Source organism: Cognatiluteimonas telluris, assembly GCF_011320095.1.
Taxonomy (GTDB): domain Bacteria; phylum Pseudomonadota; class Gammaproteobacteria; order Xanthomonadales; family Xanthomonadaceae; genus Cognatiluteimonas; species Cognatiluteimonas telluris.
In genome coordinates this window covers 1-112279 of record NZ_JAANOY010000004.1, presented here as the reverse complement: position 1 = coordinate 112279, position 112279 = coordinate 1, and the positions used below count along the sequence as shown (strand labels likewise).

The 112279-nt window shown below is 68.5% G+C and carries 104 protein-coding genes, 3 tRNA genes and 2 pseudogenes (1 of these 109 cut by a window edge); 67 read left to right on the top strand and 42 right to left on the bottom strand.

The annotated features are described in order from the left end of the window. From G7B67_RS04635 to G7B67_RS04625, 3 genes are all read left to right on the top strand, one after another. Nucleotides 1–547, top strand: the 3' portion of a protein-coding gene (locus tag G7B67_RS04635; RefSeq protein WP_166208775.1) for a murein L,D-transpeptidase. The gene continues 113 nt to the left of window position 1, outside the view; only the last 547 of its 660 coding nucleotides appear in the window; the start codon falls outside the window, past its left edge; it ends in the stop codon at nt 545–547. Between the two features lie 294 nt (nt 548–841). After that, complete coding sequence (locus tag G7B67_RS04630; protein WP_166208607.1) at nt 842–1120, top strand: hypothetical protein; 279 nt, start codon at nt 842–844, stop codon at nt 1118–1120. 174 nt (nt 1121–1294) lie between these two features. Beyond that, entirely contained in the window at nt 1295–1546 is a 252-nt protein-coding gene (locus G7B67_RS04625) for a hypothetical protein (protein ID WP_166208604.1), read from the top strand. A 93-nt stretch (nt 1547–1639) separates the two neighbouring features. Here the strand turns inward: G7B67_RS04625 and azu are convergent, their stop codons facing one another. Next, nucleotides 1640–2281 carry an azurin gene (gene azu / locus G7B67_RS04620; protein WP_243412249.1) on the bottom strand — a complete coding sequence of 214 codons (642 nt, stop codon included), beginning with the start codon at nt 2279–2281 and terminating at the stop codon, nt 1640–1642. A gap of 191 nt (nt 2282–2472) precedes the next feature. On the opposite strand from azu, the gene G7B67_RS04615 reads away from it, so the two are divergent. From G7B67_RS04615 to G7B67_RS04600, 4 genes are all read left to right on the top strand, one after another. Further along, nucleotides 2473–3138, top strand: a complete 666-nt coding sequence (locus G7B67_RS04615; protein ID WP_166208601.1) for a c-type cytochrome — start codon at nt 2473–2475, stop codon at nt 3136–3138. Then, complete coding sequence (locus G7B67_RS04610; protein WP_166208599.1) at nt 3135–4103, top strand: c-type cytochrome; 969 nt, start codon at nt 3135–3137, stop codon at nt 4101–4103. Before G7B67_RS04615 ends, G7B67_RS04610 begins: the two co-directional genes overlap by 4 nt. Beyond that, nucleotides 4103–5143, top strand: a complete 1041-nt coding sequence (locus G7B67_RS04605; protein WP_166208596.1) for a hypothetical protein — start codon at nt 4103–4105, stop codon at nt 5141–5143. Before G7B67_RS04610 ends, G7B67_RS04605 begins: the two co-directional genes overlap by 1 nt. Before the next feature lie 81 nt (nt 5144–5224). Then, nucleotides 5225–5878 carry a DsrE family protein gene (locus G7B67_RS04600; protein WP_166208593.1) on the top strand — a complete coding sequence of 218 codons (654 nt, stop codon included), beginning with the start codon at nt 5225–5227 and terminating at the stop codon, nt 5876–5878. A 103-nt stretch (nt 5879–5981) separates the two neighbouring features. Here G7B67_RS04600 and G7B67_RS04595 read toward each other — a convergent pair whose 3' ends face one another. From G7B67_RS04595 to G7B67_RS04585, 3 genes are all read right to left on the bottom strand, one after another. After that, a complete protein-coding gene (locus G7B67_RS04595; protein ID WP_166208590.1) occupies nt 5982–7820 on the bottom strand; it encodes a diguanylate cyclase in 1839 nt (612 codons plus the stop codon). Nucleotides 7821–8101: 281 nt separating this feature from the next. Continuing rightward, nucleotides 8102–8920 (bottom strand): class I SAM-dependent methyltransferase, encoded by an 819-nt coding sequence (locus tag G7B67_RS04590; protein ID WP_166208587.1) that lies wholly within the window; start codon nt 8918–8920, stop codon nt 8102–8104. 297 nt (nt 8921–9217) lie between these two features. Then, on the bottom strand, nt 9218–11122 hold the full coding sequence (locus tag G7B67_RS04585; RefSeq protein ID WP_166208584.1) for a putative bifunctional diguanylate cyclase/phosphodiesterase: 1905 nt from the start codon (nt 11120–11122) through the stop codon (nt 9218–9220). Nucleotides 11123–11309: 187 nt separating this feature from the next. Here G7B67_RS04585 and G7B67_RS04580 point away from each other — a divergent pair, with 187 nt between their 5' ends. The 5 genes from G7B67_RS04580 to G7B67_RS04560 all read left to right on the top strand — a co-directional run bounded on the left by G7B67_RS04580 (nt 11310) and on the right by G7B67_RS04560 (nt 17312). Continuing rightward, on the top strand, nt 11310–12731 hold the full coding sequence (locus G7B67_RS04580; RefSeq protein WP_166208581.1) for a M20/M25/M40 family metallo-hydrolase: 1422 nt from the start codon (nt 11310–11312) through the stop codon (nt 12729–12731). A gap of 271 nt (nt 12732–13002) precedes the next feature. Beyond that, nucleotides 13003–14079 (top strand): FIST signal transduction protein, encoded by a 1077-nt coding sequence (locus G7B67_RS04575; protein WP_207780869.1) that lies wholly within the window; start codon nt 13003–13005, stop codon nt 14077–14079. 2 nt (nt 14080–14081) lie between these two features. Further along, the gene (locus tag G7B67_RS04570; RefSeq protein WP_166208575.1) at nt 14082–15755 is read left to right on the top strand and encodes an ATP-binding protein; all 1674 of its coding nucleotides are present in this window, start codon (nt 14082–14084) and stop codon (nt 15753–15755) included. A gap of 249 nt (nt 15756–16004) precedes the next feature. Continuing rightward, nucleotides 16005–16613, top strand: coding sequence for an REP-associated tyrosine transposase (locus tag G7B67_RS04565; RefSeq protein WP_166208572.1), 609 nt, complete (start codon nt 16005–16007; stop codon nt 16611–16613). A 210-nt stretch (nt 16614–16823) separates the two neighbouring features. Then, the gene (locus G7B67_RS04560; protein ID WP_166208569.1) at nt 16824–17312 is read left to right on the top strand and encodes a YehS family protein; all 489 of its coding nucleotides are present in this window, start codon (nt 16824–16826) and stop codon (nt 17310–17312) included. A gap of 84 nt (nt 17313–17396) precedes the next feature. Here G7B67_RS04560 and G7B67_RS04555 read toward each other — a convergent pair. Then, nucleotides 17397–18117: pseudogene (locus tag G7B67_RS04555) on the bottom strand (rRNA pseudouridine synthase). Between the two features lie 141 nt (nt 18118–18258). Between G7B67_RS04555 and G7B67_RS04550 the strand changes: the two are divergent. Both G7B67_RS04550 and G7B67_RS04545 read left to right on the top strand, forming a co-directional pair. Further along, nucleotides 18259–20550, top strand: coding sequence for a PAS domain-containing protein (locus tag G7B67_RS04550; protein WP_166208566.1), 2292 nt, complete (start codon nt 18259–18261; stop codon nt 20548–20550). A 77-nt stretch (nt 20551–20627) separates the two neighbouring features. After that, entirely contained in the window at nt 20628–21596 is a 969-nt protein-coding gene (locus tag G7B67_RS04545) for an SOS response-associated peptidase family protein (protein ID WP_166208563.1), read from the top strand. 226 nt (nt 21597–21822) lie between these two features. Here the strand turns inward: G7B67_RS04545 and trmY are convergent, their stop codons facing one another. Further along, nucleotides 21823–22416 (bottom strand): tRNA (pseudouridine(54)-N(1))-methyltransferase TrmY, encoded by a 594-nt coding sequence (gene trmY / locus G7B67_RS04540; protein WP_166208560.1) that lies wholly within the window; start codon nt 22414–22416, stop codon nt 21823–21825. A gap of 359 nt (nt 22417–22775) precedes the next feature. Next, the gene (locus tag G7B67_RS04535) at nt 22776–23324 is read right to left on the bottom strand and encodes a hypothetical protein (protein WP_166208557.1); all 549 of its coding nucleotides are present in this window, start codon (nt 23322–23324) and stop codon (nt 22776–22778) included. A gap of 144 nt (nt 23325–23468) precedes the next feature. On the opposite strand from G7B67_RS04535, the gene G7B67_RS04530 reads away from it, so the two are divergent. After that, entirely contained in the window at nt 23469–23960 is a 492-nt protein-coding gene (locus tag G7B67_RS04530) for a VOC family protein (protein WP_166208769.1), read from the top strand. A 45-nt stretch (nt 23961–24005) separates the two neighbouring features. Here G7B67_RS04530 and G7B67_RS04525 read toward each other — a convergent pair whose 3' ends face one another. The 5 genes from G7B67_RS04525 to G7B67_RS04505 all read right to left on the bottom strand — a co-directional run bounded on the left by G7B67_RS04525 (nt 24006) and on the right by G7B67_RS04505 (nt 29625). Further along, on the bottom strand, nt 24006–25598 hold the full coding sequence (locus G7B67_RS04525; protein WP_166208554.1) for a DHA2 family efflux MFS transporter permease subunit: 1593 nt from the start codon (nt 25596–25598) through the stop codon (nt 24006–24008). 3 nt (nt 25599–25601) lie between these two features. After that, nucleotides 25602–26786 (bottom strand): HlyD/EmrA/EmrK family protein, encoded by a 1185-nt coding sequence (locus tag G7B67_RS04520; protein WP_166208551.1) that lies wholly within the window; start codon nt 26784–26786, stop codon nt 25602–25604. Next, nucleotides 26783–28270: an efflux transporter outer membrane subunit gene (locus tag G7B67_RS04515; RefSeq protein WP_166208548.1), complete on the bottom strand. Its 1488-nt coding sequence runs from the start codon at nt 28268–28270 to the stop codon at nt 26783–26785. The genes G7B67_RS04520 and G7B67_RS04515 overlap by 4 nt, the downstream gene beginning before the upstream one ends. Continuing rightward, nucleotides 28267–28731, bottom strand: a complete 465-nt coding sequence (locus G7B67_RS04510) for a MarR family winged helix-turn-helix transcriptional regulator (RefSeq protein WP_166208545.1) — start codon at nt 28729–28731, stop codon at nt 28267–28269. The genes G7B67_RS04515 and G7B67_RS04510 overlap by 4 nt, the downstream gene beginning before the upstream one ends. 105 nt (nt 28732–28836) lie before the next feature. Then, nucleotides 28837–29625: a cytochrome C assembly family protein gene (locus tag G7B67_RS04505; RefSeq protein ID WP_166208542.1), complete on the bottom strand. Its 789-nt coding sequence runs from the start codon at nt 29623–29625 to the stop codon at nt 28837–28839. A 91-nt stretch (nt 29626–29716) separates the two neighbouring features. Here G7B67_RS04505 and ffh point away from each other — a divergent pair, with 91 nt between their 5' ends. The 6 genes from ffh to G7B67_RS04475 all read left to right on the top strand — a co-directional run bounded on the left by ffh (nt 29717) and on the right by G7B67_RS04475 (nt 34627). Next, on the top strand, nt 29717–31084 hold the full coding sequence (gene ffh / locus G7B67_RS04500; RefSeq protein WP_166208539.1) for a signal recognition particle protein: 1368 nt from the start codon (nt 29717–29719) through the stop codon (nt 31082–31084). 185 nt (nt 31085–31269) lie between these two features. After that, nucleotides 31270–31539, top strand: a complete 270-nt coding sequence (gene rpsP / locus G7B67_RS04495) for a 30S ribosomal protein S16 (protein ID WP_166208536.1) — start codon at nt 31270–31272, stop codon at nt 31537–31539. A 66-nt stretch (nt 31540–31605) separates the two neighbouring features. Next, nucleotides 31606–32100 (top strand): ribosome maturation factor RimM, encoded by a 495-nt coding sequence (gene rimM / locus G7B67_RS04490; RefSeq protein WP_166208766.1) that lies wholly within the window; start codon nt 31606–31608, stop codon nt 32098–32100. 7 nt (nt 32101–32107) lie between these two features. Then, nucleotides 32108–32884: a tRNA (guanosine(37)-N1)-methyltransferase TrmD gene (trmD, locus tag G7B67_RS04485; RefSeq protein ID WP_166208533.1), complete on the top strand. Its 777-nt coding sequence runs from the start codon at nt 32108–32110 to the stop codon at nt 32882–32884. Nucleotides 32885–33013: 129 nt separating this feature from the next. After that, nucleotides 33014–33418, top strand: coding sequence for a 50S ribosomal protein L19 (rplS, locus tag G7B67_RS04480; protein ID WP_166208530.1), 405 nt, complete (start codon nt 33014–33016; stop codon nt 33416–33418). 108 nt (nt 33419–33526) lie between these two features. After that, entirely contained in the window at nt 33527–34627 is a 1101-nt protein-coding gene (locus G7B67_RS04475; RefSeq protein ID WP_166208527.1) for an alpha/beta hydrolase family protein, read from the top strand. Between the two features lies 1 nt (nt 34628). Here G7B67_RS04475 and G7B67_RS04470 read toward each other — a convergent pair whose 3' ends face one another. Next, entirely contained in the window at nt 34629–36098 is a 1470-nt protein-coding gene (locus G7B67_RS04470; RefSeq protein WP_166208524.1) for an MATE family efflux transporter, read from the bottom strand. Between the two features lie 119 nt (nt 36099–36217). Between G7B67_RS04470 and G7B67_RS04465 the strand changes: the two genes are divergently transcribed. Both G7B67_RS04465 and G7B67_RS04460 read left to right on the top strand, forming a co-directional pair. Beyond that, nucleotides 36218–36619 carry an RNA-binding S4 domain-containing protein gene (locus tag G7B67_RS04465; protein ID WP_166208522.1) on the top strand — a complete coding sequence of 134 codons (402 nt, stop codon included), beginning with the start codon at nt 36218–36220 and terminating at the stop codon, nt 36617–36619. Nucleotides 36620–36793: 174 nt separating this feature from the next. Further along, nucleotides 36794–38224 (top strand): MFS transporter, encoded by a 1431-nt coding sequence (locus tag G7B67_RS04460; protein ID WP_166208519.1) that lies wholly within the window; start codon nt 36794–36796, stop codon nt 38222–38224. A gap of 83 nt (nt 38225–38307) precedes the next feature. On the opposite strand, the gene mutS is transcribed toward G7B67_RS04460, so the two are convergent. Beyond that, complete coding sequence (mutS, locus tag G7B67_RS04455; protein WP_243412248.1) at nt 38308–40911, bottom strand: DNA mismatch repair protein MutS; 2604 nt, start codon at nt 40909–40911, stop codon at nt 38308–38310. A 93-nt stretch (nt 40912–41004) separates the two neighbouring features. Between mutS and G7B67_RS04450 the strand changes: the two genes are divergently transcribed. The 8 genes from G7B67_RS04450 to G7B67_RS04415 all read left to right on the top strand — a co-directional run bounded on the left by G7B67_RS04450 (nt 41005) and on the right by G7B67_RS04415 (nt 47707). Then, complete coding sequence (locus tag G7B67_RS04450) at nt 41005–41502, top strand: CinA family protein (protein WP_166208516.1); 498 nt, start codon at nt 41005–41007, stop codon at nt 41500–41502. Nucleotides 41503–41542: 40 nt separating this feature from the next. Next, nucleotides 41543–42226, top strand: a complete 684-nt coding sequence (gene lexA, locus G7B67_RS04445; protein ID WP_166208513.1) for a transcriptional repressor LexA — start codon at nt 41543–41545, stop codon at nt 42224–42226. A 256-nt stretch (nt 42227–42482) separates the two neighbouring features. Further along, nucleotides 42483–43523, top strand: coding sequence for a recombinase RecA (recA, locus tag G7B67_RS04440; protein WP_166208510.1), 1041 nt, complete (start codon nt 42483–42485; stop codon nt 43521–43523). A gap of 43 nt (nt 43524–43566) precedes the next feature. After that, a complete protein-coding gene (locus G7B67_RS04435) occupies nt 43567–44067 on the top strand; it encodes a regulatory protein RecX (RefSeq protein ID WP_166208507.1) in 501 nt (166 codons plus the stop codon). Between the two features lie 376 nt (nt 44068–44443). Continuing rightward, nucleotides 44444–47089, top strand: coding sequence for an alanine--tRNA ligase (alaS, locus tag G7B67_RS04430; RefSeq protein WP_166208504.1), 2646 nt, complete (start codon nt 44444–44446; stop codon nt 47087–47089). A gap of 116 nt (nt 47090–47205) precedes the next feature. Then, nucleotides 47206–47415 carry a carbon storage regulator CsrA gene (gene csrA / locus G7B67_RS04425; RefSeq protein ID WP_166208501.1) on the top strand — a complete coding sequence of 70 codons (210 nt, stop codon included), beginning with the start codon at nt 47206–47208 and terminating at the stop codon, nt 47413–47415. 41 nt (nt 47416–47456) lie between these two features. Continuing rightward, a tRNA-Ser gene (locus G7B67_RS04420) sits at nt 47457–47549 on the top strand. A gap of 81 nt (nt 47550–47630) precedes the next feature. Then, a tRNA-Arg gene (locus tag G7B67_RS04415) sits at nt 47631–47707 on the top strand. Nucleotides 47708–47724: 17 nt separating this feature from the next. Here G7B67_RS04415 and thiD read toward each other — a convergent pair. After that, complete coding sequence (thiD, locus tag G7B67_RS04410) at nt 47725–48546, bottom strand: bifunctional hydroxymethylpyrimidine kinase/phosphomethylpyrimidine kinase (protein WP_166208498.1); 822 nt, start codon at nt 48544–48546, stop codon at nt 47725–47727. Between the two features lie 114 nt (nt 48547–48660). On the opposite strand from thiD, the gene G7B67_RS04405 reads away from it, so the two are divergent. Continuing rightward, the gene (locus G7B67_RS04405) at nt 48661–48918 is read left to right on the top strand and encodes a helix-turn-helix domain-containing protein (RefSeq protein WP_166208495.1); all 258 of its coding nucleotides are present in this window, start codon (nt 48661–48663) and stop codon (nt 48916–48918) included. After that, entirely contained in the window at nt 48915–50582 is a 1668-nt protein-coding gene (locus G7B67_RS04400) for a SulP family inorganic anion transporter (protein WP_166208492.1), read from the top strand. The genes G7B67_RS04405 and G7B67_RS04400 overlap by 4 nt, the downstream gene beginning before the upstream one ends. Before the next feature lie 25 nt (nt 50583–50607). On the opposite strand, the gene G7B67_RS04395 is transcribed toward G7B67_RS04400, so the two are convergent. From G7B67_RS04395 to G7B67_RS04385, 3 genes are all read right to left on the bottom strand, one after another. Beyond that, on the bottom strand, nt 50608–52011 hold the full coding sequence (locus G7B67_RS04395; protein WP_166208489.1) for a PhoH family protein: 1404 nt from the start codon (nt 52009–52011) through the stop codon (nt 50608–50610). A gap of 84 nt (nt 52012–52095) precedes the next feature. Continuing rightward, complete coding sequence (locus G7B67_RS04390; RefSeq protein ID WP_166208486.1) at nt 52096–52566, bottom strand: peroxiredoxin; 471 nt, start codon at nt 52564–52566, stop codon at nt 52096–52098. Further along, nucleotides 52566–53243: a glycine cleavage system transcriptional repressor gene (locus G7B67_RS04385; protein WP_166208483.1), complete on the bottom strand. Its 678-nt coding sequence runs from the start codon at nt 53241–53243 to the stop codon at nt 52566–52568. Before G7B67_RS04385 ends, G7B67_RS04390 begins: the two co-directional genes overlap by 1 nt. An 84-nt stretch (nt 53244–53327) precedes the next feature. Here G7B67_RS04385 and dapA point away from each other — a divergent pair, with 84 nt between their 5' ends. After that, nucleotides 53328–54233, top strand: coding sequence for a 4-hydroxy-tetrahydrodipicolinate synthase (gene dapA / locus G7B67_RS04380; protein WP_166208760.1), 906 nt, complete (start codon nt 53328–53330; stop codon nt 54231–54233). Nucleotides 54234–54266: 33 nt separating this feature from the next. After that, nucleotides 54267–54785 (top strand): hypothetical protein, encoded by a 519-nt coding sequence (locus tag G7B67_RS04375; RefSeq protein ID WP_425482409.1) that lies wholly within the window; start codon nt 54267–54269, stop codon nt 54783–54785. Nucleotides 54786–54888: 103 nt separating this feature from the next. Here the strand turns inward: G7B67_RS04375 and fdxA are convergent, their stop codons facing one another. Beyond that, complete coding sequence (fdxA, locus tag G7B67_RS04370; RefSeq protein WP_166208477.1) at nt 54889–55212, bottom strand: ferredoxin FdxA; 324 nt, start codon at nt 55210–55212, stop codon at nt 54889–54891. Nucleotides 55213–55464: 252 nt separating this feature from the next. Continuing rightward, nucleotides 55465–55540, bottom strand: a tRNA-Glu gene (locus tag G7B67_RS04365). 208 nt (nt 55541–55748) lie between these two features. Between G7B67_RS04365 and pcnB the strand changes: the two are divergent. Then, nucleotides 55749–57053, top strand: a pseudogene (pcnB, locus tag G7B67_RS04360) (polynucleotide adenylyltransferase PcnB); the annotation flags it as partial. Beyond that, entirely contained in the window at nt 57050–57601 is a 552-nt protein-coding gene (gene folK, locus G7B67_RS04355; protein ID WP_166208471.1) for a 2-amino-4-hydroxy-6-hydroxymethyldihydropteridine diphosphokinase, read from the top strand. The pseudogene pcnB and the gene folK, both read left to right, overlap by 4 nt. Before the next feature lie 25 nt (nt 57602–57626). Here folK and G7B67_RS04350 read toward each other — a convergent pair whose 3' ends face one another. Continuing rightward, complete coding sequence (locus G7B67_RS04350; protein WP_166208468.1) at nt 57627–58583, bottom strand: creatininase family protein; 957 nt, start codon at nt 58581–58583, stop codon at nt 57627–57629. A 97-nt stretch (nt 58584–58680) separates the two neighbouring features. Between G7B67_RS04350 and panB the strand changes: the two genes are divergently transcribed. The 3 genes from panB (at nt 58681) to panD (ending at nt 60856) form a co-directional block, all read left to right on the top strand. Next, a complete protein-coding gene (gene panB / locus G7B67_RS04345) occupies nt 58681–59508 on the top strand; it encodes a 3-methyl-2-oxobutanoate hydroxymethyltransferase (RefSeq protein WP_279303950.1) in 828 nt (275 codons plus the stop codon). Nucleotides 59509–59525: 17 nt separating this feature from the next. Next, a complete protein-coding gene (gene panC / locus G7B67_RS04340) occupies nt 59526–60392 on the top strand; it encodes a pantoate--beta-alanine ligase (RefSeq protein WP_166208462.1) in 867 nt (288 codons plus the stop codon). A gap of 83 nt (nt 60393–60475) precedes the next feature. Further along, complete coding sequence (gene panD / locus G7B67_RS04335; protein WP_166208459.1) at nt 60476–60856, top strand: aspartate 1-decarboxylase; 381 nt, start codon at nt 60476–60478, stop codon at nt 60854–60856. Nucleotides 60857–61140: 284 nt separating this feature from the next. Here the strand turns inward: panD and queG are convergent, their stop codons facing one another. Further along, entirely contained in the window at nt 61141–62277 is a 1137-nt protein-coding gene (gene queG, locus G7B67_RS04330) for a tRNA epoxyqueuosine(34) reductase QueG (RefSeq protein WP_166208456.1), read from the bottom strand. Nucleotides 62278–62299: 22 nt separating this feature from the next. Here queG and G7B67_RS04325 point away from each other — a divergent pair, with 22 nt between their 5' ends. The 6 genes from G7B67_RS04325 to G7B67_RS04300 all read left to right on the top strand — a co-directional run bounded on the left by G7B67_RS04325 (nt 62300) and on the right by G7B67_RS04300 (nt 69663). Further along, on the top strand, nt 62300–63787 hold the full coding sequence (locus G7B67_RS04325) for an NAD(P)H-hydrate dehydratase (protein ID WP_166208453.1): 1488 nt from the start codon (nt 62300–62302) through the stop codon (nt 63785–63787). Continuing rightward, nucleotides 63784–64299: a tRNA (adenosine(37)-N6)-threonylcarbamoyltransferase complex ATPase subunit type 1 TsaE gene (tsaE, locus tag G7B67_RS04320; RefSeq protein ID WP_166208757.1), complete on the top strand. Its 516-nt coding sequence runs from the start codon at nt 63784–63786 to the stop codon at nt 64297–64299. Before G7B67_RS04325 ends, tsaE begins: the two co-directional genes overlap by 4 nt. Nucleotides 64300–64345: 46 nt before the next feature. Then, nucleotides 64346–65767, top strand: a complete 1422-nt coding sequence (locus tag G7B67_RS04315) for an N-acetylmuramoyl-L-alanine amidase (protein ID WP_166208450.1) — start codon at nt 64346–64348, stop codon at nt 65765–65767. Nucleotides 65768–65851: 84 nt separating this feature from the next. Beyond that, the gene (gene mutL, locus G7B67_RS04310) at nt 65852–67684 is read left to right on the top strand and encodes a DNA mismatch repair endonuclease MutL (protein WP_166208447.1); all 1833 of its coding nucleotides are present in this window, start codon (nt 65852–65854) and stop codon (nt 67682–67684) included. 1 nt (nt 67685) lies between these two features. Continuing rightward, complete coding sequence (locus tag G7B67_RS04305; protein WP_243412247.1) at nt 67686–68636, top strand: DUF1684 domain-containing protein; 951 nt, start codon at nt 67686–67688, stop codon at nt 68634–68636. 88 nt (nt 68637–68724) lie between these two features. Continuing rightward, complete coding sequence (locus G7B67_RS04300) at nt 68725–69663, top strand: TraB/GumN family protein (protein WP_166208441.1); 939 nt, start codon at nt 68725–68727, stop codon at nt 69661–69663. Between the two features lie 120 nt (nt 69664–69783). Here G7B67_RS04300 and rnfB read toward each other — a convergent pair whose 3' ends face one another. From rnfB to G7B67_RS04285, 3 genes are all read right to left on the bottom strand, one after another. Next, entirely contained in the window at nt 69784–70206 is a 423-nt protein-coding gene (rnfB, locus tag G7B67_RS04295; protein WP_166208382.1) for an Rnf electron transport complex subunit RnfB, read from the bottom strand. Between the two features lie 61 nt (nt 70207–70267). Continuing rightward, complete coding sequence (metG, locus tag G7B67_RS04290) at nt 70268–72340, bottom strand: methionine--tRNA ligase (protein WP_166208379.1); 2073 nt, start codon at nt 72338–72340, stop codon at nt 70268–70270. A gap of 143 nt (nt 72341–72483) precedes the next feature. Beyond that, nucleotides 72484–72972: a DUF2147 domain-containing protein gene (locus G7B67_RS04285; RefSeq protein WP_166208376.1), complete on the bottom strand. Its 489-nt coding sequence runs from the start codon at nt 72970–72972 to the stop codon at nt 72484–72486. A 206-nt stretch (nt 72973–73178) separates the two neighbouring features. On the opposite strand from G7B67_RS04285, the gene apbC reads away from it, so the two are divergent. Both apbC and dcd read left to right on the top strand, forming a co-directional pair. Continuing rightward, a complete protein-coding gene (gene apbC / locus G7B67_RS04280) occupies nt 73179–74252 on the top strand; it encodes an iron-sulfur cluster carrier protein ApbC (protein ID WP_425482407.1) in 1074 nt (357 codons plus the stop codon). A gap of 179 nt (nt 74253–74431) precedes the next feature. Further along, complete coding sequence (gene dcd / locus G7B67_RS04275; RefSeq protein WP_166208373.1) at nt 74432–75001, top strand: dCTP deaminase; 570 nt, start codon at nt 74432–74434, stop codon at nt 74999–75001. A gap of 6 nt (nt 75002–75007) precedes the next feature. On the opposite strand, the gene G7B67_RS04270 is transcribed toward dcd, so the two are convergent. From G7B67_RS04270 to G7B67_RS04255, 4 genes are all read right to left on the bottom strand, one after another. Further along, nucleotides 75008–75307: a hypothetical protein gene (locus tag G7B67_RS04270; RefSeq protein ID WP_166208370.1), complete on the bottom strand. Its 300-nt coding sequence runs from the start codon at nt 75305–75307 to the stop codon at nt 75008–75010. Nucleotides 75308–75315: 8 nt separating this feature from the next. Continuing rightward, a complete protein-coding gene (gene pcp, locus G7B67_RS04265; RefSeq protein WP_166208367.1) occupies nt 75316–75972 on the bottom strand; it encodes a pyroglutamyl-peptidase I in 657 nt (218 codons plus the stop codon). 83 nt (nt 75973–76055) lie between these two features. After that, a complete protein-coding gene (locus G7B67_RS04260) occupies nt 76056–79157 on the bottom strand; it encodes a WD40/YVTN/BNR-like repeat-containing protein (protein WP_243412246.1) in 3102 nt (1033 codons plus the stop codon). A gap of 482 nt (nt 79158–79639) precedes the next feature. Beyond that, nucleotides 79640–79891 (bottom strand): hypothetical protein, encoded by a 252-nt coding sequence (locus tag G7B67_RS04255; RefSeq protein ID WP_166208364.1) that lies wholly within the window; start codon nt 79889–79891, stop codon nt 79640–79642. Between the two features lie 228 nt (nt 79892–80119). Between G7B67_RS04255 and G7B67_RS04250 the strand changes: the two genes are divergently transcribed. Next, entirely contained in the window at nt 80120–80386 is a 267-nt protein-coding gene (locus tag G7B67_RS04250; protein ID WP_166208361.1) for a DksA/TraR family C4-type zinc finger protein, read from the top strand. A gap of 11 nt (nt 80387–80397) precedes the next feature. Here G7B67_RS04250 and G7B67_RS04245 read toward each other — a convergent pair whose 3' ends face one another. Beyond that, nucleotides 80398–80826 (bottom strand): response regulator, encoded by a 429-nt coding sequence (locus G7B67_RS04245; protein ID WP_166208358.1) that lies wholly within the window; start codon nt 80824–80826, stop codon nt 80398–80400. A gap of 469 nt (nt 80827–81295) precedes the next feature. Between G7B67_RS04245 and G7B67_RS04240 the strand changes: the two genes are divergently transcribed. From G7B67_RS04240 to G7B67_RS04230, 3 genes are all read left to right on the top strand, one after another. Then, nucleotides 81296–82360, top strand: a complete 1065-nt coding sequence (locus G7B67_RS04240; RefSeq protein WP_166208355.1) for a sensor domain-containing diguanylate cyclase — start codon at nt 81296–81298, stop codon at nt 82358–82360. Nucleotides 82361–82546: 186 nt separating this feature from the next. Next, complete coding sequence (locus tag G7B67_RS04235; RefSeq protein WP_166208352.1) at nt 82547–83524, top strand: YihY/virulence factor BrkB family protein; 978 nt, start codon at nt 82547–82549, stop codon at nt 83522–83524. A gap of 123 nt (nt 83525–83647) precedes the next feature. Further along, entirely contained in the window at nt 83648–84685 is a 1038-nt protein-coding gene (locus G7B67_RS04230; protein ID WP_166208349.1) for an LLM class flavin-dependent oxidoreductase, read from the top strand. Between the two features lie 216 nt (nt 84686–84901). Here G7B67_RS04230 and G7B67_RS04225 read toward each other — a convergent pair whose 3' ends face one another. Together G7B67_RS04225 and xth are read right to left on the bottom strand one after the other, a co-directional pair. Beyond that, entirely contained in the window at nt 84902–85126 is a 225-nt protein-coding gene (locus G7B67_RS04225; RefSeq protein ID WP_166208346.1) for a KGG domain-containing protein, read from the bottom strand. 307 nt (nt 85127–85433) lie between these two features. Then, on the bottom strand, nt 85434–86300 hold the full coding sequence (gene xth / locus G7B67_RS04220) for an exodeoxyribonuclease III (protein WP_166208343.1): 867 nt from the start codon (nt 86298–86300) through the stop codon (nt 85434–85436). A gap of 95 nt (nt 86301–86395) precedes the next feature. On the opposite strand from xth, the gene G7B67_RS04215 reads away from it, so the two are divergent. From G7B67_RS04215 to G7B67_RS04185, 7 genes are all read left to right on the top strand, one after another. Beyond that, complete coding sequence (locus G7B67_RS04215; RefSeq protein ID WP_166208340.1) at nt 86396–87007, top strand: GIY-YIG nuclease family protein; 612 nt, start codon at nt 86396–86398, stop codon at nt 87005–87007. Nucleotides 87008–87071: 64 nt separating this feature from the next. After that, entirely contained in the window at nt 87072–88772 is a 1701-nt protein-coding gene (locus G7B67_RS04210) for a GGDEF domain-containing protein (RefSeq protein ID WP_166208337.1), read from the top strand. A 71-nt stretch (nt 88773–88843) separates the two neighbouring features. After that, entirely contained in the window at nt 88844–89356 is a 513-nt protein-coding gene (locus tag G7B67_RS04205; RefSeq protein WP_243412253.1) for a GNAT family N-acetyltransferase, read from the top strand. 29 nt (nt 89357–89385) lie between these two features. Further along, nucleotides 89386–90204 (top strand): SAM-dependent methyltransferase, encoded by an 819-nt coding sequence (locus tag G7B67_RS04200; protein WP_166208332.1) that lies wholly within the window; start codon nt 89386–89388, stop codon nt 90202–90204. Between the two features lie 11 nt (nt 90205–90215). Further along, nucleotides 90216–90419: a hypothetical protein gene (locus G7B67_RS04195; protein ID WP_166208329.1), complete on the top strand. Its 204-nt coding sequence runs from the start codon at nt 90216–90218 to the stop codon at nt 90417–90419. A gap of 190 nt (nt 90420–90609) precedes the next feature. Beyond that, entirely contained in the window at nt 90610–90831 is a 222-nt protein-coding gene (locus G7B67_RS04190; protein ID WP_166208326.1) for a hypothetical protein, read from the top strand. Between the two features lie 21 nt (nt 90832–90852). Next, complete coding sequence (locus G7B67_RS04185) at nt 90853–92679, top strand: sensor domain-containing diguanylate cyclase (protein WP_166208323.1); 1827 nt, start codon at nt 90853–90855, stop codon at nt 92677–92679. A gap of 100 nt (nt 92680–92779) precedes the next feature. Here G7B67_RS04185 and G7B67_RS04180 read toward each other — a convergent pair whose 3' ends face one another. Then, entirely contained in the window at nt 92780–93553 is a 774-nt protein-coding gene (locus tag G7B67_RS04180; RefSeq protein ID WP_166208320.1) for a hypothetical protein, read from the bottom strand. Between the two features lie 96 nt (nt 93554–93649). Next, the gene (locus tag G7B67_RS04175) at nt 93650–94411 is read right to left on the bottom strand and encodes an endonuclease/exonuclease/phosphatase family protein (protein WP_166208317.1); all 762 of its coding nucleotides are present in this window, start codon (nt 94409–94411) and stop codon (nt 93650–93652) included. Between the two features lie 271 nt (nt 94412–94682). On the opposite strand from G7B67_RS04175, the gene G7B67_RS04170 reads away from it, so the two are divergent. Beyond that, entirely contained in the window at nt 94683–95051 is a 369-nt protein-coding gene (locus tag G7B67_RS04170) for a DUF6164 family protein (protein ID WP_166208315.1), read from the top strand. 156 nt (nt 95052–95207) lie between these two features. Here the strand turns inward: G7B67_RS04170 and G7B67_RS04165 are convergent, their stop codons facing one another. Both G7B67_RS04165 and G7B67_RS04160 read right to left on the bottom strand, forming a co-directional pair. Then, the gene (locus tag G7B67_RS04165) at nt 95208–95567 is read right to left on the bottom strand and encodes a YkgJ family cysteine cluster protein (RefSeq protein ID WP_166208312.1); all 360 of its coding nucleotides are present in this window, start codon (nt 95565–95567) and stop codon (nt 95208–95210) included. A 180-nt stretch (nt 95568–95747) separates the two neighbouring features. Beyond that, on the bottom strand, nt 95748–97097 hold the full coding sequence (locus G7B67_RS04160) for a coiled-coil domain-containing protein (protein ID WP_166208309.1): 1350 nt from the start codon (nt 97095–97097) through the stop codon (nt 95748–95750). A 274-nt stretch (nt 97098–97371) separates the two neighbouring features. Between G7B67_RS04160 and G7B67_RS04155 the strand changes: the two genes are divergently transcribed. From G7B67_RS04155 to G7B67_RS04135, 5 genes are all read left to right on the top strand, one after another. Then, nucleotides 97372–98631: an MFS transporter gene (locus G7B67_RS04155; protein WP_166208306.1), complete on the top strand. Its 1260-nt coding sequence runs from the start codon at nt 97372–97374 to the stop codon at nt 98629–98631. 27 nt (nt 98632–98658) lie between these two features. Then, the gene (locus tag G7B67_RS04150) at nt 98659–99492 is read left to right on the top strand and encodes a class I SAM-dependent methyltransferase (RefSeq protein WP_166208303.1); all 834 of its coding nucleotides are present in this window, start codon (nt 98659–98661) and stop codon (nt 99490–99492) included. A 91-nt stretch (nt 99493–99583) separates the two neighbouring features. Next, nucleotides 99584–100189, top strand: a complete 606-nt coding sequence (locus G7B67_RS04145) for an alpha-ketoglutarate-dependent dioxygenase AlkB family protein (RefSeq protein WP_166208300.1) — start codon at nt 99584–99586, stop codon at nt 100187–100189. A gap of 81 nt (nt 100190–100270) precedes the next feature. Further along, on the top strand, nt 100271–101032 hold the full coding sequence (locus G7B67_RS04140; RefSeq protein WP_166208297.1) for a dimethylarginine dimethylaminohydrolase family protein: 762 nt from the start codon (nt 100271–100273) through the stop codon (nt 101030–101032). A 133-nt stretch (nt 101033–101165) separates the two neighbouring features. After that, nucleotides 101166–101903, top strand: coding sequence for a sulfurtransferase (locus tag G7B67_RS04135; RefSeq protein WP_166208294.1), 738 nt, complete (start codon nt 101166–101168; stop codon nt 101901–101903). Here the strand turns inward: G7B67_RS04135 and G7B67_RS04130 are convergent. From G7B67_RS04130 to dbpA, 6 genes are all read right to left on the bottom strand, one after another. After that, nucleotides 101878–103110, bottom strand: coding sequence for a TIGR03862 family flavoprotein (locus G7B67_RS04130; protein WP_166208749.1), 1233 nt, complete (start codon nt 103108–103110; stop codon nt 101878–101880). The two genes, G7B67_RS04135 and G7B67_RS04130, sit on opposite strands and share 26 nt — an antisense overlap. Nucleotides 103111–103121: 11 nt before the next feature. Beyond that, nucleotides 103122–104318, bottom strand: a complete 1197-nt coding sequence (locus tag G7B67_RS04125) for a BaiN/RdsA family NAD(P)/FAD-dependent oxidoreductase (protein WP_279303949.1) — start codon at nt 104316–104318, stop codon at nt 103122–103124. 4 nt (nt 104319–104322) lie between these two features. Continuing rightward, nucleotides 104323–104880, bottom strand: coding sequence for a YaeQ family protein (locus tag G7B67_RS04120; protein WP_166208291.1), 558 nt, complete (start codon nt 104878–104880; stop codon nt 104323–104325). Between the two features lie 2 nt (nt 104881–104882). Next, a complete protein-coding gene (locus G7B67_RS04115) occupies nt 104883–106865 on the bottom strand; it encodes a DEAD/DEAH box helicase (protein WP_166208288.1) in 1983 nt (660 codons plus the stop codon). Nucleotides 106866–107034: 169 nt separating this feature from the next. Further along, nucleotides 107035–107190, bottom strand: a complete 156-nt coding sequence (locus tag G7B67_RS04110; protein ID WP_166208285.1) for a hypothetical protein — start codon at nt 107188–107190, stop codon at nt 107035–107037. 71 nt (nt 107191–107261) lie between these two features. Continuing rightward, nucleotides 107262–108653, bottom strand: a complete 1392-nt coding sequence (dbpA, locus tag G7B67_RS04105; protein WP_166208282.1) for an ATP-dependent RNA helicase DbpA — start codon at nt 108651–108653, stop codon at nt 107262–107264. Nucleotides 108654–108710: 57 nt separating this feature from the next. Here dbpA and G7B67_RS04100 point away from each other — a divergent pair, with 57 nt between their 5' ends. Continuing rightward, the gene (locus G7B67_RS04100) at nt 108711–110273 is read left to right on the top strand and encodes a protein adenylyltransferase SelO (RefSeq protein WP_166208279.1); all 1563 of its coding nucleotides are present in this window, start codon (nt 108711–108713) and stop codon (nt 110271–110273) included. Nucleotides 110274–110601: 328 nt separating this feature from the next. Further along, nucleotides 110602–112279 (top strand): ATP-binding cassette domain-containing protein (locus tag G7B67_RS04095; protein ID WP_166208276.1); only part of this gene is annotated, 1678 nt, incomplete at its 3' end.

Below are 112279 nucleotides of genomic sequence, written 5' to 3'. Positions count from 1 at the left end.
CGAGCTTGCAGGTTGGGTTGTCTCGAGCAAGGACAACCAAGGCTATCCGTTCGCGGTTATCGACAAGGCCGCCGCACAGGTGTTGGTGTTCGGCGGTGACGGCAGGCTGCGCGGCGCGGCGCCTGGACTGTTTGGCTCGGCGATCGGCGACCATTCGGCCCCCGGCGTCGCCGGACTCGCGCTTCGCGAAATTCCGGGTCGGGATCGCACGACGCCTGCGGGTCGCTTCGTGGGCGGTTACGGTCCGTCCGTCGACGCCGGGCGCGTGCTCTGGGTGGACTACGATTCCGCGGTTTCGATCCACCCGACCGCGACTGGCGTGCCGGCCGAGAAACGCGCCAAACGCCTTGCATCGCCTTCTCCGGACGACAACCGCATCACCCACGGTTGCATCAACGTCGCGCCGGAGTTTTACGAGCAGGTCGTCCGTCCGACGTTCGAGCGGGGCGGGGTGTTCTACATCCTGCCGGATGAGGCGTCGATTGCAGAGACCTTCCCGGAGTTCGCGCAGAGTCGCGCGATTGGGCAGAACGGATTGACGCACTGAACCGAAACAGGGTCGGAGCGCACTTTTCTGGCCCTGGGAAACGGGGCATCGTCGACTTTCCCGAGAGCCCGGTTGCGGGGCTTTCGACGCATCGCGAAGCGTCGGTAGCGCGATTTCCTGCGCCACATTTGACGCCCGTCCCAAAAAAAAGCCCGGGTTTGTTTCCGGGCCACACCGCGCTGACACCCCAAGGTTGCGGGCAGCGCGGGGGTCCGTGCAAACCGCCCCTTCCCACGCCACAGGTGGCGTCCAACTAGGCTAGCCTTGCGGCCTGTCGAAAGCTGGAAGAAGAGCATGAGCGCCACTGTCGTCGGTCTGGTGACGCCGCATCTGCTGCGTATCGTCGACCTTGCCAATGAAGCCCAGAAAGGCGTCAACGTCGACTGGCACGTGCGCGATTCCGTGGCCAAGACCATGCGCGAGCTGAGCGACCAGTACAACGCGGCGGTGCTGGTGAAATCGTATATCGAGGGGCTGGAGACCGTTGCCGGCCAGGCACCCAGGAGCCACGGGGACTACATCGGCGTCCTCCAGGCCGCAGCCGCGGCGGCGCGCAACCTCTGGCGTGACTGAGAGAAGCGGGCCTGGAAAACATCCGCGCCGCGAAGCATCTCGCCGCGCGGGTCAGTGCAGCGCCAGATCGTTACCGCTGGTTTTCGTCGCCGGATTGACCCGGGTCAAGGCGTGACCCTCCCGCGCCCGGCATCGTTTGCGTGCCGGTCGATGCCGGCCTTTTGAGGACCGGCAATGCAATTCGAACTGACTTCCCCCATCCGCGACGGCGAAACGCTGGCCGCGACGCTGGCCGCCATGCTGCGCCCGCGGCACGGCGATGTGCGGATCGCCCTGGATCCCAATCGCGGCAGGCTCGAAGTGGTCGGCACGGCGACCGCGGCGCAAGTCATCGATGCGCTGGCGCGCATCGGTTGCCCGGCGCAACCGATGGAGAAGGACGTGCACATCAGTGGCGGCAGCACCTGCTGCGGGCACTGCGCCTAGCGGCAAACGCGCCATGCCGACGCCAGCACAGCCGTGCTGGCGAACTTCGCAATCCAGAAGGCGGGCGGCCACCCGGGCCGCCGACCTCACGCATCAGCCGACGCTGATGCTGCCCTTCATGACCGTGGCGTGGCCCGGGAAGCTGCAGAAGAACTCATACGGCCCACCGTCCTTGAGCTTGGCCGGATCGAAACTGACGGTCGTGCTCTCGCCGCCGCCGACGAGCTTGGTGTGGGCCACGATGCGCGCGTCGCCCGGCTTGACATAGTCGTTGGCGACGCCAGCGCCGATGCCGTCGGCAAGCACGCCCGCCATGTCGCCGGCCTCGGCGATCACCACGTTATGGCCCATCGCCGCCACTGGCATCGTGCCGGTGTGCTTGAGGGTGATGGTGAACTTGCTGCACGACGCCGGGATCGCGATCGAGCCGACATCGAACTGCATCGCGTCGGTGCCGTCGATCTGGGTGGAGCAGTTCTCCACCACGGCGGCGGGTTTGTCGCTGCCGGCGGTGGCTGCAGGCATCGCCGTGCCGGTCGAAGCATTGGACGCAGGCATGGTCGATTCCATGGCGCCCGCGACGGTCGTTGCCGGCGCCGGCGTGGTCGCTTCTGTCGTGGTTTCGGCCGGTGCCGCGGTCGACGTGCCGGTATCGTCCGTCGGGGTTTCATGATTGCCGCATGCGGCCAATGCCAGCGCGCACGCCGCTGCTGTAAGCGTGATCTTGAAGTTCACTGAGCCAGACTCCTTCCGATGATGCCAACGCGTATGGTCGCGCCGTTGCCATGAATGCGTGTGAAGAAGTCGCTAATGGCCGCGATCGGGTTGCGTCGACAACGCTCCCCGGCAACCGTGCATGCTCCGGTTTCACAAGGCGGCGACTTTCGGCTGCCTACTGTCCCCGCGACCTTTTCGCGGGGCGTTCCATGAGCAATCGAACCCTGTCGGCAGCCATGCCTTGCGGCGCCGTGTTGCTGGCGTGGGCCGGTATCGCCGCTGCGGCGACTGCGCCATCCGCCATCGCCGCGCAGGGCAACGGCCATGGCGCCATGGCCTGCCAGGGTTGCCACGGCGCCGACGGCAGGGGCCAGGCGGGTTCCGCATTTCCGCGTCTGGCGGGCCTCGATGCCCACTACCTGCAGGCGCAGCTGGATGCCTTCGCGAGCGGTACGCGCGACAACCCGGTCATGCAGCCGATCGCCAAGGCGCTGGACGATGATGAGCGCGCGGAGATCGCGATGTATTACGCGCAGTTGCCCACCGGAGCCGGTGCCGTGCCCGGCAAGGCCGGCGCCGGCGATGCACCGGGTGCGCGCCTGGCGTTGCAGGGCCGCTGGTCGCAACAGGTGCCTGGTTGCGTGCAGTGCCATGGACCTGGCGGCGTCGGCGTGGGCTCCGGCTTCCCGCCGCTGGCCGGGCAACCGGCGGCGTACCTGTCGGCGCAGTTGCATGCCTGGAAGCAGGGCACGCGCAGGAACGACCCGTTGCAATTGATGCAGCACATCAGCAGTGCGTTGAGCGATGCCGACATCCAGGCGGTGTCGGCCTGGTTCGCCGCGCAACCTGCGCGCCTGCCGGAGACCGCGCGATGAAGATGATCCTGGCGCTGTGCGCCGCCAGCCTCGTCGTCGCGGGTTGCGGCAGGGAGCCGGCACCGCCGTCGTCAACCGGCGCAGCGCAACCGCAGGCAACGGCCATGCCTGCATCGCCGGCAACACCGACACCGCCCGCGACAGCGGCCACGGTCGCCACCTCGTTCACGCCGCCGGCCGATGACGCGATTCCCGAAGGCCCGTTCGGTGACCTGGTCCGGCGCGGGCGCGAGATCTTCGTGCACACGCCCGATGCCGCGCCCAAGTTCGTCGGCAATGGCCTGACCTGCGCCAACTGCCATCTCGACGCCGGCCGCCGTCCTGATTCGGCGCCGCTGTGGGGCGCCTATGGCGTGTATCCGCAATTCCGCAAGAAGACCGGCGAGGTCAACGATTACGGCCAGCGCCTGCAGGGTTGCTTCCGCTACAGCATGAACGGCACGCCGCCGCCGCTGGACAGCGAAGAGATCCGCGCGCTGGAGGCGTATTCGTTCTGGATGGCCACCGGTGCGCCGGTCGGCGTCAAGCTCGCCGGCGCCGGCTATCCCAAGGGCAAGCTCAAGGCCGCGCAGCCGCCGGACTACGCGCGTGGGCAGACCGTCTTCGAACACAACTGCGTGCTCTGCCACGGCAGCGACGGGCAGGGGCAGAAAGTCGCCGGGCGTTACGTCTTCCCGCCGCTGTGGGGGCCGGACTCGTTCAACTGGGGCGCCGGCATGCACCAGCTGGACAACGCCGCCGCCTTCATCAAGGCCAACATGCCGTTCAGCCGTGGCGGCACGCTGAGCGACCAGGACGCACTGGACGTGGCGATGTTCATGGATGCGCACGAGCGCCCGCAGGATCCGCGTTACACCGGCGACCTCGCCGCCACGCGCAAGCAGTTCCACGACACGCCGCAGTCGCTGTACGGCACGACCGTCAACGGGCACCTGCTCGGCTCGGCACCGGCTGGGCGTCGCTGATGTCGCCGATGCGGAGGTCATGCAGCGGCATCCTGTTGCTTGCGGGCCTGGCCGGCATCGTTTCGACCGCGCACGCGGCGGAGACCGCGATCGGCGAGACGACGTTCGGCGGCAAGGTCTTCATCGATGCGACCCACCTGTCGACCACCCGCGATGGCGTCGACGACGACAGCACCGGCGTGGATCTCACGCGCCTGTACTTCGACATCGACCATCGTTTCAGCCCGGTCTGGTCCGCGCACCTCACCACCGACGTCAACTGGCTGCGTGGCGAGAGCGATCCCACCGACGTCTGGATCAAGCATGCCTACGTGCAAGGTGCCTTCAGCAAGGCATTCGTATTGCGCGTGGGCGCCGCGGACATGCCGTGGGCGGCGATGGCGAACCAGTGGTACGGCTTCCGCTATGTCGACAACGAGCTGGTCAGCCGGCTGAAGTTCGCGTCCACCGCCGATTGGGGCGTGCATGTGCAGGGAGCCCCCGCGGATGGGCCGCGGCTGGATTACGCGGTGTCCGTTGTCACCGGCTCCAGCTACAAGCGCCCGCGCACCGGTAACCGGCCCGACGTCGAAGCGCGCCTGGGCTGGCAGCCCAGCGAGCACAGCGTCATCGCGGTCGGCGGCTACGACGGCCAGCTGGGGCTGGACGACGACACGCAGGCGTTGACCCATACCGCGCGCCGCTGGGACGCGTTGGCCGCCTACGCCGGGCCGCGTTACCGCCTCGGCGCGCAGTGGTTCGAGAGCCGCGACTGGACGCAGTTGCGCTCGCCGCTGTCGGACGGCGCGCATGGCTGGTCGACGTGGGCGAGCGCGAAGCTGTCCGAGCGCTGGACGCTGTTCGCGCGCCACGATGATACTTCGACCAGCGCGCAACTGGATCCTTCGCGCCACGACCGTTACAGCAACGCCGGCATCGAATGGCGGGTGTCGCCGAAGCTGCTGGTGGCCGCCGCGTGGAAACACCAGCGGCTGCGCGACCGCAGCGGCGAGCGTGCTTCGGCCAACGAAGCCGGCCTGTGGGCGCAGTTCGCGTTCTGATGGAGGCCGTTCAACGACATCGCGCGGGCATTGCCCCGGTTTCACCGCGCCTTTCCGACACTCGTACCCGATGGTGACCCGATGAGTACCCGCAGCAGCGAGATGCCACGTGGCATCTCCGATGCAACTGACCAGCCCGATGGTGTGGGCAGGCGACGGCGGCGCCTGTCGTGGCTGCTGGTGCTGATGGCCCTGGTCGCGGCGACGGCGTTCGTGCTGCTGGTGCGCTGGCAGCATCGACAGCCCGATCCGCGGCTGGAATTTCCGCGGATCCATGGCGCCGGCGGCATCCTGCCGGTCAGCCCCGGCGCGCTGCTGCCCTCGGCCACCGCCGACCACCGCCTGCTGGTCGACATCGACAGCGCCGAGCGCGACCGCTCCGGCCACAGTATCCGGCTGCAGACCGCGGCAAAAATCCTGAACCTCTATGCGGCGGCCGGCGTGCCCGCGGACAAGGTGCACATGGCCCTGCTGCTGTACGGCCACGGCGTCGAAGTCGCGCTGGGCGATGGGCAATATCGCGCACGCTTCCATCGCCCCAATCCCGATGCCGCGCTGCTCGCGCAACTGCAGCGCGCAGGGGTCAGCACCATCGCCTGCGGCCAGGCGCTGGGCCACCAGGCGATCACCGCGGCCGATCTGCAACCGGGCGTCCGGCTGGCGCTGTCCGCGCTCACCGAACGCGAAGAACTCGAGACCGCCGGGTATCGCGCGGTGCCGAAAGAGCCGCACTGACCAGCGCATTTGCGCGAGCAAGCGCACACCGCACCCTGCCGCTTGCGCGATCGCGGCGTGATGCAGCAGGCGATCGATGCGGGTCGTCGCTGGTGATTCGCCTTCAGGCCAATGCCGCTTCGCGCGCACCCTCGACCCGGTTGCGGCCCGCCAGCTTGGCGGCATACAGCGCGGTGTCGGCATCGCGCAGCATCGCTTCCAGGCTCGACGACTGCGCCGCGCCGGCGACGCCGAAGCTCGCGGTGACCACGATCGCGGCACCACTGGCCAGTTCGACCACCATGCCTTCGGTCGCCGCGCGCAGGCGTTCGGCGTAGTCCATGGCCGCGCCGCGGGCGACGCCGGGCAGCAGCACGAGGAACTCCTCGCCGCCCCAGCGGCAGAGGATGTCCTCGCGCCGGCTCAGCTCCAGCAGTTCGTGCGCGATCGCCACCAGCGTGCAGTCGCCGGCATCATGGCCGTGGCGATCGTTGATGTCCTTGAAGTGGTCGATGTCGAGCAGGATCACCGACAGCGGCGTGCCATCGCGCATCGCCGCGGCATGCAGCGGCATGGCGCGGTCGAGGAAGCCGCGCCGGTTGCACAGCCCGGTCAGTGGATCGTGCTGCGCCAGCTGCATCGCATGCGTGCGGTCCTCGCGGACTCGGCGCAGGCGCAGGCCCAGCGCGAGCGCCCAGATCGAGGCTTCGAGCATCACGCCGACTTCGACCGCGCGGAAGGTAAGGGTCGAGAACGGCAGCACGCCCATCACCGCCAGCGTGGTGACGAAGGCGCCGGCCATGCTGGCCAGCGACGCCACCAGGAAGATCCGCGACTGCTCGCGGGATTGCCGCACGCCGGCGATGCCCAGCACCACCATGATCACGGTGAACGACATGATGTAGGCGAACGCCAGGCTCACCGCGGTCGGCTTGGCACCGACGGCCACGCACAGAGCCATCGCCACCAGTGCGATGCGCACGATCCACGCGATGGCGCGATCGAGCTTCGGCGCCCAGCGTGCCAGGCCCAGGAACTCGCGGGCGAACCACAGTCCCGCGCTGGAAAACAGCACCATGCCGATCAGGATCGCGAAGTTGGCGACGCGTGGCGCATCCCGCCACGCATGCAGCGCAGCGATGCCCGAATACGCCAGGTGCATGTACAGGTAGCTGCCGACATAGGCCACGTAGCGCAGCAGGCTCGCCTCGCGCAGCGCCAGCCACAGCAGCCCATAGGTGACCACCAGCGCGAGCAGGAAGCCGTGCACCAGCCCGAGCCAGTGCTGCGCCGCGCCTTCGAACGCACCCACGTCCGCCTGCGGCACCAGCCGCAGGGCGAGCGCCGCGGAGTCGACGCTGTCCGCGCGCAGGAACAACTCGCTGTGGCCGGGCGGCAACACCGCATCGAAGCCGAACCCGAGCCCCGGCCGCAGGTAGCGCGACGGCGAGCGCGCGTCGCCCACCTGCCACTGCGCGATGCCGCCCCCGGGCGTCAGCAGCCAGGCATCGGCGCGATCGGCCCACGCTTCGACCGCGTAGATGCGAAACGCGCGCGCCGCCCCTTCGCGATGGTCGATGTCCAGGTGTACCCACAGCGGCGGCGCGCGATTGCCCAGGTTGGGCACCGCGACGGACGAAGGTTCGAAATCGCCCGCCGCCAGTCGCGCGCGCGCCTGCGCCAGCGTCAGCGGGTGGCCGGGGGTTTCATTGAGTACCCGTGCAAAACGACCGAGCGGCACCTCCGGATCGGAGAGGCGCGCGGGTGTCGGAGCAGCGCTGGCGTTGCCGGCATCGGAGCCTGGCGCAATGCCGACCAGCCCCTGCGCATCGACGCGCACGGATTGCGCGCGCCCGGCGTGCGGCCACGCCACCAGCGCCAGCAGCAGCATTGCGCCCAGCAAACCCAGGCGCAGCACTCCCTGTGCGCCCCAGTCGCGTGATGCCGGCCGTGGTGTCTCCAAGTCGCACGTCCCCGTGTGGTGTCGCAGGCCCGTCCCCGCTCCTCCCCGCGGCCTGCAAGGCGCCACTGGCGGGTGCAGGGGACGGGCGGAGTATAGGTGCCCGACCGGACAGCCGGTGCGCCACCGCGACCCCCGGTTCCTCGCAGGAGTGGCTGCAGCCGCGAGCTCTTCCCACCCCCGGAAACCAGGCGCACGCCGCAGCCATCGTCCCGCCAATGCCGCCGCGATCGCCTTCGCGCTTGTCGCTCACCGTCGCAGCGGCGCCCCACGCCTGCCGGCCGCTACTTCGTCGCGACCACGACCAGCGCCTGGATCGTCCCCTCGATCGCACCCTCCCCGAACCGCGCCGCCAGCGCCCGCGCCGCCACCTCGGTGGCCATGCCCACGCTGGCGCCGCCGCGCGCTTGGATTTCGTTGCGCATCGGCGTGCCCTGGCACAAGGCCACCGCCGCCTCCGCCGCACTGCCGGCACGGCTGGCGAGGCGGACGATGTCGATGGTCGGGTCGACGCCGAATCCGGCGGCCGACAGATCGCGCCGGATGACGCTGTTGTCGTGGTACCCGTGCGGGATGTGTTCCAGGAAGCCCGGCGGGTCATCCGGGAACAAACCCGCCATCGCCCGCACGACCACGTCGGTGAATGTGTTGTCTTCAATGCGATCCCACACGCTGAAGGCGAACACGCCCCCAGGCGCCAGCACCCGCCGCACTTCGGCGAAGGCCCGCGCCTTGTCGGGAAAGAACATCGCGCCGAACTGACATGCCACGACGTCGAAGAAGCCGTTTGCGAACGGAAGCTGCATCGCATCGGCCTGTCGCCACGTCACCGCGCGCGCCGTGCCCTGCGCCTGGGCCACGTCGAGCATCGACTCGCTCAGGTCGGTGGCAACGAGCGCGGCCTGCACCGGCAGGCGCGCCGCCAGCGCGCGCGTCACCACGCCCGTGCCTGCGGCGATTTCCAGCACCCGGTCCGGCGCCAGGGCCACCACCCGCGCCGCCAGTTCGTCGGCGAAGGGCTGGAAGATCAACGGCACCAGGAAACGCTCGTACAGCAGTGGCACGGGCCCCTGGAACAGACTGTCCGGATCGGTCGTGGCCACGGTGGTCGCTGCTCCCCTGCGGGTCCAACCTTATCCACAACGCAGGCCCGTGCCTAAGCCGGTCCCGGGCAGGACCTGCGGCAGGGGCGGAGCCGGCCGGCGAAGGCGCTTGGGGCCGCGCCATGCTGCTCAGGGCTGCCGGACGGGTGCCCACTTCCAGCAGCCCACAGGCGCGCGGTGTCTGCGCCGACGGCAGCGGATGGCCCGGGATATCCAGCAGCGTGAACCCTGGAGTTCGCGGCACAACGGCCGGGACGACCGGCGCCCAGGCGCGGATACGTCCGCGCGCGGCGAGGGTCAGGTGGCTTCGGCCTCCAGCGCGCGCCTGACGACGGGCCGCGCCAATCGCGCCGCGAAGTCCGCCGCCGGCTCGGGCCGTGCGTAGAAAAAACCCTGCACGTTGGTGAAGCCAAGCGCGCGCAGCATGGCGTCCTGCTCGGCATGCTCGATGCCTTCGACCACGACCTCCAGCGACAGCGCCTGGGCCAGGTCGCGGACTGCACAGACGATCGCCAGCGCGTTGTGGTCACCGACCAGGTCGTCGATCATCGTCTTGTCCAGCTTCAGCGTGTCCACGGGGAAACGCCGCAGGTAGGCCAGCGACGAATAGCCGGTGCCGAAATCATCGATCGCCAGCCGGATGCCCAATGCGCGCAGGGCTTCCAGCGTGGTCAGTGAGGCGCTGGCGCTCTGCATCAACGTGGTTTCGGTTATTTCAAGGCACAGGCGCTCGGGCGGCAGCCCCGAGGCGGCCAGCGCCGCGCCCACGCCGTCGATCAGCCCTGGCTCGCCGAACTGGCGCGCGGAAATGTTCGCGCGCAACAGCCGTGGCGTGCCATCGTCCTGCGTTGGCCAATGGCAGGCTTCGACGCAGGCGCGCTCCAGCACCCGGTAGCCGATCGACTCGATCAGGCCGCTGGCTTCGGCGACGTCGATGAAGTCACCTGCGGCCAGCAACTGGCCATCCTCCAGGCGCCAGCGTGCCAGTGCCTCGGCGCCCGCGACTTCGCCCGTCAGCAGGTTGACCTCTGCCTGGTAGGCGACCTCGATGCGGTCGTCGCGCACGGCATTGCGCAGCGCGCGCTCCATCGCCAGGCGTTGGACCAGGCTGCGGTGGCTTTCCGCATCGAAGACTTCGACCCGACTGCGGCCTTCGAGCTTGGCCTGCCTGCTGGCGAGGTCCGCATTGCGCAGCAGCGCTTCGGCGCTCGGCACGCCCGTTTCGGCGACAGGCCCGAAGAAGGCGATGCCGATGCTTGCGCTGACATCCAGCGACGGGGACAGCGGTTCGGCAATGACGTCCAACAGCTGCTGCGCCAGCGCCAACGCTTCCCACTCACCCGCGATGCGCGGCAGCAACACGCCAAAGCAGTCGCTTTCCACGCGTGCCACGACCGCTTCATCCGGGGTGGCCGCATTGATCCGCTCGGCCAGCAGCGCCAGCGTGCTGTCCCCGCCGGCTTCACCGAGCAGCTCATTGACGTTGAAGAAGCGGTCGATGCTGAGGAACAGCAGCGCGGCCTGTCGCGGCCGGTGCTTCATCCGCATCAGCAACTGGCAGACGCAGGCATGGAACAGGGTGCGATTGGCAACACCGCTGACGTTGTCGTACAGGTCCAGGTAGAGCAGCCGCGCCTCGGCATCGCGGCGCCGGTCGCGATCCATCGCCACCGACAGCACATCGCCGAAATAACCCACAAGGGCGGCTTCGTCGGCGTGCCAATAGCGCGGTGTCGCCGATTCGAACTGCAGTTGCGCCCACGCAACGCCATCGATGTGCAGGTGCGCATCGATGTACGCGCCAACGCCTTCCTGCTGCAGAGCGTCGCGCCACGCCTGATTCTTGATCGCGGCGATATCGTGCACCCGCCGGACGTCGGCAGGCGTGCGCTGGTCGCGGCGTCGGTTGGGTACCGGCGTGGGCCAGTCGCTGACCGCACGTTGCCGACCGGGGCGGGGAGCGGGAAGCAGCGACGAGCCGCTGGCCTGCAGGCACGTCAGCATGCCACCGTCCATCTGCCACAGGACCAGTCGCTGCAGCCCCAGCGTCTGCATGGCGATGGGCGCGAGCACCGCGAACGCGGCCTCGACTCCCTGGCTCGACTGCAATACCTCGCGTGCCACCCGTGCCAGCGCGATCGTGTGCTGGCGCAGGCGGGCGCCGCGCGTGCGTGGCGCGCTTGCCATCATCGTCCCGCTCATGGCCCCCCCGGACCGGGCGACCTGACGCGCCCGTTCCTCCTTATACGCCCACCCGCGGCACGGACTCCGCCGGGAACCGCACATCCGCCAGGCGGCGGCTTGGCGGCCGGAGGTATAAAGGTGCCAGGGACACGTTCGCATCCATCCCGGAAACGGTCTCCCGGACAATTCCCCAATGGAGAAGGTCATGAAATCAACGATCCTGGCGTTCGCGGTTGCGGCGCTCGTGGCAGGCCCGGCCGCGGGACAGGTGCCGACCGGCACGATGGCCGCGTTGCGCCCCGACCAGCAGCAGTTCTTTTCCCTCTACAAGGAGCTGGTCGAGACCGACACCTCGGTCACCACCGGCGACTGCACCCAGGCCGCCGCGCAGATCGGGGCGCGGCTGAAGGCCGCGGGCTTCAGCGACGACCAGGTCACCCAGTTCTCCGTGCCCGACCACCCGAAGGAAGGCGGCATTGTCGCCGTCTATCCCGGCACCTCGGACACGCTCAAACCGCTCCTGCTGCTCGCCCACATCGACGTCGTCACCGCCAAGCGCGCCGACTGGGTGCGCGACCCGTACAAGCTGGTCGAGGAGAACGGTTACTACTACGCGCGCGGCATCGCCGACGACAAGTTCATGGCGGCCACGTGGGCCGACACCCTGATCCGCTTCAAGCAGGCAGCCTACAAACCCGCGCGCACGGTCAAGATGGCGCTGACCTGCGGCGAGGAGACCGACACCGCGTTCAACGGCGCCAAGTACCTGGCCAACAACAAGCGCGACCTGATCGACGCGGCCTTCGCCCTCAATGAAGGCGGCGGCGGCGACACCGACGGCAAGGGACACATCATCGACCAGTCGATCCAGGTCGGCGAGAAGCTCTACCAGGACTACAAGCTCGTCGCCACCAACCCCGGCGGCCACAGCTCGCAACCCGTGCGCGACAACGCGATCTACGCCATCTCCGACGCATTGCTGAAGATCCGCGACCACGAGTTCCCGCAGCAGTTCAGCGACACCACCCGCGTGTTCTTCGAGCGCGCCGGCGCCGCGCGCAAGGACGCCCTGGGCGCGGCCATGATCGCGCTGGCCAAGGACCCCAACGATGCCAAAGCGGCGGCGGTGGTCAACACCGACAAGGGCTACCACTCGATGCTGCGCACCACCTGCGTGGCGACGATGATCGACGGCGGCCACGCGGTGAATGCCCTGCCGCAGCGGACGGAAGCCAACGTCAATTGCCGCATCTTCCCGGGGCACACGCCGGCGGAGATCCAGGGCGAGCTGGCCAAGGTGATCGGCAACCCGAAGATCTCGATCGACCTGGCACGCAAGGACAAGCCGGTGGCGAAGATGCCCGCACTCGATCCGGCGATCATCGGCCCGATGGAAACGTTGAGCGCGAAGTACTTCCCCGGCGTGCCGGTGATCCCGTCGATGTCGACGGGGGCGACCGATGGGCTCTACCTGTCGGCGGTTGGAATTCCGACCTATGGCGTGCCGGGTGCGTGGTTCGATCCCGACGGCAATGGCGCCCACGGGCTCAACGAGCGGCTTGAAGTGCGCTCGGTCTACGTGGGGCGCGATTACCTCTTTGACCTGGTCAAGGCGTTGGCGGAGTAGCTGTCGCTGAGCTGAGCAATTCCCCTCCCCTTGGATGCCTTGTTGCCGCGAACAGGGCGGGAGCGCGCGTGGGCTGCGTCCGCCGCATTTCTGTTAAATCGATGTGAGTGGACCGACTGCCGCCGGATAACATGCCCAACCGGGCGGGCGGCATTGTCGCGATCCTCCCCCAATACGCGGTGGAAAAATGACAGACCTGTTAGCAGTGCACACCGCCTGCGGAGATTCCGCGGGCGCTGCCCAAGATCTGGCTGGACAGATCAATGCGGGCATGGACGGCCCGCCAGACGCAATCGTCGTGTTTGCATCATCGGCCTTCGATTACACGCGTCTGCTTGGCGAGCTCAAGCGCCTTTGCTCGCCGCACCTTCTTATGGGCTCGTCGTCCGCGGGCGAGTTCACGCATGCCCACCGCGGGACGGGGACTGCCAGCGCGTTGGCAATCCGGTCTGCGGAAATGAAGCTGACCGCCACCCTCGGGCGGCATATCAGCAGCGATGGCCGATCCGCCGCCCGCGACATGGTCGCCGACTTCAGGGGACTGGATGGCCGCCATCCCTACCGAGCAGCCATCGTCATGACGGATGCATTGGCGGGCCACGCCGAAGCACTTGTTGATGAACTGACGTTGCTGACGTCCGGCAGCTATCTCCTTGCGGGAGGTGGGGCGGGCGACGATGCCAAGTTCAGCAAGACCCATGTCTTTCTCGATACCGAGGTCTACAGTGATGCCGCGGTGGCGCTGGAAATCCTGTCGCACAAGCCCATTGCAGTCGGCGTCGGGCACGGCTGGATACCCGCCGGGAATCCGATGCATGCCACCGAAGTGCAGGGCATGCGCCTGGTCGGCCTTGACGGAATGCCCGCGGTTGAAGCCTTCGAGCAGCATGCCGCCGCGATGGGGCAGTCTTTTGATCGCGACAACCCGATGCCGTTCTTCCTGCACAACATCATCGGGATCGACACCGGGCAGGGCTACCGGTTGCGCGTCCCGCTCAGTGTCAATGCGGATGGCTCGGTGGACTGTGCCGCGGAAATCCCCGAGCAGTCACGGGTATTCCTGATGAAGACCACGGGCGAATCCGCGTCAATGGCGGCTGCTCGCGCCACGCGGTCGGCCGTGGAGGCCCTCGAATCGCATGAGCCGGGCGCGGCGCTTTTCTTCGACTGCGTTGCGACCCGTCTGCGACTTGGCGATGAATTCGGGAAGGAGTTGTCTTCGGTTGGCGAAGGGTTGACCGGCGCACCGTTCGTCGGTTGCAACACCTATGGCCAGATCGCACGCTCGGATGGCCAGTTCAGCGGCTTCCATAACTGCACGGCGGTCGTACTCGTCCTGTCGCGCTAGCAATGAGGGTCCAAGATGCCATTGCGTCCGTCGCCGCACTTGCGGCCGTCGACGGCCGCGCGGACCGCGCGAGGCAATTCGCCGTGTCGATGGGCGCCGATGCGCTGTTGCTGTTCACGCTGCGCGCGGACTCGGGAAAGTTCGTGCCGGCTGCTGGCGGACCCAAGACGCTGCCGGGCAGGCAGGAGTGGCGGACGCTGCTCGACGCCTGTCGAACCCCCGGCCCGCACCACGGCGAGGTCGTCGCGCCGGGGACGCACGCCGATCTGGTACCAGCATCGGCCTGCAGTGATGGCGCTACGGCGTTGGTCTTTCTGGGCGGCGCCGTGGCGCGTCGCGACCTGGAGCAGGTCCAGGGCATGTTGCCGTTGTTGGGCGCGGCGCTACACGAGCAGCAGAAGTTGAGCATCGCCACGGGTGAGCTCGCCGCCGCCCGCTTCGAGATGACGCAGTACGCGTCGCTTGCCAAGGCGCTTGACGCTTCGCGCGCGAAAGTGGAGATGACGATGCGTGAGCTGGCGCAGCAGGCGAGTCGTCTGGAGGCCGCCCGCGGCCAGGCGGAAAAAGCGGCCCGCGCGAAGGACGAGTTCCTGGCGATGCTTGGGCACGAATTGCGCAATCCGCTGGCCCCCATGGTGACGGTGCTGCAGGTGTTGCGATTGCGCGGCGAATGGACCCCGGAATTGGCAATCATGCAGCGTCAGGTCGACCACATGCAGCGGCTGGTGGACGATTTGCTCGATGTCGCGCGGATTGCCGGCGGTAAGCTGACGCTCCAGCGCCGAAGGATCGAACTTGTCGAGGTGGTGCGTTCGGCGCTTGAGACGGCCGAGCCGCTGGTCTTGCAGAAGCGGCAGCATGTCTGCATCGACGTGCCGGACTGCCACGTGAGGGTCGACGCGGATCCCGCACGGCTTGCCCAGGTGTTTGCAAACCTCATTACCAACGCGTCCAAGTACAGCGACGAAGGCACGAGCATTCGCGTGCAGTCGACGATCCACAACGACAAAGTCCTGGTTGAAGTCATCGACCAGGGCGTTGGCATCGAGGCAGACATGCTCGAGCGGGTGTTCGACCTGTTCGAGCAGCAGGGCACCAGCAGCGATCGCGCACGGGGCGGGCTCGGGCTGGGGCTGGCCATCGTGCGCAACCTCGTGCAGCACCACGGGGGGCATGTATTTGCCGATAGCGCGGGGCTCGGGAAGGGCAGCCGTTTCGTCGTAGAGCTGCCCTTGGCGAGCGGAGAGGTGATGCCTGAAAAAATGACGGGTCCACGGCTGGCACCGGTGCTTCAACCCGGTGCACGCATCCTGCTGGTCGATGACAATGCCGACGCCCGGGACACACTGGCCAAGGCATTGCGCTTGGCCGGTTATACGGTCGAAGTCGCGGTCGATGGTCCCGGTGCGCTGGAGTGCGCGCGCGTCTTCGAGCCTCGGTTGGCGCTGCTGGATATCGGCATGCCCGGAATGGATGGATACGAGTTGGCCTCGCGGCTGCGCAACGTAGGCAAGCCGGGCGTAAAGCTCGTTGCGCTGACCGGGTATGGCCAGCCCAACGACAGACAACGTGCATTGGACTCGGGATTTGACCAGCATCTCGTCAAGCCGGTGGATTTTCCGCACCTGCAGGCCGTGATCGAAACCTTGCAGAGGAAAGGGGACGGAGGTAATTAAGATCTCCTGGTCACCCCGGCCCTTTGCCTTTTCGCGGCTACGGGCTAACCCGCGTAAGGCGGGCTTGAACGCGCGTAAGGCGGGCTTGAGCCCGCCCTACGGCCGTCCGTGATTTGTAGGGTGGGCCCTGGCCCACCTTCTGTGCGCGGCGCTCAATCTCGATGCGTCGTTGGATGTCGGTGATATCCCTATGCGGCATCGCGGTTGGGGCTGATGGCATGGCGTGGTGATGCGCGCCAGCCTCCTCGCATGTCGAACTATCGTCGTGCCAAGGTGCCGGGTGGGACCTATTTCTTTACGGTCAACTTGCTGGAACGGCGCAGGCGATTGCTGGTGGAGCACATCGTGGAGCTACGTGCAGCGTTTCGCGCAACGCATGCGGTGCGGCCGTTCGAAGTACTCGCAATCGTGGTCCTGCCTGACCACCTGCATTGCGTGTGGCGCTTGCCCGAAGGCGATGCGGACAACGCGAATCGATGGGCGCAGATCAAGGCCGGCGTCTCGCGTCGCTTGCCGCGAGGCGAACGGCGAAGCGCGCCTTCCTACGACAAGCTGCGGTCCACGGCAGGGTCGATGGCGGCCCACGTTGGCGATCGCTTGCTATTGGCGGCTGAAGACCGGATTCGTAGTGGATCGAGAGGTCGTCGCCAGCCCGCTGGTTCGTTTGCGAAGACGGCCGGATGGGTGCTGCTGATCAAGGCAGTGCTGCCGCTCGTGCTGATCGCCTTCATTGCGCTGGTAGGTTTCAACCTCATCAAGCACGTGGCCATGGGGTTGCAGCCAGTGAAGCGAGCGCCAGTAATGCACCCGGCCTCCTTGTCTGTGCCGGCCGCATCCGCTGAGCAGGCAGTCTATTGAACCACCGGACACCAGCCAGGACACATCAACGCGGACGCAAGGCCCGCGCCGGATCGGGTGCCAGGCGCGCCCAAAATCAGTCCATGTCCGGCAGCTGCTGCATCGCGGAGGTCGAGTGACCCGCCCGGGCGCAATCGCCAAGGCGCATGAAGAGCGGCCTCATCGACGCGCCATCGGTAGAGTTTGCTGTTCCCGGCATCGGTTGCAGCCATGATCAACAACGACATCCTGCGCAGCATCCGTTACATGCTCGACCTGAGCGACCAGAAGGTGGCGGAGATCGTCCAGCTGGCCGATCCGGGTTTCGTCATCGCAAAGGACGATGTGCATGCCTTTCTGTTGCGTGAAGACATGCCGGGCTACCTGGCCTGCGGCGACGACGTGCTGGCACATTTTCTCGACGGCCTGATCATCCACCGTCGCGGCAGGGACGAGCGCCTGCCGGCGCGGCCGGTGGAGAAACGCATCAGCAACAACGTGGTGCTGAAGAAGCTGCGCGTGGCCTTCGAGTTGAAGGACGTGGACATGCACCAGGTGTTCGCGGACGCCGGGTTCCCGGTGTCGAAGCCGGAACTGTCGGCGCTGTTCCGCCAGCCCGGGCACGGCAACTTCCGTGCCTGCGGCGACCAGCTGCTGCGTAACTTCCTCAAGGGTCTGACGCTGCGCGTGCGTGGCGCCTGCGGGGACGCTCTCGGTTGAAGCCGTTCCTGCCGGGGCAGCGGAGCGCGATCCTGTCTCGCGTGGCTCGCGCGGACGCCTGGCGCGCGGCCCCGTGCGATGGGCTCAGAAGCGCTCGCCGACCGGCAGGTAGCGCCACGCGCCGACCGGCATCCTGCCCAGCGGAATCTTGCCGATGCGGATGCGGCGGATGGCCACGACGTCCAGGCCGACCTGCGCGCACATGTCGCGCAGTTGCCCACCCTGCACGCCCTTGAGTGCGAAGCGCAGGCGGATCTCGCTCTGCCAGCTGACCTTGCACGGCCGCAACGCACGGCCGTTGTAGTGCAAGCCGTGGTTGAGCCGGGCCAGGCCATAGGGCGCGATGTCGCCGCTGACTTCGACCACGAACTCCTGCTCGATCTCGTCGCCGTCTTCGGTCAGCCGTCGCCACACGCGGCCGTCCTGGGTCAGCACCATCAGGCCGCTGGCCTCGGCATCCAGCGGCACCAGCGGCGTCAGGCGATGGAAGTGGCGCTCGAGCAGGGGCACGCCGGAAGGATCATCGGGCCAGCGCGTGTCCGGCTGGACCAGCGCGGCGGCTACCCTGCGGCCGCTGATGGCATCGAAGCCCACCGGCTTGTGCAACAGCACCGTTGCCGGTTCGACGACCTCCCGTTGTGCAGCCGGGTCGATGACGGCGACTTCGCCCGACACCGGATCCCGGATCCCGGACCACGCGTCCATCGACCGAGACCCAGCCGCCCTTGACGTACTGCTCGGCCTCCAGGCGTGAACACGGGGCCAGGTCTGCGACGCATCTTGCAAGGCGAACCGGAGCGGCCATGGCGCAACGAAGGGGAATCGGGACACGCAGTGTAGCGGCGGCTTCGGGCCGTCCCTTGCCGCCGCCGATGTAGAGGCGGCGTGAACGGGAGCGACGCGTGCTCTCGCATACCCTATGCGCCCTGCAGTTCTGCCCAGGCCCATGGCTCCGCGCGACCTGAATCGCATCTTCGAAAACCTGCAGGGCCACTCGGTGCTCCTGCGGGCCGTCCCGGGGTTTCCGGTGGCCGCCATCACCCGGCAGTTGCGCGCGATCTCGCTGCATCCGGACGATGCCCTGGGGCGCCCGTATTTCGAGCTCTTTCCCGACGCCCCGCAGTCGCCGGGCGGCGTGGCCAAGCTCGCGGCGTCCTTCGAGCGGGTCATGCGCACCCGGACGACGGACCACCACGCACAGCGGTTCGACGTGCTCGATCCCGCGACCGGGCGCTTCGTCGAGCGTTACTGGACCGTCGTCAACAGCCCGGTCTTCGACGAGGCGGGCGCGGTGGAATACATCCTCCACCAGGCGCAGGATGCGGCGACCGAGCGCCGCCACGGCTCGATGGCCATCCTGGATGCGATGAACGAGGGCGTGATCACCCTCGACCGGCAATGGCGCGTCAGCTACGCCAATCCGGAAGCGCATCGGATCCTGAGGGAGGCGCCGGGGTCGCTGGCGGGTCTGGTGATCTGGGAGAAGTATCCGGGGCTGGAGGACAGTGCGTTCGGGGAGCATTACCGGCGGGCGATGAACGAGCAGCGGTCCAGCCGGTTCACGGCCTTCTACCCGGGCCTGGATGGCTGGTACGAAGTCACGGCGTATCCCGCGGCCGAAGGCATCGCGGTGTATTTCCGGGACGTCACCGCGCACAGGCTTGCCGAGGAGGATGCCGAGCGCCTCGTGGCCCAGTCCGAGCACCAGCGCCGCATCTATGAGACCGCGCTCAACAACACACCTGACTTCGTCTACATCTTCGGCACCGACCTGCGTGCCATCTACGCCAACGACGCCCTGCTGAAAGTCTGGGGCGTCGACGACGTGCGCGGCAAGACCTGGATGGACCTGGGCTACGAGCAGTGGCATGCCGACATGCACGACCGCGAACTGGCCCAGGTGATATCGACCAAAGCGCCGATCCGGGGCGAGATCCCGTTCACCGGCACCAACGGGCGGCGCATCTACGACTACATCTTCGCCCCCGTGCTCGATGCGGCCGGCGACGTAGTGGCGGTGGCGGGGACGACGCGCGACGTCACCGACCGGCAGGCCGCCGAGCAGATCCTGCGGGACCATGCCGACCGACTGGCCGAGACCGACCGGGCCAAGGACGAATTCCTGGCGACGCTGTCGCATGAGCTGCGCAATCCGCTGGCGCCGTTGCGCAACGGGATCGAGATCCTGCGTCGCACCACCAGCGCGGACGGTCCGCACGCCAGGATCCACTCGATCATGGAGCGGCAGATCGACCACCTCGTGCGCCTGGTCGACGACCTGATGGAAGTGTCCCGCATCACCCGCGGCAACGTGTCGTTGCAACTGGAGCCGGTCACGCTGGCGACGGTGGTGGAAAGCGCCGTGGAAGCGGCGCGCCCTGACATCGACGCCGGCCAGCACAGGCTGTGCATCGACCTTCCCGAATCCCCGCTGGTCCTGCGGGCCGATCGCGTCCGCCTGGCGCAGATCCTCGCGAACCTGCTGAACAATGCCGCGAAGTATTCCAAGCCCGGTGGCGACATCACGCTGCGCGCGCATGTGGACGCAGGCGTGCTGTCGCTCTCGGTGAGCGATACGGGGATGGGCATGGCGCCCGCGGAAATCCCACATCTGTTCGAGATGTTCACCCGCAGCGACCGGGCGCGGTCGTCGCAACAGGGCGGGCTTGGGATCGGGCTGGCGCTGTCGCGTCGGCTCGCCGTCCTCCATGGCGGCTGGGTCGATGGAAACAGTGAAGGCCCCGGCAAGGGAAGCGTCTTCACGTTGCGACTTCCGTTACTGGTCGACACCGGCGTTTCGCTGGCCGGCGCGGGCAATCCAGCCGACGCCTCGACGCCCCTTGCATTGCGGGTGTTGTTGGCCGAAGACAATTCCGATGTCCGCACCAGTCTTGCCGAGGCGCTGCGCCTGTTCGGCGCGGACGTGCACGTCGCCGACGATGGCGCCGACGCCCTGGCCCAGTTCGACCGCATCCACCCGGACGTCGCGATACTCGACATCGGCATGCCGCGCATCACCGGATACGACGTCGCCATTGCGCTGCGGGCGCGGGGTGTCCGCGTCCCGCTCATCGCACTGACCGGCTGGGGCCAGGCCGCCGACCGCGAGCGGGCGTTGGCCGCCGGGTTCGACCACCACCTGGTCAAGCCCGTCGCGATCAATGTGCTGGTCCATCTGCTGGCATCGCTGGACGGCGCCGCAAGTTCCCGCGAGAGGGTGGCTGAGACGGCGTCCTAGGGCGGGCGCGCCTGCGGTCAGGCGCCCCGGCAATCCGTTGCAGCCGCGCCGACGGTCCAGGGATTAGCATCTCGCCCATGTGCTACTCCGCCCAGATCCGCCACGACTACGCCAGGTTCGTCCGTGCCTATGGCGCGGTGATCGACATCGCCGAGTTCGTGCGGCTGTACTGGGACCGCGCGCAGGGCGCCAAGCTGAAGATTCCGAAGGCGATGGACGCGGCGTTCGCCGATCCGCAGACGGACGAGGAGCGCCGGATCGCGGCGTGGATCGGACAGTACGACCGCGGGCAGGCGACGCTGCTGGAGCAGGAGGTCTTCAAGCAGCGCAAGCGACTGGCCGATGCCGAGCGTGCCTTGCAACGCAGGACCACGAAGGCGGCGACCGAAAGCAGGCGCATCGCGACCGCGAAGGTCGAGTGGGCGCTAGGCAAGCTGGCCGACCTGCGGCGCGCGGCGGTCACCGACGAGGACGCACGCATCTTCCCGGGCTGGTACGCGCCGGTGATCGTGATGGAGCACGGGCGCCGGGTGGTGAAGCCGATGCGCTACCAGTGCCGGCTGCCGGGCAAGCCGTCGTCGTACGACCGGCAGTTCCCGGGGTGCTACAACGCGCGGCGCGACAACCTGGAGGGATTCTGGAAGGGCGCGTTCGGCGTGTCGCACGCGATCGTGGTGTTGAATGCGTTCTACGAGAACGTCAGCCGGCACCGCGTGGAAGGACGCGAGCTCGGCGCCGGCGAGAAGGAAGAGAACGTCGTCCTCGAGTTCCGGCCGCGACCGGTCCAGGACATGCTGGTCGCCTGCCTGTGGTCGCAGTGGACCGATCCCTCGGGCAAGGAGCCGGCGCTGCTGTCATTCGCCGCGATCACCGACGATCCGCCGCCGGAGATCGCCGCGGCCGGGCACGACCGCTGCGTCATCCCGATCAAGCCCGAACACATCGACGCATGGCTGGATCCGTCGTCGTCGAAGGACCTCCAGCGGATGCACGCGATCCTCGATGATCGCGAGCGGCCGTATTACGCGCATCGGTTGGCGGCGTAGGCCTGCTGCACTGCCGATGTTCCAACCGGGCATCGCAGTCCGGCGCGGGCGCGACGCCGTGTGCCGCAAGCTTCATCGCCTCGGCGCAATTCAATACCTGCGCCAGGTCCGCGCGGCCCGGCCTGCGGCGCAGGTGTTGCACGCCCCACGCCCGCGCGCTCTTGCCGGCGTCCTCGATCACGAACCTGCCCACCCCCGCAGCCAGGTGTCCCAGTAGCGCCGCGCCTCAGCGCTGGTCCAGCGCGTGGTGGATCAACACCACGCATTGCGAGGCGAACAGCATGGTTTTGCCCAACGCGAGCTTCTTCGCGCCCAGGCGCTCGAGGCCATGGAAGGTCTTCTTCGGCATCGGGATGTGGTCGGTGAGCAGGAAGCAGGGATTGCCGTCGAAGGCCTGCTCGCCGATCGGCGTGCCCTTGCGGTCCATCACGAACAGCTGGTGGTCGGCCGCGAGTTCCTGCGCCAGCCGCTCGAAGCTCACCGTGCGCACGCTGACGCCGGATTCGACCGGGCGGGTGTCTTCCTTGCCCATCCCCACGGACGCGTCCAGGGCTCGGGCGATGGTGTCGAGCAGGGCGGCTTCGTGGAAGCCGCGCAGCGCGTGCATGGCGTTGGCATCGAAGCGGATCGTGCGCGAGAAGTCCGCCGTGCTTTCCAGCACCACGTACACCACGACGTCGGGACGATGCGACTGCGCGACGAAGATCGCGTTCATCAGCGTATGCGCGAGGATTTCTGGATGCGCGTCCTGGCCCACGGCGGCCAGCAGCCTGCGACTGTCCGTCGGTGCCGCGCGTGCTCTGAGTACGAAGGTCCGCATGCCTGTCCTGTCCGGGGGAGAATGACCTGCTGTGGCGACGCAGGGCCGACCGCATTGTCCGCTGCCCGCGACCGCTTTCGCTTGGCGCGCGGCGGCCGTTGCTTGCTTCGGTGCCGTCATGCCGCGTTGACGGCGGCAGGGCAACCTGCCACACCGGTGCCGTCCGCGCCACGCGCTCCCGTTGGCGGCCCGCGTCACCCGTGGTGGTCGCGCATGGCGACCTGGTCGTATCGGATGCGAAACGCGTCTTGCGCGATGCGTGGCGCGCGAGCCTGGATTGATCGCGCGCGGCGCACCGAATTTCCGCGAGCCGTGAAGGGCTCGCGGCCGGGCATTCCGGCGCAGTCACCGCCTCGTCGCTAATGCCTGGGCGTGTATGTGTAGTCGTAACCGGGATGCCAGCTGGCGCCGGCGTCGGTCGACAGTTCGCCCAGCTGGCGCACGCTTCCGTCGTCGCCGGGGATGTAGCTCATGCGCTGCAGGGAACCCGCGCGGCCGGGGGCGGTGAAGACCATCGACGTGCCAGTCAGCTCGCCGGTATACCAGGTGACGTTGCCATGGCTGTCCAGGTACATCTGGTGCCACTGGCTGTCGTAGCGGTTGTAACCGCTGTAGCTCCAGCCCTGGTAATCGCCACCGGGAGCCTCCGGTGAATCGTAGTGCTCGCTGATGCCGCAGCCGCCCGGGAGCGCTTCGATATCGCTGGACGCGATCGTTGCGGCCTGGCCCGTGACCGCCACGTCCCAGTGGCCGATCCAGAAATCGAGCTGGTGTTTTTCCGGGGCGGTGCAATCGCCCACCGGAGGCGCGGTCGGGGCTGGCGCGGGCGCGGTGGCCTGCGACGCGGACGCCGTGCACAGCGGCTGGATTGCCAACAGGATCACGCACCGACGCATGGCTCGATTCATCGCAGGCTCCCGTCGTGGTTGGCGCGTGGCGCCGATTGGAGCACAACCCGATCGCCGGCGGTGGGCTGGCTGCCTGCCGCGGCTTCACTCGCGGCTAACGGCCCCGGCTTAGGGTCGGCGCTCGATCGGCAACGGGGCAATGCGATGGCTGCCAGGATCCAACCCTGCCTTTGGTTCGACGGCAACGCCGAGGAAGCGGCGCGCTTCTACGCCGACACCTTCCCTGACTCCGCCATCGTGGCGGTGTCGCTCGCTCCCGGCGACTATCCCGCCGGCCGTAAGGGCGACGTGCTGACGGTGGAGATGACCATCCTCGGCATGCCGTTCCTGTTGCTCAACGGCGGGCCGGAGTTCACGTTCGACGAAGCCATCAGCTTCCAGGTCGCCACCGACGACCAGGCGCAGACCGATCGCTACTGGAACGCCATCGTCGGCAACGGCGGTGAGGAAAGCGTCTGTGGCTGGTGCAAGGATCGGTTCGGTCTGTCGTGGCAGATCACGCCTCGGCGGCTGACCGGATTGATGGCGCAAGGCGGCGACGTGGCGGTGCGCGCCTTCAACGCGATGATGCGGATGCGCCGGATCGATATAGCCGCGCTCGACCGCGCGGTACGGGGCAGCGACCCGGATCGGTGAGGTTTCACCTTTGCACCGCTCGGCGGCGACCCGGAAGCGGATGCGCTAGTGCCCGCCGGCGGCGGCGCCGGGCGCCTTGGCCGAGAACGGCGGGCGCGCCGCCCAGACGAAGGCGATCACGACGATGAAGAGGACGCCGAGCAGGTGGAAGATCTCGTTGAACCCGATCTGGAACGCCTGCTGCGAAATCATGTGGTCGAGCACGACCGCGCCACGCTGCAGGTCGCCCTGGCCCAGTGCCGTCACGGTCTGCTTGATCGCGGGGTCGGCGGCCCTGATGTGTTCGGTGAGCTGCGCATGGTGGATGGTGCTGCGCTGGTTCCAGGCCCAGGTCGTCAATGAGGCGGCGAAGCTGCCGCCCAGGGTGCGGAAGAACGTCGCCACGCCCGAGCCCGAGGCGATCTCGTGCGGCTCCAGGTCGGACAACAGGATCGTCAGCACCGGCATGAAGAACAGCGCCACGCCCAGCCCCATCCACAGCTGCACCATCGCCACGTGCTGGAAGTCGACGTCGAGGTTGAAGCCGGCGCGCGCGAAGCTGGTGGCAGACATCACGATGAAGGCAAGGCTCGCGACCACGCGCAGGTCGAAGCGCACCGCGTACTTGCCGACGAAGGGCGTCAGGATCACCGGCAGCACGCCGATGGGTGCGGTCGCAAGGCCGGCCCAGATCGGCGTGTAGCCGAGGTTGCGCTGCAGCCAGAGCGGGATGATCAGCGCGACCGAGAAGAACGCGGCATACGCCAGGATCAGGGCCACGGTGCCGGTGGCGAAGTTGCGGTGGCGGAACAGCTTCAGGTCGACGATCGGGTCCTTGTCCGTCAGTTCCCAGATGAAGAACACCGCCAGCGCGATCGTCGCCACGATTGCCAGCACCACGATCTTGGTGGAGTTGAACCAGTCCTCGTCGTTGCCCAGGTCGAGCAGGACCTGCAAGGCGCCCACGCCGAGCACCAGGGTCGCCAGGCCGACGTAATCCATGCGCGGCTTTTCGAGTTTCTCCGGGCGCCCGCGCAGCTGGTTGCCGACGATGAAGCTGACGGCGATGCCGATCGGCACGTTGATGAAGAAGATCCATTCCCAGCTGTAGTTGTCGGTGATCCAGCCGCCGAGGATGGGACCCGCGATGGGTGCGACCACCGTCACCATCGCCAGCAGCGCGATCGCCTGCCCGCGCTTGTGCGGTGGATAGATCGAGATCATCAGCGCCTGCGCGACCGGGTACATCGGGCCGGCGACGAATCCCTGCAGCGCGCGCGCGACCACCAGCATGCCCATCGAACTGGCCAGGCCGCACAGCAGCGACGCGATGGCGAAGGCGAAGGTCGCCCAGACGAACAACTTCCGCTCGCCGAAGCGACGCGTCATGAAGCCGGTGAGCGGCAACGCGATCGCATTGCTCACCGCGAACGAGGTGATGACCCACACCGCCTGGTTGGAACTGGCGCCCAGGTTGCCGGAGATGGTCGGCAGCGACACGTTGGCGATGGTGATGTCCAGCACCTGCATGAACATCGCCATCGCGATGCCGATCGTCGCCAGCCCCAGGTTCGGCGGCTGGAACGGCAACGCGCCCGGCGCCACGACCGGCGATGCCGGCTGGGCCGAGGGCCCCGCGTCTTCGGCAATGGTCGACATGGATCAGTGCCGGCTGGCGGGCAGGTTCGCGCGGATGGTGCGGGCGATCAGCGCATCGGCGTCGGCCAGCTGCTTGGCATAGGCCTGCGTGGTGAGCAGCGGCTTGAGCGGCGGTGCGCTGGCCAGGACCGGGCCGTGCTGGTCGCGGATGGACACGTCGGCGCTCATGCTCAGGCCCAGCCGCAGCGGGTGCTCGGCCAGCTGTTTGGGATCGACATCGATGCGCACCGGGACGCGCTGCACGATCTTGATCCAGTTGCCGCTGGCGTTCTGCGCCGGCAGCAGCGAGAACGCGCTGCCCGTGCCCAGCCCGAGGCTGGTCAGGTGGCCATTGAAGGTGACGTCGTCGCCGTAGAGGTCCGAGTGCAGTTCCACCGGCTGCCCGATGTGCATCTTCGCCAGCTGGGTTTCCTTGAAGTTGGCCTCCACCCACAACTGTTCCAGCGGCACGATGGTCATCAGCGCCATGCCCGGCTGCACCCGCTGGCCCAGCTGCACGCTGCGCTTGGCGACATAGCCTGACACCGGCGCGACGATCTGCGCGCGCTGCACGTTGAGGTAGGCGGTGCGCAGTTGCGCGGCCGCGGCGCGGACCTGCGGCTGGTCGCTGACGGTGGTGGCATCGACCAGTGCGCGGTTGCGCGAGAGCTGCTCCTGCGATCCGGACAGCGCCGCCTGCGCGGCCGCCAGTTCATTGCGTGCGTGCGACAGTTCCTCGGCCGACACCGCGCCGGTCGCGACCAGGCCTTCGCGCCGGGCCACGTCCGCGCGTGCCTTCTGCACCGACACTTCGCGCGCCTGCAGGTCGGCCTGGCCGGCATTGACGGCGCTGTAGAGCCCGCGCACCTGGCGCACGGTGCCGGCGAGGTTGGCGACGGCCTGCTGGTAGGCGACCTGGGCGTCGCTCGGATCGAGCTGCACCAGTACCTGGCCGGCGGTGACCTTCATGCCTTCGTCGGCGCCGATGCTGACGACCGTGCCCACCGTCTGCGGCGTGATGCTCACGACGTTGCCCTGCACGTAGGCATCGTCGGTGCTTTCGTGCCAGCGCCCGACGAGCAGGTAATACAGCAGCCAGCCGATCGCGGCGACGGTCACCACGATCACCAGGATCGTCAGCGCGCGCCTGCGCTTGCTGGTGGGCTTGCTGGCCGGCGCGGCGACGTTGGGGTTGAGTTCGGTGGTCATGGCGTGGGGGCCTTGGCGATGGCTGGATCGGTGGTCGTGGTGGTCGGTGCGGGCGGCGTGAGTCCACCGCCCAATGCGCGGTCGAGGTCGACCGCCGCGGTCAGGCGCTGCGCGCGCAACGCCGTCAATTGCTGTTGCAGCTGCAGCAGCGGCTGTTGTGCGGCGAGGACGTCCAGTTGCGTGCCCAGGCCGGCGTGGTAACGGGCCTGCGCGAGCTGCCAGGCCGCCTGTGCCGCGCCGGCCGCGTCGCGTGCCGAAGCCGTCTGCGCATCCAGCGCGCGCGCGTTCTGCAGGGCGTCGGCGACTTCACGCACCGCGCCTACCAGAGACTGGTTGTAGGCGGCGACGGCGAGGTCGTAATCGGCATCGCTTTTGGCCAGCTGGCTGCGCAGGCCGCCGCCATCGAAGATCGGCAGGCTGATCGCGGGGCCTCCCTGGATGAAGGCCGAATCGGTGCTGAAAAGATCCGACAATCCGCCCGAGGCCAGGCCGATCATCGCGGCGAGGTTGACGCTGGGATAGAACGCGGCCTTGCTCGCCTTGATGCCGTGGCGCGCGGCTTCGACCCGCCAGCGGGCGGCGACCACATCCGGGCGATGGCCGAGCAGGTCGCTCGGCAGCAACGATGGGATCGTTGCCGGCGCCGCGGACAGCACCGCGGGCCGGGTGAGCTGCAGGCCGCGATCGGGGCCCTTGCCGAGCAGCGCCGCCAGCGCATTGCGCGCGACCTGCACCTGGCGCTGCGCGGCATCGGCCTGCTGTTGCGCGGCCGCCACCGACGCTTCGGCCTGGCGCATCGGCAGCTGGCTGTCGAGGCCGGCCTTGACGCGCTGGCGGGTGAGCTCGAGCAGGTGCGTGGAACGCGCCTTTTCGTCCCGTGCCACGTCCTGCGCGGCGAAGGCCTGCGCCAGCACCACGTAGGTGGAAGCGATGTTGGAAGCCAACGTCAGGCGCGCGGCCTGCGCGTCGACTTCGCTGGCGCGGGCCTCACCCAGGGCCGCCTGCCAGCGCGCGCGCTTGCCACCCCAGAAATCCGGGTCGTACTTGAGGTTGAGGCTGAGCAGGATCACGCCCTTGTAGCTGCCCCCCAGCGGCGCGGGCGCGACGCTGGAAGGGATGCGGATGCCCGAGTACTGCGCGCCGACGCCCACGCTCGGCTCGGTGGCGGCCTCGGCCAGCCCAGCCTGCGCGATCGCCTGGCGCACGCGCGCGTCGGCGGCCGCCAGCGACGGCGTGCCGGCGAGGGCTTCGTCGATCAGCGCGTCCAGTTGCGGGTCGCCGAAGGCGGTCCACCAGTCCAGGCGCGGAAAGTCCGCATGCGAAAACCCATCCGCGCTGCGGGCGATCGACAACTGGTCGGCATCCATCGGCCGGTCGGTCGGCACCAGGCCATGGGTACTCGCGCAGCCGCCCGCGAGCACGGCGAGTGCGAAAGCGAGGGCGACGACGCGCGCGCGCGCGGCACGGGACTGGGGCATGGTCATTCTTCCGAGGAAAGGTTTTCGCGCACGCGCTCGAGCAGGCAGAGCAGGCGATCGCGGTCGGCCTGGGGCATGTCGCCGAACGCGCGGTCGTGCACGCGCTGGCCGCACTGCTCGATCTCGCGCCAGATCGACACGCCCGCGTCGGTCAGGTGGATATGCAGCGCGCGGCGATCTTCGGGGTCGGCGACGCGTTCGACCAGCCCCTTGGCCGCCAGGCGGTCGAGCAGCCGGGTCATCGCGCCGGGGTTGAGCTCCGCGGCGCGGGCCAGGTCGGTCACGCTGGCGATGCCGCGGGCGAGGGTCTTGATGGTGACGAACTGGCTGAAGGTGAGCTCGTGCCCGCTGCGGACCAGCTCGCGCTCCATCTGTGCCCACATGCCATCGCGCAGCTGCCGGAACAGCAGGCCGAGCGAGGACCCGGTGCAGGGCGAGGCAGGCGGGGAAGGGGCGGCGGGACTCATGGGGGCGACATGATCCGCACCCCTGCAATAGTTGTCAATGCAAATATTGTGCCGGCAAATATATTGCCGTCACGTTTCTGACGCAACGGGCCCGGTCGGCTGGTCTCAGGCGGCCCCGGGCAGCAGCAGCTCCAGCACGAATTTGCTGCCGAAGAACGCCAGCACCAGCAGCGCCATCGCCGCCAGTGTCCAGCGCACCGCCGTCGCGCCGCGCCAGCCATAGCGCCAGCGCCCGAGCAGCAGCCAGCCGAACAGGATCCACGACAGCACGCTGAGCACCGTCTTCTGCACCAGGTGCTGCTCGAACAGGTTCTCGACGAACAGCACCCCCGTCAGCAGGGTCGCGCTGAGCAGGATGAAACCCACGGCAATCGTGCGGAACAGCAGCGTTTCCAGTTCCGTCAGTGGCGGCAGCGCGCGCAGCCAGCCGTGGAATTCGCGCCGGCGCAGGGCGCGCTCCTGCGCCCACAGCATGATCGCAAGCAGCGCGGCGATCGCGAGCGTGGCGTAGGCCAGCAGCGCGCACCAGGCGTGCAATTGCAGCCGCCAGTCCAGGCCTTCCGGGCGCATGTGGCCGTAGGCCATGTAGCCCAGCAGCGATGCGGTCGCCAGGGGAAACACCACCACCCCCAGCGCCGCCATCCGGCCCGCCGCGCCGAACGCCGTCGTCAGTACGCCCATGCCGAGCCCGACCAGCGACAGCGCGGCGAAGAAATGCAGGTCCAGCCCGTCGGCTTCGCGCCATGCCAGGACGTGGAATCCGGCGTGGAAGACCAGCGCCAGCGCCGCCGGGATCGTCCAGCCGCGCGGGTCGGCATCGCCGGACCGCAGCTCGCGCACCAGCAGGGCGGTGGCGAGCAGGTACAGCGCCGAGGCGATCAGGGCGAGGGTCATCGCCACAGTGTCGCATCCGTCATGCCGGCTGCGAAGGCGCTCGTGGCGCCCCCGCTATAATCGGCGGCCGTTTCCCCGATTGCCGCTCACCATGTTCGAATCGCTCACCCAGCGCCTGTCCGGCACCATCACCAAGCTGCGCGGCCGCGGCCGGCTGACCGAGGAGAACATCCGCGAGGCGACCCGCGAGGTCCGGATCGCGCTGCTCGAAGCCGACGTCGCGCTGCCGGTGGTGCAGGCACTGGTCGAGCGCATCAAGGTGCGCGCGGTCGGCCAGGAAGTGTTGAAGTCGCTGACCCCCGGCCAGGCGCTGATCAAGGTCGTGCGCGACGAGCTCACCGCAGTCATGGGCGCGCAGTCCAGCGACCTGGCGCTGAACGTGCCGGCGCCGGCGGTGATCCTGATGGCCGGCCTGCAGGGCGCGGGCAAGACCACCACCGTCGCCAAGCTCGCCAAGCACCTCAAGGAGCGGCGGAAGAAGAAGGTGATGGTGGTGTCGGCCGACGTCTATCGTCCCGCCGCGATCGAGCAGTTGAAGACGCTCGCCGAACGGGTCGACGTGCTGTTCTTCGCCTCCGATGCCTCGCAACAGCCCGAGGCGATCGTGCGCGCGGCGATCGCCGATGCGCGCAAGTCCTTCGTCGACGTGCTGATCGTCGATACCGCCGGCCGCACCAGCATCGATGCGGCGATGATGGCCGAGATCAAGGCGCTGCATGCCGCGGTCAATCCGGTCGAGACCCTGTTCGTCGTCGACTCGATGACCGGCCAGGACGCGGCGGTCACCGCCAAGCATTTCGGCGAAGCGCTGCCGCTCACCGGCGTCGTGCTGACCAAGACCGACGGCGATGCACGTGGCGGCGCGGCGCTGTCGGTGCGCTATGTCACCGGCAAGCCGATCAAGTTCATCGGCACCGGCGAAAAGCCCGACGGCCTGGACGTCTTCCATCCCGACCGCGTCGCCAGCCGCATCCTGGACATGGGCGACGTGCTGTCGCTGGTGGAGCAGGTCGAGCAGCAGGTGGACAAGGACAAGGCGCAGAAGCTTGCCGAGCGCCTGGTCAAGGGCAAGAAGTTCGACCTCAACGACATGCGCGACCAGCTCGAGCAGATGCAGAACATGGGCGGGTTGTCGGGTTTGATGGACAAGCTGCCGGGCATCGGCCAGGTGCCCGAACACGTCAAGGCCCAGGTCACCGGCAAGGAAGTGCCGCGGATGGTGGCGATCATCAACTCGATGACCAAGAAGGAGCGCCGCAATCCGGCGTTGCTGAACGGCTCGCGCCGCGCCCGCATCGCCAAGGGCTCGGGGCTGACGCCGGCCGACGTCAACAAGCTGATGAAGCAGTACCAGCAGATGGAAAAGATGATGGGCAAGCTCTCCGGCGGCGGCATGAAAGGCCTGATGCGCGGAATGCAGGGAATGATGGGCGGCCGCGGCGGGATGCCGTTCCGCTGAGCCGAGCGGGCCGGAACCGGCCCCGATTCCCTGCCTTCTCCCGCCCGCGGGAGAAGGTGCCCGAAGGGCGGATGAGGGGCTGTTGGCGGAAAACCCATCCAACTGGCACCCGGGCCAGCCCTCCGCTACAATGCCCGGCTTACCTCGGCACGTCCGCCGACTGGGCAACACGGGAACAGCAGCACATGGTCAAGATCCGCCTGACGCGTGGTGGCGCCAAGAAGCGCCCCTTCTACCACATCATCGTCACCGACAGCCGCAGCGCGCGCGACGGCCGCAACATCGAGCGCGTGGGGTTCTACAACCCGGTCGCCGCCGGCGCCGAGAAGCGCGTCGAGATCAATGCCGAGCGCGTGCAGTACTGGATCGGGCAGGGCGCGCAGATGACCGACAAGGTCGCTGACCTCTACAAGCAGTCCAAGACCGGCGCGCAGCCGGCGGCCGCCGCGGCCTGATCCTCCGTCGCGCCTGGCGCGCGACCGTCGCACCGGATGGACACCACGCGCCCCGCACCGCAGGGAATGCTCCTGCTGGGCAGGGTGCATGGTGCGTTCGGCATCCGTGGTGAGCTCAAGCTCGAATCGTTCACCGATCCCGAGACTGCGATCTTCCGCTACCAGCCCTGGCTCCTGCGCGATGCGCAGGGGCGCGAGCGCGAGCTCACGGGCGTGCGTGGGCGCGAGGGTGGCAAGGGGCTCGTCGCGACCTTCCCGGGCATCGACGATCGCGACAGCGCCGAGGCACTGCGCGGCGCCGAGCTCTACGCACCGCGCAGCGCGCTGCCGCCGCCCCGGCCCGGCGAGTATTACTGGGTAGACCTCGAAGGCCTGCGCGTGGTCAACGTCGAGGGTGCCGACTTCGGCACCGTCTCGCACCTGTTTTCCACTGGCGCCAATGACGTGCTGGTCGCGCGGGGCGATCGCGAGCGGATGATCCCGTTCCTCGAGCCGGACTACATCCGCAGCGTCGACTTCGACGCCGGTGTGGTCACCGTCGACTGGGATGCCGATTTCTAGGCGACCGATGCGCATCGACGTCGTCAGCCTGTTTCCGGAATTCGTCGCGCAGATCTCCGCGCACGGCGTGGTCGGCCGTGCGCAGGAGCGCGGGCTGGTGGCCATTCACGGCTGGAATCCCCGCGATTACGCCAGCGGCAATTACCGCCGGGTGGACGAGCGTCCGTTCGGCGGCGGCCCGGGCATGGTGATGCTCATCGATCCCTTGCGCGATTGCCTGCATGCCACGCGCGCGGCCGATCCCGCGGCATCCAGCGTCGTCTATCTCACGCCCCAGGGCGCGCCGCTCACGCAGGCGAAGGTGCGCGAGCTGGCTGGCCGCGAGCGCCTTGTCCTGCTCTGCGGCCGCTACGAAGGCATCGACGAACGGCTGGTGGCCGCTGAAGTCGACGAGGAGTTGTCGATCGGCGATTACGTCCTCTCCGGCGGCGAGCTGGCGGCGGCGGTCGTGATCGACGCCGTCGCCCGCCTGCAGCCAGGCGCCCTGAGCGACAGCGAGTCGGCGGTGCAGGACAGCTTCGAAACCGGCCCCGACGGGCTGGCGCTGCTCGATTGCCCCCACTTCACCCGGCCGGTCGAGCACACCCTGGGGACGGTGCCGCCGGTCCTGCTGTCGGGCAACCATGCCGAGATCGCCCGCTGGCGCCGCCAGCAGGCGCTGGGCCGGACCTGGCTGCGGCGACCGGAGCTGATCGACCGCGAGCGCCTGTCGCGCGCGGACCAGGCCCTGCTGGACGCCTTCCTGGCCGAGTCGGGCGCCACGCCGGACCCGCGTAACCCCTAGCACCACAAGGAAAACAGCCGCTATAATGCGCGGCTTCCTGCTCCATCCATGCCAAGACGCGGGTCCACGTGCACTCGCGCTACAACAGCCCGGCACCCCGGTGACCAGGCACTCCAACAGGCCAACACCATGAACAAGCCCTCGATCCACACGCTGCTGCAGAACTTCGAAACCGAACAGGTGCAGCGCCAGCTGCCGGACTTCGGCCCGGGCGACACCGTCGTCGTCAACGTCAAGGTCAAGGAAGGCAACCGCGAGCGCGTGCAGGCCTACGAGGGCGTCGTCATCGCCAAGAAGAACGGCGGCCTGAACTCCGCGTTCACCGTGCGCAAGATCTCGCACGGCTTCGGCGTCGAGCGCGTGTTCCAGACCCACAGCGCGATCATCGATTCGGTGCAGGTCAAGCGCCGCGGTTCGGTCCGCGCCGGCAAGCTGTATTACCTGCGCGGCCTGGAAGGCAAGAAGGCGCGCATCAAGGAAGACCTGGCCGGCAATGCGAAGGCCAAGGCCGAAGCGGCCGCCAACGCCAGCTAAACCGCGTTCGCGAACGCGCAGTGCGACGGCCGCCGGAAGGCGGCCGTTTGCATTTTCGCGGGGGCATAATCCGGCGCGACGGTGCACACCGCCGGGAGGCTCGGTCCCATGGGAATCCGCGATTCCATCCGTGTTGCGGCGTTGATCGCATGCACCGCGCTGGCCACGTGTGCGCTGGCCGGGGATGCGCCGGTGGGACCGCGACCGGTGCAGCTCGACGTGCTTTCGCCGCTGGCGGCGAGCGGCGAATGGGCCTCGCGGCTCCTGAGCCCGGTCACCCAGCTGCGACTCAAGCGCTTCCTCGAGCGCTCCGGCACGGGAGTGGAGGAGCAGTCCATCCACCCCGGCGAGGAAACCTTCGACCTGTTCGTGCCGCGATCACCGGGCAGCAACGGATATGGAGTGATGGTCTTCATCTGGCCTGGCGACGAGATGAAGATGCCCTTCAGCTGGCGGCGGCAATTCGAAGCCAGGCATCTGATCTTCATCGCCGCCAGGCGCTCCGGCAACGGCCAGAACGTACTCCAGCGCCGGTTGCCGCTCGCGCTGCACGGCCTGGAATACGCCAGGCGCCACTACCCCATCGACCCGGAGCGGGTTTACCTGGGCGGATTTTCCGGCGGATCGCGGGTCGCGCAGAAACTGGCGCTGGGTTATCCGGACGTGTTCGGCAGCCTGTTGCTCACCGGTGGCAGCGATTCCATCGGCACCGCTGGTTTCGTGCCGCCCGATCGCGAGCGCATGCGGCTGTTCCAGCGCCATACGCGGATCGTTTTCGCCACCGGGACACAGGACCTGCCCAATCGCACCAAGGACGCACGCACCCATGCCTCCTTCGCGGACTTCTGCGTCCGCGGCGTGGAGGACATTTCACCGGCACGGTCGGGACATTGGGTGCCGGAGGACCGGGTGATGGCGCGCGTGCTGCGAGCGCTCGAAACCCCCGTGGCGGACGACGACGCAGGCTTTGCAGAGTGCGATCGGCGGCTGGATGCCCGCATCCACGCTGGCCTGGACGAGGTGAGGCGCCTGCAGGCGACCGGCCGTGGGGAGGATGCCCGCGATGCATTGATACGCGTGGACGACCTGTATGGCGGGCTGGCCGCCCCCGACAGCCTGCGCTTGGCCGAGGACCTGTATCCGGTCCTCCGGCCCGGGGCGAGCGGCGACCTGCCCGAGGTCGGAGCGCGCGACGGAACGCTCGACTAGCTCAGGACTCTTCGACCGCCGCTGCGGCCAACACCGGGCTGATGTCGGCCACCGGCGAGGGCACCTGGGCAGGGACTTCCGAGGGCACCGCCACGCTCCCGGCATCGGTCGCCAGCATCCGTGCCTGCCGCCACCGTCCCCAGCGGTAATACGCCAGCGACATCGCCATCGCGCAGACGGAACTTGCGGGGAAGCTCCACCACACCGCGTCCACGCCCAGCCGCGACTGCAGCAGGACTGCGAATGGAATGCGGATGCCCCACAGCGCGACGCCCAGGATCAGCAGTGGCGGGATCACCGCGCCGGTCGCACGCACCACGCCAGAAACCACGAACGTCACCCCGAAGAAAAGGAACGACCACACCGCGATGTGGTTGAGGTGGCGGCCGATCTCCAGCGACGGACTGCCATCGGGCAGGAACAGCGACAGGGTCGCGTGGTCGAACACGATGATCGGCAGGATCAAGGCGCCGGTCATGAGGAAATTGAAGAGGATGCCCTGGCGCGCGGTGGCGTTGACGCGATCCCAGCGTTTGGCGCCGACGTTCTGCGCCGCCATCGACGAGCAGGCCGCGCCGATCGCCATCGCCGGCATCTGGATATAGGTCCACAGCTGCAGCGCCGCGCCGTAGGCCGCCGTGGTGCCAGTCCCGTGCTGGTTGATCATCGCGATCATCGCGATCATCGCCAGCGAGATCAGGATCATCTGCAGCCCCATCGGCACGCCCTTGACGATGAGCGCGCGCAGGATCGCGAAGTCGGGCTTGTACAGGTGCCGCTCGTGGCGGCTGATCCACAGCGGATGCCGCTGGTGCCGCAGCCAGGCGAGCATCGCCGCCAGGCTGGCGACGTTGGCGATCAGGGTCGCCGTCGCGGCACCGGCGATGCCGAGCTGGGGAAACGGGCCGACGCCGAAGATCAGCAGCGGGTTGAAGCCGATATCCAGCGCGACGACCACCAGCAGGAAGACAAAGGGTGTCTTCGTGTCGCCGGCGCCGCGCAACGTCGCCGACAGGAACGCGAACATGTAGATGAAGGGCACCGCGATGAAGATGATGCGCAGGTAGGCCACCGCCAGCGGCAAGGCGGCTTCCGGCGTGCTCATCCAGACCAGCACGTGGCGCGCGAACCGCAGCCCCAGCAGCGCCACCACGATCGACACGGTGATGAAGAACGTCGCGCTGGTGCCGATCACGCGCTTGGCCTGCGCGATGTCGCGCCGGCCCATCGCCTGGCCGACCAGGATGGTCGCCGCCATGCCGACGCCGAACACCGCGCCGATCAGGAAGAACAGGATGTTGTTGGCGTTCGCGGTCGCGGTCAGCGCCTGCTCGCCGAGGAAGCGCCCGACCCAGATTGCGTTCACCGATCCATTGAGCGACTGCAGTACGTTGCCGGCCAGGATCGGCAGCGCGAACACGAACAGGGTGCGTCCGATCGGGCCTTCGGTGAGGTTGCGGGGCTGTACCATCGCCGGACCTTAGCATTGGCGCGGGTCCGGTCGGGTCGAGCCACACCCGCCTGCGGGCGGAGCCCGCTCCTGCGCGCCGTGTTCGAAAATTTCACTGCTCCCCGGCTAGCGTCCACGCGATGAACGATCCCGAAAACGCGAGCGTGCGCCTGGACGTGTGGTTGTGGGCGGCGCGCTTTTTTCGCACCCGCAGCCTCGCCCGGCAGGCGATCGAGAACGGCAAGGTCGACATCGAGCAGCAACGCGCCAAGCCGGCGCGCGCGGTGCGTATTGGCGATACGCTGCGGATCGACCGCGCGGGCGAGCAGTTCGAGGTCGAGGTGCGCGGACTGAGCAGCACGCGGGGGCCAGCGGGTGTCGCGCAGGCGCTGTACACCGAGAGCGAAGCATCGAAGGCGCGGCGCGAAGCCGAACGCGCGGCCAGGGCCGCGGAGCGCGCCGGCTACCAGGCGCCGCAGGGCAAGCCGGACAAGCGGGCACGACGGTTGATCCGCGCGTTGGGCGATCTTGATGCGCTGTGAGCTGCGCGCCCTTGCCCCGGGCGGGCATGGCGCCAGTGGCTGCGATGCATCCGCACCGCCGAGCGCGTTGCAGCCGCGATCGCGCGTGCGCCGCGCCCGCGTCGTGCATGACCGCCTGCGCGGTGCCGGTACCCGGCCCTTTGCTTGGCGGGCCTGTCCGCGCGGCGCGCGCGCATGAAGCACGGTCGCCTGCTGCCGCTGATCGTCGCCTGCGCGCTCTTCATCGAGAACATGGATTCAACCGTGATCTCCACCTCGCTGCCCGCGATCGCTGGCGACCTGGGCACCGATCCGATCGCGCTGAAACTCGCGCTGACGACCTACCTGCTGTCGCTGGCGGTGTTCATCCCGGTCAGCGGCTGGGTGGCCGACCGCTTCGGCGCGCGGCCGACCTTCATCAGCGCGATCGCGGTGTTCCTGCTCGGCTCGCTCGCCTGCGCCGGCAGTGGCTCGCTGGGCGCACTGGTGGCGGCACGATTCCTGCAGGGCATCGGCGGCGCGATGATGGTGCCGGTCGGACGCCTCGTGCTGCTGCGCACCGTGCCCAAGCACGAGCTGGTGAAGGCGTTGAGCTGGCTGACCATCCCGGCGCTGGTGGGTCCGGTGGTGGGGCCGCCGCTGGGTGGATTCATCACCACCTACTACGACTGGCGCTTGATCTTCTTGATCAACCTGCCGATGGGCGCGCTGGGAATGCTGCTGGCCAGGCGCTACATCCCCGACCTGGGCGAAGACGCGCCGCCGCTGGACTGGCGTGGTTTCCTGCTTTCCGGCCTGGGGCTGTCGACGGCGATGTTCGGGTTCTCGACCCTCGGGCGGCACCTGGTGCCGCTGTGGCTTGCGCTGGCGGCGCTGGTCGGCGGCAGCCTCGCGCTGTGGGGTTACGTGCGGCATGCGCGGCGGTATCCGTCGCCACTGCTGGATCTCAAGCTGTTCCGGCTGCCGACCTATCGCGCCGGCATTTTCGGCGGTTCCTTGTTCCGCATCGGCATCGGCTCGACGCCGTTTTTGCTGCCGCTGATGCTGCAGCTCGGCTTCGGCCTGAGCCCGGTGCATTCGGGCCTGCTGACGTTCGTCTCGGCGATCGGCGCGATGTTCATGAAGACGATGGCGGCGACGGTGCTCAAGCGCTTCGGATTCCGCCGCGTGCTGGTCGCCAATGCGTTGATGGCCTCCGCACTGCTGGCATGTTTCGGCTTGTTCCGGCCGCAGACGCCGCATGTGTTCATCATCGCCACGCTGCTGGTCAGCGGCTGCTTCCGCTCGCTGCAGTTCACCAGCCTCAACGCCATCAGCTATGCCGAAGTGGATTCACCACGCATGGGTCACGCGAGCAGCCTGGCCGGGATGATGCAGCAGCTGTCGCTGAGCATGGGCGTGGCGATCGGCGGCTACCTGCTGCAGGGGATCGGCCTGTTGCAGCAGCGTCCGGCGACGGACGTGCACAACTTCTACCTCGCTTTCGTCGTGGTCGGGCTGATCTCGGCCAGTTCGGCCTGGATGATGTGGAAGCTGCCGCGCAACGCGGGCGCGGAGATGGCCGGGCATGCGCATCGCGGTGAAGAGATCGCCGAGCCGAAGCTCGAGCAGCGGCCGGCCACGTGATCCGATGCGGACACGCCGGGCGGAACCCGAACCGGGCTGATTCGGCCGACCTGCTTCCGCCGAGCTGCTTCCGCCCAGCGACCTCAACCCAGCGATTTCAACCGGTACAGCGCTTCCAGCGCCTGCCGCGGCGTCAACTCGTCGGGGTCGATCGCCGCGAGCGCATCCAGCGCTGCCGATGAAGGCACGAACAGGCCGATCTGCTGCGGCGCGTCCAGCGCCTGTGCCGTCATCGGCGTCGCGGGCACGCGCCCCTGCTCGAGCTCGGCCAGGCGCGCGCGCGCCTGCCTGACGACCGTCTTCGGCAGTCCCGCCAACGCCGCGACCTGGAGGCCGAAGCTGCGGTCGGCCGGGCCGTCCTTGACGGCGTGCATGAACACCAGCGTGTCGCCGCCGTCCTTGCCGTGGTGCTCCACCGCATCCAGGTGCACGTTGGCGATGCCGCTGCCGGGCGTGGCGAGCGCGGTCAGCTCGAAGTAGTGGGTGGCGAACAACGTGTAGCTGCGATTGGTCGCGGCCAGGTGGCGCGCGCAGGCGTCGGCCAATGCCAGTCCGTCGTAGGTCGACGTGCCGCGGCCGATCTCGTCCATCAACACCAGCGATTCCGCGGTTGCGTGATGCAGGATGTAGCTGGTCTCGCTCATCTCGACCATGAAGGTCGACTGCCCGCGCGCGAGGTCGTCGCCGGCGCCGATGCGGGTGAGGATGCGGTCGATGGGACCGATCACCGCGCGCGTCGCCGGCACGAAGCTGCCGATGTGCGCCAGCAGCACGATCAGCGCGTTCTGGCGCATGTAGGTCGACTTGCCGCCCATGTTGGGGCCGGTGATGACCAGCATGCGCACGCCGGCGCGGCCGTCATCGCCCGCGGCCGGGCAGTCGAGCACCAGGTCGTTCGGCTCGAACGGCGCGTCGCGGACGGCTTCCACCACCGGATGGCGGCCACGCTCGATGCGCAGGCCCGGGCCTTCCGACAAGTCCGGCTGCGACCAGTCCAGCGCATGCGCGCGCTCGGCGAAGCAGGCGAGGGCGTCGAGTTCGGACAGTGCCGCCGCGCAGCGCTTGAGTGGTTCGAGCTGCTCGTTGAGCGCATCGAGCAGCCCGTCATAAAGCAGCTTCTCGCGCGCCAGCGAGCGCTCGCGCGCCGACAGCACCTTGTCCTCGAAGGCCTTGAGCTCCTCGGTGATGTAACGCTCGGCGCCGGTCAGCGTCTGCCGCCGGGTGTAGTGCACCGGTGCCTTGTCCGCCTGGCCCTTGCTGATCTCGATGTAGTAACCGTGCACGCGGTTGTAGCCGACCTTGAGCGTGGCGATGCCGCTGGCGGCGCGCTCGCGCGCTTCGAGGTCGACGAGGAACTGGTCGGCATGCGTCGACAGCGCCCGCAACTCATCGAGCGTGGCGTCGTAGCCTTCGGCGAAGACGCCACCGTCGCGTGCGAGTACCGGCGGATGGGCGACGACGGCCGACGCCAGCCGGTGCGCCTGCGCGTCGTGCTCGCCCATCGCCGCGGCCAGCGCCTGCAGGCGCGGCGAATCCAGCGGTGCCAGCAGCGCGCGCAATGCCGGCAACAGCGCCAGGCCGTCGCGCAGGGTCGACAGGTCGCGCGGGCGCGCGCTGCGCAACGCGATGCGCGAAAGGATCCGCTCCAGATCGCCGAGCGCGCGGAACTGCTCGCGCAGCGTCTCGAACGTGCGCGATTCCAGCAGCGTGGCGACGGCATGGTGGCGCAGGCGCAGCGTCGCGCGATCGCGCAGCGGCCGGTGCAGCCAGCGCCGCAGCAGGCGCCCGCCCATCGGCGAGACGGTCGAATCGAGCACGCCGAGCAGGGTCGTGCGCGTGTCGCCATCGATGCGGGTGTCGAGTTCCAGGTGGCGCCGGGTCGCCGCGTTCATCGCGATCGCGCCGTCGCTGGCTTCCACCGATATCGAAGTCAGGTGGGGCAAGCGCTGCTTCTGGGTCTCCTCGACATAGCCGAGCAGCGCGCCGGCCGCGGCGATGCACAAGGGCCGGTCCTCCAGCCCGAAGCCCGACAGGTCGTGCAGGCCGAAGAACTGCAGCAACTGGCGCCGGCCGCTGTCGGCATCGAACAGCCACGGCGCACGCCGGCGCACGCCGACGCGCTCGCGTAGTGCCGCCGGCCACTGGTCGTCGTCCGGCAACAGGATTTCGGCCGGTTCCAGCCGCGCCAGTTCGGCTTCCAGCGCGTCCTCGCTCGCGACCTCGTTGGCCAGGAACCGTCCGCCGGCCAGGTCCGCCCATGCCAGGCCGAACTGGCCCTGCCGGCCGCGCGCCACCGCCAGCAGCAGCGTGTCGCGCCGCTCGCTCAGCAGCGCCTCGTCGGTCACGGTGCCGGGGGTGACGATCCGCACCACCTTGCGCTCGACCAGGCCCTTGGCCAGCGCCGGATCGCCGATCTGCTCGCAGATCGCCACCGATTCGCCCAGCGCCACCAGCCGCGCGAGATAGCCTTCGTAGGCGTGCACAGGCACGCCGCACATCGGGATCGGCTGTCCGGCCGAACTGCCGCGCTGGGTCAGGGTGATGTCGAGCAGGCGCGCGGCCTTGCGCGCGTCGTCGTAGAACAACTCGTAGAAGTCGCCCATCCGGAAGAACAGCAGCACGTCGGGGTGCCCGGACTTGGCGGTGAAGAACTGCCGCATCAGTGGCGTGTGCTGCTCGAACGACATCTGCTTTCCCGTGGCGGCGACATCGGCTACAAGGACGCGGTGACAATCCCCGCTGCAACCGGCTGCGTAGTGTGCCGGAAAGGTGCCGCCGACATGGACACGCCCACCGAATCGCAACTGCAGTCCCAGGCCGAACGCGTGGGCGCACGGCTGCGCGCCGCCCGGCAGACGCTGGTGACGGCGGAAAGCTGCACCGGAGGCTGGATCGCCAAGGTGGTGACGGACATCGCAGGCAGTTCGGAATGGTTCGACTGCGGCATCGTGGCCTACAGCTACGAGGCCAAGCAGGCACTGTTGAGCGTGAATCCACTGACGCTGGAAACCCACGGCGCGGTCAGCCGCGAAACCGTCATCGAGATGGTCTCCGGCGCGCTGGTGCATTCGGGCGCCAGCGTGGCGGTCGCGGTCACCGGCATTGCCGGCCCGGGTGGCGGCACCACCGACAAGCCGGTGGGCACCGTCTGGATCGGCTGGAAGCGCCGCGGCGGGTATCCGCAGGCGAAGGTATTCGCCTTCGAAGGCGATCGCGAGGCCGTGCGTCGGCAGACCGTCGCGGCCGCGCTGGACGGGCTGGCCACGCTGCTGGACTGATCCGTTGACGGAGGCTGGTGTTAGTAGTATTACTACTCACATGACCAGCCACGCCAGCCTGACCGACACCCAGCACGCCATCCTCGCCCTGATCGGCGAGCGCATCGCGACCGAGGGCGTGCCGCCTTCGCAGACCGAAATCGCGCGTGCCTTCGGCTTCCGCGGCGTCCGCGGCGCCCAGTACCACCTCGAGGCGCTGGAAGCTGCCGGCGCGATCCAGCGCGTTCCGGGGCGTGCCCGCGGGATCCGGCTGGTCAAGCCGCTGCTGGCCCTCGATGCCGACGGCACCATGGCCGCCAATGCCGACCCCGATGCCATCGACGCCGAAGAGGCGGTACGGCTGCCGGTGCTGGGGCAGGTGGCCGCGGGGTTGCCCATCGGATCCGGCGCGGACCTGGACGGCGCCGAATCCTATGTCGTGATGGACCGGGTGTTCTTTTCCCCCAAGCCCGATTACCTGCTCAAGGTGAAGGGCGACTCGATGCGCGATGAGGGCATCTTCGATGGCGACCTCATCGGCGTGCACCGCACGCGGGACGCGCGCTCGGGGCAGATCGTGGTGGCGCGCATCGACGACGAGATCACGGTCAAGCTGCTGAAGGTGGGCAAGGACCGCATCCGCCTGCTGCCACGCAACCCGGATTACGCGCCGATCGAGGTGCTGCCCGACCAGGACTTCGCGATCGAAGGCCTGTATTGCGGACTGGTGCGGCCCAATCGATGACACGGCACACCGCCACGGCGTTTTCCGACGCCGATCGCGGGTATTGCCGGATGTCGCCTGCGGCTGCTCGTTTCCATCCTTCCATGGCAGTGGACATGTTTCTTCCGGTCTCAGTCCGCGCGACCACGTCCATTCAAGCTGAACCCATCAGGCCATTGCATTGATCCCACGCCGCACGACCCGCGCCAAACAAACCAGCACGCCCCCTTCAACGCCTTCCACCCATTCCACCCTCAGATCACCAAGGAATCCCACGATGGACGAGAACAAGAAGCGCGCCCTTTCGGCGGCACTGGGCCAGATCGAAAAGCAGTTCGGCAAGGGCTCGGTGATGCGCATGGGCGATCGCGTGGCCGAGGCCTGGGAAGTGATCCCCACCGGCTCGCTGCTGCTGGACATCGCGCTGGGCATCGGCGGCTTTCCCAAGGGCCGCGTGGTCGAGATCTACGGGCCGGAATCCTCGGGCAAGACCACGCTGACCCTGCAGGCGATCGCGCAATGCCAGAAGGCAGGCGGCACCGCGGCGTTCGTCGATGCCGAGCACGCGCTCGACCCGGGCTACGCCGCCAAGCTCGGCGTCAACGTCGACGACCTGCTGGTGTCCCAGCCCGATACCGGCGAACAGGCACTGGAAATCTGCGACATGCTGGTGCGGTCCAATGCGGTCGACATGGTGGTCGTCGACTCGGTCGCTGCACTGACCCCGCGCGCCGAAATCGAGGGCGAGATGGGCGACCAGCTGCCGGGCCTGCAGGCACGCCTGATGAGCCAGGCACTGCGCAAGCTGACCGGCAACATCAAGCGCAGCAATTGCACGGTGGTCTTCATCAACCAGCTGCGCATGAAGATCGGCCAGATGATGCCGGGCCAGAGCCCGGAAACGACGACCGGCGGCAACGCGCTGAAGTTCTACGCCTCGGTGCGCATCGACATCCGCCGCATCGGCTCGATCAAGAAGGGCGACGAGATCATCGGCAACCAGACCAAGATCAAGGTCGTCAAGAACAAGATGGCGCCGCCCTTCAAGGTCGTCCTGACCGAGATCCTGTATGGCGAGGGCATCTCGCGCGAAGGCGAGCTGATCGACATGGGCGTCGACGCCAAACTGGTCGAGAAAGCGGGCGCCTGGTACAGCTACGGCAGCGAGCGCATCGGCCAGGGCAAGGAGAACGCGCGCCAGTACCTCAAGGAGAACCCCGCCGTGGCCACGCAGCTGGAAGCGGCCTTGCGCGAGAAGTTCGTGCCCAAGGACACGGCGCCGGCACCGGCCGCCGCCGCGGACGACATCGAGGAATGAGGTTGTGCGGGCAGGCGCAGGTTGCGGCCTGTCCGCTGTTCTGATGTCGGATTCCGAGGATTCCCCACGCAGGAAGCCGCGCCGGCCGGACGCCACGCCGGCGCAACGTGCCCTCGCGCTGCTGGTGCGGCGCGAGCATTCGCGCAAGGAGCTGACCCGCAAGCTGCTGGCCCGCGGAATTACCGGTGAGGACGCGACCGCCGCGGTCGAGCGGATGACCCAGGCCGGCTGGCAGGACGATCGGCGATTCGCCTGCAGCTTGGCGCGGACTCGCGCCAGCGCGGGCTACGGACCGCTGCACATTCGTGCTGAACTCGGTAGCCATGGCCTGGGCGCGGATGCGGTCCAGGCGGCCTTCGACGCGTTGGCTGAGGCGGGCGACGATGACTGGCGGGCGCGGGCCGGTGAGCTGATCGAGCGGCGCTTTGGGTCGATGGCGGGCGCGCCCATGGCGGCGCAACGCAAGGCGGCGGACTTGCTGGGCCGCCGGGGCTTCGACGGGGACACGATCCGCGCGGTGCTTCGCGGCTTGCCCGACGACTAGCCCTGTCGGGCGGCATGCGGGCTGGTGGAAAGGTCGGTTCCTGGCTGAGGGCTCGCGGCTGAAGCCGCTCCTGCGCATCCTCGCCGCGGCGAGTCGCCGCAATGAAGCTGCCACGGCAAGCGGCCATATGGCTGCTGGCGCTGGCGTGCGGCTGTCGTGGGAAAAACGCCTCGCGCGGCGCCGGTGCGGTTGCGGTCAGGGGATCGCCGTAGCACTCCCCGCCGGCACACCGGCACCGGTACGCCATCGGCTGGCGCCTGCCGGGGCCGCGCGCTAACCTAATCGGCACTGGGTTGCCTGCTCCCGTTGCGTCCGCATATCGGCGGTTTCGCGGCACGACTGCGCCCGCTCGCCAACGGCGCCACAAGACCCACCCATGAAGACCACCTCCGAGATCCGTAGCGATTTCCTCGATTTCTTCCGCGCACGCGGCCACACGATCGTTCCCTCCGCGCCGCTGGTGCCCGGGAACGACCCGACGCTGCTGTTCACCAATTCAGGCATGGTCCAATTCAAGGACGTCTTCCTGGGGGCCGAGAAGCGCAGCTACGTCCGCGCGGCCGACGTCCAGCGCTGCCTGCGTGCCGGCGGCAAGCACAACGACCTCGACCAGGTCGGTTACACCGCCCGCCACCACACCTTCTTCGAAATGCTGGGCAACTGGTCCTTCGGCGACTACTTCAAGCGCGATGCGATCGCCTGGGCCTGGGAACTGCTGACGCAGGTCTGGAAGCTGGATCCGGCGCGCCTGCTGGTCACGATCTACCACACCGACGACGACGCCCACCGGATCTGGCACGAGGAGATCGGGTTGCCGGCCGACCGCATCGTGCGCATCGGCGACAACAAGGGCGCGCCCTACGCCTCCGATAATTTCTGGCAGATGGCCGACACAGGCCCCTGCGGCCCGTGCACCGAGATCTTCTACGACCACGGCGCGCACATCGCCGGCGGCCCGCCGGGATCGGCCGACGAGGATGGCGACCGCTTCATCGAGATCTGGAACCTGGTGTTCATGCAGTTCGACCGCCAGCCCGACGGCAGCCTGCAGCCGCTGCCGGCGCCCTGTGTGGACACTGGCATGGGCCTGGAACGGCTGGCTGCGGTGCTGCAGGGCGTGCATGGGAACTACGAGATCGACTTGTTCCGCAAGCTGATCGCCAGCGCCGCCGAACTCACCGGCACGCCGGACCTGGACAACAAATCGCTGCGGGTGATCGCCGACCACATCCGTGCCTGCGCCTTCCTGATCGTCGATGGCGTGCTGCCGTCCAACGAAGGCCGCGGCTACGTCCTGCGCCGGATCATCCGCCGCGCTCTGCGCCATGGCTGGATGCTTGGCGTGCGCGGTGATTTTTTCTGGAAGATGGTTCCCTCGCTGATCGTGGTGATGGGCGACGCCTATCCGGAACTCGCCGCCAAGCGCGACCTGGTGGAGCGCGCGTTGAAAGCCGAGGAAGAACGTTTCGGCGAGACGCTCGAACAGGGCATGCGCATCTTCGACGACGTCGCCGCGCGCAATGCCGGCAGCATCCCCGGCGCCGACGCGTTCCGCCTGTACGACACCTACGGTTTCCCGGTGGACCTGACTGCCGATATCGCCCGCGAGCGCGGACTCGCCGTCGACATGGCCGGCTTCGATGCGGCGATGGCGCAGCAGCGCGAGATGGCGCGTGCGGCGGGCAAGTTCGGCGGCGGGACCACGCTGCCGGCCGAACTCGTCGCGCGGATGCAACCGACGCAGTTCCTGGGCTACGACGGTCTCACCGCTGGCGGGTTGGTGGTCGTGGGCCTGCTGAAGGGCGGGCGGCCGGTCGACGTCATCGATGCCGGCGACGACGCCATCGTGCTGCTGGACCGCACGCCGTTCTATGCCGAAAGCGGCGGCCAGGTCGGCGACGCCGGCCTGCTGGCCGAGCAGGACGTGCGTTTCGTGGTCGATGACACGCTCAAGCTTGCCGGCCAGTTCCATGGCCACCTGGGCCGCCTGCAGGCTGGCACGCTGCGCCTGGGCGACCACCTGGTCGGCGAAGTCGACGCCGCGCGCCGCAACGCGACCGTGCTCAACCACAGCGCGACCCACCTGCTGCACGCCGCGTTGCGCAGCGTGCTGGGGACGCACGTGGCGCAGAAGGGCTCACTGGTGGCGCCGGATCGGCTGCGCTTCGACTTCTCGCATTTCCAGCCAATGACGGCCGGGGAACTCGCGCAGGTCGAGCGCATGGTCAACGCACAGATCCGCGCCAACCATCCCGCCGAAACCCATCACATGGGCATGCAGGAAGCGCTGGATTTCGGCGCGATGGCGCTGTTCGGCGAGAAATACGGCGAGCGCGTGCGCGTGCTGCGCATGGGCGAGGCGTCGACCGAACTCTGTGGCGGCACCCACGTCAGCCGCACCGGCGACATCGGTCTGTTCAAGATCGTGTCCGAAGGCGGTGTGTCGGCCGGCGTGCGTCGGATCGAAGCCGTCAGCGGGCAGGGCGCGCTGGATCATGTCGACACCGAGGAGCGTCGGCTGGCCGAGGCGGCGGACCTGCTGGGCGGCAGCCCCGGTGATGTCGGGGACAAGCTGCGCGGGCTGCTCGATCGGCAGAAGAAGCTCGAGCGCGAACTCGATGCGATGAAAGCAAAGCTCGCCACCGGGGCGACGGCCGACCTCGCGTCGCTGGCCGCCGACGTCGCCGGCGTGCGGGTGCTGGCGGCACGCCTGGAGAACTTCGATGCCAAGGCCCTGCGCGAGGCCGTCGATCGCCTCAAGCAGCAGTTGGTCGACGCCGTCGTGGTTTTGGCCGGCACCGACGGCAGCGGCAAGGCCGCGCTCGTGGCCGGGGTGAGCGGGACGGCGGCCGGGCGGGTGAAAGCCGGAGAGCTGCTCTCGCACATCGCCGGCCAGATCGGCGGCAAGGGCGGCGGACGTCCCGACCTGGCGCAGGGTGGAGGCCCGGATGGGCCGGCCCTGGTCCGGGCCCTGGCCGATACCCCGGCCTGGGTAGGTGAGCGCTTGCTGACGCCGGGATAGCCGTCTCGCTTGTCGACCGCGCGGTTCGATACTATGTTTGACCGATCGCCGACAGGCGATTGTCGTTTAATGACAACACGCCAGCGGACAGGCCGCCCGGTCAACGGAGGAACCACATGCTGATCCTGACTCGCCGCGTCGGCGAAACACTGATGATCGGTGACTCCGTGACCGTGACCGTACTAGGGGTCAAGGGAAACCAGGTACGTATCGGCATCAACGCGCCCAAGGATGTCGCCGTGCACCGCGAGGAGATCTACCAGCGCATCCAGCGCGGCGACGAACCGGCCGATGCCGGTGCCGGCGATTTGCCGCGGGCGGGGTGAGCCGGTATCCTTCCGCGCTCGCGGATCGCGGTTGCCGCGTAGGAGACTTGCCCGAGAGGCCGAAGGGGCTCCCCTGCTAAGGGAGTATGGGGTCAAAAGCTCCATCGAGGGTTCGAATCCCTCAGTCTCCGCCATTCTCCGCAGCACCACTGCAGCACTGTCCATCGCAACAAAAATTGACGGAATCGCACCTGATTCTGCACAATTCCGCTTCTGCGCCCGTAGCTCAGCTGGATAGAGCACCAGGCTACGAACTTGGGGGTCGGGAGTTCGAATCTCTCCGGGCGCGCCAGACACGAAAGCCGACGATCATTCGTCGGCTTTTTTGTTGCCTGCAGGAAACGACGCACCGTGCCCGAGCACGACCATGTCCGCGTGGCCGGGACGATAGCCGCGCCGCAGCGCTTGACCGACGAAGTCGCTTGCCTGCCTGCAGGCCTCGACCAGCGAGGCATCGCGCGCAAGGCGCGCCGCCACGGCTGCCGCGAACGTACAACCGGTGCCATGGGCGTTGATCGGCAGGCGGCGGTGCTCGAAGACATCGCGGGCGCCGTCGTCCGCGTAGCGATCCAGCACCTGGTCGCCTTCTTCCAGGTGTCCACCCTTGAGCAGCACGGCCCGCGGGCCGAACGACAGCAGTTCGGCCAACGCGCTCGATGCGTCATCGGCCGTCGTGATCGGGCGCGCCAGCAGGGCCTCGGCCTCGGGAATGTTCGGCGTGAGCACGCTCGCCAGCGGCAGCAGGCGGGTGCGCAGCGCATCCATGGCAGCGGCATCGAGCAGGCGCGCACCGGAGGTCGCGATCATCACCGGATCAACGACCACCCACCGCGGGTTTCGCGCCTCCAGTGCATCGGCGACCGCATGGATCACGTCCGCCGTCGCCAGCATTCCCAGCTTCACCGCGGCGATGTGGAAGTCGTCGAAGCAGGCATCGATCTGCGCACGCAGGAAGGACACCGGCGGCACGTGGATCGCGGTGACGCCGCGAGTGTTCTGGGCAGTCAGCGCGGTGATGGCGCTCAGCCCATGCACGCCCTGGGCGGCGAAGGTCTTCAGGTCGGCCTGGATGCCCGCGCCACCGCCGGAATCCGAGCCGGCGACGGTGAGGACGCTGATCGTGGGGGCCATCGTCGCCGTCGCATGTTCGGGACCGGAACTGTACAACCTGACTGGGAGTTGCCGTATCATGCTTCGCTTATGGTGTAAGAAACATGCATAGGCATGTTTGATCAGGGAGCGGCCATGATCACTTCAGCGCAGATGCGTGCCGCGAGGGCCCTGCTGGGGATGGACCAGCGCACCCTCGCGCAGCATGCGGGCGTCTCGCTGCCGACCATCCAGCGGATGGAAGCCAGCAGCGGCAACGTGCGCGGGATCGTGGATTCGCTGACCAAGGTGGTCGCGGCCCTGGATGCCGCCGGGGTAGAACTGATCGCCGAGGGCAGCATCAGCCTGGCCGGCGGACGGGGCGTGCGCCTGAAGCCCGGAGCGCAGGAGTGATCGCCGCCGTGGAGGCCTGGCGCGCCGGCCTGTTCGAGCGCCGCCAGTGGATGCGCAACGTCATCGCCGGCGCGATCGTCGGCGTGGTCGCCCTGCCGCTGGCGATGGCCTTCGCCATCGCCTCGGGCGTCAAGCCCGAGCAGGGCTTGTACACGGCGATCGTCGCCGGCCTGGCGGTGTCGCTGTTTGGCGGCTCGCGGGTGCAGATTGCAGGTCCGACCGGCGCCTTCATCGTGATCCTTGCCAGTGTGGTCGCGCGCTTCGGCGTCAGCGGCCTGCTGCTGGCCACGCTGATGGCCGGCGTCATCCTGGTGGCGATGGGCGTCGCCCGGCTGGGCGCCGTCATCCGTTTCATCCCGGACCCGGTGATCGTGGGCTTCACCGCCGGCATCGCGGTGATCATCTGGGTGGGGCAGTGGCAATACTTCTTCGGCCTGCCGGCCCCAGCGGCCGGGCCGTTCTACGCGAAGGCCTGGCACCTGCTGCTGTCGCTGCCGCGGCTGGATCCCGCCACGACGGCATTGGGCGCTGGCAGCCTCGCCCTGGCGGTGCTCGGACCGCGCATCCCCGGCCTGGCGCGGGTGCCGGGACCCCTGCTGGCGATGGTCGTCGCCACGGTCGCCGCCAGCCTGCTCGACCTGCCGGGTGTGGCCACGATCGCGTCAACTTTCGGCGAAATTCCCCGCGCGCTGCCGCAACTGCAGTGGCCGCAGGCGGGATTCGACCGGATGCTGCTCCTGCTACCGTCGGCGTTCACCATCGCCATGCTGGGCGCGATCGAATCGCTGCTGTCGGCCGTGGTCGCCGACGGCATGGCCGCTACCCGCCACGACTCCAACCAGGAGCTGATCGGGCAGGGCGTGGCGAACATCGTTTCGCCGCTGTTCGGTGGCATCGCGGCGACCGGCGCGATCGCGCGCACCGCCACCAACATCCGCAACGGCGGCAACGCACCGCTGGCCGGCGTGGTCCATGCGATCACGCTGCTGCTGATCCTCGTGGTCCTGGCGCCGTACGCGGGCAAGGTGCCCTTGTGCGCGCTGGCCGCGATCCTGTTCGTGGTCGCCTGGAACATGAGCGAGGCGCGGCGCTTCGTGCGCCTGGTACGGCTGGCGCCACGCGCCGACGTGGCGATCCTCGCCATCACCTTCACCCTGACCATCGTCACCGACCTGGTTGTGGCGGTGAACATCGGCGTGATCCTGGCGATGTTCCAGTTCATGCGCCGGATGAGTGCCGCGGTGGAGGTCGTCGAGCACGGGCAGGCCAGCCTGCTGCAGGAGCTGGCCGATGCCGGCCTCGAGCGGATGCCGGCGGGAATCACTGTGTATTCGATCGACGGCCCGTTCTTCTTCGGCTCGGTGGATTCGCTCGAACGTGCCCTGTCCTGGTCGCGCGAGCCGCCGCGGTTCGTCGCGCTGCGGCTGGAGCGGGTGCCGTTCATGGATGCGACCGGGCTCAAGCGGCTGGAATCGTCGATCCAGGGCCTGCACCGGCGCGGTGTGCGGGTGCTGCTGTGCGGCGCCAGCCTGCGCGTGTTGCGCAAGCTGGTCCGCGCCGAGATCGTCCGCCGCGACGACCCCGGAAGCTACTTCAAGGACCTGGCCGCGGCCCTGCGATACGCCCAGGCCAATGTGGACGGGGATCCGGCCCGGCCTGCCTGAAACTCACCTGTCCGCGCTTGCGGCGTTACATGACCTCCGACGCGTAATCCGCCAGCCGCGAGCGTTCGCCCCGGCGCAGGGTGATGTGCGCGCTGTGCGCCCAGCCCTTGAAGCGGTCGACGGCATAGGTCAATCCGGACGTCGTTTCGGTCAGGTAGGGCGTATCGATCTGCTCGACGTTGCCCAGGCACACGATCTTGGTACCGGGGCCGGCGCGGGTGATCAGCGTCTTCATCTGCTTGGGCGTGAGGTTCTGCGCCTCGTCCAGGATCAGCCAGCGGCTGAGGAAGGTGCGACCGCGCATGAAGTTCATCGAGCGGATCTTGATCCGAGACGCCAGCAGGTCGTTGGTCGCCGCGCGGCCCCAGCTGCCGCCTTCCTGGTTGTGGGTGAGCACTTCGAGGTTGTCGGTCAGCGCGCCCATCCACGGCGTCATCTTTTCCTCTTCCGTTCCGGGCAGGAAACCGATGTCCTCGCCGACGCTCACCGTCGCGCGGGTCATGATGATTTCCCGATAACGCTGCTGGTCCATCGTCTGCGCCAGTCCCGCGGCGAGCGCGAGCAGCGTCTTGCCTGTGCCTGCGGTGCCGAGCAGGGTGACGAAGTCGATCTCCGGATCCATCAGCGCATTGAGCGCGAAGTTCTGCTCGCGGTTGCGCGCGAGGATGCCCCACACCGCATGCTGGCTGTGCCGGTAGTCGTCGACGATCTGCAGCGTGACCTTGTCGTCGGTGAGCCGCGCCACCTTCAGCTCGGCTTCGTCATCGCCAGGCAGGTAGAGGAACTGGTTCGGATGCCAGCTCTCCTCGTCGCCATCGCTGCGCGAGATCTCGTAGAACGTCCGCCCCTTGTCGGTCCACGAGCGCAGGTCCTTGCCGTGGCGCTGCCAGAAATCGGCCGGCAGTTCGGTGGCGCCGGTGAACAGCAGGCTGAAGTCGTCGAGCGCGCGGTCGTTCTCGTAGTCTTCATTGACGATCGCGGCGATCGACGCCTTGATCCGCAGGTTGATGTCCTTGGAGACGAACACCACCGACGCATCGGGCTGCTGCTCCTTGAGCGCCAGGATCGCCCCGAGGATGTGGTTGTCCGGGATGACGGCGCCGAACCGCTTGCCCGCGTCGAAATTGCCGGTCTGGAAGTAGAGCTTCCCGGCCGCGCCCGCGCCGCGCAGCTGCAGTCCGTGCGGCAGGACCAGCGGAATGCCGGCCGTGACATCGCTGCTGCCCTGCGACTCGATCAGGTCGTTGAGGAAACGGCTGACCTGGCGCGCGTTGCGGCTGGCTTCGGAGGTGCCCTTCTTGGCGTTGTCGAGCTCCTCCATCACCTGCATCGGCAGGAACACGTCGTGCTCCTCGAACTTGAACAGCGCGGTCGGGTCGTGCATCAGCACGTTGGTATCCAGGACATAGATGCGCTTGCTACGCGTCATGCGTTCGGCTTCCGGTAGGACAACGGCAGTGGACCACCGCGCCCGGGTGACCGGGGCAGTGGGGGAGGGCATTACGAAGGTCGGTCACTGCGTCTGCGCAGCCTTCAAGGCGTCCAGCACGGCCTGGGCGTGACCGGGCACCTTCACCGGCCGCCAGGACTGGCGGATCACGCCCTCGGGATCGACCAGGAACGTGCTGCGTTCGATGCCGAGCACCTTGCGCCCGTACATGTTCTTTTCCCGGATCACATCGAAGGCCCGGCACAGGGTTTCATCGGCATCGCTGGCCAGTTCGAACTTGAATCCCTGCTTGCTGCAGAAATTCTGGTGCGAGCGGAGCGAGTCGCGCGAGACGCCGATGATCGTCGCGCCCAGGCGCTTGAACTTCGGCAGCAGCGCGTTGAAGTCCAGCCCCTCGGTCGTGCAGCCAGGCGTGCTGTCCTTGGGATAGAAGTACAGCACCAGCCAGCGGCCGCGATATGCCGACAGCATGCACTCGTCGCCGCCGGACAGATGCAGCGGGAGATCGGGAACCTTGTCGCCGGTATCGAGCATCAGAACTTCATCGGATCCATGATCGCGTCGAGGTTCAGGTGGTCGCAGAATTCGAGGAAATCATCGCGCAACGCCGCGATGTGCATGTCGGCGGGGATCCCGATCGTCACTTGCGCCGTGAACATCTCCGCGCCGGTCTGCATGGCGCGATAGCGGGAGCAATGCAGGCTTTCGATCGTGATCGACTGGCGGTCGAAGAAATCCGCGAGCTGGAACAGGATCCCCGGCTTGTCGGCGGCGACCACTTCGATCACGTAGGGCAGCAGGTTCGACTGCACCGGCTTGGGGCCGGTGCGGTACCAGACGAGCTTGAGGCCTTCCTCGCGCTCCAGCCGCGTCAGCATCGCCTCGAGCTTGGCGACCGCGTCCCAGGAACCGGTCGCCAGCGCCGTCACCGAGACGTCGCGGCCGACGGTGCTCAGGCGGGTGTCGACGAGGTTGCAGCCGCTGTCCGAGATGCGGCGGGTAACCGACAGCAGTGGTGAGCGCGGGTGGGTCGTGTACGCGTTGATCAGCAGGTGGTTCTCGTTCGGTGCTGGCCGGGTAGCGTCGGAGCTGGGATCGGTCAAGGCGGCGTCCGCGACAGGAGGGCTGGGGCGTCCGGATCGCCACGCGTGCACGGCATCCGGGTGCCGCAGGCAGCATACTTGCCCCTGCTTTGAAGCCGCAAGTAACATGACGACTGCGTTTACATGCCCTGCACATCCTGCAGGCCCGGCCTGGCGGGCCTTCCGCCGGGCACTCCCCCAATGAGCGCGACCGTGCGTATTTCCGGCAGCATTACCGCCCTGGCGACGCCGTTCACGGCCGCCGGCGAACTCGATCTCGACGCCTGGCGCCGGCTGCTGCAGTTGCAGCTCGACGGCGGTACCCAGGGCGTGGTCGTCGCCGGCTCGACCGGCGAAGCGGCGATGCTGTACGACGTCGAATACGACACCCTGCTGCGCACGGCCGTGGAGTTCTTCGCCGGCCGCATTCCGGTGCTTGCCGGGACCGGGCTGTCGAGCACCGCCAGGACCATCGAGCAGACCCGTCGCGTCGCCGCGCTGGGCGCCGATGCCGCGCTGGTGGTCACGCCGCCCTATGTCCGGCCGATGCCATCGGGGCTGCTCGCGCACTATCGCGCGGTGGCCGATGACGGCGCGCTGCCGGTGGTGCTGTACAACGTCCCGGGCCGCACCGGTTGCGACCTGTTGCCCGAAACCGTCGCCGAGCTTGCCGCCCACGAGCGCATCGTGGGCATCAAGGAAGCGCGCAACGAGGCCGGGCGCATGGATGCGCTGTTGTCGCTGCGCGGCGATGGCTTCCAGGTGCTCAGCGGGGACGATCCGACTGCGACGCGCGCGATGTTCGCCGGCGCCGATGGCGTGGTTTCGGTCGCATCGAACGTCCTGCCGGCCGCCTTCCGCCGGTTGTGCGATCTCGCACGCGATGGCAAGTCCGACGAGGCGCAGGCGCTGGATGCACGCATGCGCGACGCGTTCGACTTCCTCGGCATCGAATCCAATCCGATTCCAATCAAGGCATTGCTGTCGCGCCAGGGCATCGGCCGCGGCGTGCGCCTGCCGCTGACACCGTTGTCGCCGGCCCATGCCGAGCGCGCCGCACGCGTTGCCGACGACATCCGCCAACTCGAAACCACCAGTCGCGAATCCGTCGCGGCCTGACCCCTGCAGGAGAAATCGATGCGCCAGTTCCAGATGCATGGTTTGAGCACGTTGCGCGTCCTTGCCATCCCGGCACTCATCGCGGTGGTTGCCGGGTTGTCCGGGTGCCATTGGTTCAACCGCGGCAATCCCTACAACATGAGCGCGCAGACGCGGCCGCTGGAAGTTCCGCCCGACCTGGACAAGCCCGATACCGCCGGCGCGATGGACGCGCCCGCCGACACCACGCAGTCGGTGCTGCGTTCCGCGGTCGGTGCCAGTGCACAAACGGCGCAGGACAGTGCAACCGGCTTCACCATTGCCGGCGAACGCGACGACGTGTTCAACAAGGTGGGCACGGCGCTGGCGGCGACCGAAGGCGTCACGATCGCCAGCAAGGCGCAGTTGCTGGGCACCTACGACGTCAGCTACCAGGGCGCGAACTTCCTGGTGCGCGTCACCAAGGTCGATGCCGGCGTGTACGTTTCGGCGGTGGATCCGCGCGGCATGCCCGCCAGCGGCGATCCGGCGACCGCGCTGATCGCGGCACTGAAAACCTCGCTCGGCGGCTGAAGTCCGACTGCGTGGCGAAACGGGCGCCGAAGGGCGCCCGTTTTGGTTCGCGCGCCGCCGCGGTTATCAGGTCGGGCCGATGCTGGACGGCCGCCCTACCGGCTCAACGTTCCAGCAACGGCAGCTTGTCCGGCTTGCCTTCCCATTGCTTGGCATCGGGCAGGGCGTCCTTGCGAGTGGTCAACACCGGCCAGGCCTTGGCGAGTTCCGCATTCAAGGCCACGAAGGCTTCCTGCCCGGCAGGCACGTCGTCCTCGGGATAGATCGCATTGATCGGGCACTCCGGTTCGCACAACGTGCAATCGATGCATTCGTCCGGGTCGATCACGAGGAAATTCGGGCCCTCGTGGAAGCAGTCGACCGGGCAGACCTCGACGCAGTCGGTGTACTTGCACTTGATGCAGTTCTCGGTGACGACGAAGGGCATGGCGGGAGTCCGGTGCGCGACGCGCTAGTTTAGCGCGCGTTTTGGCGCGACGTTCCCGGAATGCCTGCGCGCGCGACATCGGGCGCCAGCCACTCGGCGATGCGCTGCCGGTTGCCTGCATCGTCGAGCCATCGCGCGGATGCCTCGGGCAGGCCATCGGCTGCCAGGCAATCCGCGCAGCCGGACAAAAAAATCCCGGCGCCGGGCCGGGATTCGATTGCGCCGTCGCGACAGGGCGACGGCGCGCGCAGATGGCGCTCCCTACGGGATTCGAACCCGTGTTTTAGCCTTGAGAGGGCCACGTCCTGGGCCTCTAGACGAAGGGAGCGGATTGCCCCGCGGATGCGGAGCCGCCGGCTGGACGACCGGCCCCCGTGCCGGGAAAGCGCACAAGGCTTGCTAGTATATGGGCCGCGTTTGCCCCAGGCAACGCGATTCCCGTCCTCCGGCCACTCGCGGCCATGCCGCCCTCGATGCCCACCCAATCCTCCGAAATCCCGACCCAGGCCACCGACGCCGCCGCGCCGGTGGCTGCCCTGCGGACCATCCCGCGCGATGCGCACTGCATCTCGCGCAAGGACATCAGTCCCAATGCATTGCGCGTGCTGTACCGCCTGCGCGAGGCTGGATTCGGCGCGTACCTGGTCGGTGGCGCGGTGCGCGACCTGCTGGTCGGCGGACATCCCAAGGATTTCGACGTCGCCACCAGCGCCACGCCCGAGGAAGTCCGGCAGCTGTTCCGCAACTGCCGCCTGATCGGCCGCCGCTTCCGGCTGGCGCATGTCGTGTTCGGCCGGGAGATCATCGAGGTCGCCACCTTCCGCGCCAACGTCGACGACGGCAGCGGCGACCGCGAGTTGCATGAAGGCGGCCGGCTGCTGCGCGACAATGTCTTCGGCAGCATCGAGGACGACGCGGTGCGGCGCGACTTCACCGCCAATGCGCTGTACTACGCCATCGAGGATTTCTCGGTGCGCGACTACACCGGCGGTTTCGAGGACGTCTCCAACCGCGTGCTGCGGCTGATCGGCGATCCCGAGCAGCGCTACCGCGAGGACCCGGTGCGCATGCTGCGCGCGGTGCGCCTGGCGGCCAAGCTCGGCTTTCACATCGAAACGGCGACCGCCGAGCCGATCGCGCCACTGGCCGGCTTGCTGCGCGAGGCGGCGCCGGCGCGCCTGTTCGAGGAGTGCCTGAAACTCTTCCTGTCGGGCCACGCGGTCGAAAGCTTCCTCGGCCTGGAGCGGCACGGCCTGCTGGCCACGCTGCTGCCGGAAACCGCCTCGGCACTGAAATCCAATCGCAGTGGCGCCTTGCGCAACATGCTGGTCGAAGGCCTGCGCGGGACCGATGCGCGCGTCGCCGCGGGTGAGCCGGTGTCGCCGGCGTTCCTGTTCGCGCTGCTGCTGTGGCCGGCCTACTGCCGCGCGTTGATGGCATTGCAGGCGCAGGGCATGCATGCGGCCGAGGCACAACGCCGCGCCGCCGACCGGGTCACGCTGCACCAGCTGTCCACGATCGCGCTGCCTCGCCGGTTTTCGCTGCCGATGCAGGAAATCTGGCTGTTGCAGCCGCGGTTCGCGCAGCGCCAGGGCAAGCGCGTCCTGCGCCTGCTTTCGCACCCGCGCTTCCGCGCGGCGTTCGACTTCCTGCTGCTGCGCCAGAGCGCCTCCCCCGAGCATGCCGAAGACGTCGCGTTCTGGCGCGAGGCACAGGCGTCGGCGGGCGACATCGTCGTCGACACCGACAGCGATCCCGGATCGGCCGCTGATGGCAACGAAGACGCCGCGCCACGCCGTCGCCGCCGTCGCCGCCGGGGCGGAGCCGCCGCCGGCGCATGACGCCGCAGGTCATCGCCGCAGTGGGGCTGGGCGGCAACCTCGACGGACCTTGCGGCAGCCCTGAAGCCACGCTGCGCCAGGCCATGGTCGCGCTGGGGTCGCTGCCGCGGACGCAACTGCTGCGCGGTTCGTCGCTGTTCCGCACGCCGGCCTGGGGCGACACCGCGCAACCGGATTTCATCAACGCGGTGGCGTTGCTGGGCACCTGCCTGCCGCCGCGCGAACTGCTCGACGCCTTGCTCGCGCTCGAGCGTCGCTTCGGCCGCGACCGTTCCCGATCGGCGCATTGGGGCCCGCGCACGCTGGACCTGGACCTGTTGCTGCACGGCGGGCAGGCGATCGACGAACCCGGCTTGCACGTCCCGCATCCGCACCTGCACCAGCGCGCCTTCGTGCTGCTGCCGCTGGCGCAGATCGCGCCGGACCTGCAGGTGCCCGGCCGCGGCCAGGTGGCGGCACTGCTCGCCCGGGTCGATGCCACCGGTTGCGTCGCGCTACCGGCCCACGAAGCGGATGCAGGCGACGGGATGGTTCGCGGGCCGGGTTAGCGGCTCGATGCGGCAGGCAACCGGCTCAGTCGCGCGGATGCTTGCGCAGGTTGTCGCCGGCGACGGCCTGGGCGACCAGCGCAACGTCGAACTTCACGTTGCTGGCGAGTTTTTCGCGTCCATAGCGCACGTTCGAAAACGCAGGCGCCCCGATGTACCCCGCCCAGCCGGTGCGACGGACCTGCTTCAGGATCGCGAGCATGCTGTCGCCGGCAATGGCGGGCAGCCCGCGCCATGCGGGCGATACCCGGGCGGGCGCTTCGGCGAGCATGAGCGAGGTTTCATTGGCGCCGGCATGGAAGTCGTGCTGCATCAGCGCCAGTTGCGGCGGAGTAAAGAACCGCGCCCGCAGCGCGTCGGCTTCCTTCACCCGCGCCGGATCGGCCCACATCGTGCCGCTGAGGTTGGCCATGGTGACGCGGTATTTGTCGCTGACCTCGTCGCAGGCAGCGAAAATCGCCTTGGCGTGGTCCGGCGCACCGTGGGTGTAGACGACGAACGTCCAGCGAAAGCCGTTCTGCGCGATTTCGGTGCCGAGATCGCGCACCACCGCCTTGAGCGTGCCTGGTTGCAGCGCGTAGGTTCCCGGGTCGATGGGATCGCCACTCAGGCCGTTTGCGCCGTCTGCGCCGTAGGGCAGCGACGGCAGGGACAGGACATACCAGCCCGGCAGGCGCTGGGCGAGCGCCGGCAGCAGCGCCTGCATCTCCGCATCGAGCTGGACGTTGTCGGTGCCAGCGGGCAAATGGGGACCATGCTCTTCGACCATGCCCACCGGGAGCAGGAACAAGGTCCTGTCGCGCGGAAGGCTGGCCAGTTGCACGCGGGTCAGGTCTTCGACGGCGTGCACGCCCGGCGGCAACAGCAGCGGCCCGACCGCGTCGGAAGAATGGCGGGTGTTCCCGCAGCCGGCCAACGCCAGCAGGGCCGCGGCAAGGACGCCACAATGGATGGGACGCGTCCCAAGGCAATCGGTCGACATCGGCGCGCTCGGCAAGGATCCGCTGGGGAAAACGCAGCCTCCCGGACGCGCAGGCCAGCCGACCTGCATAATCGGCACCCCCACCGCGAGAGCTGCCGTGTATACCCAGCCCACCACGAGCACCGAGCGCAAGCCCTGGACCGTGCCGATGCTCGCCCAGGCCAAGCGCGACGGGCGGCGACTGGCGATGCTCACGGCCTATGACGCCGGCTTCGCGCGGGTGATGGACCAGGCCGGCATCGACCTGGTGCTGGTCGGCGATTCGCTGGGCATGGTGGTGCAGGGACGCGACAGCACGCTGCCGGTCGTCATCGACGACATCGTCTATCACACCGCCTGCGTGGCACGCGGCCTGTCGTCCGCGCTGCTGCTGTCGGATCTTCCGTTCCAGGCCGATGCCACGCCCGGGCGCGCGCTGGATGCGGCCACGCGCTGCCTGCAGGCCGGCGCGGCGATGGTCAAGCTCGAAGGCGCCGGCAGCAAGCTCGAGGTGATCCGCTTCCTCGTCGAGCGCGAGATCCCGGTGTGCGCGCACCTGGGGCTGACGCCGCAATCGGTGCTGCGCCTGGGCGGTTACAAGGTGCAGGGCCGCGACGAGCGCGCCGCCGACACGCTGCGCGCGGACGCACTGGCGGTCGCTGCAGCCGGCGCCTCGCTGCTGGTGCTCGAATGCGTGCCGTCGCCGCTCGCCGCAGACATCACGCGTGCGCTCGACATCCCCACCATCGGCATCGGCGCCGGGCCGCAATGCGATGGCCAAGTGCTGGTGCTGCACGACGTGCTGGGACTGGCCAGTGGCCATCGACGGCCGAAGTTCGTCAAGGATTTCCTTGCCGAAGGCGGCTCGGTGCAAGGTGCGTTCAGCGCGTTCGCCGACGCCGTGCGCGAGGGCCGGTTCCCCGACGCCGACCACAGCTACGCCTGATCCGGCGCATCGGACGCATGATGGAAACGATCCGCGAACTGCCGCGCCTGCGCACGCTCATCGCCGGCTGGCGGCGCGAGGAACTGCGCGTTGCCTTCGTGCCGACGATGGGCAACCTGCACGCTGGCCATTTCTCGCTGCTGAGGTTGGCGCGCGAGCACGCCGATCGCGTTGTGGCCAGCGTGTTCGTCAATCCAACCCAGTTCGGTCCAGGCGAGGATTTCGAGCGCTACCCGCGCACGCCCGAGGCGGATGCGGCGGGGCTGGAAGCGGCGGGCTGCGACGCGCTGTGGCTGCCTTCGGTGGACACGATGTATCCGTTCGGGCCGCAGGCGACGGTGCAGGTGTCGGTACCGGGGGTGACGTCCGTGCTGGAAGGCGCCCACCGGCCGGGGCACTTCGATGGCGTGGCCACCGTCGTTGCGCGCTTGTTCAACCAGGTTCAGCCGGACATCGCGGTCTTCGGGCGGAAGGACTACCAGCAACTGGCGGTGATCCGTTACCTGGTGCGCGACCTGGCCTTCCCGATCCAACTGCTCGCAGGCGCGACGCTGCGCGAAGCGGACGGGCTGGCGATGAGTTCGCGCAACCAGTACCTGTCGGCCGCCGAGCGACCGGTCGCGGCGGAAATCCACCGCGTCCTGCTGCAGATGCGCCAGGAAACGCTGGCCGGCGGCGGTCGCGATGCCGTCGAACAGGCCGCGCGCGCGCGGCTCACGGCCGCCGGCTTCGCCGTCGACTACGCAGTGCTGCGCCGGCCCGACCTGTCCGAACCGGCCGACGCCGGGCCGGGCCCACGGGTGGCGCTGGTGGCCGCCCGCCTGGGGCGCACGCGGCTGATCGACAACCTGGCCTTCGGCAAGGGACCTTCCGCCAGCGGCTGAGCCTTCCAAGCCAATGTTGCAGTGCGGCAAACCCCTGCCTACACTGCGCCCACCTCGTTTTCGGCCCCGGCCGGAGAACCGCCATGCAGCTGAACATCCTCAAGGCCAAGATCCACCGCGCCACGGTGACCCACGCCGAACTCCATTACGAAGGGTCCTGCGCCATCGACGGCCGGCTGCTCGACATCTCCGGCATCCGCGAGTACGAGCAGGTACACATCTTCAACGTCAACAACGGCCAGCGCTTCGTGACCTATGCGATCCGTGGCGAGGAGGGCAGCGGCGTGATCTCGGTCAACGGCGCCGCCGCACACCGCGCGCAGCCCGGCGACCTGGTGATCATCTGCGCGTACGGCGTGTGCGATGAAGCCGAAGCCGCGGCCTACAAGCCGACGCTGGTCTACGTCGACCGCCACAACCTGCTCACGCACACCAACGAGTCGATTCCCGCGCAGGCGGCCTGAGCCCACGCTTCGATACGCCGCCCCAGCGCCAGCGCCTCGCGGGCGCATGGCGCTCGCGCCCGCCCATCACGCATCGCGCTCCTTCGCCAAGGCGGCCCTGGCCCGCGAAGCCGGATGCGCGCGCCGGTGTTGACCTGCGCCCGCGCATGTCGCGCAACGGTCTGGCGCATGCGGCGGTCGATGTTGCCGTCACCGTCCCTCGCGCGCAGGCGGGAATCCAACGGCGTCCAGCACGCAGGCAGCGTGGCGGCGCGTCGACGACACCGTCGCCACGCACCGGCTGGTCAGCCGCCGGCTGCGGACGTCCCGCACTCCGCGCAATTGCTGCCTCCCACCGCGTCGTGACGCGACAACGCCCAGGCCACATGTTCGCGCACGACGGCGTTGTCATCGTCGCGCCGTGATTCCAGCGCCGCAATGACCGCCGGCGTCGTCGGCGCATTGCCCAGCGCGATGGCGATGTTGCGCAGCCAGCGTTCGTAGCCGCTGCGGCGGATCGCCGAGCCTTCGGTGCGCTGCAGGAACTCGTCTTCGGTCCAGGCGAACAGGTCGGCCAGCGTCGCCCGGTCCAGGTCGTTGCGCACGCGGAAGTCCGGCTCGTCCGAACGCTTGGCGAATTTGTTCCATGGACACACGAGCTGGCAATCGTCGCAGCCGAAGATGCGGTTGCCGATCAGCGGCCGCAGCGCCTCGTCGATCGAGCCGGCATGCTCGATGGTGAGGTAGCTGATGCAGCGCCGTGCGTCGAGCCGATTGGGCGCGGTGATCGCCTGCGTAGGACAGACGTCGATGCAGCGCGTGCACGTGCCGCAGTGCGCGCTGGCCGGTACATCGACCGGCAACGGCAGGTCGAGGTAGATCTCGCCGAGGAAAAACCACGAGCCGCCCTCCTTGTCGATCAGGCAGGTGTGCTTGCCGATCCAGCCAAGTCCCGCGTTACGGGCCAATGCGCGCTCGAGCACCGGCGCCGAATCGACGAAGACACGATGGCCGAACGGCCCCACTTCGGCGGCGATGCGATCGGCCAGCGCCTGCAACCGCTGGCGCATCAGCTTGTGGTAATCGCGTCCGAGCGCATAGCGCGCGACGTAGGCCTGCTCCCCATCGGCGAGCGTATCCCAGGCCTGCGCCGGATCGCGTCCGTAATCCAGGCCCACCGACACGACGCGCAATGTGCCCGGGACGAGTTGCTGCGGCCGCGAACGCTTGTCGCCATGCCGCGCCATCCATTCCATCGAACCGTACAGGCCCTGCGCGAGCCAGTCGCGCAGGTGATCTTCGTCTTCCTCGAGCGCGATGTCGCTGATCCCGCAACGCTGGAATCCGGCTTCGCGCGCAAGCGTTCGGATCCGCTGCGCGAGCGCGCCGTAGTCGGCGGTGCGGGCCGCGGTGGAAGGCGTGGGAGCGGCGATCGGATGCATCCGCCAAGTATAGAATCGCGCGATGGAACCGGCCCTGCCCACGCACGCCATCGCCCTCCATGGCCGTGCTTCCCTGCGCCGTGCCGAGAGCGGATTCGCAGCCGCGCATGGCGATGGCTTCGAACTCATGCGACGCGCTGGCCAGGCAGCCTGGCGCCAGCTGCTGGCGTGCTGGCCGCAGGCGCAGCGGATCGTGGTGGCCTGCGGCCCGGGCAACAACGGTGGTGACGGTTATGTGCTTGCCACCCAGGCGCTGCAGACCGGGCGGCAGGTGCGAGTGGTGCGGCTGGCACCGCCGGCGACCGACCTGGCGCGGCGTGCTTGCGCGCAGTTCGAAGCCGCCGGTGGCGAAATCGATGCCGCCATGGAGGGTCTGGATCGGGTGGATGTCATCGTCGATGCCGTGTTCGGCATCGGCTTGGCGCGCGCGCCCGAAGGCGCTGTCGCCGACTGGATCGATGCCATCAATGCGGCTTCGCGCCCGGTACTCGCGCTCGACGTCCCGAGCGGGGTCGACGCGGAAACGGGCAACGTGGCCGGGGTTGCGATACGCGCGACCCGGACGCTGCAATTCCTCGCTGCCCACCCCGGGCTGGTGACGGGCGCCGCGCTGGATTACTGCGGTGCGTTGTGCACCGACACGCTTGGCGTGGAGCTGCCCGCGCCGGACGCATGTGCGTCCGCGCTCCGCGCCGATGCACTTGGCGGTTGGTTGCCGCCGCGGCGACGCGACAGCCACAAGGGACGCAACGGCCACGTGCTGTGCATCGGCGGCGACCACGGCAGCGGCGGCGCGATCGTGTTGTGCGCGCAGGCGGCACTGCGCAGTGGCGCCGGGCTGGTGGGCGTCGCCACCCGCGCCGCGCACGTCGCGGCACTGCTGGCCGCGCAACCCGAAGCGATGGCGCGCGCCGTCGATGATGCCGGCGGGATCGATGCGGCACAGTTCGAGCGCGCAACGGTGCTTGCGATCGGTCCTGGATTGGGTACCGATGCCTGGGGCGCGGCGTTGTTGGACGCCGCGATGGCCTGCGGTAAACCGCTGGTGCTCGATGCCGACGTGCTCAACCTGCTGGCGCGCCAGCCGCGCGGATTGCCGGCCGATACGGTACTCACGCCGCATCCGGGGGAAGCGGCGCGACTACTGCAGGCGTCGATTGCCGATGTGCAATCCGATCGCTATTCGGCGGCGCGCGCACTTGTCGAGCGCTTCGGTTGCGTCGTGGTGTTGAAGGGCGCCGGCACGATCGTCGCCGCGCCCGGACGCACGCCCTGCGTGATTGCCGCCGGCAATCCCGGCATGGCCGTCGGCGGCATGGGCGACCTGCTCACCGGCGTCGTCGCCGCGTTGCGCGCGCAGGGCCTGTCCGCATTCGATGCCGCCGCCTGCGGCGCGTTGCTGCATGGCGCCGCTGGCGACGATGCAGCCATCGCCGGCGAGCGCGGCCTGTTGCCTTCCGACCTGCTGCCGCAACTGCGCCGGCGCGCCAATCCGGCAGGAGCCAACTGATGGACTTGCACCTGCACGACGCGGCCGCGACCGACGCGCTCGGCGCCTTGCTGGCGCGCACGCAGCCGGCCGAAGCGATCGTGTTCCTCGAAGGCGACCTGGGCGCGGGGAAATCGACCCTCGCGCGCGCGTGGCTGCGTGCGCTGGGCGTCGACGGCGCCATCCGCAGCCCGACCTACACCCTGGTCGAGCATTACCCGCTGGCCGCCGGCGGCAAGGCGCTGCACCTGGACCTGTACCGGATCGCCGGCGCGCGCGAGCTGGAATTCCTCGCCCTAGACGATGCCGGTGCGAGCCTGTGGCTGGTCGAATGGCCCGAGCGCGGGGCAGGGGGCCTGCCGCCACCGGATCTGGCGGTCGCGCTGGCGGTCGACGGGGCGGGGCGGAGCGCCCGGCTGCTCGGGGTGTCCGCGGTCGGGATCGCATGGGTCAGGCGCATGACCGAAACCGGGGTTTGCGACGCCTTGCTGACTTCCGAAGGCAGGAAGTCATCCCAGACCACGGATCCATAAGGGAAAAGTGTTGCAATGGCTCGACGATGATGCTTGAATCCGGGCCATGCGCGTCAAGGGGACCAGCTTCCAGCAACTCCTGCTCGGCGTGGCGCTGCTCGGCGCCATCTGCTGGAACCTTGCGCATGCCGGCGAGTTACGCGGCTTGCAGCTCAGCAGCGGTGCCACCGGCACCCGCGCGGAACTGCAGCTCGACAGCGAAGCTAGCTACCAGCTGATCACCCTCGCCAATCCCGATCGCCTGGTGGTGGACTTCGCCGGGGCCAGGCTGCCGCCCAGCCTGAAGCTGCCGGCCGCGGCCGGCGTTGTCCGCGGCGTCCGCTCGGGACAGCCGGCCCCCGGCACGACCCGGATCGTGTTCGACCTGAGCGCCGCCGTCGCGCCGCTCAAGCCCCATTACGAGCCCGGTGCCGACGGCCCGCGGCTGGTGCTGGAGTGGCCCGACGATGGCGCGGTGCCAGCGGCGATCCTGGCCCAGGCCAGCCCGACCACCACCGCCAACGCTCCCGCCGTGACGACGCCGGCCAGCGGGGCGACGCCTTCCGCCGCGGCGGCGAATGCGGCCACCGGGCCCACCATCGCAGCGGTGCGGGCTGTCACGCAGCCGCCAGTGAGCCCACCGCCTGCCAGTCCAATGCCTGCCGCCGCGCTGCCGCCGCCCGCGCATGCGCCGGTCAAGACCATGCAGGACGTCGTCCGCCGCGCCGGCATGCGTCCGCTGATCATCGCCATCGACGCCGGCCACGGCGGCCAGGATCCGGGTGCCCGGGGCCCGGGTGGCACCCGCGAGAAGATGGTGACGCTGGCCGTCGCGAAAGAGCTCGCGCGCCAGGTCAACGCCACGCCGGGACTGAAGGCCTATCTGACCCGCGATACCGACGTCTTCATCCCGCTGGTGCAGCGCTACCAGAAGGCGCGCGCCGCCAAGGCCGACCTGTTCGTGTCGATCCATGCCGACTCGTTCACCAGCCCCTCGGCGTCGGGCTCGTCGGTGTTCGTGCTGTCGCAGCGTGGCGCGTCCTCGCAGGCCGCGCGCTGGCTCGCCAGCCAGGAAAATGCGGCCGACCTCGTCGGTGGCGTCAAGCTGCAGGACAAGGACGACACGCTCGCCTCGGTGCTGCTCGACCTGTCGCAGAGCGCCACGCTCAAGGCGTCCGAGGACATGGCCGAACAGGTGCTGGGGGGCCTCAAGCAGATCGGCCGCACCCACAAGGGCGAGGTCGAGCGCGCGAACTTCGTGGTGCTGCGTTCGCCGGACGTGCCGTCGATGCTGGTCGAGACCGCCTTCATCTCCAATCCCGACGAGGAGCGGCGCCTGAACGATCCCGCGCACCAGGCGCAACTGGCGCGCGCGATCCTCGACGGCGTGACGTCGTACTTCAGCCGCCAGCCGCCGCCGGGCACCTTGTACGCCGCGCGCGCCGATGCCGGCGGCAATGCGGGCCTGCCCGGTGGCGGCAGCCGCTGACCACGTTGGCGGTCGCGAGCGGCAAACGCCGCTATCATCACGGCTGAATCGCCTGACGGCGCCGCAACCGGCGCCGGTTGCTTCGTGCCGATCCGCCAGCTTCCCGACACCCTGATCAACCAGATTGCCGCCGGCGAAGTCGTCGAGCGGCCCGCGTCCGTGGTCAAGGAACTGGTCGAGAACGCGCTCGACGCCGGTGCCAGGCGCATCGACATCGACCTGGAAGAAGGCGGCGTGCGCCTGATCCGCATCCGCGACGATGGCAACGGCATCCCGGCCGACGACCTGCCGCTGGCGATCGCGCGCCACGCCACCAGCAAGATCACCTCGCTCGACGATCTCGAGGCCGTCGCGACCCTCGGCTTCCGCGGTGAAGCCCTGCCGTCGATCGCATCGGTCAGTCGCTTCGCGCTGCATTCGCGCCATGCCGGCAGCGAGCACGGCGCCGGCCTGGAGGTCGATGGCGGCCGGATCGGAACGCTCACTCCGAAGGCCCATCCGCGCGGCACCACGGTGGAAGTGCGCGACCTGTTCTTCAACGTGCCGGCGCGGCGCAAGTTCCTGCGCGCCGAGCGCACCGAACTTGGCCACATCGAAGAGTGGCTGCGCTCGCTGGCGCTGGCGCGGCCGGACGTGGAACTACGCGTATCGCACAACAGCCGCCCGTCGCGGCGCTACCGCGGCGCGGACCTCGGCGACGTGGGGAGGCCGGCATCGACCGAGCGCCTGCTGGAAACGCTGGGCGAGGAGTTCGCACGCAACGCGATGCGCGTCGACCGCGCCATGGGCAAGGATCCGGAGGCGCGCCAGGTCGCGTTGCGGTTGCACGGCTGGATCGCGCAGCCGGTCTACAACCGCGCCTCCGCCGACCAGCAGTACCTGTACGTCAACGGCCGCAGCGTGCGCGATCGCAGCGTCGCCCATGCCGTGCGGCAGGCTTACGCCGACGTGCTGTTCCACGGCCGGCATCCGGCCTACGTGCTGTTCCTGGAACTGGATCCGCGCGGCGTCGACGTCAACGTGCACCCGGCCAAGCACGAGGTGCGTTTCCGGGATGCGCGGCTGGTGCACGACTTCGTCTATCGCACCCTGCAGGAGGCGCTGGCGCAGACGCGCGCAGGCGCAGCGGCCGCGCATCCGGCCCAGGTTCCGGCGGCAGCGCCGCAATGGGCGATGCCGCAGACGCCACTGAGCCTGTCGCCACGCCCTGGCGCGGCGGCGGTCGACGAGGCGCGTGCGGGCTATGCGGCCCTGTATGGCTCGCCGCCAGCGCAGGCAATGCAATGGCCGGCCATGGGGGAGGCCGCGTTGCCGGAATCATCCGACGCCACGCTGCCGCCATTGGGCCATGCCATCGCCCAGCTGCACGGCATCTACATCCTGGCCGAAACCGTCGACGGCCTGATCGTCGTCGACATGCATGCCGCCCACGAGCGCATCGGCTACGAAAAGCTGAAGAGCGCGCACGATGGCATCGGCGTCCGCGTGCAGCCGCTGCTGGTCCCGCAGGCGATGTCCGTGTCCGAGCGCGAAGCCGAAACGGCCGAGCGCGAGGCGGCTGTGCTCGCAGAACTTGGTTTCGAAGTCTCGCGCAGCGGCCCGCAGTCGCTGCTGCTGCGCGGAGTGCCGGCGTTGCTGGCCGATGGCGATGTCGATGCGCTGTTGCGCGACGTGCTGGCCGACCTGCGCGAGCACGGCGACAGTCGCCGCATCGCCGAAGCGCGCGACGCGTTGCTGTCGACGATGGCCTGCCATGCGGCGGTGCGCGCGCATCGGCGCCTTGGCGTTCCGGAGATGAACGCACTGCTGCGCGAGATGGAATCCACCCTGCGCTCGGGTCAATGCAATCATGGCCGCCCGACCTGGGCGCGCTTCAGCCTGGCCGAGATCGACAAATGGTTCCTGCGAGGACGCTGACGTGAATGCAAGCAAGTCCGGCCTGATCCTGGCCGCCCTGCTGGGCGGCGCAACGCTGCTGGCGGCCTGCGACCGCAACGGCGCCAACCCTGACGGAAACGATGCCATGGCCAAAGCTGCCGCGACCGCCTTCGCCCACGACGAACAGGCCTGGCGCGACAAGCGCCGCAACGACCTGCTGCAGCCCGAAGGCTGGACGAGCCTGATCGGACTGCATTGGCTCGATCCGGGCGCGCATTACCTCGGCAGCGCGCCGGGCAACGGCATCCAGTTGGCGATGGGGCCCGCGCACCTGGGCATGATCGAGATCGAGGACAGGCAGGCGCGGCTGGTCCCGGATGCGTCGGCAACCCTGACCGTGGACGGGCAGCCGTTCACCAGGCCGCAGCCGCTGCGCACCGACCAGGATCCCGCGGGCCCGAGCGTGATCGGCTTCGACGGCGGCAAGGGCCATGCGACCGTGATCGAGCGCAACCATCGGCTGGCGCTGCGGGTGAAACATGCCGACGCGCCAAGCCGCGTGCATTTCGCCGGCCTTGATTACTGGCCGGCGGACACGGCGTGGAAACTGGCCGGAAGGTTCATCCCGCACGAGCCCGGCCGCACCATGGAAGTCGCCAACATCATCGGCGGCATGGATGCGATGTCCAATCCGGGCGTGGTGGAGTTCTCGAAGGACGGGAAGGTCTACCGCATCGAAGCGCTGGATGAGGGCGAGGGCGTGCTGTTCCTGGTGTTCGCCGATCGCACCAACGGCCATGGCAGCTATGGAGCGGGGCGTTTCCTCGATACCCCGATGCCGGATGCGAAGGGCAATGTCGTGCTCGACTTCAACCAGTCGCGCAATCCCCCGTGCGCGTTCACGTCATTCGCGACCTGCCCCCTGCCGCCGCCGGAAAACCGGCTGGACCTGGCGATCACGGCGGGTGAAAAGGGTTATCACAGGCCATGACACCCAGCCGGGTCCGTGCAGGAGCAGGCAGCCAGCCATGTCGATTCGATTCGGGGTGTCTTCCGCAGGCCCGCGCATTGGAAGTTCCATGCGACTGACGCGTTCGGTCGCCGGGGCTGTCCTCGCCGTGCTGTTGTCAGCGGCGGCCACGGGAGTTCGAGCCGAACCACCGGTCCCATTGTTGTGGAAGGTGTCCGACGCCGACAACAGCGTCTACCTGCTTGGCTCCTTCCACCTGCTCAAGCCGGGTGACTATCCGCTTTCGGGCGATGTCGACGCCGCGTTCGACGACGCCGAATCCGTGGTTTTCGAAATCCCGCCGGATGAGATGGGATCGTCGACGCTGGCGCTGCAGATGAGCCAGGCGGCGTTGCGCACCGACGGTACGCGGCTGGACGACGAGCTCCCAGCGGCGATCGCCACCAGGTTGCAAGCCTGGGTAGACGCGCACGCCGCGAACCTGCAGGCAATGGGCATGCCGGCGCAGTCCCTGCAGGCGTTCGAACCCTGGTTCGTCGGCCTGGCGATCAGCATGGTGCAGATGGGCGCCGCCGGCCTTGATCCACGACTGGGGCTCGACCAGCATTTCGCGGCCGAGGCCAGCGCGCATGGGAAACCGATGTCGGGCCTTGAAACCGGCGCGCAGCAGATCGCGTTCCTCGATGGCATGGATCGCGATGAGCAGGTGCAGTTCCTCGCCGAGTCGCTGGATGCCTCCAGCCAGGCCAGCGACCTCGAGCGGCTGCATCGCGCATGGCGCAATGGCGATGCGGCCGCACTGTGGGATGGAATGGCCGCGGACATGAAGCGAGAATATCCCAGGCTGTATGCGCGCATCGACGTCGCGCGCAACGACGCATGGGTCCCCCGCATCGAGCAGCGGCTCCTCGCGCCGGGCAAGGACGACACGCTGGTCGTCGTGGGTGCATTGCACCTGCTGGGCAGCGACGGCGTGGTCGAAAAGCTCCGCGCCAGGGGTTACCGGGTCGAGCGCATCTGTTCGGCATGCACTCCGCGCCAGCCTTGAGCCGACGACGGCCGGCCTGTCGCACGGTGGCAGCGACGATCCTGCAGTGCCACCGGTCGCGCCCCGGATCCGATCCGTCATGGCGCTGATGCGCGCCGCTTCGACGCACGAAGCTGATGCCTATGGTGCCTTCGCGGTGCCGCCTTCCATGACGATGCAATCCACGGGGCACGCCGGCACGCACAACTCGCAACCGGTGCAGAGCGGCTCGAGCACCACGTGCATGTGCTTGGCGCTGCCGATGATCGCATCGACGGGGCAGGCCTGGATGCACTTGGTGCAGCCGATGCAGTCTGCTTCCACGATCACCGCCACGCGTGGCGGCGCGTGCACGCCGCGGGTCCGGTCATGGGGTTTGGGCGCCAGCCCGAGCACATGGGCCAGTGCCCGCGCGCCCGGGTCGCCACCGGGCGGGCAGCGATCGATGTCGGCGAGTCCGCTCGCCATTGCTTCGGCATAAGGCCGACAGCCGGCGAAACCGCACTGGCCGCATTGGGTCTGCGGCAGCAGGCGATCGAGGCGTTCGATCAGGTCGGCGGGCATGCGCTGCGCATTGCGGCGCGCATCCAGAAACCGCCGGAACGCCCGGTTGCCGCGTCGATGGTCATTTCACCTGCATGCCCGGTCCGGCGCCTGCATCGACGTCGAGCAGGAACAAACCGCCGTCGCCGCCCGCCGACAGGATCATGCCTTCGCTGACCCCGAAGCGCATCTTGCGCGGAGCGAGATTGGCGATGAACACCACCTTGCGTCCGACCAGTTGCTGCGGGGCGCCGTAACTGGCGCGGATGCCGGAGAACACCTGTCGTTGCCCGAGCTCGCCCGCATCGAGCTGGAAACGCAGCAGCTTGTCGGAGCCCTCGACCAGATCGCAGGCAAGCACGGTCGCGATGCGCAGGTCGAGCCTGGCGAAATCGTCGATGGTGACTGTGGCAGGCGTCCCGGGGGCCGGTTTGGTTTCTGGCGTCGGCGCGACGGCGCCTGCCGTAGCGGGAGGCGCATTGCCGGTCGCGGCTTCGCTGGGCTGCAGGGATTGCTTGCTGGCTTCGATCATGGCGTCGATGTGCTTCGGGTCGATTCGGGTGAACAGGGGCGAATAGGGCTGGATGCGCTCACCGAGCCGCGGCGTCTCCAGCGACCGCCAGTCGTCGATCGGCGCATCGAGGAAGGTTTCGGCCTGCCTTGCCAGGCGCGGGAGAACCGGCTTGAGCATTCCAACCAGTACCCGGAACAGATTCAGGCCCTGGGTGCACACACCCTGGAGCTCAACGTCGGCGCCATCCTGGCGGGCGATCACCCATGGCTTGCGCTCGTCGATATAACGGTTGGCTTCGTCCGCCAGGGCCATGGCCAGGCGCAGCACCGTAGCCGCTTCGTTGCGTGCGTACGCGGCCACGATCGCCGGCAGCTGGGCCACGAAGCGTCCATACATGTCGGGGTCGGGTAGGGCCGGCGCGAGTCGCCCGTCGAAGCGTTTCTCGATGAAGCCGGCGCAGCGGCTGGCGAGGTTGACGAGCTTGCCGACAAGATCCGAATTCACCCGCGCGACGAAGTCGGAGAGGTTCAGGTCGACGTCGTCGACGCCGCCGGAGGACTTGGCGGCGAAGTAGTAACGCAGGGCCTCCGGTTCGAGCCCGGCGTCGAGGTAAGCGCGCGCCATGATGAAGGTGCCGCGCGACTTGGACATCTTCGCGCCGCCGACGGTGAGGTAGCCGTTGACGTGCAGCCGCGTCGGCGCGCGGAAGCCCGCGCCGTGGAGCACCGCCGGCCAGAACAGGCCATGGAAGGTGACGATGTCCTTGCCGATGAAGTGGTGCAGTTCGGCATCGCTGTCGCTGGCGAGGAAATCGAAGACGTTCAGGCCCTGTTGCTCGCACAGCACCTGCAGGCTCGACAGGTAGCCGATGGGCGCATCGAGCCAGACGTAGAAGTACTTGCCCGGATGTCCCGGGATCTCGAAACCGAAATAGGGCGCATCGCGCGAGATATCCCAGGCGCGCAACCCGCCTTCGCCATCGAGCCACTCCTGTAGCTTGGCCTTGACGCCGGGCACGGCGACGTCGCCGGACAACCACTCGCGCAGGAAGCCTTCGAACTGGCCGACCTCGAAGAAGAAATGCTCCGACTCGCGCAGTTCCGGGGCGGTCCCGCTCAGGACCGAGCGCGGCTCCTTCAGGTCGGTGGGCGCGTAGGTGGCGCCGCACTGTTCGCAGTTGTCGCCGTACTGGTCCGGCGTGCCGCAGTTCGGGCAAATGCCCCTGACGTAGCGATCGGGCAGGAACATGCCTTTGGCGGGGTCGTAGAACTGGGCCACGCTGCGGCGGCCGATGTGGCCGTTGTTGTCCAGCCGCGCGTAGATGGCTTCGGTCAACACGCGGTTGCGCGCGGAGTTGGTCGAGTCGTAATGGTCGAAGTCGACGCCGAACGCGGCGAAATCACGCTCATGCCCGGCCTGGATGCCGGCGACGTAGGTTTCCGGCGCGAGCCCGGCTTTTTCGGCCGCGAGCATGATCGGCGTGCCGTGGGTGTCGTCGGCACACACGAAATGCACCGTATCGCCCGCCATGCGCCGCGCGCGGGTCCAGATGTCGCCCTGGACATAGCCGACCAGGTGCCCCAGGTGCAGTGCCCCGTTGGCGTAAGGCAGGGCGCAGGTGACGATGGCGGTGCGGGGCATGGCGACGGCGCTGGAAATGGCCGCCGATTATCGCATGGGGTGCCGCGGCGGTCGTTTTGCCCCAGGCGCCGACCGCGCTGGAAAACGAACGGCCCGGAAAGCCGGGCCGTCGTTTGCGAGCATGGCTTGAACAGCCGCGGGGACTACTCCTCGCGGATCCAGGTCTGGCTGCGGCCAAGCAGCGAGAATCCCATGTAGCCGCGCACCTCGAGCTTCCTGCCGCCGTCGATCGGCGTCATCTTCGCCGAGTACACCTTGCCGTTGTGCGGGTCCAGGATCCTGCCGTCATCCCAGCTGCTGCCTTCATGCTGCAGCCCCCAGGCGATGACCATGCCTTCGACAGGCTTGTTGTGGTTCTCGCCCTTGCAGGCGTCGCACAGCGGATGCGGACCCTTGTCCGAGTTGAGCACCTGCACGACCTTGCCGGCCAGCGTGCCGTTCGTGGTCTGGTAGATCTCGACGATCGACTTCACCTTGCCGGTCTTGTCGTCGATCGTGCGCCATTTGCCCACGGGCGTGTTGTTCGCCGGGCCGGCCTGGGCCGACGGCGGGTCGACCGCCTGGGCGAGGGCCGGCTGGGTGATCAGGGCCAGTGGCAGCAGGGCGAGCAGTACGGTGGATTTCAAGCGCATGGTTCCCCTCCGGGTAGGTCCGGAACCTGGGCATCGTCCGGCCGCCGATTTATACCGCATCCGCAGGCGTACGGGCCGGACGCTGGCGCTTGGTTCAGCTCGACGCCAGCCACGCGGTCCCTTTCCTGCTGCGTTCCGGGCGCCGGAAGTTGACGCCGACAAGTTTTCGCCGCTTCATGTCCGGCTACCTCCGAACGGTGCCGACCTTGGCTGACGTGCTCGAAACCCGCATTGCCGAAGGCATCCATCCGCTGCCAGGACTGAGCCTGGGCGACCTGGGGGCGCGCGTGCGCGTCGGCGTCGACGACCAGCGCGCGGTGGTTTCGATCACCCTGGGCTACCCCTGCGACGATGCCCGGTCGGCCGACTTGCGGCAGTCGGTGGCGGCCCTGCTGTCCGCCGACGGTGTCGTCCTGTCCGGATTCGACGTCCGCCAGCGGATCGTCCCCCACGCCGTCCAGCCCAACGTGTCACCACTGCCACGGGTGCGCAATCTCCTCGCGGTCGGTTCGGGCAAGGGCGGTGTGGGCAAGTCGACCACCGCGGTCAACCTTGCCCTCGCGCTGTCGGCACAGGGCGCGCGCGTGGGCGTGCTGGATGCGGACGTCTACGGACCGAGCGTGCCGATGATGCTGGGATTGTCGGGCCGTCCGGACAGCCCCGACGGCAAGTCGATCGAGCCGATGCGCGCGCATGGCATCGAAGCGATGTCGATCGGCCTGATGGTCGAGCAGGACACGCCGATGATCTGGCGCGGGCCGATGGCCACCTCGGCGCTGACGCAGCTGCTCGGCGAAACTTTGTGGGGCGAGCTCGACTACCTGATCGTCGATCTTCCGCCGGGCACCGGGGACATCCAGCTGACGCTGGCGCAGAAGATCCCGGTGGCCGGCGCGATCGTCGTCACCACACCGCAGGACGTCGCCACGCTCGACGCGCGCAAGGCGCTGAGGATGTTCGAGAAGGTACACGTGCCGGTGCTGGGCATCGTCGAAAACATGGCCATGCACGTCTGCACGCAGTGCGGCCACGTCGAACACCTGTTCGGCCATGGCGGGGGCGAAGGGCTGGCCGCCCAGTACGGCGTGCCGCTGCTGGGGAGCCTGCCGCTGGAGCTGGCGATACGCGAACAGGGCGACGCCGGTACCCCGATCGTCGCCGCGGCGCCGGATTCGCCCACCGCGGACGCGTACCGGCAGCTCGCCTTCGAGGTGGCGGCGCGGCTGGCGGCACGACCACGCGCGAGCCTGCCGATCGCCAGCGCGTTGTTGTCCGGCTGAGTGGCGCCGGCGGGCACGGTTGTCCCGGATCGGGTTGGTTGCAGGGCAACGGTCGCTGGCGCACATCCGTGCGCCCCGGGCTGGCCTGGCGGTGTCCGCCCGATGTCCCTGCCATGCGGCGCGGCCTTCGAGCCCGGTAGAATTGCCGGTTTGGGCCGTTGGCTGCAGGAATTCGACGCATGAGCATCAAGAGCGACCACTGGATCCGCCGCATGGCGCAATCGCAGGGGATGATCGAGCCGTTCGAGCCCGAGCAGGTCAAGCATGCCGCCGACGGGCACCGGATAGTGAGCTACGGCACCTCGAGCTACGGCTACGACGTGCGCTGCTCGCGCGAGTTCAAGGTGTTCACCAACATCAACTCGACCATCGTCGACCCCAAGGCCTTCGATCCCGGCAGCTTCGTCGACGTCAATGCCGACGTCTGCATCATCCCGCCCAATTCCTTCGCGCTGGCGCGCACCGTCGAGTTCTTCCGCATTCCCCGCGACACGCTGGTGGTCTGCCTGGGCAAGAGCACCTACGCGCGCTGCGGGATCATCGTCAACGTGACCCCGCTGGAACCCGAGTGGGAAGGCCACGTGACCCTGGAATTCAGCAACACAACGCCGCTGCCGGCGCGCATCTACGCCAACGAGGGCGTCGCCCAGATGCTGTTCTTCCAGTCGGACGAGGTCTGCGGCACGTCCTACAAGGATCGCGGCGGCAAGTACCAGGGCCAGACCGGCGTGACCCTGCCGAGAACCTGACGGCGATCAGGGTTTCTGGTAGGTCACGAAGAAGCCCTGCAGGTCGCCGTTCTCGATGTACGGTTCGACGCTCACCACTTTGTAGCCGCGCGTGGCGAACGCCTGGTGGGCATCGCTCAGCGCGTTCGCCGCACCCTGGTGGCGGAATCCCCAGCTCGCATCGACCCAGATCGTCACCGCGGCCATGTTGGCGCGCGCGGCTTCCTCGGCTGATTTTTCCGGCGAACGGTTGAACAGTCCGGCGTGCGCGGGTGATGCGGCGATTGCGCCGGCGGCCAGGCAGATCGCGAGCAGGAACGGTTTCATCGGGGTCCTCAGTGTTCGGAACCGGCGGCGATGCGCTGGTCTTCGTGGGTGGTCAGCGCCCCGTGCAGCGCGATGCGCAGCGCCCTGGCGACGGTCCCCAGGGGCAGGCTTGGCGCGCCTGGATGGTGCGCGGCCTGTTCGGGGGAATAGGGAACATGGATGAAGCCGCCGCGGATGTGCGGCCGTTCGTGCAAGGCGTGCATCAGGCCATAGAAAACGTGGTTGCAGACATAGGTGCCGGCGCTCTGCGAGATCCCGGCGGGAATCCCGGCATCGCGCAATGCCGCGAGCATCGACTTGATCGGGAGCGTGGTGAAATAAGCGGCCGGCCCGTCGGCGACGATCGGAGTGTCGACGGGCGCGGCGCCGGCGTTGTCGGCGATGCGGGCGTCGTCGATGTTGATCGCGACGCGCTCGATCGACACCTCTCCGCGCCCGCCCGCCTGGCCGACGCACAGCACCAGGTTCGGGGTCGTCGCGTCCAGCAATTCGCGCAGGCACGCCAGCGAGGCTCCGAAGGCGACCGGCAGTTGCCTCGCCACGATCCGATGGCCGGCAATCGTGCCGCCGTCCAGTTGCGATACCGCATCCCAGCTGGGATTGACGACTTCGCCGCCGAACGGGGCGAAGCCGGTCAACAACACGCGGGGCGTCGGATCACGCATCCGCGCATTGTAGGCATGCCGGATGCATCGATCGGCGAGGCGAGGGCTGGCGGCCGGCAGGCGCCAGCGGGGCCTTCGAGGCGTCAGCCCTGCGGCGTGGTGCTGCCTGGAGCCGCGTCCGCCTGCAGTTCGGCCTGTCCGGCACGACGCAACTGCGCGTTGACCGCCGGCAGTTCGCCCGAAAGCAATGCCTGCCATCGGGTGAGCTCGTCCTCGATGATCGGCGTCAGCGTGGTGTAGCCGCTGCGTGCATCCGGCGAGGGCGCGACGTCGGCATCGTCCGCGGCTTGCGCGATCCGGCCCAGCGATTGCGACAGGAAGGCGAGCGAGCGCGTTCCCGGCGAGCCGGCCGACCACGCGTTGTAGGGATTGGGCGCTTCCTGCAGTCCGCCCTGCGCCACGATCTGCGCGTCCAGCGACGCCAGCGACGCGGCCAGTGCCGGCGGCGCGGCTTCGCGCGCGGCCTGGATGCCGGCATGCAGGCGCGCGGCCTGTGCCTTTGCCGTCGCCAGCCGTGCCTGCGTGGCCTGCACGTCGCGGACGAAGGCGAACTGCCGCGCATAGCCATCAGGGGCAAGCGACACGCGCGGATCCGGGGCGATGGTCAACGGCTGCGTGTAGGCCCTGCCGTCGACCGTCAGCGCGACCGTGTAGCGGCCGGGGGGCGCCCACGCGCCATCGGCGTAGGCGTCGCCGTTGGCCAGCGCCGGCGGCGCCGGATAGCGCAGCGGCCAGAGGAAGCGATGCAGCCCCGCCTGGGTCGAGAGCGTCGAGGGCGTAGTGAACCATTCCGGAGCCGTGCCGGCGGTGGCGACGTCCTGTTTCGCCGGCGCGTCGTCGCTGGAGTACCGCCGCACGAGGTGGCCGGCCGAATCGCGGATCGTCAGCTGCACGGGCGCCGTGGACGCGCTGTCCAGCAGGTAGTCGATGCGCGCGCCGAACGGCGGGTTGTCCGCGGCCGGCTCTTCCTTGGGCAGCGGCGTCCCGGTGAAGCCGGCCGGACGCACCCGGATCGCGGTCGCGGGTGCGAACAGGCGTGTGGCGCGCGCACCGTCCTGCGCCATCTGCCGCAGCGGCGACACATCGTCCAGCACCCAGAAGCCGCGGCCGTGGGTGGCCACGACCACGTCGTTCCCGTGCACGTCGATGTCGCGCACGGACGTGCGCGGCAGGTTGATCTGCAGCGGCTGCCAGTGGTCGCCGTCGTCATGGGACAGGTACACGCCAAGCTCGGTCGCGGCGTACAACAAGCCACGTTGCGCCGGATCCTCGCGCACGGCATTGACGAAGTCGCCGTCGCGGATGCCGGCCACGATCGCCTGCCAGGTGCTCCCGCCGTCGCGGGTGCGATAGATGTAGGGCTTGCGGTCATCTAGCCGATGGCGATCGACCGCGGCGTAGGCGACCTGCGGATCGAAGTGCGATGCCTCGATCATGCCGACTTTGGACCACGCGCCCACTGCCTTGGGCGTCACGTCGGCCCAATGGCGGCCTTCGTCGCTGGTGCGCCAGACGAGACCGTCATCGGTGCCGACCCACAGCAGCTTCGCATCCAGCGGCGAGGGTGCGATCGCATAGACCACGCCGCGCCGGGGGCCGTTGCCGAGGTTGTTGGCGGCGGTCACGGCATCGAGGTTTGCGGGGACGCCGGGCGTTTCGCGGGTGAGGTCCGGGCTGATCGTGGTCCAGTGATGGCCGCCGTCGTCGGTGCGGAACAGCTTCTGGTTGCCGTAATACAGCGCTTTCGTGTCGCGTCGCGAAAATACCAGCGGCAGCGTCCAGGTGCGCCGATGGATCACGTCGGGTTCGATCATGGTCGGGTCGACCGAGTGGGTCTGGTCGGTGCGCAGGTCGAGCTTGTCCACGCCACCGCCGTAGACGATGTCCGGATCCTCCGGGTCGGGCGCGATCATGCCGGCCTCGCCACCGGCGGTGACTTCCTTGAACTGCTCCATCGAGATCGTCGCCGTGCCGCTGGTGGCGCTGGGCAGGGCGACCGCGCCGGAATCCTGCTGTGCTCCGTAGACGCGATACGGGAACCGGTTGTCGGTGCTGACGTGGTACATCTGCGCGGTCGGCTGGTTGTGCCAGCTGCTCCAGCTGCGACCACCGTTCATGGTGACGATCGCGCCCTGGTCGACGCCGAGGATCTGCCGGTTCGAATCCCGCGGGTCGATCCACAGCTCGTGGAAGTCGTCGCCGGTGCCGTCGCCCTTGAGCGCGACGAAGTGCGCGCCGCCGTCGTCCGAACGCAGCACGATGGTGTTCAACGCATAGACGCGATCGGCATCCTGCGGATCCACCGTGATCCGGCCGAAATACCAGCCGCGCTGCCAGATCCGCGGATCGCCGCTGGCCAGGTGCCAGTGCGCGCCGGAGTCGTCGGAGCGATACAGGCCGCCCGCGTCGCCATCGACGATTGCATAGACGCGCGAGGGCAGGGTGGGCGCCACCGCCACGCCGATGCGGCCGACGTGCTCGGGAAACCCGTTGCCACGCACCGGCGTCCAGGTATCGCCGCCGTCGATGGACTTGAACAGGCCAGAGCCCGGGCCGCTGGCGGGCGGATAGACGTTCCATGGCGTACGCCGGGCCTGCCACATCGCCGCGTAGACGACCCGCGGGTTGCCGGGCTCGAAGGCGAGGTCGATCGCACCGGTGTCCTCGCCCTTGCCGAGCACCCGCGTCCAGTGCGCGCCCGCATCGTGCGAGCGGAACACGCCGCGCTCGGCGTTGGGACCGTAGGGATGTCCGAGCGCCGCGACGAAGACCGTCTTCGCATCGCGCGGATCGACCAGGATGCGGCCGATCTGCTGGCTATCGGCCAGTCCGATCTTCGTCCAGTGCCCACCACCATCGTCGGAGCGGTACATGCCATCGCCCTGCGCGATGTCAGAACGCATATCCGCTTCGCCGGTGCCGACGTAGAGCACCCGCGGATCCGATGGCGCCACGGCGAGCGCGCCGATCGAGCCGACCGGCTGGTCGTCGAAGATCGGCCGCCACGTGCGCCCGGCGTCCATGGTTTCCCACACGCCGCCGTTGACGGCGCCGAAATAGAAGTGCTGCGGCTGCCCAGGCACGCCCGCAACGGTGAGCACGCGGCCACCGCGGAATGGGCCGAGCAGGCGCCAGTGCAGGTCGCCATAGCGGGCGTCGGTGGCCGATGCGGCGGCTGCCAGCACGCACAGGCAACACAACATGAGGCAGCGCAACGAAGCGGTCAGTCGCGAACAAGGCATGGAGGACCCCGGCGGTTGGCAAGCCCCGGAAGATAACAAAGCCCGACCGGTCGCCCCTGTGCCGGAAGCGGCAGTTTGGAGCCAACACGGGCGCGGCGGTGTCACGGCGATCCCCAGGCCGGCGGGCGCGTTGTCGTCGTTCGATCAGCGCCTGGTCCGGCGGACTGACGAGGGTGCCGTATCGGCGCACGAATCCATCCAGTCGGTGCGATCGAGTCGGGCGTGCGCGGGAGTGGCGATCAGACCGGGCCCACCACTTCGGGCGCTCGCAAGCACATGGCACCTTGCCCCTGATCGGGTCCGCATCCTTTTCCGATGCCGCAGCTTCCGGCGGTCATTCCGGCGAAGCCCGCGCTCCAGCGACCGTGGCTTCGCAGGCCTCCAGCCAACGACCCTCTGCGAGCCAACCGCATCCTCCTGCCGGACTACGAACGGAAGCGCTCCCACACGGGGTTCTCGTCTAGTTCGCCGTCGCTTTTGAGCACGGCGTATTTGCGCGTGTCCGGGTCGTGCAGCACCACCAGTGGCGCCTCCCCGGGCGTGCGGCGGATGAACTTGATGTCCCAGCCGAAGCGCTCGAGCGTATTGAGGGTGGCCAGCTGCGCGCCGTTGACCTCGCGCTTGAGGGCGTTGCCGGGTGTGCGAAACGGCAGGCGCCGGTCTGCATTGTCTGCCACGGGTGACTCCTGTGGTTGGGATGGCGCGCAATGAAGCACGCCAGCCGCAATCGGCCCGTGAATGCACGCGGTCAGCAAGATGAATCCAGCCACCGACCACCACGTCGATCGTGCATCGGCACCCTAGCCGGGCAGTAAGGTTTGACCGGATCGGCAGCGGCTGGCGTGCGTTCCACGTTCACCCGTCGCCCTTTATCCTTGTCGGCGGATCGAGACCGGGAGCAGGCCGTGGCCACGGGTTGGGCGGGCGACAGCGCGGTGCAGGACCAGATCGATGCCACCATCAAGGACGGCATCAAACGCGTGCGCAGCCAGATGCCGCAGGGCCCTGGCCTGGCGTATTGCGAGGAATGCGAGAGCGAGATCCCGGAGGCGCGGCGCAAGGCGGTGCCGGGCGTGCGGCTGTGCGTGGCCTGCCAGCAGGCGCGGGATGCGGAACAGGCGGCGTACGCGGGCTACAACCGCCGTGGCAGCAAGGACAGCCAGCTGCGCTGACGCCGGACGCCTCAGGGGGTGACCGGATCCGGCGCGCGTTCCTTGTACAGCAGCCGTACCTCGATCATGTTGCGCACGCGCAGCAGCAACTCGTCGACGTCCACCGGCTTGCGCAGGAAATCCTTGGCGCCGAGTTTCAGCGCGCGCACGCGATGCCCGGGCTCGCCGGTGATGGCCAGCACCGGCAGGTAGCCGTCACGCTCGAACTCGCGCAGCCCCTCCATCACCGCGAAACCGTCCATGCTTGGCATGTGCAGGTCGAGCAGGATGAGGTCGTAGTCATGGCTGCGATGCATGTCGCGGACCAGGCGCGGGTCGGTGATGGCCGATACGGCGTTGTATCCGTGCAGCGCCAGCAGTTGCGCCAGCGTACTGGCGGCATCGACGTCGTCGTCGACCACCAGGATGCGCGCGCCAAGGATGTCGGTGGCATCGATCATGCCGGCCACAGTAGTGCGCCGCCTGGTGAAAGATGAATGAAGCGGCCTGCCACCACTGTGGGAGCCGCGTCGCAAAACTCAGGCGCCTGCCGGCGCGTGCGACAGGTGCCGTGTGTAGCGGCATCGATCCACGGTCCGTGCCGCGCCTGCTTGGCGAAGGCAGCCGTCCCGCGCGGTGCAGCAGCCGGCGGAGCACGCGCCGCCGCGCGCGGTGCAGCGATCCGACCGCGGGTTTGCCCACGGGGCAGGGAAGCGGCGATTGCAGCTGAATGGAGCTTGCACGCATTCATGTCCAGGTTGAATTGCGTCACACTTATGAACATATTCCTCGCTGAACGCAGCACGCTCACCGTCGCTTGACTGCCGATGCCTACGATCATGCGACTGCATATCGTGGGATTGCGCATTGATTGGACTGACGCCAGGCCCCGAAACGACGCGAAGGTCGAGCCCGCGAGCGACGGCGTGGGTGTCGCCTGCGCGTGGCAAGAGCGAATTCCTGCGCCTGCGCAGCGTGGTCGATGCGCTGGTGCGCATCGCCGAGCACGCCGGCGACACCGCATCGTTCCTCGACCAGGCGACGCGCACGGTCATGGAACTCACGCGTGCAACGGGCGCCGTGGTGCTGATGGCGGACGCGGATGGCGCGTTGTCGATCGCTTCGGCGCGCGGGCAGATGGTCGGGATCGATAGCGCGGCGTTCGAGCGTGGACAGACTCTGGCGCGTGCCTGCCTGCGCCAGCACCAGCCGCTGCACAGCGACATCGCCTTCGAGGACGCGCGCATCGACGGAACGGCGCGTTCGCGTTGGCAGCTGCATTCGCTGATCGCCACGCCGTTGCGCTTTGGCGACGAGGTGCTGGGCGTGCTGGAAGTGTGTTCCAGCGTCAGCCGTGCGTTCGACGAACTGGACGCGCAGGCGGTCGCGCTGATCGGCAACGCGCTGGGTGGCGCGCTCGGCCGGCAGGTGGCGCTGGACGACAACGCCCGGCTGCTGGCCAAGCTGGAATCGGCGTTGAAGGTCACCAGCGCCAAGGCCCGTGAGTACCAGGATGCCGCGTTGTACGACGCCCTCACCGGGCTGCCCAACCGCGCGCATTTCCTGGCCCGGCTGGAAGAGGTCTGCGCCGCGCACGATGGCACGTCGGGTGGATTCGCCGTGCTGTTCCTGGACCTGGACGATTTCAAGTCGATCAACGATACCCATGGCCATGCGATCGGCGACGCGGTGCTCGTCGAAGCCGCCGCCACGCTGACCGCGTGCCTGCGCGAGGCCGACCTGGTGGCGCGCCTGGGCGGCGACGAATTCGTGGTGTTGCTGGCGTCGCTGCGCAACGGCGAGCGCGATGTCGAGGCGATCGCCGCCAACATCATCGCCGCGCTGCGCCGCTCGCGGCGTGTGAAGCAGGTCGAGCTCGGCATCGGCGCCAGCGTTGGCTGGGTCGCGCATGACGGCCATTCGGATGCAGCGACGATCCTGGCCGCGGCCGATGCGGCGATGTACCAGCACAAGAAATCGCGCCGCACGGCATAGCAGGGCGACGAACGAGGCAGGCGCGCGCTGACGCGGCGACAGGCGATGCCCGCTTCACGCCATCGGCGTTATTGATGGGCGTGTCGCGGGGGCAGACTGGCTGCGCGCTCGCGCTGCATGCAAGCACCGCTGGCGCATGCCGCTCCCTCCCGGCAGCGCTCCCGCCAACCGGCGAGCCAAGGACCCATGGACAACCACCCAGGCGCCTCAAGCATCAGGCAGGTCGCGTCGCAGGCCAGGCAGGCGCTGGATCCCACCCAGCCGCGCGCGCCGCGCGACCAGAGCGGCACGTCCACGCGCGCGCCACCGGTGGAAGCGTCCGTGCGGCGTGCGCGCGGCGCGTTGCCGATGGCGCTGCTGCGACGCTTCATCGATGCGGACCTGCTGTCGCAGTCGGCCGCGCTGGCGTTCTACGCCGTGCTGTCGCTGTCGCCGCTGCTGCTGATCATCCTGTGGCTGGCCACGCGGCTGCTGCCGGGCGCGCAGCAGGCGCTGCTGGACCAGGTCGGCCAGCTTGCCGGCCCGGAAGCCCAGCGGATCGCCCTGACCATCGTCGAGCATGCGCGCATCACGCCGGGGACGGGATCGTTTGCGAGCGTGTGGAGCACGCTGCTGCTCTTCGTCGGCGCGACGGCTGTCTTCGCCAAGCTGCAGGATGCGTTGAACAGGATCTTCCGCACCGACGCCGCGCGGCTGCCAGGGGTGCTGGCGTGGCTGCGCAAGCGCGTGTTCTCGTTCGGACTGGTGTTCGCGATCGGATTCCTGCTGCTGGTATCGATGACGGTCAATACCTTCCTGCAGATGGCGTTCGGGCGCGTGGACTGGATGCTGCCGCTGATGGCCACGCTGGCGACCGGAGGCATCTACGCGCTTGGATTCGCGCTGATGTACCACTTCCTTCCCGATCGCCGGGTCGGCTGGCGGCATGCGTTCGCCGGCGGTGGCGCGACGGCCGTGCTGTTCCTGCTGGGCCGCCAGGCGATCGGCTGGTACCTGGAGCGTTCCGACCCCGGGTCGGCCTATGGTTCGGCCGGTGCGCTGATGCTCGCGCTGGTGTGGATCTATTACGCCGGATTGATCGTCTTCGTCGGCGCGCTGGGCACGGCGGTCTTCGATGAGCGGCACCGGCAGCGGCTGTCGCCGCCGGACGAGGCTGCACAATAACCAACGCGGGACGATTGGCCGCGACGGCACGACGCAGGCATGCGAATGCGCAGGACGCGAGCGCGCCACCCGGCGAGACGACACCCGCCGCCGGTGCATCGGCGTTCAACGACAGGAACAGGCATGACCCCGAACACACCCCGCTCATCCGTCGCGCTGTCGGTGCTTGACCTGGCTCCCGTCACCGAAGGCAGCGATGCGCGGCAGACCTTCGCCAACACGCTTGACCTGGCGCGCCACGCCGAGCGGTTGGGTTACCACCGCTACTGGCTGGCCGAGCACCACAACATGCCCGGCATCGCCAGCGCGGCGACCGCGGTGCTGATCGGGCACGTGGCCTCCGGCACCTCCACGATCCATGTCGGCGCCGGCGGCATCATGCTGCCCAACCACGCGCCGCTGCAGGTGGCCGAACAGTTCGGCACGCTGGAGGCGCTGCACCCGGGGCGGATCGACCTGGGCCTGGGGCGCGCTCCCGGCACCGACCAGGCAGCAGCCAAGGCGCTGCGACGCTATTACCCCAACCCCGACGAATTCCCGGCGGACGTGATGGAGTTGTTGGGTTACTTCGAGCCATCGAGTCCGGGGCAACCGGTGCAGGCAGTGCCGGGCGCCGGAAGCCAGGTCGAGGTCTGGATCCTGGGCTCCAGCCTCTTCGGCGCACGCCTGGCGGCGATGCTCGGATTGCCTTACGCGTTCGCCTCGCACTTCGCGCCGGACGCACTCGAGCAGGCGCTGGCGGTCTATCGCAGCGAGTTCCGGCCATCGGCGCGACTGGCGCGGCCACGCGTGATGCTTGCACTCAATGTCGTCGTCGCGGATGACGACGCCGAGGCCCGGCGGCTGTTTACCACCCAGCAGCAGAGCTTCGTCAACCTGCGACGCGGCCGCCCGGGATTGGTGGCGCCCCCGTTGGCGAGCGCCGAGGCGATCGATGCGTACTGCACGCCTGCCGAGAAGGCCGGTGTCGATCGCGCGCTGGCATGCGCGGTGGTGGGCTCCCCGGTCACGGCGCGGCGCGGCATCGATGACTTCATCGCCCGCCATCGCCCGGACGAACTGCTGTTCACGGCCAATATCTACGAGCATGCGGCACGCGTGCGTTCGTTCCAGTTGGCAATGGATGCGTGGATGGCAAGCGCGCCCAGCGACCGCGATTGATGGCTGCTTGGCGTCGCCGCGGTGAAATGCTGCCGGTTCGCCTGTCCATACTGCGACCGCGCCGGCCTGAACCCGCGCGGCATGTGCCGCGTGCTCCAACGCAATGGCGCTCGAGTGCAGGGCTTGTCCGATCGGGACGGTAAATGATCAAACAGCATCGCAGATGAAAGGACGCCCGCCGGAGCGGGCGCCTGGCGTCGCTATCGAGTCACTGAATCAGCGATTGCTGCCCTGGTTGTTGCCGCGGTTGCCACCCTGGTTGCCGCCCTGGTTGCCGCCACCGTGCGAGTGCTCGCCACCCTTGCGGCCGATGTCGGACATGTGTTCGCGATCCTGGCTGACGGCTTCGCCGCCCTTCTGTGCGATCTTGCGCTGCTTGTCGTCGTCCATGCTTGCGAAACCGCGGTTGCTGGTGCTGTCGTTGCTGCCCGTGTTGGCCATGGTTTTCGTCTCCTGATTGCTGGCGCGAAATGCGCCGCTTCCAGTCCAGCCATTGCGTGCTTGGACCGGGTGCGACTGTAGGCAGGCGTGCGTTAGTGTCGCGGCCATTTCGGGTTAAGCGTGGATCAACTCGTTGAATCATTCATGCGCGTCGTCGCGCGTCTGGCAGGCGTCTGCGGGACAGTCGCGTGCCTGCATGCACGCGAGCAAGCGGAGGGATCGCGCATGGAGCCGTCTGCGAACGACGCCTGCGCTTGCGATGCGGGCACATCCATGCGGCGCTCCGGACTCGCAGCTGAGGCCGCGCTTACGCGGTCCGCGTCCGCCTGGGGCGCTTTGGCGCGACAGTCTTGCCGGCCTTCGAGTTACGTTTGCTTGCGCTGTTCTTTTTCGCACGCGGACTGTCGAGCACGATCCAGGTCGGTGCGTGGTCGCTGGCGCCGGGAAGATCGCGTACCCAGCGGTCGACGCCGGCTGAACGCAGTCGAGGCGCCAACTCGGCGTTGAGCAGCAGGTGATCGATGCGCAGGCCGGAGTTGGTTTCCCAATGGCGACGGAAGTAGTCCCAAAAGGTGAAGATCTTTTCGTCCGGATGGGCCACGCGCAGCGAATCGACCCAGCCCTGGTCGAGCAGGCGTGCGTAGCATTCCCGGCTCTCCGGCTGCAGCAGTGCGTCCTTGCGCCAGGAGCGCGGGTTGTAGATGTCCAGCTCATCGGTGGGCACGACGTTGTAATCGCCCGCCAGCACGACCGGATGGCCGCTGTCGTAGAGCTTCGCGGCATGCCGGATCAGCCGCTCGAACCAGGCGAGCTTGTAGTCGAACTTGGGTCCGGGCTGCGGATTGCCGTTGGGCAGGTACAGGCAACCGACGATGACGCCATCGACGGCGGCTTCCAGATACCGGCTCTGCACGTCGCTGCGATCGCCAGGCAGCCCGCGCCGGCTTTCGACCGGCTCGGCACCGCGCGCGAGGATCGCCACCCCGTTCCAGGATCGCTGCCCATGCCACAGCGCGCCGTACCCCGCGGCGCGGATGGCGTCGATGGGGAAGGCATCATCGGGCGCCTTCAGCTCCTGCAGGCAGGCGACGTCGGGCTGCTCGCGATCCAGCCACTGCAGCAACGAAGCCAGTCGCGAGCGGATGCCGTTGACGTTGAAGGTCGCGATTTTCATCTGCGGCAAGCGTAGCCAGACGGCGCGTGAATCCGGGTGAGGTCGGCAGCGGGCCTTCGCGAAGCTTGGTTGGGGCCGCGATTTAAACTGCAGGCATGGCTGGCCGCATCGACCCGCGCGAACCCGGCAATCGTGGGCCCAGCCGCGGGCGCTGCTACCTGTATGTGCTGCCCTGCGCGTACGAGGACATCCTCAAGCTCGGCTTCTCGCGCGATCCGCTCGACCGGATGCAGGCATTGCACCCGCGCTGGCACGGATTCTTCGACCTGGAGCGCGCGTTCCTGGTCGAGGCCGAAACCGTTCGTGACGCCCGCGACCTGGAACTTGGCCTGGCCCATGCCATCGCCGAACACAATGCCCCCGCGCCGCTGGTGATCCGGCGTGCGGCGGCAGGGCACACGGAGTGGTATCGGGGCGCCTACGACCTCCTAAACCAGGCCGCAGGCACGCTCGCCGCCGGTGGCTACGTCCTCCATGCGCCGCTGCGGCGGTGGGCGCGGAAGCAACTGCTCGAACGCAGCGACCGCCTGTTCGCGTGGACGCTTGCCGCGCTGTCGGCGGACGACTTCGATTCCGCGGCGACGGGCACGGCCCCGTCGCCCGTCGCGCGCCAAGTGCGCGATGCGCTGGACGGCTATGCCGCGCTCGACATCGACCTGGAGGCCTGGCTGTCGCCGGAAGTCCTCGCCTGGTACCGACGGCGCTAACGCACGGCCCGTGAATCGTCGCGCCTGGTGGCCACGCGCCATCCGACGCCGGTACCCTTGCCCGGTGACGGGGACTTCACATACCGGCCGGTCCGGCGGGCGCCACTGGCTTCGCCTGGCCACGGCAGCGCTGTGCGTGGTGTTGGCGTGGGTCGTGCTCGCGCCCGTGGGTCGCGCCGCGGAAGGACCGGGCCTGGCGTTGCAGGGGCGGTGGAGCGCGCAGCCGCCCGACACGCAGGTCATCGCGTCCTGGGGCCAGGCCTTCGATCCGCAGCAGCTGCATGTCTTCGCCGATGCCCGCGGCAGTTGGGTTTCGCTCCGGCCCGCACGTGGCCAGTGGCCCACCGGCGCGTACGTGCTCGAGGTGCGGTCGCCCGGCCTGCAGGCCGTCTCTCTGCACGCGCCGGGCGCGATGCCACGCACGGCGCGCCTGGGTGCGAACGCCGCCGATGCCTGGCCGATGCACGACAGCCTGGTGTTCCCGCTGCCGGCCCTGCCGCGCGATGGCGGGCCCCTGTTGCTGGAAATCCATTCCGGCGGCGTGATCGCCGCGCCCATGAGCTTCGCGGTCGAACCGGTGGATGGCTATCTGCGCGACGACGCACGGTGGCTGGCCTTCGCCGCGGCCTGCCTGGCGGTGATGGCGGCGATGGCGCTGATGGCGCTGGTGTTCGCCTTCGACCTGCGCGACGCGACGTTCGCCTTCTATGCGGTGTTCGTGCTGGCCTATGCGCTGATCCTGTCGATCCAGTGCGGCTTCGCCTACGACCCGCTGGGCTGGGACTGGATCGCCGCCGCGCCGCGTGAGTGGGGGCGGCTGGCGACGGCGGTGTCGGTGGTGTTCGCGATCCTGTTCCTCGACCGCTTCGCGCACCTGCGCCGCCATGCGCCGGGCGGACGTCGCCTGCTGGTCGGCTATGCGGCGGGTACCGCGGTGTTGTCGCTGGCCGGCATGCTGCCGGTCGCCGCGCCGCTGGTGCGTGCGCTGGTCAATCCGGTGCTGATCCTCGGCGGCCCGCTGATCGTGGGCGTGGCCATCGTGGCCGCATGCCGCGGTTCGCGCTATGCGTTGTTCTACCTGGCGGGCTGGGTTCCGCTGCTGGCGGTGACCGTGCTCGGCAGCCTGCAGCTGTACGGGCTGCTTGCCGGATGGACCGGCAGCGGCGACGCCGCGCTCGCCGCGGGCGCCTTCGACGCCGTGGTGCTGTCGCTGGGCCTGGCCGACCGCAGCCTGGCCCTGCGCCGGGACCGCGACGCCGCACGTCGTCTGGCCGACATCGACCCACTCACCGGCGTCTGGAACCGCCGCGCCTGGAGCGACCGCCTGGCCCAGCTGGAGGAGTCGGCGCGCCGCTTCGACCGCCCGCTGTCGTTGCTGTTCCTGGACCTGGACAAGTTCAAGCAGCTCAACGACGTGCACGGGCACGAAGCCGGCGATGCCGCGTTGCAGTCGCTGGCGCAATGGATGGGGCGCGTGCTGCGCGACCACGAGCAGATCGGCCGCTATGGTGGCGAGGAGTTCGTCGTCTCGCTGCCCGGCACCGACGGCCCGCGCGCCATGCAGGTCGCCGAGCGGCTGCGCCGGCAGGTGCAGGCCATGGGCGCGCGGGGCGGCGCCGTGACCGGGCTGACGGTCAGCATCGGCGTGGCCACGCTGCGACCCAACGAGTCCACGGCCGATCTGATCCACCGCGCGGACGCGGCGATGTATGCGGCCAAGGCGGCGGGGCGCAACCGGGTGGTTCGGGCCGAGGAGGGCGAGTGAGGACCCATGAAGTGGCTGCCATTGCGGGCGTGCACCGTGTTGCGGACGAGTTCGAGACCGCGAGGCTGCGCATGCGGCCGCTCGATGGCTCCGATGCGGCGCTGTATTGCCAGCTCTACACCACTGCCGAGCTCATGCGCTTCATCGCGCCGCCGCTCTCGATGGAAGCAGCTCAGCGTAGTTTCGAGGTCGCCTTGCGCAATCAGTCGCCACGGCCGCAACGCTGGATCATCCATGGCAAGCAGGGCGGCGCGGCGATCGGGCTGCTGGGCCTGATCGGATCGGGAGACCGCCCCGAGATCGGCGTCATGCTGGTGGCCCCCGCGCATGGGCGCGGCATCGGCAGCGAAGCGATGCAGGGCATGGCCGACCATGCCTTCTCCGCATTCGGGCTGCAGTCGATCTGCGCCCGCCAGTCGGTCGTCGACAACCCGGCCGTGATCCGGATGATGACGCGGCTGGGTTACACCGCCCTGCCGCCAACGCCCGAGCGTCCGCAAGGAGGCGAGTGGGAACTGCCGCGAAGCCGCTGGCGGGCGCCGGAGCCGGGCCCTGCAATGGCGGAAGCCGCAGCCAGCGGATAAAGTCACGGCCTTCACACCGGGGTAGATCGATGACTCAGCAGGGAAGCCTCGCCTGCGTCGGGCTTGGCATGATGCTCGGCGCCCACCTCAGCCCGCGCTCGCGCAGTCATATCGAGCAGGCGGACGTCGTGTTCGCGCTGGTCTCCGACGCCATCGTGGAGCTGTGGGTCAAGGAGATGCGACCTGACATGCGGAGCCTGCAGCCTTATTACATCGAGGGCCGGCCACGCACGCAGGGCTACCGTGAGATGGTCGAGGCTATGCTTGCCGAAGTCCGTGCCGGACGGCGCGTTTGCGGCGTGTTCTACGGCCACCCCGGGGTATTCGCGCAGGTGCCCCACCATGCTGTGGCCGGCGCGCTGGCCGAAGGCTTCAAGGCCATCATGGAGCCGGGGATTTCGGCCGAGGACTGCCTTTATGCCGACCTGGGCGTCGACCCCGGAACCTACGGCTGCCAGCACTACGAGGCCAGCCAATTCATGTTCTACCAACGCCGCATCGACCCCACGGCCTACCTGGTCCTATGGCAGATCGGGCTCGCGGGCGACCGCTCGCTCAGCCGCTTCGCCACCGGTCCGGACTACCGTCGCCTACTCGTGGAGCTGTTGTCCGAAGACTATCCGTCCTCGCATGAAGTCGTCGCCTATGAAGCTGCTACCCTCCCGATCAACGCGCCACGGTTGGAACGAATGCCGCTGGTTGGGATCATCGAGGCCGACATGCGCTTGCAGACGACGCTGGTGATTCCGCCCGCCAAGCGCATGGCACGCAACGAGGCAATGCTGGAGCGGCTCGCGCAGCTGGACAGGAACCTCCAATCGGCCGGTGCAACCCCGGCCGTCCACTGAGGGAAACGAACATGAGTGACGTCATCAGGTGCCTGGAATCCATCGGTCGAATTCCGATGACGACGATGGAATACGCTGCCACGTTGGCGTGTTTCGATCTCGAGGAAGGAGAGCGGCGCGCACTCCTGGATCGCGACCAGGTATCGCTGCGTGCGCAAATCGATGGTGCCCGGACAATGGTGTTCGCCATCATGGCGGCGGACGAGCACGCATAGGAATGCCGGCGGGCGGTAGCGGAACAAGGAACGCGTTGATCGTTCCTTCCATCCGACGCCTGCCTGCCAATGCCGGAGCGCTCCGGTGATCGTGGAATGTCTTCGTTGGGAAGCGCCTTTCCAGCGACCTATCAAGGGGATGGTCATGCGGAGTACGATTCAATTTCTCGAGGCGATCGGGAGCAACCCGATGCACGAAAGCGAGTATTGCGATGCCGTCAGGACCCTGGATGTGCAGGGGGCGGAGCTCGTCGCGCTGCTCAACCGGGACCACGCGGCGCTCGCCCAGGTGCTGGGTGGCCGATCGAGCATGTTCTTCGGCATCATGGCACCGAACGAAGAGCCTCTCGACGACGAGGAATCGCCGGCCGAGGACGTGCCGGACGAAGCATCGCTCTGCTTGGCCGCCTGATCGCGACCGGGTGACCACGCAGTGCGCCTGATCCTGCCATTGCTGCTGTTGGCGTGCATGTGCGCGCCGCTCTCCAGTCGTGCTTCCACGGCCTCCGTGGAAGCGCTTCTGAAGCAGGCGCAGGCGATCCGCAGCTCCGATCCGCCCAGGTTCAAGCGGCTGCTGGCGGAGCTGAACGGGCAAGCCGGCCAGGCGACCCTAAGGCAGCGACAGGAGATGCAGTACCTCCAGGCCTATGACCTGGCTTATTCGGGGAAGTACGACGAAGGCAGTCGGCTGGCACAGCAGGTCATTGCCGAAACAAGCGACGTGAACCTGAAATTCCAGGCGGGAACCCTGGTCGTCAATACCTACTCGCTGAACGGCCGTTTCAACGAAGGCCTCCGGCAGTTGGGCCAGACCCTGGCGCTGATCGACCAAGTCGACGATCCAAACCTGCGCCAGCAGGGACTCATCGTCGCCGCCACGCTGTACAACCAGCTCGGCCAATATGCACTGGGCAGCCACTACGCCGATCTTGTCTTGAACAACAGGCCGTTGGCAGGACGGGTCGCGTGCTTCGCGTCGTACACGAAGTTCGATTCGCTCCTGCACCTGGGGACCCTGCCGGACGACGATGCTCCCATGGAGAGCGCCGCCCTTCAGTGCCTCAGCCAGGGCGAGGTCATGATGGCCAACCTGATCCGCGGCACCCTGGCGAAGAAGTGGATCGCCCAAGGGCAGGGCGACAGGGCGCTTGCGATGCTCCAGTCGCACCTGGAGCAGATCAATTCGACGCATTATTCGCGGCTCATCATTGAGATCCGCGCATTGATGGCCGAAATCCAGCTCGGCAAGGACGACCTGCAGGCGGCAGAACGCAATGCAATGATCGCCATCAACCAATCGCCCAGCCTCGTCAACAGCCCGCCGCTGGTATCGGCTTATGCCACCCTTTACAAAGTCGCGGAGAAGCGGCGGGATTTTTCAACGGCGCTGGCCTTCTACAAGCACTATGCAGCGGCCGAGCAGGGTTACCTCAACGAGGTCAAGACCCGGGAGCTCGCCTACCAGATCGTGCGCAACGAAAACCAGCAGAAGAACCAGCAGATCGAATTGCTGAACCGGCAGAACAGCCTGCTGCAGCTGCAGCAGCGCGTCGACCAGCAGAAAGCGGAAAGCTCCCGCCAGTTGATGCTGCTTTTTGCGATATTCGCGCTGGTCATCGCCTACTGGGGCTACAAGACCCGCCGCCTGCATGTATCGCTGCGGCGCATGGCGCAGACCGATGCGCTTACCGGCATCTGCAACCGACATCATTTCACCGCGCAGGCCGAGAAGACCTTGCTCCATTGCGCGAAGGTCGGCGAGCAGGTGTCGCTGATCATGTTCGATCTCGACCACTTCAAGGTGATCAACGACACCTACGGCCACGTCACCGGCGACTGGGTGCTGAAGGAGGTCGCGAAGACCTGCTCGGAGCTGTGTCGACGGATGGATTATTTCGGTCGGCTGGGTGGTGAGGAATTCGCCATCCTGCTGCAGGGTTGCGATGCCAAGGCCGCCACGCGCATTGCGGAGGATTGCCGCGTGCGGATCTCGCGCATTGCCTCCGCACCCAGCGGGCATGCATTCAAGATCACGGCGAGTTTTGGCGTCAGCTGCGCGATGAGCTCGGGCTACGACCTGGACAAGCTCATTTCAAACGCCGACCAGATGCTGTACCGCGCCAAGCGCGAAGGGCGTAACCGGGTCAGGGCCTACACCCACGACGTGCCGATCGAAACGCGGGAACCCGCACCGTGGCATGGTCCTTCCCCGCCGGTCGACCCCAATCTGTCGGCATCGATGGGTACGGCCAAGGCCTGAGCTGGGACCGGCCGGCACCTGCTCCAGGACCCGGCCGCGTAGACGGCAGCCCATAGAAAAAAAGAGGGCCCGAAGGCCCTCTTTTGCTCCTCACCCGATCTCAGCGACCGTCGTTGTCAGCATCGCCTGGCAGCGCGCGCTCCACGCCGTGCCACGCGTCCTTGACGCTGCCCTTGGCCTCCTGCCAGCCCATGCGCGAGGTGCCCTTGGCGCTGTCCCAGCCGCGCTCGAGGTCGCTCTCCAGGCTCGGGTCCCAGGTGCGGTCGAGCTGGTTGGCGCGGGCGTAGGTGCCGTAGCGATACGCCGGCTTGTAGTCGGTGTCGTAGTCGAAGCGCGGATCACGATCGCTGCTGGCGTACTGGTCGCGGTAATAGCGGTCCGTGGCCTCGTAAGTGCGATAGGTGCGGTCGTCGCGATCCCAGGCGTCGCGCACGGCGTTCTTCGCCTCGTCCCAGGTCAGCCGCGACTTGGCCTTGACCTTGTCCCAGCCGGTCTTCAGGTCGCTTTCCAGGCTGTCGTCCCACTGCCGGCCGACGTAGCGGCTGCGTGCGTCGCTGCCGTAGGCATAAGCCGGGGCGTAGTCGGTGTCGTAACTGAAGTTGGACTGGTAATAGGGGCGGGTCTGGTAATTGGTGCGCCAGTATTCGGACTCGGCGGTGGGATCCACGCGCTCGGCGACCGCATGGCCGGCCGCGCCACCTCCGGCGGCACCGATCGCGCCGCCGACCAGCGTGCCGATCGGTCCGAACAACGAGCCGATCGCAGCGCCTGCCAGCACGCCACCCGCGGCGCCCACGCCGGTGCCCAAGGGATGCGAACCCGGCGCGCCCGTGATCGGATCGCGGTTCATGTCCTGCCTGTCATTCGTATTCATTTCGTCTCCCGGTTGGATCGGCACGCACCGACCGTCACAGGTTGCAGGTACGTGCGTTGCGTGCGTGTGTTTTTCGCCCGCAGGCACGCGCCCGCTTCATGTCGCGTTCGGTAGCGACGCATTCAGTTGCGCGAGCAACCCCGCGTGGTCGGACAACTTCGACCATGGCCTGCCCGAGAGGATGCGCGCGCAGTGGACCTGCAGGTTGCGCACATAGATACGATCCAGCGGCAGCATCGGCGCGCGCGACGGGAACGTGCGCGCGAGGCGGCCGTGCTCGCCCTCGAACGCTTCCTGCAACCCGCAGGCCAGCAGCAGGCCATGCGCCCGTCCGCGCCAGTCGTTGAAGTCGCCGCCAACCACCAGCGGTGCGGACGCCGGGATGGTGTCCTCGACGAGCCGGCACAGTCTGGCCGCCTGGAACCGGCGATGCGACTCGTGCAATCCAAAATGCACGTTGACCAGGTGCAGAGGCGCTGTGGTCCCCGGCAGGTCGATGGCGACGTGCATCAGGCCGCGGGGCTCGTGTCCGGCGACGGAGACTTCGTGGTTGGCCCAATGCGCGATCGGGAAGCGCGACAGCAGCGCGTTGCCCTGGTGGCCCTCGGCGAACACGGCATTGCGCGCGTAGGCGTTATGCGGCCATAGCGCCTGGGCGAGGTACTCCTGCTGCGCGAGCGAAGGCCAATCGCCATGGCGCCGCGCATGGCTGTCGTGCTGGCCCAGCACCTCCTGCAGCAGCACGATGTCGGCTCCCACGCCGCGAACGGCATCGCGCAGCGCAGGCAGCACGAAGCGTCGCCGCGACAGGTCGAAGCCGCCATTGATGTTGAGCGTCAGGAGGGTGAAGCGGGCCATGGACTCTCCTTCTCGACTGCATTCTCGCCAACAGCAGGTGAGGCCGCTGCGTGCATGGGCCGGCGTGGACATGCCCTCCGAACATGCTTTGGGAAGCTTCGAACATGCCCTTGGCAGGAGCGGCTTCAGCCGCGAGCCCTTTCGAAGGTCTGGAACGCAAACAGGGCCGGTGACGGCAGGCGCGCTGGCGTGCATGCGTAAAAAGCTCGCGGCTGAAGCCGCTCCTGCCGTGGGTTCGGAAGGCGCCCGGCTGCCGCGCTAGAATCGCCGCATGTCCAAGTTGCTGCTCAACCTGCGGATGGTGCTCGAGGATGAAGTCGAGGACGTGCGGGCGATGCTCGGCACGCACGGCATCGAGTTCTATGAGACGCATCCTTTGCGCTGGGGGATTTCCTACGGTGGCATCTGGGTGACCCACGACCGGGATCTCGCGCGCGCCAAGGCGCTGATGGCGGACTACCAGGTGCAGCGGCGCGAGCGCGCGCGTGCCGAACGCGCCACGGCCGTGCAGGAGGGCAGCGCCGAGACGTTTGCATCGACGCTGCGCCGCGAACCTGCGCGCGTGGTGTTGACCCTGTTGGCCATCCTGGCGCTGCTGGGGCTCGTCGCACTGGTGCCGCTGCTGTTGATGCATCACTAGCGCTTCGCGCCAGGCCATCCGCCGCGGGAACGTGGTCGCCGATGACGAGATCGAGGTCGCGGTGGCGACGGTCCCGGGCGCGCTGCGCTTGACCGGGCTACGGGGCGTAGCCCTGGGGCGCTTTCGAAAAGAAGGATGATCGCGGATCGATCATGCTCAGCCGACAACCGTCAGCGGAATGCCGAGAGCCACGAGCTCCCGGTATGCCGAGCGCTCACTGCGGCAGTGCTCGCTTCCCATCGCGAACTTGCGGCAGATGGCAGGCCGCTGGTCGTAGATGCTGCAGTGCATGTGCCGATGGTCGACGGCCACGCACCAGCCTTCCTCGTCGCGCGCCATGACTTCAAGTCCTTTCGCGGTGCGCTCAACCAGGTGCCGGGGCACGATGTCGTCGGGCATCACCACGACCGTGAGGCGGCAGCACACGGCATCGCAACCCTGGCAGGACACGCCGGGATCGATGTTGACGGCGCTGTCGTCGGTATCGTCCGTGTCGTGGCTGTAGTCCGCGCTCATGGCTGGCCGATCGCTGTCGAAGCGGCGGCGGGGAGGACGAACGAGGGGTGTGGGATGGACAAGCTTGCGGGCTGCCGTCGGTTGTCGAGCGGGCGGAGGAGGGCGCGGCTCGCGCTGCGACTGCCGGATAAAGAAATGGCGCGCGGGTGTGGTCCGCGCGCCATTGTAACGAGTTAGCGATCAGCCCAACGGCTGTAGGTTCAGGATCACGGCCAGGACCGCCTGCAGGATGTTGGCGCTGTCGTAGTTGTCGTCATAGCGGCCGTACCGGTCACGGCGGTAGTAGCCGTCCTCGTAGCCGCGCTGGAAGCCCTGGCGAAAATAGTAGTTGTATTCCGGCTGGCTCACGTAATAGCCAGCGTAGCCGTAGTTCGCATCCTGGTAGGCGTACGAACTACGGTAATCGCCGTGCCAGCGGTCCATGCGATCGGCACGGCCCGCGCGCAGGCCTTCGCCATATCCGTAGTTGATCGCCTGGCGCAGCAGGTCGGCGCCGTAGCGGTTGGTCTGGTACCAGTTGCCGCCCCACGAGTAGCGATAGCTGGCCGGGGTGTAGAAGTACGGATCGTTGGCGTAGTTCCAGCGCCGGGATTCCATCCGCGCGCGTTGTTCACGCAGGCGCTGGTCGTACCGCTGCTGGTAGCGGTACTGGGCCAGGCGGTGTTCGCGCTGCAGGCGCGCGGCGTGCTGGCGTTCCAGTGCCTGGCGCGCTTCGAAGCGACGGTGGTACTCCTGGGCCTGCTGGCGCTGGCGTTCGACCAGTCGCTGCTGCTCCTGTTGGCTCAGCCGCTGCTGCCGGGCGCGGTCGAGATCGCGCTGGCGATCCTGCTCGCGGTAGATCCGGTCGCGCACGGCGTCGACCTTGCGCGGTTCGGAGACCCGCGTGCCAGGCAGGCGCACGGCATCGGCATGATGGATCTGCGCGGCATGCCGCTCGGCAGGCGCGTGCACCGCATCGCGCTCACGTTCGGCGCGCTCGCGTTGCGTGTCTGCACGGGCCCGCTCGGCCGTGGCGCGTGCGCTGGTGGCGCGTGCGGCGGCCGCACGCTGCTGCGCCGCTGCACGCTGGCTGTCCGCACGTCGTGCAGCGTCGCGGGCGCGTGCCTGCTCGGTGATGGCTCGGGCACGCTCGGCCTGTGAGCGGCGCACCTGCGCCTGTCGCTGGCTGGCCTCAGCGCGTGCGCGTTCGGCCCGCGCCTGAGCGGCCTGGGCACGCTCATGGGCCTGGCGCTGGTTGGCTAGCGCACGCTCGGCCCGGGCCTGCGCCGCGTGCTCGCGTGCCTGCGATTGCTCGGCGCGCTCGCGATCAGCGCGCGCCTGTGCCTGTTCGCGCTGACGGGTCGCGGCCTGCTGGCGTGCCTTGCGCGCGTCCCCGCGCTCATCCTGCGCCGTGGACGCCGGGTGGGCCGCTGCATGGCCATGCGGATTGCCGGGGTTGTCGCGCGCCAGGGCGGGCGCACCCATGCCGAAAGCAAGTGCGGCGCCGATGGCGAGCGAGACCGCGGTGCGATGTGCGCTGGAAATATTCATGGCGTCCTCGTGGTCGCGGGCAGGCGATTCCTGCCTCGGGATGCACTACACGGCCGCGGGACTTAACGACATCTGAGTCCGGCCGGCCCCATTCATGTCCCGTATTGGCGGTCGAAGGCATCCGGCCATGCGGCGTGCGCCATGCCGGCGCCGGATGGCAGAATCGCCCGCTGGATGCGCGCGGGGAAGCGTTCAGCCCACGAACCACGGGGTGGCGAATGACAAGGGGAAGTCCAATCAATCCATTGCAGGCGCCGGTTTGAACGCGGATGGCATGGCGCCGGCCAACGCCACCGGCCGGGTGCTGTTCGCGAGCCTGATCGGAACCACGATCGAGTTCTTCGACTTCTACAGCTACGCCACCGCGGCGGTGCTGGTATTCCCGCAGCTGTTTTTCCCCGGCAGTGATCCGACTACCGCCATCCTGCAGTCGTTCGCGACTTTTGCGCTGGCGTTCGTCGCCCGTCCCGTGGGCTCGGCGCTGTTCGGGCACTTCGGCGACCGCGTCGGCCGCAAGGCGACGCTGGTCGCGGCGCTGCTGACGATGGGCGTGTCGACGGTGGTGATCGGCCTGCTGCCGGGCTACGCGAGCATCGGCGTCCCCGCGCCGGTGCTGCTGGCCTTGTGCCGGCTCGGCCAGGGCCTGGGCCTGGGCGGCGAGTGGGGCGGCGCCGTGCTGCTGGCCACCGAGAACGCGCCACCGGGAAAGCGCGCGTGGTTCGGGATGTTTCCGCAACTCGGCGCGCCCCTGGGGTTCTTCCTCGCCAACGGCACCTTCCTGCTCATGTCGGCGACGCTGGACGACCGCGCGTTCCTGTCGTGGGGCTGGCGCCTGCCGTTCATCGGCAGCGCGGTGCTGGTCGCCGTCGGGCTGTGGATCCGGCTGCGCATCAACGAAACCCCGGAATTCCAACGCGTGATCGATCGCGAGCAACGCGTCCGCCTGCCGATGCGGGAGGTCTTCGTGCGCCATCCACGCACGCTGCTCGCGGGCACTTTCGGATCGATCGCGACCTTCCTGGTGTTCTACCTGGTGTCGGTGTTCGCGATGAGCTGGGGTACGTCGCGACTGGGGTATTCGCGCGAGCAGTTCCTTTGGCTGGAAATGGCCGCGGTGGTGTGCTTTGCCGGGGCGATCCCGCTGTCGGCGGTGCTCGCCCGGCGCATCGGCAGCCGTGGCGCGATGCTGGTGGCGACGGTGGCGATCGGCGTTTACGGGCTGGTCTTCGCGCCGTTGTTCGTTTCCGCCAGTCCCGGCGAGGCGCTGGTCTTCCTCGCGATCGGGATGACGCTCACCGGGCTGACCTACGGCCCGATCGGGACGCTGCTGGCGCAGATGTTCCCGGCCGCCGTGCGCTACACCGGCTCGTCGCTGTGCTTCAACCTGTCGGGCATCCTCGGCGCCTCGGTCGCGCCGTACATCGCCACCTGGCTGGCGACGCGGCATGGCCTGCAATCGGTGGGCTATTACCTCTCGGCCGCGGCGCTGCTGACCTTGTTCGCATTGCTCACGGTCAAGCCGGAGCATGATTGACGCTTCGATACGACAGGACGCCATCCGATGAAGTCAGAGCGCAATCCGCAGGCCGAACAGATGGGCGACGAGTCGATGGCGCGCAACCTGGCGCACCAGGCGCAGGCGATCTGGCCGCAGGAGCAGGCCCTGTTCGACCGCTACCGGCTGTCCGGCGCGCTGCGCATCCTCGACCTGGGCTGCGGCACCGGCGAGATCACGCGCCGCCTCGCCGAGCGTTATCCGCAGGCCTCGCTGCTCGGCATCGACATCCTCGAAAACAACCTCGCACGCGCGCGTCGCGACAGCACGGCGTTCGGCGATCGCATCGCCTACGCGCAGGGCGACGCCTTCGCGCTCGATATCGCCGATGCCAGCCTCGACCTGGTGGTCTGCCGGCACATGTCGCAGGCGGTGCCGGACTTCGGCCTGGTACTGGCCGAGATCACCCGGGTACTCAAGCCTGGTGGGTGGCTGCACCTGCTGTCGGAGGATTACGGGATGCTGCAGTTCCCGGCGCTGCCGCGCGAGGACGGCTTCGACCCGGACCGCTTCTGGAACCGCGACGCGATCGGCTTCCTCGCCAGCATCGGCTGCGACGGCCGCATCGGCCGCCACTCGCCGACGCTGCTGCAGCAGGCCGGCTATTCCGGCATCGCGATCGACTACGTCATCGTCGACACGCTGCGGGTCGCGCGCGAAACCTTCGCCGGCATCATCGGCGCCTGGCGCGACGGCTACACCGAATCGCTGGCCACCGCCGGCGGACGCGAGGTTGACGTGGTGCGACGCGAATTCGACCACATGATCGACGCCATCCTGACCCCGCCGCAATACGCGGTCTGGCATGTGCCTGTCGTGTCGGGACGCAAGGCCGCCTGAACCGGTCAGCGTGCTGACACCGCGCTGAACGCGCCTGCCGGCGAGCGCGGCCATCGCAGGATCTGCGAAGCGCCAGCCCCACAGTGGCGGGATGTCGCAGAACGCCCTGTTCGCCGCCGAGCCACGCGTCCTGGCCGAGGATGCCGAGGGCGGGATCCGCTACCTGCCCGATGCGGTGGATGCCGCGTGCGCGTCGCGGTGGTTCGAGCAGATCCGCGACGCCGTCGGCTGGCATGCCCAGCGGCGGCCGATGTACGACCGCGTCGTCGACGTGCCGCGGCTGACCGGCGGCTTCGCGCTGGCAAGTCCATCGCTGCCGGACGCGCTGCGCGAGGCGGCATGCGCCGTGGGCGAGGCGACCGGCGTCGAATTCAACCACGTCGGCCTCAACTACTACCGCGACGGCCGCGACAGCGTCGCCCCGCACAACGACAAGCTGCACGGCATCGTCCCCGGCCATCCCATCGTCCTGCTTTCGCTGGGCGCCGCCCGACGGATGGACATCCGTGAGAAGCAGCCGTCGGTTGCCGGGGGCAAGCGTCGCGCGTGGCGCCTGGACCTGGAGCCGGGCAGCCTGTTGGTGATGAGCCATGCCTCGCAGCTGCATTTCGACCATGGCATTCCCAAGCTCGCCACGCCCGTGGGTCCGCGGATCAGCTGCGCGTTCCGGGTCAGGCCCGATCCGGGCCGCTGGTAGCGCGCGGCGACCGCGGCTCGGCTACGCTTGGCCGATGAAAACGCCCCCGACAACCCACTCCTCGTGGCTGGGCCAGGCACGATGATCGCCATCACCCGTGATGTCAGCCCGAGCCTGGCCGGTTGCGAACTCTCCTTCGTCTCGCGCGAACCCATCGATGTCGAGCGCGCGGTCGCCCAGCACGAGGCCTACCGGCACGCCCTTGCATCGCTCGGCTGCCGCGTCGTCGCGCTGCCGGCGCAGGCGCACATGCCCGACGCGGTCTTCGTCGAGGATGTCGCCATCGTATTGCCGGAGGTCGCGGTCATGACGCGCCCCGGAGCGGCGTCGCGGCGGGACGAAGGCGCGTCGGTCGCCGACGTGCTGCAGTCCTGGCGCCCGCTGCTGCGGATCGAGGCGCCCGGCACGCTCGACGGTGGCGACGTGCTGGTGGTCGGCGGCACGGTCTACGTCGGCCATGGCGCGCGCAGCAACAGCGATGGGATCGCACAGCTGCGTGCGTTGCTTGCGCGCTTTGGTTTCCAGGTCGTCGCGGTTCCGACGCGCGAGTGCCTGCACCTGAAATCCGCGGTCACGCAGGTGGCCGATGGCGTCCTGCTGGTGCAGCCGGCGTGGGTCGACGCGGGTTTCTTCGCCGGCTACCGCCTGATCGAAGTCGACCCGGAGGAGGCGCATGCCGCCAACGCGTTGCGCATCGGCGGCAGCGTGATCCACCCGGCCTGCTTCCCGCGCACGCGGCGACGGCTCGAGGATGCCGGCATCGACGTCGTGCCGGTCGACATCTCGGAACTGCAGAAAGCCGAAGGCGCGGTGACCTGCTGCAGCCTGGTCTTCGATTCCTGACGCATCGGAAGCCGGATCCGTTTTTTCGTAGGAGCGGGGCTTCAGCCGCGAGGTCTTCGCCTGGAATGGTGCTGGCAAGCGCTCGAAGAGCTCGCGGCTGAAGCCGCTCCTACCGGACGCTAAAATGGTGCGCATGCTGCTCAATCTCGCTGCCTACCATTTCGTCCGCATCGATGAGCCGGCTGCGCTGGCCGAGACGTTGCACGGACGAGCCGCTGCGCTGGGCCTGCGCGGCACGATCCTGGTGGCCGGCGAGGGGATCAACCTGTTCCTGGCCGGCGACGAGCCGCAGGTGCGGAGCTTCCTCGACACGCTGCGCGCCGACCCCCGATTGGGTTCCATCCGGGTGAAGGAAAGCTGGAGCCGTGCGCAGCCGTTCGCGCGGCTCAAGGCCAAGGTCAAGCCGGAAATCATCGCCTTCCGCCGCGATGGCGCCTCGCCGCTGGATGCCCGCGCACCGACGGTGGCGCCAAGGACGCTCGCGCGCTGGATCGAACGCGGCGCCGACGACAACGGCCGCCAGCTGGTGCTGCTGGACACGCGCAATCGCGAGGAAGTCGCCCACGGCACGTTCGCTGGGGCGCTGGCGCTGCCGATCGACAACTTCACCGAGTTGCCCGAGGCACTCGCCCCACATCGCGAGGCCTTGCGCGATGCCACCGTGGTCAGTTTCTGCACCGGTGGCATCCGTTGCGAGAAGGCCGCGTTGTGGCTGCAGGGCGACGGCATGGACAACGTCCTGCAGCTGGACGGCGGCATCCTTGGCTACTTCGAGCAGGTCGGCGGTGCCGGTTACGAAGGGCGCTGCTTCGTCTTCGACGAGCGCGTCGCGCTGGATCCCGCGCTCATGCCGCTGGTGGATGCGCCCTGAGCCAGTCGATAGCGCCCAGGCCGGCGATGCGGCCGCTGGCGAAACACGCGGTCAGCAGGTAGCCGCCGGTCGGCGCTTCCCAGTCCAGCATCTCGCCAGCGCAGAACACGCCGGGCATCGCGGACAACATCAGCGATGGCGTCATCGCTTCCAGGCGCACGCCACCCGCGCTGCTGATCGCTTCGGCCACCGGTCGTGGGCGCAGCAGGCGCAGCGGCAGGCGCTTGATGATGGACGCCAGTCGCGCGACGTCGTCGCCGGCATCGCGGCCGAGGATTTCGTACACCAGCGCAGCCTTGACGCCGGTGATGCCGGCCTGCCGACGCAGATGCTCACTGAGCGAACGACCCGCGCGCGCTTTGTCCAGGGCGGCTTCGAGCCGCTGCAGGTCGCGGCCTGGCGCGAGGTCGAGGTGGAGCAGGGCGCTGCCGTCTTCGCCGATCGCATCGCGCAGCTGCGCCGATAGCGCGTAGAAGAGACTGCCTTCGATGCCCGTTGCGGTGACGACGCATTCGCCTTGCAGCGATTGCTCGCGCCCGTCCGCATCGCGCCAGTGCGCAACCACCGGTTTCAACGGCGCACCGGCGTGACGCGCGGCGAAATGCGGGCTCCAACCGATATCGAAGCCGCAGTTGGACGGCCGCAGCGACGCGATGTCGACGCCATGCGCGCCCAGCATCGGTACCCACGCGCCGTCGGATCCCAGCTGCGGCCAGCTGCCACCGCCGAGCGCCAGGACGACGGCATCGGCGGCGGCGCGCGTGTCGCCGGCAGGGGTTTCGAAGCGCAACGCGTGTCCGTCCCAGCCGAGCCAGCGATGCTGCACATGGAAGCGCACGCCGGCATCGCGCAGGCGTCGCACCCAGCCGCGCAGCAACGGCGCCGCCTTGCGATCCATCGGGAACACGCGGCCCGAGCTGCCGACGTAGGTCTCGACCCCCAGCTCCCGCGCCCATCCGCGCAGCGCATCGCCGTCGAATCCATCCAGCCAGCGCGCGACCCGTGCCTGGCGCGCGCCGTAGCGCGCATCGAATGCGGGGCGTGCTTCGGAATGGGTGAGGTTGAGCCCACCCTTGCCGGCGATGAGGAACTTGCGTCCGACCGAGCCCTTGGCCTCGAACAGATCGACCTCGAAGCCCGCGGCGCGCACGGTCTCGGCCGCCATCAACCCGGCGGGGCCGCCGCCGATGACCGCGACCCGCGGCATGGGCGCGTCGCTCACAGCGCCATCCCTGCCGCATGCCCCGACGCCCACGCCCACTGGAAGTTGTAGCCGCCCAGCCAGCCGGTGACATCGACGACCTCGCCGATGAAAAACAATCCCGGCAGCAGCCGCGATTGCATCGTCGTCGACGACAGCTGGTCGGTATCGACACCGCCCAGCGTGACTTCGGCGGTGCGGTAGCCCTCGGTGCCGCTGGCGACCAGCGGCCAGTCGGACAGCTGCACGGCGATCCCGCGCAGCTGGGGGCCGGTGAACTGCTTCATCGGCCGGTTCGCCAGCCAGTGTTCGCACAGGCGTTGCGCGAAGCGCTTGGGCAGCAGTTCGCCGAGCACGGTCTTGAGTTCCGCCGCAGGCCGCTCGGCCTGCAGTTGCTGCAAGGTCTCCAGCGCATCGCGTCCCGGCAGCAGGTCCAGCCGCAGGTCGTCGCCCGGTTGCCAGTAGGAAGACACCTGCAGGATCGCCGGGCCGCTGACGCCGCGGTGCGTGAGCAGCATGAAGTTGTCGAACGCCGCGCCGTTGCAACGCGCCTGCACCGGCAGCGCCACGCCGCTCAGGTCCGCCAGCCGCTCCTGGTGCTTGCCGCTGAGCGTGAGCGGCACCAGCCCGGCGCGCGTCGGCAGCACGGCGTGGTCGAACTGGCGCGCCAGCGCATACCCGAATCCGCTCGCGCCCATGCTCGGGATCGACAGCCCGCCGCTGGCCACCACCAGCGCCGCTGCGCTGAAGAGGCCGCGCGTGGTGTGCAGGTGGAAACCACCCGTGCCGTGCTGCACGCGCTCGACGCTGCAGCTGGTTTCGATCCGCACGCCCGCGCGCGCGCACTCCTCGAGCAGCATCGCCACGATCTGCTTCGAGGACTCGTCGCAGAACTGCTGCCCGAGTTCCTTCTCGTGATACGCGATGCCGTGGCGCTCGACCATCGCAATGAAATCCCACGGCGTGTAGCGCGCCAACGCGGATTTGCAGAAGTGAGGGTTTGCGGAGAGGAAATTCGCAGGCGACGTGCCGGTATTGGTGAAATTGCAGCGCCCGCCGCCGGACATCAGGATCTTCTTGCCGACGCGGTTGGCGTGTTCCACCACCAGCACGCGGCGTCCGCGCTGGCCGGCGGTGAGCGCGCACATCAGCCCCGCCGCACCCCCGCCGATGACGATCGCATCGAAGGTCGTCCCCGCCGCCGCGCGGTCCACCGGCTCAGGACACCCGTTCGGCCGGCGCCATCCGCACGGTCTTCTCGACCGCGACGCTGCTGCCTTCGAAATACAGTTCGGCCTGGCCGTCCTGGATCATGCATTGCAGGCGCATGCCGCGATCGGCCAGCGCGGCCAGGGAGGCCACCGTGGCCGGTGCGATGTCGATCACCGTGAGGTTGCCGCAGCGCGACACCGCGGCGGATACCTTGTCCCACCACAGGTCGGCGGCGCGGCCGCTGTAATTGATGACGACGACCTGCTCCGCGCGCCCGCAGGCCTTGCGGATGCGCGAGTCGTCGGGCTGGCCGAGGTCGATCCACAGCTCGATCTCGCCACTGCGTGATTTCAGCCACAGGTCCGGCTCGTCGTCGCTGGACAACCCACGCCCGAATTCCAGGCGCTCGTCCGCAAACAGCGCGAACGCGAGCAGCCGCACCATCAGCCGCTCGTCGGTTTCCGACGGATGCCGCGCGAGCGTCAGTGCGTGCGTCGCGTAGTAGTGCCGGTCCATGTCGCTGACCTGCAACTCGGCGCGGAACACGGTGGCCTTGAGTGCCACGATCAGCTGCCCCGCGGCGGGCGCGGCTTGTCGCGCCTGGGAAAACCGGGCTTGGCGAAGGCAGACTTGCGCGGACCAGCGGCGTTGCTCTTGCCGGCGCCGGGTCGTGGTCCGCGCGCGACATGCGGAGGCTGGCCGCGGCCCCGCGAGGCATCGGCGTCGTCGGGTCCGGCGCGCTGGATCCGAAGCGGCTGGCCGGCGACGCGGACCTTCTTCAGCAGGTCCATGATTTCGCGCGGCATGCCTTCGGGCAGGTCGACGAGACTGTAGTCGTCGCGGATGTCGATGCGGCCGATGAAGCGGCTTTCCAGGTCCGCCTCGTTGGCGATCGCGCCGACGATGTTGCCCGGCTGCACGCCGTGGGCGTGGCCCACTTCGATCCGGAAAGTCTCCATGCCGACCTCGGGCGCCTCGCGGCGCGGGCGCGCGGCGGGCTTGTCGTCGGCAAACAACGATTCGCCCGCATTGCGATTGGCTGGCGGCGCGTGCGACGCAGGCGGGTGGGACGCGGGCGCGGGCGGCGTGAACTGGCGATCGGCGTGCCGGGCGGAGCCCGCTTCGGAATGCACGCGCGCATCGCGCGGCATGCGTCCGCGCGCGGTGCGCTCGCTCCCGGGTTGGGGCGCGCGCTCGTAGCGCGGCGGCTCCGGTGGCGCCTGCAGCAGCAACGGCGTCTTGCCCTGGACCATCTTCGCCAGTGCGGCGGCAATATCCACTGCCGGCACGTCGTGTTCGCGTTCGTAGCGCTCGACCAGTTCGCGGAATTCCGACAGGTCGCTGCTTTCCAGCGCCGCGCCGATCTTGCCGAGGAACTTGCCGACGCGCTTCTCGTTGACCGCATCGACGCTGGGCAGCTGCATCGGCTCGATCTTCTGCCGCGTCGCGCGCTCGATCGCACCCAGCATGCCGCGTTCGCGCGGGGCGACGAACAGGATCGCCTCGCCGCTGCGCCCGGCACGGCCGGTGCGGCCGATGCGGTGGACGTAGCTTTCGGTGTCGTAGGGGATGTCGTAATTCAGCACGTGGCTGATGCGGTCGACGTCCAGCCCGCGCGCGGCGACATCGGTCGCGACCAGGATGTCGATGCGGCCATCCTTGAGCGACTGCACCATCCGCTCGCGCTGCTTCTGCTCGACGTCGCCGTGGATCGCAGCCGCCGACATCCCGCGCGCGGCGAGTTTTTCCGCCAGTTCCTGCGCGCCGAGCTTGGTGCGCGAGAACACCAGCATGCCGTCGAAGGGCTCGGCTTCCAGGATCCGCGTCAGCGCGTCGAGCTTGTTGACGCCGCTGACCATCCAGTAGCGCTGGCGGATGTTGGTCGCGGTGGTGGTGCTGGACTTGATCGCGATCTCGACCGGATCGACCAGGTAGGTCTGCGCGATGCGACGGATCTGCGACGGCATGGTGGCCGAGAACAAGGCGACCTGGCGCGTGGACGGCACCTTCTTCAGCACCGTTTCGACGTCGTCGATGAAGCCCATGCGCAGCATTTCGTCGGCTTCGTCCAGCACCAGGCAGCGCAGCTGCGACAGGTCCAGCGAGCCGCGCTCGAGATGGTCGATGACGCGTCCTGGGGTGCCGACCACGACATGCACGCCGCGCTTGAGCGCGCTCAACTGCGGCCCGTAGCTCTGGCCACCGTAGATCGGCAGCACGTGGAAGCCGGGCAGGTGGCTGGCGTATTTCTGGAAGGCCTCGGCGACCTGGATTGCCAGCTCGCGGGTCGGCGCCAGCACCAGCGCCTGCGGCTTGTGCTGGGCCGGATCGATCCGCGCCAGGATCGGCAGCGCGAACGCGGCGGTCTTGCCGGTGCCGGTCTGTGCCTGGCCGAGCACGTCGCGGCCGGCCAGCAGCGGCGGGATGGTCGCGGCCTGGATCGGGGAGGGCGACTCGTAGCCGACATCGGCCAGCGCGCGCAGCAGCGGCTCGGGCAGGCCGAGGTCGGTGAATTTGATGGACGGGGACGGGGCAGCGTCGGCGCTCATGGCACTCTCATGGGCCGGGAATCCCGGACAAGGGGGAAGCGGGAAGTTTACGCGGCGCCGTGGCCGGGGCGGCTCACGGACGGGCGACGGGAGCGGCGCCGGGGGCGCCAGCCCGATGGATCGAAGGTGTGTTCCGAGGCGGCGCCGCCTCGCGGCTGGCCGGTGCGGCTTACGGCGTGTGGCTGGCGCCGGGGTCGCGGCCCGGCTCGGCTGGCGGGTTGGCGGCGTCCTTGGCGGACTGCTTCTTGGCCGCCTTCTCGTCCTGCTTCTTCTTCTTGGCGATCTCGCGCTGGCGCTTTTCGAACGAATAGTTGGGCTTCGCCATCGGCAATCTCCGGAAACAGTGGCGCCTAGTCTAGGGCAAGGGGCGTCGCGCCGCCGTTTGCGCCGCCTGGGCTAGATCCTGCGGACGCGGAAATTGCGGTTCTTGATCCGCCCCGCCTGCAGCCGCGCCAGCGCCTTGTCGACCTGGCTGCGGGCGATGGCGACGTAGCTGCGGGTGGCGAAGACGTCGATCTTGCCGATCGCGTCGGCCTTCAGCCCGGCGTCGCCGGTCAGCGCGCCGACGATGTCGCCCGGGCGCAGTTTGTCGGTGCGCCCGGCATCGATGCGCAGCGTCGCCATCGCCGCCGGTGGCGCCTGGCAGTTGCGCAGGTTGGCCAGCGTGGGTCGGCTCCAGCGCAGTGGCGCGCCCTGCTGCGCTTCGAGCTGCAGCGCGCGTGGCATCTCGCGCGGCGCCACCAGGCTCAGCGCCAGGCCGCCCTTGCCGGCGCGCCCGGTGCGGCCGATGCGATGCAGGTAGACGTCCGCATCGGTAGGCAACTCGTAATTGACGACGGCGGCGAGGTCCTCGATGTCCAGGCCGCGGGCGGCGACGTCGCTGGCGACCAGCACGTTGCAGCTGCGGTTGCCGAAGCGCACCAACACCTCGTCGCGGTCGCGCTGCTCCATGTCGCCGTGCAGCGCCGCGGCCGAGAAGCCGACGTGCGCGAGCGAGCCGGCGACCTCGTCGGCGTCGCGGCGCATGTTGCAGAAGACGACCGCCGATTCCGGGTTGTGTTCGAGCAGCAGGCCGGCGAGCGCCGCCGGTTTCTGCTCGGCGTCGACTTCGAAGAAGTGCTGCTCGATCGGCGCCTGGCCGGCGGCGCTCTCGACCGAGACTTCCAGAGGATCGCGCTGGTATTTGCGGCCGATCTCGCGGATCGCCTCGGGCCAGGTCGCGGAAAACAGCAGCGTCTGCCGGGCTTTCGGTGCCCGCGCGATGATCAGCCGGATCGCCTCGCCGAAGCCCATGTCGAGCATCCGATCGGCTTCGTCGAGCACCACGGTGCGCACCCCGCGCAGGTGGAGCGCCTGCTTCTCGATCAGTTCCTGCACCCGGCCCGGTGTACCGACCACGACATGCGGTTCGTGCGCCAGCGACGCCAGTTGCGGGCCCAGCGGCATGCCGCCGGTGAGCGTGAGCAGCTTCAGGTTGGCGATCCCGGTGGCGAGCTTGCGCAGGTGTTTGCTGACCTGGTCGGCGAGCTCGCGGGTCGGGCACAGCACCAGCGCCTGCAGTTGGGTCTGCGTGGGATCCAGCCGCTGCAGCAGGCCCAACCCGAAGGCGGCGGTCTTGCCGCTGCCGGTCGGGGCTTGGGCAATCACGTCGCGGCCCTCGATCAACGCGGGCAGGCTCATCGCCTGGATCGGCGTCATCCGCACGTGGCCCAGGGCGTCCAGGCCCTGGAACAGCGCCGGATCCAGTGGCAGGTCGGTGAATTCAGGTGGCGCGGCAGGCTCGGTCATCCCGCCATGATCGCACCTGCGTCGCCGCCTTCGCGCCGCGCGTGGTCCAATCCCCCAATGCTCCACTTCGACAACCGCTTCGTGGCCGAATTGCCGGCCGACCCCGAGACGGGCCCGCGACTGCGCCAGGTGCATGGCGCGCTGTGGTCGCAGGTCGATCCCGAGCCCGTGTCCGCGCCGCGGCTGGTGGCGCATTCGCGCGACATGGCGGCGGCGCTGGGATTCAGCGAAGCCGAGGTCGCGTCGCCGGAGTTCGCCGCGGTCTTCGCCGGCAATGCGCTGCTGCCTGGCATGCAGCCGTTCGCATCCAACTACGGTGGCCACCAGTTCGGTCATTGGGCGGGCCAGCTCGGCGACGGGCGTGCGATCACGCTGGGCGAAGCCATCGATGCTGGCGGCGCGCGCTGGGAACTGCAGCTCAAGGGCGCCGGGCCGACGCCGTATTCGCGCAGCGCGGACGGACGCGCGGTGCTGCGCTCGTCGGTGCGCGAGTTCCTGTGCAGCGAGGCGATGCACCATCTCGGCGTCCCCACCACGCGCGCCCTGAGCCTGGTCGTCACCGGTGAGGCGGTGGTGCGCGACATGTTCTACGACGGCCATCCGCGCGCCGAACCCGGCGCGGTGGTGTGCCGGGTGGCGCCGTCGTTCCTGCGCTTCGGGCATTTCGAACTGCCGGCTTCGCGCGGCGATGCGGCGCTGCTGCGGCAACTGGTCGACTTCTGCATCGCGCGCGATTACCCGCAGCTTGCGGCGCTGCCGGTGGCGGACGGACAACGCGATGCTGAATGGTTCGCGCAAGTGGCCGAGCGCACGGCGCGGATGGTGGCGCAGTGGATGCGGGTGGGCTTCGTCCACGGGGTGATGAACACCGACAACATGTCCATCCTCGGATTGACGATCGATTACGGCCCGTACGGCTGGATCGATGATTTCAATCCGGACTGGACGCCCAACACCACCGATGCCCACGGCAGGCGCTACCGTTTCGGCTGGCAGCCGAAGATCGCCTATTGGAACCTGACCCGGCTGGCGCATGCGCTGTCGCCGCTGTTCGCCGATCCGGCGCCTTTGCGCGACGGCCTGCAGCGGTTCAACGATGCCTTCGTCGCCGCCGATCGCGACAACGTCGCGCGCAAGCTCGGCCTGGCCGGATGCGGCGACGCGGACGTGGTGCTGATGCAGGACCTGCACGCGCTGTTGCACGAAGGCGAGGTGGACATGACGCTCTTCTTCCGCGCACTGGCGGGCATCGATATCGATGCGCCCTCGCTGGAGCCATTGGCCGACGCCTTCTACGACGCCGGCAAGCGCGAGGCCACGCGTGCCGGATTCGACGCATGGCTCGCGCGTTACGCCACGCGGCTACGCAGCGACGGAACCCCGCCGTCCGCACGTCGCGCGCGGATGGATGCCGCCAACCCCCGCTACGTGCTGCGCAACTACCTCGCGCAGCAGGCGATCGACCGCGCGGAGCAGGGCGACGACGCCGGCATCGTCGAACTGCTCGACGTCATGCGGCGGCCGTACGACGACCAGCCGGGCCGCGATGCCTTCGCCGCCAGGCGCCCGGACTGGGCACGCGAACGCGCCGGCTGCTCGATGTTGTCCTGCAGTTCCTGAGATTCCGATAGGAGCGGCTTCAGCCGCGAGCTCTTGCCGGAATCCAGAATCCCGAATCGTCGGAAAAGCTCGCGGCTAAAGCCGCTCCTACGAAAACCAATGGACCGGTGGCCAAAAAAAAGCCGGCTCATTTGCCGGCTTTCTTTTCCTTCTTGGCCGCCCGTTTTTCCTTGAGCGACTTTTCGGGTTTCTTCTTTTCGGTCTTCTTCTGGTCCATGCCCTTGCTCATGTCGCACTCCGCTTTGGTGGTGGCCTGACAGCAGGATGAGCCTACACCGGCGCGCGGGCGCCGGGAATGGGCGATCGCGGTGCCAGTTAAACTACGCACATGCCGATCCTTACCCTGCACGACGTCGACTACAGCGTCGGCGGCCCCCTGTTGCTCGACCACGTCGACCTGGTCATCGATCCCGGCGAGCGGATCGCCCTGATCGGGCGCAATGGCGCCGGCAAATCCACCCTGCTCAAGCTGCTGGCCGGGGAACTGAAGCCCGACGATGGCCAGTTCCGGATCGAAGGCGGCCGTCGCGTGGCGCGGCTGGAGCAGGAGGTCCCGGCCGATGCGCGCGGCGCGGTGTTCGACGTGGTCGCCGACGGCCTGGGCGAGCTGGGCGCGCAACTGGCGCAGTTCCACCACCTCAGCCATGCCGATCCGGTCGATACCCGCGCCCTGGCCCAGGTGCAGGCGAAGATCGAAGAAGCCGACGGCTGGTTGCTCGACCAGCGCGTGAACGAGGTGCTCGAACGCCTGGGGCTGGACGGTGAAGCCGCGTTCGCGCGCCTGTCCGGTGGCATGAAGCGCCGCGTGCTGCTGGCGCGCGCACTGGTCAGCGCGCCGGACCTGCTGCTGCTGGACGAGCCGACCAACCACCTGGACATCGCCGCGATCGACTGGCTGGAGGGCTTCCTCAAGAGCTGGCCCGGGGCGCTCGTCTTCGTCACCCACGACCGCCGCTTCCTGCGCGCGCTGGCCACGCGGATCGTCGAGATCGATCGCGGCCAGGTCACCAGCTGGCCCGGCGACTGGGCCAACTACCAGCGCCGGCGCGAGGAGCGGCTCAATGCCGAAGCGCAGGAGAACGCGCGCTTCGACAAGCTGCTGGCGCAGGAGGAGGTCTGGATCCGCCAGGGCATCAAGGCCCGCCGCACCCGCGACGAAGGCCGCGTGCGGCGGCTGGAATCGATGCGCAACGAGCGTGCGGCGCGGCGCGAACAGACCGGCAACGTGCGCATGGAAACCGCGCAGGGCGCCGCATCCGGCAAGAAGGTCATCGAAGCGCGGGACGTGTCCTTCGCCCATGGCGAGCAGCCGATCGTGCAAGATTTCAGCACCACCATCCTGCGCGGCGACCGCATCGGCCTGATCGGGCCCAACGGCAGCGGCAAGACCACGCTGCTGAAGCTGCTGCTGGGCGAGCTGGCCCCCGATTCGGGCGAAATCAGGAGCGGAACCCAGTTGCAGGTCGCCTACTTCGACCAGTACCGCGCGACGCTGCGCGAGGACTGGAACGCGATCGAGAACGTCGCCGAGGGGCGCGACTTCATCGAGATCGGCGGCCGCCGCAAGCACGTGCTCGGCTACCTGCAGGATTTCCTGTTCACGCCCGAACGCGCACGCGCGCCGATCACGCGGCTGTCGGGCGGCGAGCGCAACCGCCTGCTGCTGGCGCGATTGTTCGCGCAGCCGTCCAACCTGCTGGTGATGGACGAGCCCACCAACGACCTCGATGTCGAAACGCTGGAGCTGCTGGAGGAATTGCTGGGCGAGTACGCCGGCACGCTGCTGCTGGTCAGCCACGATCGCGACTTCCTCGACAACGTGGTGACGTCGACCCTGGCGATGCAGGACGGCGCGCCGGGCCGCGTCGGGGAATACGTCGGCGGCTACAGCGACTGGCTGCGGCAGCGTCCGCAGGGCAGGGCGGCTCCGCTGGCGGCCAGGGGCGGTGCGACCGCGCGGCCGGCACCGGCGTCGGGCGAGCCATCGCCGGCGGCGGCGCGCCGCA

What these genes read in the sequence shown, in the direction of transcription:
- G7B67_RS04530 (WP_166208769.1), top strand. Translation starts at nt 23,469, where the DNA reads ATGGCTGCCAGGATCCAACCCTGCCTTTGGTTCGACGGCAACGCCGAG.
- G7B67_RS04615 (WP_166208601.1), top strand. Translation starts at nt 2,473, where the DNA reads ATGAGCAATCGAACCCTGTCGGCAGCCATGCCTTGCGGCGCCGTGTTG.
- recA (WP_166208510.1), top strand. Translation starts at nt 42,483, where the DNA reads ATGGACGAGAACAAGAAGCGCGCCCTTTCGGCGGCACTGGGCCAGATC.
- G7B67_RS04475 (WP_166208527.1), top strand. Translation starts at nt 33,527, where the DNA reads ATGGGAATCCGCGATTCCATCCGTGTTGCGGCGTTGATCGCATGCACC.
- pcp (WP_166208367.1), bottom strand. Translation starts at nt 75,972, where the DNA reads ATGCGTGATCCGACGCCCCGCGTGTTGTTGACCGGCTTCGCCCCGTTC.
- G7B67_RS04195 (WP_166208329.1), top strand. Translation starts at nt 90,216, where the DNA reads ATGAGTGACGTCATCAGGTGCCTGGAATCCATCGGTCGAATTCCGATG.
- G7B67_RS04180 (WP_166208320.1), bottom strand. Translation starts at nt 93,553, where the DNA reads ATGAATACGAATGACAGGCAGGACATGAACCGCGATCCGATCACGGGC.
- G7B67_RS04405 (WP_166208495.1), top strand. Translation starts at nt 48,661, where the DNA reads ATGATCACTTCAGCGCAGATGCGTGCCGCGAGGGCCCTGCTGGGGATG.
- G7B67_RS04155 (WP_166208306.1), top strand. Translation starts at nt 97,372, where the DNA reads ATGGCGCCGGCCAACGCCACCGGCCGGGTGCTGTTCGCGAGCCTGATC.
- G7B67_RS04570 (WP_166208575.1), top strand. Translation starts at nt 14,082, where the DNA reads ATGAGGGTCCAAGATGCCATTGCGTCCGTCGCCGCACTTGCGGCCGTC.
- G7B67_RS04170 (WP_166208315.1), top strand. Translation starts at nt 94,683, where the DNA reads ATGTCCAAGTTGCTGCTCAACCTGCGGATGGTGCTCGAGGATGAAGTC.
- dcd (WP_166208373.1), top strand. Translation starts at nt 74,432, where the DNA reads ATGAGCATCAAGAGCGACCACTGGATCCGCCGCATGGCGCAATCGCAG.
- G7B67_RS04395 (WP_166208489.1), bottom strand. Translation starts at nt 52,011, where the DNA reads ATGACGCGTAGCAAGCGCATCTATGTCCTGGATACCAACGTGCTGATG.
- G7B67_RS04550 (WP_166208566.1), top strand. Translation starts at nt 18,259, where the DNA reads ATGGCTCCGCGCGACCTGAATCGCATCTTCGAAAACCTGCAGGGCCAC.
- G7B67_RS04135 (WP_166208294.1), top strand. Translation starts at nt 101,166, where the DNA reads ATGCTGCTCAATCTCGCTGCCTACCATTTCGTCCGCATCGATGAGCCG.
- G7B67_RS04560 (WP_166208569.1), top strand. Translation starts at nt 16,824, where the DNA reads ATGATCAACAACGACATCCTGCGCAGCATCCGTTACATGCTCGACCTG.
- G7B67_RS04580 (WP_166208581.1), top strand. Translation starts at nt 11,310, where the DNA reads ATGAAATCAACGATCCTGGCGTTCGCGGTTGCGGCGCTCGTGGCAGGC.
- G7B67_RS04465 (WP_166208522.1), top strand. Translation starts at nt 36,218, where the DNA reads ATGAACGATCCCGAAAACGCGAGCGTGCGCCTGGACGTGTGGTTGTGG.
- lexA (WP_166208513.1), top strand. Translation starts at nt 41,543, where the DNA reads ATGACCAGCCACGCCAGCCTGACCGACACCCAGCACGCCATCCTCGCC.
- ffh (WP_166208539.1), top strand. Translation starts at nt 29,717, where the DNA reads ATGTTCGAATCGCTCACCCAGCGCCTGTCCGGCACCATCACCAAGCTG.
- rpsP (WP_166208536.1), top strand. Translation starts at nt 31,270, where the DNA reads ATGGTCAAGATCCGCCTGACGCGTGGTGGCGCCAAGAAGCGCCCCTTC.
- G7B67_RS04535 (WP_166208557.1), bottom strand. Translation starts at nt 23,324, where the DNA reads ATGAATCGAGCCATGCGTCGGTGCGTGATCCTGTTGGCAATCCAGCCG.
- G7B67_RS04165 (WP_166208312.1), bottom strand. Translation starts at nt 95,567, where the DNA reads ATGAGCGCGGACTACAGCCACGACACGGACGATACCGACGACAGCGCC.
- G7B67_RS04315 (WP_166208450.1), top strand. Translation starts at nt 64,346, where the DNA reads ATGCGCGTCAAGGGGACCAGCTTCCAGCAACTCCTGCTCGGCGTGGCG.
- G7B67_RS04145 (WP_166208300.1), top strand. Translation starts at nt 99,584, where the DNA reads ATGTCGCAGAACGCCCTGTTCGCCGCCGAGCCACGCGTCCTGGCCGAG.
- G7B67_RS04175 (WP_166208317.1), bottom strand. Translation starts at nt 94,411, where the DNA reads ATGGCCCGCTTCACCCTCCTGACGCTCAACATCAATGGCGGCTTCGAC.
- G7B67_RS04230 (WP_166208349.1), top strand. Translation starts at nt 83,648, where the DNA reads ATGACCCCGAACACACCCCGCTCATCCGTCGCGCTGTCGGTGCTTGAC.
- G7B67_RS04325 (WP_166208453.1), top strand. Translation starts at nt 62,300, where the DNA reads ATGGAACCGGCCCTGCCCACGCACGCCATCGCCCTCCATGGCCGTGCT.
- G7B67_RS04375 (WP_425482409.1), top strand. Translation starts at nt 54,267, where the DNA reads ATGCATGGTTTGAGCACGTTGCGCGTCCTTGCCATCCCGGCACTCATC.
- G7B67_RS04470 (WP_166208524.1), bottom strand. Translation starts at nt 36,098, where the DNA reads ATGGTACAGCCCCGCAACCTCACCGAAGGCCCGATCGGACGCACCCTG.
- G7B67_RS04160 (WP_166208309.1), bottom strand. Translation starts at nt 97,097, where the DNA reads ATGAATATTTCCAGCGCACATCGCACCGCGGTCTCGCTCGCCATCGGC.
- fdxA (WP_166208477.1), bottom strand. Translation starts at nt 55,212, where the DNA reads ATGCCCTTCGTCGTCACCGAGAACTGCATCAAGTGCAAGTACACCGAC.
- G7B67_RS04460 (WP_166208519.1), top strand. Translation starts at nt 36,794, where the DNA reads ATGAAGCACGGTCGCCTGCTGCCGCTGATCGTCGCCTGCGCGCTCTTC.
- rplS (WP_166208530.1), top strand. Translation starts at nt 33,014, where the DNA reads ATGAACAAGCCCTCGATCCACACGCTGCTGCAGAACTTCGAAACCGAA.
- G7B67_RS04100 (WP_166208279.1), top strand. Translation starts at nt 108,711, where the DNA reads ATGCTCCACTTCGACAACCGCTTCGTGGCCGAATTGCCGGCCGACCCC.
- G7B67_RS04215 (WP_166208340.1), top strand. Translation starts at nt 86,396, where the DNA reads ATGGCTGGCCGCATCGACCCGCGCGAACCCGGCAATCGTGGGCCCAGC.
- G7B67_RS04285 (WP_166208376.1), bottom strand. Translation starts at nt 72,972, where the DNA reads ATGCGCTTGAAATCCACCGTACTGCTCGCCCTGCTGCCACTGGCCCTG.
- G7B67_RS04505 (WP_166208542.1), bottom strand. Translation starts at nt 29,625, where the DNA reads ATGACCCTCGCCCTGATCGCCTCGGCGCTGTACCTGCTCGCCACCGCC.
- metG (WP_166208379.1), bottom strand. Translation starts at nt 72,340, where the DNA reads ATGCCCCGCACCGCCATCGTCACCTGCGCCCTGCCTTACGCCAACGGG.
- G7B67_RS04115 (WP_166208288.1), bottom strand. Translation starts at nt 106,865, where the DNA reads ATGAGCGCCGACGCTGCCCCGTCCCCGTCCATCAAATTCACCGACCTC.
- G7B67_RS04545 (WP_166208563.1), top strand. Translation starts at nt 20,628, where the DNA reads ATGTGCTACTCCGCCCAGATCCGCCACGACTACGCCAGGTTCGTCCGT.
- alaS (WP_166208504.1), top strand. Translation starts at nt 44,444, where the DNA reads ATGAAGACCACCTCCGAGATCCGTAGCGATTTCCTCGATTTCTTCCGC.
- G7B67_RS04520 (WP_166208551.1), bottom strand. Translation starts at nt 26,786, where the DNA reads ATGACCACCGAACTCAACCCCAACGTCGCCGCGCCGGCCAGCAAGCCC.
- G7B67_RS04515 (WP_166208548.1), bottom strand. Translation starts at nt 28,270, where the DNA reads ATGACCATGCCCCAGTCCCGTGCCGCGCGCGCGCGCGTCGTCGCCCTC.
- trmY (WP_166208560.1), bottom strand. Translation starts at nt 22,416, where the DNA reads ATGCGGACCTTCGTACTCAGAGCACGCGCGGCACCGACGGACAGTCGC.
- G7B67_RS04300 (WP_166208441.1), top strand. Translation starts at nt 68,725, where the DNA reads ATGCGACTGACGCGTTCGGTCGCCGGGGCTGTCCTCGCCGTGCTGTTG.
- G7B67_RS04510 (WP_166208545.1), bottom strand. Translation starts at nt 28,731, where the DNA reads ATGAGTCCCGCCGCCCCTTCCCCGCCTGCCTCGCCCTGCACCGGGTCC.
- trmD (WP_166208533.1), top strand. Translation starts at nt 32,108, where the DNA reads ATGCGCATCGACGTCGTCAGCCTGTTTCCGGAATTCGTCGCGCAGATC.
- G7B67_RS04600 (WP_166208593.1), top strand. Translation starts at nt 5,225, where the DNA reads ATGAGTACCCGCAGCAGCGAGATGCCACGTGGCATCTCCGATGCAACT.
- G7B67_RS04200 (WP_166208332.1), top strand. Translation starts at nt 89,386, where the DNA reads ATGACTCAGCAGGGAAGCCTCGCCTGCGTCGGGCTTGGCATGATGCTC.
- thiD (WP_166208498.1), bottom strand. Translation starts at nt 48,546, where the DNA reads ATGGCCCCCACGATCAGCGTCCTCACCGTCGCCGGCTCGGATTCCGGC.
- panC (WP_166208462.1), top strand. Translation starts at nt 59,526, where the DNA reads ATGATGGAAACGATCCGCGAACTGCCGCGCCTGCGCACGCTCATCGCC.
- G7B67_RS04270 (WP_166208370.1), bottom strand. Translation starts at nt 75,307, where the DNA reads ATGAAACCGTTCCTGCTCGCGATCTGCCTGGCCGCCGGCGCAATCGCC.
- G7B67_RS04525 (WP_166208554.1), bottom strand. Translation starts at nt 25,598, where the DNA reads ATGTCGACCATTGCCGAAGACGCGGGGCCCTCGGCCCAGCCGGCATCG.
- rimM (WP_166208766.1), top strand. Translation starts at nt 31,606, where the DNA reads ATGCTCCTGCTGGGCAGGGTGCATGGTGCGTTCGGCATCCGTGGTGAG.
- G7B67_RS04245 (WP_166208358.1), bottom strand. Translation starts at nt 80,826, where the DNA reads ATGATCGATGCCACCGACATCCTTGGCGCGCGCATCCTGGTGGTCGAC.
- queG (WP_166208456.1), bottom strand. Translation starts at nt 62,277, where the DNA reads ATGCATCCGATCGCCGCTCCCACGCCTTCCACCGCGGCCCGCACCGCC.
- G7B67_RS04625 (WP_166208604.1), top strand. Translation starts at nt 1,295, where the DNA reads ATGCAATTCGAACTGACTTCCCCCATCCGCGACGGCGAAACGCTGGCC.
- G7B67_RS04435 (WP_166208507.1), top strand. Translation starts at nt 43,567, where the DNA reads ATGTCGGATTCCGAGGATTCCCCACGCAGGAAGCCGCGCCGGCCGGAC.
- G7B67_RS04150 (WP_166208303.1), top strand. Translation starts at nt 98,659, where the DNA reads ATGAAGTCAGAGCGCAATCCGCAGGCCGAACAGATGGGCGACGAGTCG.
- G7B67_RS04450 (WP_166208516.1), top strand. Translation starts at nt 41,005, where the DNA reads ATGGACACGCCCACCGAATCGCAACTGCAGTCCCAGGCCGAACGCGTG.
- G7B67_RS04130 (WP_166208749.1), bottom strand. Translation starts at nt 103,110, where the DNA reads ATGCCGCGGGTCGCGGTCATCGGCGGCGGCCCCGCCGGGTTGATGGCG.
- folK (WP_166208471.1), top strand. Translation starts at nt 57,050, where the DNA reads ATGACGCCGCAGGTCATCGCCGCAGTGGGGCTGGGCGGCAACCTCGAC.
- G7B67_RS04110 (WP_166208285.1), bottom strand. Translation starts at nt 107,190, where the DNA reads ATGGCGAAGCCCAACTATTCGTTCGAAAAGCGCCAGCGCGAGATCGCC.
- G7B67_RS04630 (WP_166208607.1), top strand. Translation starts at nt 842, where the DNA reads ATGAGCGCCACTGTCGTCGGTCTGGTGACGCCGCATCTGCTGCGTATC.
- G7B67_RS04205 (WP_243412253.1), top strand. Translation starts at nt 88,844, where the DNA reads ATGCGGCCGCTCGATGGCTCCGATGCGGCGCTGTATTGCCAGCTCTAC.
- G7B67_RS04390 (WP_166208486.1), bottom strand. Translation starts at nt 52,566, where the DNA reads ATGCTCGATACCGGCGACAAGGTTCCCGATCTCCCGCTGCATCTGTCC.
- mutS (WP_243412248.1), bottom strand. Translation starts at nt 40,911, where the DNA reads ATGTCGTTCGAGCAGCACACGCCACTGATGCGGCAGTTCTTCACCGCC.
- G7B67_RS04140 (WP_166208297.1), top strand. Translation starts at nt 100,271, where the DNA reads ATGATCGCCATCACCCGTGATGTCAGCCCGAGCCTGGCCGGTTGCGAA.
- G7B67_RS04565 (WP_166208572.1), top strand. Translation starts at nt 16,005, where the DNA reads ATGTCGAACTATCGTCGTGCCAAGGTGCCGGGTGGGACCTATTTCTTT.
- G7B67_RS04350 (WP_166208468.1), bottom strand. Translation starts at nt 58,583, where the DNA reads ATGTCGACCGATTGCCTTGGGACGCGTCCCATCCATTGTGGCGTCCTT.
- G7B67_RS04190 (WP_166208326.1), top strand. Translation starts at nt 90,610, where the DNA reads ATGCACGAAAGCGAGTATTGCGATGCCGTCAGGACCCTGGATGTGCAG.
- dbpA (WP_166208282.1), bottom strand. Translation starts at nt 108,653, where the DNA reads ATGACCGAGCCTGCCGCGCCACCTGAATTCACCGACCTGCCACTGGAT.
- G7B67_RS04385 (WP_166208483.1), bottom strand. Translation starts at nt 53,243, where the DNA reads ATGTTACTTGCGGCTTCAAAGCAGGGGCAAGTATGCTGCCTGCGGCAC.
- panD (WP_166208459.1), top strand. Translation starts at nt 60,476, where the DNA reads ATGCAGCTGAACATCCTCAAGGCCAAGATCCACCGCGCCACGGTGACC.
- rnfB (WP_166208382.1), bottom strand. Translation starts at nt 70,206, where the DNA reads ATGCCCGCCGACCTGATCGAACGCCTCGATCGCCTGCTGCCGCAGACC.
- csrA (WP_166208501.1), top strand. Translation starts at nt 47,206, where the DNA reads ATGCTGATCCTGACTCGCCGCGTCGGCGAAACACTGATGATCGGTGAC.
- xth (WP_166208343.1), bottom strand. Translation starts at nt 86,300, where the DNA reads ATGAAAATCGCGACCTTCAACGTCAACGGCATCCGCTCGCGACTGGCT.
- G7B67_RS04610 (WP_166208599.1), top strand. Translation starts at nt 3,135, where the DNA reads ATGAAGATGATCCTGGCGCTGTGCGCCGCCAGCCTCGTCGTCGCGGGT.
- G7B67_RS04585 (WP_166208584.1), bottom strand. Translation starts at nt 11,122, where the DNA reads ATGAGCGGGACGATGATGGCAAGCGCGCCACGCACGCGCGGCGCCCGC.
- G7B67_RS04235 (WP_166208352.1), top strand. Translation starts at nt 82,547, where the DNA reads ATGGACAACCACCCAGGCGCCTCAAGCATCAGGCAGGTCGCGTCGCAG.
- G7B67_RS04225 (WP_166208346.1), bottom strand. Translation starts at nt 85,126, where the DNA reads ATGGCCAACACGGGCAGCAACGACAGCACCAGCAACCGCGGTTTCGCA.
- G7B67_RS04605 (WP_166208596.1), top strand. Translation starts at nt 4,103, where the DNA reads ATGTCGCCGATGCGGAGGTCATGCAGCGGCATCCTGTTGCTTGCGGGC.
- G7B67_RS04575 (WP_207780869.1), top strand. Translation starts at nt 13,003, where the DNA reads ATGGACGGCCCGCCAGACGCAATCGTCGTGTTTGCATCATCGGCCTTC.